The organism is Gordonia sp. SCSIO 19800, from assembly GCF_018132775.1.
Taxonomy (GTDB): Bacteria; Actinomycetota; Actinomycetes; order Mycobacteriales; family Mycobacteriaceae; genus Gordonia; species Gordonia hongkongensis.
In genome coordinates, this window is sequence record NZ_JAGRQM010000019.1 from 1 (window position 1) to 100815 (window position 100815).

At 68.5% G+C, this 100815-nt stretch carries 83 protein-coding genes, 1 tRNA gene and 2 pseudogenes; 46 read left to right on the forward strand and 40 right to left on the reverse strand.

Annotated features, from left to right (window positions below):
• Positions 1 to 331: 331 nt before the first annotated feature.
• The 5 genes from KB201_RS18755 to KB201_RS18775 are packed head-to-tail and all read right to left on the reverse strand — an operon-like array spanning position 332 to position 4601.
• Positions 332 to 1561, reverse strand: a complete 1230-nt coding sequence (locus tag KB201_RS18755) for an ABC transporter permease (RefSeq protein ID WP_211540088.1) — start codon at positions 1559 to 1561, stop codon at positions 332 to 334.
• Positions 1558 to 2454: an ABC transporter ATP-binding protein gene (locus KB201_RS18760; RefSeq protein ID WP_211540090.1), complete on the reverse strand. Its 897-nt coding sequence runs from the start codon at positions 2452 to 2454 to the stop codon at positions 1558 to 1560. Before KB201_RS18760 ends, KB201_RS18755 begins: the two co-directional genes overlap by 4 nt.
• Positions 2451 to 3065, reverse strand: a complete 615-nt coding sequence (locus KB201_RS18765) for a hypothetical protein (protein ID WP_058251584.1) — start codon at positions 3063 to 3065, stop codon at positions 2451 to 2453. Before KB201_RS18765 ends, KB201_RS18760 begins: the two co-directional genes overlap by 4 nt.
• A complete protein-coding gene (locus KB201_RS18770; RefSeq protein WP_058251583.1) occupies positions 3062 to 3385 on the reverse strand; it encodes a helix-turn-helix transcriptional regulator in 324 nt (107 codons plus the stop codon). Before KB201_RS18770 ends, KB201_RS18765 begins: the two co-directional genes overlap by 4 nt.
• A gap of 46 nt (positions 3386 to 3431) precedes the next feature.
• A complete protein-coding gene (locus KB201_RS18775) occupies positions 3432 to 4601 on the reverse strand; it encodes an NAD(P)-binding domain-containing protein (protein ID WP_078113440.1) in 1170 nt (389 codons plus the stop codon).
• Positions 4602 to 4654: 53 nt separating this feature from the next.
• Between KB201_RS18775 and KB201_RS18780 the strand changes: the two genes are divergently transcribed.
• Positions 4655 to 5386: an enoyl-CoA hydratase gene (locus KB201_RS18780; protein ID WP_058251581.1), complete on the forward strand. Its 732-nt coding sequence runs from the start codon at positions 4655 to 4657 to the stop codon at positions 5384 to 5386.
• A gap of 12 nt (positions 5387 to 5398) precedes the next feature.
• On the opposite strand, the gene KB201_RS18785 is transcribed toward KB201_RS18780, so the two are convergent.
• The 10 genes from KB201_RS18785 to KB201_RS18830 form a co-directional block, all read right to left on the reverse strand.
• Positions 5399 to 6493, reverse strand: a complete 1095-nt coding sequence (locus KB201_RS18785) for an XdhC family protein (protein WP_058251580.1) — start codon at positions 6491 to 6493, stop codon at positions 5399 to 5401.
• A 58-nt stretch (positions 6494 to 6551) separates the two neighbouring features.
• Positions 6552 to 7367 (reverse strand): IclR family transcriptional regulator, encoded by an 816-nt coding sequence (locus KB201_RS18790; protein WP_078113464.1) that lies wholly within the window; start codon positions 7365 to 7367, stop codon positions 6552 to 6554.
• A 107-nt stretch (positions 7368 to 7474) separates the two neighbouring features.
• Complete coding sequence (locus KB201_RS18795) at positions 7475 to 9931, reverse strand: FAD-dependent oxidoreductase (protein WP_078113439.1); 2457 nt, start codon at positions 9929 to 9931, stop codon at positions 7475 to 7477.
• 57 nt (positions 9932 to 9988) lie between these two features.
• Positions 9989 to 10837 carry a formyltetrahydrofolate deformylase gene (purU, locus tag KB201_RS18800; RefSeq protein WP_078113438.1) on the reverse strand — a complete coding sequence of 283 codons (849 nt, stop codon included), beginning with the start codon at positions 10835 to 10837 and terminating at the stop codon, positions 9989 to 9991.
• A gap of 9 nt (positions 10838 to 10846) precedes the next feature.
• Positions 10847 to 11446 (reverse strand): sarcosine oxidase subunit gamma, encoded by a 600-nt coding sequence (locus KB201_RS18805; protein ID WP_078113437.1) that lies wholly within the window; start codon positions 11444 to 11446, stop codon positions 10847 to 10849.
• Positions 11439 to 14276, reverse strand: coding sequence for a 2Fe-2S iron-sulfur cluster-binding protein (locus KB201_RS18810; protein ID WP_078113436.1), 2838 nt, complete (start codon positions 14274 to 14276; stop codon positions 11439 to 11441). The genes KB201_RS18805 and KB201_RS18810 overlap by 8 nt, the downstream gene beginning before the upstream one ends.
• Entirely contained in the window at positions 14273 to 14578 is a 306-nt protein-coding gene (locus KB201_RS18815; RefSeq protein WP_078113435.1) for a sarcosine oxidase subunit delta, read from the reverse strand. Before KB201_RS18815 ends, KB201_RS18810 begins: the two co-directional genes overlap by 4 nt.
• A 25-nt stretch (positions 14579 to 14603) precedes the next feature.
• Positions 14604 to 15863, reverse strand: coding sequence for a sarcosine oxidase subunit beta family protein (locus KB201_RS18820; RefSeq protein WP_078113434.1), 1260 nt, complete (start codon positions 15861 to 15863; stop codon positions 14604 to 14606).
• Positions 15864 to 15876: 13 nt separating this feature from the next.
• The gene (locus tag KB201_RS18825; protein ID WP_078113433.1) at positions 15877 to 16938 is read right to left on the reverse strand and encodes a hybrid-cluster NAD(P)-dependent oxidoreductase; all 1062 of its coding nucleotides are present in this window, start codon (positions 16936 to 16938) and stop codon (positions 15877 to 15879) included.
• A gap of 8 nt (positions 16939 to 16946) precedes the next feature.
• On the reverse strand, positions 16947 to 18263 hold the full coding sequence (locus tag KB201_RS18830) for an aromatic ring-hydroxylating dioxygenase subunit alpha (protein ID WP_078113432.1): 1317 nt from the start codon (positions 18261 to 18263) through the stop codon (positions 16947 to 16949).
• Between the two features lie 301 nt (positions 18264 to 18564).
• Between KB201_RS18830 and KB201_RS18835 the strand changes: the two are divergent.
• Positions 18565 to 19230, forward strand: a pseudogene (locus KB201_RS18835) (serine dehydratase beta chain); the annotation flags it as partial.
• Between the two features lie 32 nt (positions 19231 to 19262).
• Here the strand turns inward: KB201_RS18835 and KB201_RS18840 are convergent.
• From KB201_RS18840 to KB201_RS18850, 3 genes are read right to left on the reverse strand one after another with little or no spacing between them, the layout of a single operon-like run.
• Positions 19263 to 20594, reverse strand: coding sequence for a D-arabinono-1,4-lactone oxidase (locus KB201_RS18840; protein ID WP_211540092.1), 1332 nt, complete (start codon positions 20592 to 20594; stop codon positions 19263 to 19265).
• Positions 20582 to 21868 (reverse strand): alanine racemase, encoded by a 1287-nt coding sequence (locus KB201_RS18845; protein WP_083229462.1) that lies wholly within the window; start codon positions 21866 to 21868, stop codon positions 20582 to 20584. The genes KB201_RS18840 and KB201_RS18845 overlap by 13 nt, the downstream gene beginning before the upstream one ends.
• The gene (locus tag KB201_RS18850; protein ID WP_165630382.1) at positions 21852 to 22475 is read right to left on the reverse strand and encodes a TetR/AcrR family transcriptional regulator; all 624 of its coding nucleotides are present in this window, start codon (positions 22473 to 22475) and stop codon (positions 21852 to 21854) included. Before KB201_RS18850 ends, KB201_RS18845 begins: the two co-directional genes overlap by 17 nt.
• A 194-nt stretch (positions 22476 to 22669) precedes the next feature.
• On the opposite strand from KB201_RS18850, the gene KB201_RS18855 reads away from it, so the two are divergent.
• The 3 genes from KB201_RS18855 to KB201_RS18865 are packed head-to-tail and all read left to right on the forward strand — an operon-like array spanning position 22670 to position 26714.
• The gene (locus KB201_RS18855; RefSeq protein WP_165630381.1) at positions 22670 to 23854 is read left to right on the forward strand and encodes an MBL fold metallo-hydrolase; all 1185 of its coding nucleotides are present in this window, start codon (positions 22670 to 22672) and stop codon (positions 23852 to 23854) included.
• Positions 23851 to 26364 (forward strand): HAD-IC family P-type ATPase, encoded by a 2514-nt coding sequence (locus tag KB201_RS18860; protein ID WP_068972050.1) that lies wholly within the window; start codon positions 23851 to 23853, stop codon positions 26362 to 26364. Before KB201_RS18855 ends, KB201_RS18860 begins: the two co-directional genes overlap by 4 nt.
• Before the next feature lie 53 nt (positions 26365 to 26417).
• Positions 26418 to 26714 carry an antitoxin gene (locus KB201_RS18865; protein WP_068972033.1) on the forward strand — a complete coding sequence of 99 codons (297 nt, stop codon included), beginning with the start codon at positions 26418 to 26420 and terminating at the stop codon, positions 26712 to 26714.
• A 12-nt stretch (positions 26715 to 26726) separates the two neighbouring features.
• Here KB201_RS18865 and KB201_RS18870 read toward each other — a convergent pair whose 3' ends face one another.
• Positions 26727 to 27347, reverse strand: coding sequence for a DNA-3-methyladenine glycosylase (locus KB201_RS18870; protein ID WP_068972049.1), 621 nt, complete (start codon positions 27345 to 27347; stop codon positions 26727 to 26729).
• On the opposite strand from KB201_RS18870, the gene KB201_RS18875 reads away from it, so the two are divergent.
• The 6 genes from KB201_RS18875 to KB201_RS18900 all read left to right on the forward strand — a co-directional run bounded on the left by KB201_RS18875 (position 27325) and on the right by KB201_RS18900 (position 33272).
• Positions 27325 to 27762 (forward strand): SRPBCC family protein, encoded by a 438-nt coding sequence (locus KB201_RS18875; protein WP_058251681.1) that lies wholly within the window; start codon positions 27325 to 27327, stop codon positions 27760 to 27762. The two genes, KB201_RS18870 and KB201_RS18875, sit on opposite strands and share 23 nt — an antisense overlap.
• Before the next feature lie 113 nt (positions 27763 to 27875).
• Positions 27876 to 29627 (forward strand): substrate-binding domain-containing protein, encoded by a 1752-nt coding sequence (locus KB201_RS18880; RefSeq protein WP_058251573.1) that lies wholly within the window; start codon positions 27876 to 27878, stop codon positions 29625 to 29627.
• A 65-nt stretch (positions 29628 to 29692) separates the two neighbouring features.
• Positions 29693 to 30259: an FMN-binding protein gene (locus tag KB201_RS18885; protein WP_137810899.1), complete on the forward strand. Its 567-nt coding sequence runs from the start codon at positions 29693 to 29695 to the stop codon at positions 30257 to 30259.
• A gap of 38 nt (positions 30260 to 30297) precedes the next feature.
• On the forward strand, positions 30298 to 31143 hold the full coding sequence (locus KB201_RS18890) for an FAD:protein FMN transferase (protein ID WP_078113428.1): 846 nt from the start codon (positions 30298 to 30300) through the stop codon (positions 31141 to 31143).
• Entirely contained in the window at positions 31140 to 32714 is a 1575-nt protein-coding gene (locus KB201_RS18895) for an FAD-dependent oxidoreductase (RefSeq protein ID WP_165630379.1), read from the forward strand. Before KB201_RS18890 ends, KB201_RS18895 begins: the two co-directional genes overlap by 4 nt.
• Before the next feature lie 9 nt (positions 32715 to 32723).
• Positions 32724 to 33272 (forward strand): molybdenum cofactor biosysynthesis protein, encoded by a 549-nt coding sequence (locus KB201_RS18900; RefSeq protein ID WP_165630378.1) that lies wholly within the window; start codon positions 32724 to 32726, stop codon positions 33270 to 33272.
• 338 nt (positions 33273 to 33610) lie between these two features.
• On the opposite strand, the gene KB201_RS18905 is transcribed toward KB201_RS18900, so the two are convergent.
• The 3 genes from KB201_RS18905 to pruA form a co-directional block, all read right to left on the reverse strand.
• A complete protein-coding gene (locus KB201_RS18905) occupies positions 33611 to 34870 on the reverse strand; it encodes an HNH endonuclease signature motif containing protein (protein WP_211540094.1) in 1260 nt (419 codons plus the stop codon).
• 352 nt (positions 34871 to 35222) lie between these two features.
• Positions 35223 to 36173, reverse strand: coding sequence for a proline dehydrogenase family protein (locus tag KB201_RS18910; protein ID WP_165630376.1), 951 nt, complete (start codon positions 36171 to 36173; stop codon positions 35223 to 35225).
• The gene (pruA, locus tag KB201_RS18915; RefSeq protein WP_078113422.1) at positions 36173 to 37819 is read right to left on the reverse strand and encodes an L-glutamate gamma-semialdehyde dehydrogenase; all 1647 of its coding nucleotides are present in this window, start codon (positions 37817 to 37819) and stop codon (positions 36173 to 36175) included. The genes KB201_RS18910 and pruA overlap by 1 nt, the downstream gene beginning before the upstream one ends.
• Positions 37820 to 37893: 74 nt before the next feature.
• Between pruA and KB201_RS18920 the strand changes: the two genes are divergently transcribed.
• Both KB201_RS18920 and KB201_RS18925 read left to right on the forward strand, forming a co-directional pair.
• Positions 37894 to 39492 carry a CdaR family transcriptional regulator gene (locus KB201_RS18920; protein ID WP_078113421.1) on the forward strand — a complete coding sequence of 533 codons (1599 nt, stop codon included), beginning with the start codon at positions 37894 to 37896 and terminating at the stop codon, positions 39490 to 39492.
• A 75-nt stretch (positions 39493 to 39567) separates the two neighbouring features.
• Positions 39568 to 40452: an SDR family NAD(P)-dependent oxidoreductase gene (locus tag KB201_RS18925; protein ID WP_176455948.1), complete on the forward strand. Its 885-nt coding sequence runs from the start codon at positions 39568 to 39570 to the stop codon at positions 40450 to 40452.
• A gap of 20 nt (positions 40453 to 40472) precedes the next feature.
• Here KB201_RS18925 and KB201_RS18930 read toward each other — a convergent pair whose 3' ends face one another.
• The 4 genes from KB201_RS18930 to KB201_RS18945 form a co-directional block, all read right to left on the reverse strand.
• Positions 40473 to 40886 (reverse strand): MerR family transcriptional regulator, encoded by a 414-nt coding sequence (locus KB201_RS18930; RefSeq protein ID WP_058251565.1) that lies wholly within the window; start codon positions 40884 to 40886, stop codon positions 40473 to 40475.
• 20 nt (positions 40887 to 40906) lie between these two features.
• Positions 40907 to 42406, reverse strand: a complete 1500-nt coding sequence (locus tag KB201_RS18935; RefSeq protein WP_078113463.1) for a SulP family inorganic anion transporter — start codon at positions 42404 to 42406, stop codon at positions 40907 to 40909.
• 238 nt (positions 42407 to 42644) lie between these two features.
• Entirely contained in the window at positions 42645 to 44816 is a 2172-nt protein-coding gene (locus tag KB201_RS18940) for a glutamine synthetase III (RefSeq protein WP_078113418.1), read from the reverse strand.
• 201 nt (positions 44817 to 45017) lie between these two features.
• The gene (locus KB201_RS18945; RefSeq protein WP_139363041.1) at positions 45018 to 46979 is read right to left on the reverse strand and encodes a gamma-glutamyltransferase family protein; all 1962 of its coding nucleotides are present in this window, start codon (positions 46977 to 46979) and stop codon (positions 45018 to 45020) included.
• Positions 46980 to 47116: 137 nt separating this feature from the next.
• Here KB201_RS18945 and KB201_RS18950 point away from each other — a divergent pair, with 137 nt between their 5' ends.
• Positions 47117 to 47554 (forward strand): SRPBCC family protein, encoded by a 438-nt coding sequence (locus KB201_RS18950; RefSeq protein ID WP_078113415.1) that lies wholly within the window; start codon positions 47117 to 47119, stop codon positions 47552 to 47554.
• Here KB201_RS18950 and KB201_RS18955 read toward each other — a convergent pair.
• Both KB201_RS18955 and KB201_RS18960 read right to left on the reverse strand, forming a co-directional pair.
• Positions 47551 to 49197 carry an MFS transporter gene (locus KB201_RS18955; protein ID WP_078113414.1) on the reverse strand — a complete coding sequence of 549 codons (1647 nt, stop codon included), beginning with the start codon at positions 49195 to 49197 and terminating at the stop codon, positions 47551 to 47553. The two genes, KB201_RS18950 and KB201_RS18955, sit on opposite strands and share 4 nt — an antisense overlap.
• 52 nt (positions 49198 to 49249) lie before the next feature.
• Positions 49250 to 49915 (reverse strand): TetR/AcrR family transcriptional regulator, encoded by a 666-nt coding sequence (locus KB201_RS18960; protein ID WP_068972455.1) that lies wholly within the window; start codon positions 49913 to 49915, stop codon positions 49250 to 49252.
• 151 nt (positions 49916 to 50066) lie between these two features.
• Here KB201_RS18960 and KB201_RS18965 point away from each other — a divergent pair, with 151 nt between their 5' ends.
• Positions 50067 to 51290: an oxygenase MpaB family protein gene (locus KB201_RS18965; protein ID WP_058251559.1), complete on the forward strand. Its 1224-nt coding sequence runs from the start codon at positions 50067 to 50069 to the stop codon at positions 51288 to 51290.
• Between the two features lie 7 nt (positions 51291 to 51297).
• On the opposite strand, the gene KB201_RS18970 is transcribed toward KB201_RS18965, so the two are convergent.
• On the reverse strand, positions 51298 to 52623 hold the full coding sequence (locus tag KB201_RS18970) for an acyltransferase (protein WP_078113413.1): 1326 nt from the start codon (positions 52621 to 52623) through the stop codon (positions 51298 to 51300).
• 317 nt (positions 52624 to 52940) lie between these two features.
• On the opposite strand from KB201_RS18970, the gene KB201_RS18975 reads away from it, so the two are divergent.
• Positions 52941 to 53016 (forward strand) — tRNA-Arg (locus KB201_RS18975).
• A 45-nt stretch (positions 53017 to 53061) separates the two neighbouring features.
• On the opposite strand, the gene KB201_RS18980 is transcribed toward KB201_RS18975, so the two are convergent.
• Positions 53062 to 54024: a GlxA family transcriptional regulator gene (locus tag KB201_RS18980; protein WP_078113412.1), complete on the reverse strand. Its 963-nt coding sequence runs from the start codon at positions 54022 to 54024 to the stop codon at positions 53062 to 53064.
• Between the two features lie 82 nt (positions 54025 to 54106).
• Between KB201_RS18980 and KB201_RS18985 the strand changes: the two genes are divergently transcribed.
• The 3 genes from KB201_RS18985 to cobF are packed head-to-tail and all read left to right on the forward strand — an operon-like array spanning position 54107 to position 55935.
• Complete coding sequence (locus KB201_RS18985) at positions 54107 to 54331, forward strand: hypothetical protein (RefSeq protein WP_078113410.1); 225 nt, start codon at positions 54107 to 54109, stop codon at positions 54329 to 54331.
• Positions 54332 to 54361: 30 nt separating this feature from the next.
• Positions 54362 to 55171, forward strand: a complete 810-nt coding sequence (locus KB201_RS18990; protein ID WP_078113409.1) for an SDR family oxidoreductase — start codon at positions 54362 to 54364, stop codon at positions 55169 to 55171.
• 2 nt (positions 55172 to 55173) lie between these two features.
• The gene (cobF, locus tag KB201_RS18995) at positions 55174 to 55935 is read left to right on the forward strand and encodes a precorrin-6A synthase (deacetylating) (protein WP_078113408.1); all 762 of its coding nucleotides are present in this window, start codon (positions 55174 to 55176) and stop codon (positions 55933 to 55935) included.
• Between the two features lie 154 nt (positions 55936 to 56089).
• On the opposite strand, the gene KB201_RS19000 is transcribed toward cobF, so the two are convergent.
• Positions 56090 to 56839, reverse strand: a complete 750-nt coding sequence (locus tag KB201_RS19000) for an ABC transporter permease (protein WP_058251553.1) — start codon at positions 56837 to 56839, stop codon at positions 56090 to 56092.
• A 9-nt stretch (positions 56840 to 56848) separates the two neighbouring features.
• Positions 56849 to 57589: a 3'(2'),5'-bisphosphate nucleotidase CysQ gene (locus KB201_RS19005; RefSeq protein WP_078113407.1), complete on the reverse strand. Its 741-nt coding sequence runs from the start codon at positions 57587 to 57589 to the stop codon at positions 56849 to 56851.
• Positions 57590 to 57614: 25 nt separating this feature from the next.
• On the opposite strand from KB201_RS19005, the gene KB201_RS19010 reads away from it, so the two are divergent.
• From KB201_RS19010 to KB201_RS19025, 4 genes are all read left to right on the forward strand, one after another.
• Positions 57615 to 58505, forward strand: coding sequence for a DNA-formamidopyrimidine glycosylase family protein (locus tag KB201_RS19010; RefSeq protein WP_058251551.1), 891 nt, complete (start codon positions 57615 to 57617; stop codon positions 58503 to 58505).
• 53 nt (positions 58506 to 58558) lie between these two features.
• Positions 58559 to 59302 (forward strand): SDR family oxidoreductase, encoded by a 744-nt coding sequence (locus tag KB201_RS19015; protein ID WP_058251550.1) that lies wholly within the window; start codon positions 58559 to 58561, stop codon positions 59300 to 59302.
• A 66-nt stretch (positions 59303 to 59368) separates the two neighbouring features.
• On the forward strand, positions 59369 to 59905 hold the full coding sequence (locus KB201_RS19020; protein WP_078113406.1) for a hypothetical protein: 537 nt from the start codon (positions 59369 to 59371) through the stop codon (positions 59903 to 59905).
• Positions 59906 to 59924: 19 nt separating this feature from the next.
• A complete protein-coding gene (locus KB201_RS19025) occupies positions 59925 to 60458 on the forward strand; it encodes a hypothetical protein (protein WP_058251677.1) in 534 nt (177 codons plus the stop codon).
• Between the two features lie 47 nt (positions 60459 to 60505).
• Here KB201_RS19025 and pgi read toward each other — a convergent pair whose 3' ends face one another.
• Together pgi and KB201_RS19035 are read right to left on the reverse strand one after the other, a co-directional pair.
• Positions 60506 to 62203, reverse strand: a complete 1698-nt coding sequence (pgi, locus tag KB201_RS19030) for a glucose-6-phosphate isomerase (RefSeq protein WP_211540096.1) — start codon at positions 62201 to 62203, stop codon at positions 60506 to 60508.
• A 102-nt stretch (positions 62204 to 62305) separates the two neighbouring features.
• Positions 62306 to 62665, reverse strand: coding sequence for a chorismate mutase (locus KB201_RS19035; RefSeq protein ID WP_033203695.1), 360 nt, complete (start codon positions 62663 to 62665; stop codon positions 62306 to 62308).
• A 98-nt stretch (positions 62666 to 62763) separates the two neighbouring features.
• Here KB201_RS19035 and KB201_RS19040 point away from each other — a divergent pair, with 98 nt between their 5' ends.
• Entirely contained in the window at positions 62764 to 64605 is a 1842-nt protein-coding gene (locus KB201_RS19040) for a hypothetical protein (protein WP_211540098.1), read from the forward strand.
• A gap of 165 nt (positions 64606 to 64770) precedes the next feature.
• On the opposite strand, the gene KB201_RS19045 is transcribed toward KB201_RS19040, so the two are convergent.
• Positions 64771 to 66327 (reverse strand): hypothetical protein, encoded by a 1557-nt coding sequence (locus KB201_RS19045; RefSeq protein ID WP_065631784.1) that lies wholly within the window; start codon positions 66325 to 66327, stop codon positions 64771 to 64773.
• Between the two features lie 217 nt (positions 66328 to 66544).
• Here KB201_RS19045 and KB201_RS19050 point away from each other — a divergent pair, with 217 nt between their 5' ends.
• Positions 66545 to 69046 (forward strand): UvrD-helicase domain-containing protein, encoded by a 2502-nt coding sequence (locus KB201_RS19050; protein ID WP_058251545.1) that lies wholly within the window; start codon positions 66545 to 66547, stop codon positions 69044 to 69046.
• A gap of 333 nt (positions 69047 to 69379) precedes the next feature.
• Here KB201_RS19050 and KB201_RS19055 read toward each other — a convergent pair whose 3' ends face one another.
• Positions 69380 to 70549: a M23 family metallopeptidase gene (locus tag KB201_RS19055; protein WP_211540100.1), complete on the reverse strand. Its 1170-nt coding sequence runs from the start codon at positions 70547 to 70549 to the stop codon at positions 69380 to 69382.
• Positions 70550 to 70987: 438 nt separating this feature from the next.
• Between KB201_RS19055 and sucC the strand changes: the two genes are divergently transcribed.
• From sucC to KB201_RS19075, 4 genes are all read left to right on the forward strand, one after another.
• Complete coding sequence (gene sucC, locus KB201_RS19060) at positions 70988 to 72151, forward strand: ADP-forming succinate--CoA ligase subunit beta (RefSeq protein ID WP_211540101.1); 1164 nt, start codon at positions 70988 to 70990, stop codon at positions 72149 to 72151.
• 14 nt (positions 72152 to 72165) lie between these two features.
• Positions 72166 to 73068, forward strand: coding sequence for a succinate--CoA ligase subunit alpha (gene sucD / locus KB201_RS19065; RefSeq protein ID WP_058251543.1), 903 nt, complete (start codon positions 72166 to 72168; stop codon positions 73066 to 73068).
• Positions 73069 to 73161: 93 nt separating this feature from the next.
• A complete protein-coding gene (locus KB201_RS19070) occupies positions 73162 to 73872 on the forward strand; it encodes a hypothetical protein (RefSeq protein ID WP_223258814.1) in 711 nt (236 codons plus the stop codon).
• Positions 73869 to 74381, forward strand: coding sequence for an RDD family protein (locus tag KB201_RS19075; RefSeq protein WP_249146034.1), 513 nt, complete (start codon positions 73869 to 73871; stop codon positions 74379 to 74381). The genes KB201_RS19070 and KB201_RS19075 overlap by 4 nt, the downstream gene beginning before the upstream one ends.
• Here the strand turns inward: KB201_RS19075 and KB201_RS19080 are convergent.
• Positions 74365 to 74829, reverse strand: a complete 465-nt coding sequence (locus tag KB201_RS19080) for an SRPBCC family protein (RefSeq protein WP_211540102.1) — start codon at positions 74827 to 74829, stop codon at positions 74365 to 74367. The genes KB201_RS19075 and KB201_RS19080 overlap by 17 nt on opposite strands.
• A 158-nt stretch (positions 74830 to 74987) precedes the next feature.
• Between KB201_RS19080 and KB201_RS19085 the strand changes: the two genes are divergently transcribed.
• From KB201_RS19085 to KB201_RS19095, 3 genes are all read left to right on the forward strand, one after another.
• A complete protein-coding gene (locus KB201_RS19085) occupies positions 74988 to 76460 on the forward strand; it encodes a carboxyl transferase domain-containing protein (RefSeq protein WP_211540103.1) in 1473 nt (490 codons plus the stop codon).
• Entirely contained in the window at positions 76457 to 76867 is a 411-nt protein-coding gene (locus tag KB201_RS19090; RefSeq protein ID WP_211540104.1) for an NUDIX hydrolase, read from the forward strand. The genes KB201_RS19085 and KB201_RS19090 overlap by 4 nt, the downstream gene beginning before the upstream one ends.
• A 75-nt stretch (positions 76868 to 76942) precedes the next feature.
• Positions 76943 to 77563 (forward strand): nitroreductase family protein, encoded by a 621-nt coding sequence (locus tag KB201_RS19095; protein WP_068969949.1) that lies wholly within the window; start codon positions 76943 to 76945, stop codon positions 77561 to 77563.
• Positions 77564 to 77578: 15 nt separating this feature from the next.
• Here the strand turns inward: KB201_RS19095 and KB201_RS19100 are convergent, their stop codons facing one another.
• The gene (locus tag KB201_RS19100) at positions 77579 to 78232 is read right to left on the reverse strand and encodes a TetR/AcrR family transcriptional regulator (RefSeq protein ID WP_211540105.1); all 654 of its coding nucleotides are present in this window, start codon (positions 78230 to 78232) and stop codon (positions 77579 to 77581) included.
• 219 nt (positions 78233 to 78451) lie between these two features.
• Here KB201_RS19100 and KB201_RS19105 point away from each other — a divergent pair, with 219 nt between their 5' ends.
• Positions 78452 to 79120: a DUF5336 domain-containing protein gene (locus KB201_RS19105; protein WP_068969947.1), complete on the forward strand. Its 669-nt coding sequence runs from the start codon at positions 78452 to 78454 to the stop codon at positions 79118 to 79120.
• Positions 79098 to 79898, forward strand: a complete 801-nt coding sequence (locus tag KB201_RS19110) for an SAM-dependent methyltransferase (protein ID WP_211540107.1) — start codon at positions 79098 to 79100, stop codon at positions 79896 to 79898. The genes KB201_RS19105 and KB201_RS19110 overlap by 23 nt, the downstream gene beginning before the upstream one ends.
• Positions 79899 to 80206: 308 nt before the next feature.
• Here KB201_RS19110 and KB201_RS19115 read toward each other — a convergent pair whose 3' ends face one another.
• Positions 80207 to 83779: an indolepyruvate ferredoxin oxidoreductase family protein gene (locus tag KB201_RS19115; RefSeq protein WP_211540109.1), complete on the reverse strand. Its 3573-nt coding sequence runs from the start codon at positions 83777 to 83779 to the stop codon at positions 80207 to 80209.
• Positions 83780 to 84003: 224 nt separating this feature from the next.
• On the opposite strand from KB201_RS19115, the gene KB201_RS19120 reads away from it, so the two are divergent.
• The 12 genes from KB201_RS19120 to KB201_RS19175 all read left to right on the forward strand — a co-directional run bounded on the left by KB201_RS19120 (position 84004) and on the right by KB201_RS19175 (position 100304).
• Entirely contained in the window at positions 84004 to 85581 is a 1578-nt protein-coding gene (locus tag KB201_RS19120; protein WP_211540111.1) for a carboxyl transferase domain-containing protein, read from the forward strand.
• A 176-nt stretch (positions 85582 to 85757) separates the two neighbouring features.
• Positions 85758 to 87764, forward strand: coding sequence for a biotin carboxylase N-terminal domain-containing protein (locus KB201_RS19125; RefSeq protein ID WP_211540112.1), 2007 nt, complete (start codon positions 85758 to 85760; stop codon positions 87762 to 87764).
• 117 nt (positions 87765 to 87881) lie between these two features.
• Positions 87882 to 89027: an acyl-CoA dehydrogenase family protein gene (locus tag KB201_RS19130; protein WP_058251531.1), complete on the forward strand. Its 1146-nt coding sequence runs from the start codon at positions 87882 to 87884 to the stop codon at positions 89025 to 89027.
• Positions 89024 to 89518 (forward strand): MaoC family dehydratase, encoded by a 495-nt coding sequence (locus tag KB201_RS19135; RefSeq protein WP_065631769.1) that lies wholly within the window; start codon positions 89024 to 89026, stop codon positions 89516 to 89518. Before KB201_RS19130 ends, KB201_RS19135 begins: the two co-directional genes overlap by 4 nt.
• A 5-nt stretch (positions 89519 to 89523) precedes the next feature.
• On the forward strand, positions 89524 to 90438 hold the full coding sequence (locus tag KB201_RS19140; protein ID WP_058251675.1) for a CoA ester lyase: 915 nt from the start codon (positions 89524 to 89526) through the stop codon (positions 90436 to 90438).
• A gap of 55 nt (positions 90439 to 90493) precedes the next feature.
• Positions 90494 to 92137 (forward strand): AMP-binding protein, encoded by a 1644-nt coding sequence (locus KB201_RS19145; RefSeq protein ID WP_058251529.1) that lies wholly within the window; start codon positions 90494 to 90496, stop codon positions 92135 to 92137.
• Positions 92134 to 94113, forward strand: a complete 1980-nt coding sequence (locus KB201_RS19150) for an acetoacetate--CoA ligase (protein ID WP_165630356.1) — start codon at positions 92134 to 92136, stop codon at positions 94111 to 94113. Before KB201_RS19145 ends, KB201_RS19150 begins: the two co-directional genes overlap by 4 nt.
• A gap of 171 nt (positions 94114 to 94284) precedes the next feature.
• A complete protein-coding gene (locus KB201_RS19155) occupies positions 94285 to 95484 on the forward strand; it encodes a DUF5336 domain-containing protein (protein ID WP_211540116.1) in 1200 nt (399 codons plus the stop codon).
• A gap of 195 nt (positions 95485 to 95679) precedes the next feature.
• Entirely contained in the window at positions 95680 to 97302 is a 1623-nt protein-coding gene (locus KB201_RS19160) for a DUF6350 family protein (RefSeq protein ID WP_374193955.1), read from the forward strand.
• A gap of 77 nt (positions 97303 to 97379) precedes the next feature.
• Entirely contained in the window at positions 97380 to 98003 is a 624-nt protein-coding gene (purN, locus tag KB201_RS19165) for a phosphoribosylglycinamide formyltransferase (RefSeq protein ID WP_205333550.1), read from the forward strand.
• The gene (purH, locus tag KB201_RS19170) at positions 98000 to 99574 is read left to right on the forward strand and encodes a bifunctional phosphoribosylaminoimidazolecarboxamide formyltransferase/IMP cyclohydrolase (protein WP_211540114.1); all 1575 of its coding nucleotides are present in this window, start codon (positions 98000 to 98002) and stop codon (positions 99572 to 99574) included. Before purN ends, purH begins: the two co-directional genes overlap by 4 nt.
• Entirely contained in the window at positions 99561 to 100304 is a 744-nt protein-coding gene (locus KB201_RS19175) for a sulfite exporter TauE/SafE family protein (protein ID WP_211540117.1), read from the forward strand. Before purH ends, KB201_RS19175 begins: the two co-directional genes overlap by 14 nt.
• 298 nt (positions 100305 to 100602) lie before the next feature.
• Here KB201_RS19175 and KB201_RS19180 read toward each other — a convergent pair.
• A pseudogene (locus KB201_RS19180) lies at positions 100603 to 100815 on the reverse strand (IS1380 family transposase); the annotation flags it as partial.

Here is a 100815-nt window from a genome sequence, read left to right on the forward strand (position 1 = left end):
GACTCGCCTAGCGGCTCGTTGCCGGCTCAACCAGCGGGGGTGGGCGACTCGCCTAGCGGCTCGTTGCCGGCTCAACCAGCGGGGGGCGACTCGCCTAGCGGCTCGTTGCCGGCTCAACCAGCGCAGGGGGGGTATCGGCTCGACCAGCGGAGGGCGCGGCGAAGGGTCCTGTCACGCATCGCAACAGGACCCTTCGTGACGCTCGCAAGCTCGCTCCTCAGGGATCGGAGGGTGACGCTCGCAAGCTCGCTCCTCAGGGATCGGAGGGTGACGCTCGCAAGCTCGCTCCTCAGGGATCGGAGGGTGACGCTCGCAAGCTCGCTCCTCAGGCTCAGCGGGCGAGCTTGAGTACCTCGCCCCAGCCGATCCGCGAGCCGGTGCGCAGGATGGACCGCTGGTAGATCCGCGCGGCGATCCAGGTGGCGGCCGCGCACGCGGCGCCCATCAGGCCGAAGGTGACGATGATCTGGACGGCATCGGTGTCACCGGTCGCGATGCGCATCGGCATGAGTGCCGCGCTGAACGGCGGTATCCAGCTGAGCACCTCGATCAACGTCGAATCCATTGCCTGCACACCGAAGATGCCGGAGTACAGCACCGCGACCGCGAGGAATGTCAGCGGCGCGGACGACGAGTTCAGCTCCTCCTGCCGGGAGACGATGGCCCCGGTTGCCGCGTAGAGCGAGGAGAAGAACAGGAAGCCGAGGAGGAACCAGGCGATCACCGCCGCGAACATCCCGATGGCGGCGCCCGGAAGGGTGAGGATTCCGGTCGCGGTGCCCGCGATCAGCGCGGTGGCACCGAGCAGCACCACCTGCCCGAGGGCGACCACACCGATGCCGATGATCTTGCCCCACAGCAGATGCAGCGGCTTGATGGTCGCCAGGAGCAGTTCCACGACGCGCGACGTCTTCTCCTCGACGACGCCGACGGCGACCATCGTGCCGCCCATCATGATCGCGGTGACGAGCAGCACCACCCCGACCATCGCGATGAGCAGGCGCTGTCCCTCGTCGGGGTTGTCCGGTTCGGTCTGCGAGACCGAGATGTCCACGGTCGGCAGGGTGGCGGAATCGACACCGCGTTCGGCCAGTGCCGCAGAGAGATTCGCCTGCGACACCGCGGTGCGGATCGGGCCCTCCACAGCCGGTTCGAGGCTGTCCTTGGTGATGATCACATACGATCCCGGCGTCTCTCCGGGCACCAGCGCGGCCTTCACGTCGCCGCTGTTGACCCGATCGCGTGCCTGTTCGACGGTGTCGGCCGGCTCGGTGGCGATCGTCGTGCCGGAGGCCTCACCGATGGAGACGATGGATTCGGTGACGGCGGCCGGCTGACCCACGACGGCGACCTTCTCGACGTCGTCGCCGCCGGAGAACAGGTTGATGATGATGGACCCGGCGACGATCACGATCATCAGCAGCGCGGTACTGACGACGAAGGACTTGGTCTTGGCGCGCGTGGTGATCTCGCGGCCGGCGACGAGTCGGATCGCCTGTGCGGCAGATGCTCTCGGATCGGAACCGGTGGTTGCCACCGGGGTGTCGGGTAGCGTGGTCATGCGGAAACCACCTCTCGGAACAGGTCGGTCAGGGACGGGGTCGAGGTCGCGAACCGGTGCACCGGCCCGTTCCGGAGGGCGGTCGCCAGGATCAGCTGATCGTCGGCGATATCCGGGTCGATCAGCAGGCGGGTCGTCTCGCCGTAGTCGACGCCGCGGACACCGGGCAGGGAGTCGGCCCACGCGACATCGGCACGCGGCCCGGTGATCTCGAGGGTGATGCCCTCGCGTGCACGCAGGTCGTCGACCGTGCCGAGGGCGCGCATCTCACCGCGCGCGATGATGCCGACACGGTTGCAGAGCCGCTGGACGAGGTCGAGTTGGTGCGAGGAGAAGATCACCGGGATGCCCTCGGCTGCCTTCTCTTTGAGCACGTCGCTCATCACGTCGACCGCGACGGGGTCCAGGCCGGAGAAGGGCTCGTCGAGTACCAGGACGCTGGGATCGTGGACCAGGGCGGCGGCGAGCTGGACCCGCTGCTGGTTGCCGAGGCTCAGGTCGGCGACGTTGTCGTCGTGGCGGGCGCCCACGCCGAGGCGGTCGGTCCACCGCTTGACGGAGTCCTGCGCCTCGGCCGCCGACATCCCGTGCAGCCGTGCGAGAAAGGTCAGCTGTTCGCCGACTTTCATCTTGGGGTACAGGCCTCGCTCCTCGGGCATGTACCCGATTCGACGACGCAGATCGAGGTCGATCGGCTGGGTGCCGAGGCGAACCTCTCCGGCATCGGCGGCCAGCACGCCGAGGATTATGCGCATGGTGGTGGACTTGCCGGCGCCGTTGCTGCCGACGAACCCGAAGATCTCACCCGGGTCGACGGAAAAGGTCATGTCGCGCAGCGCGATGAGGTCTCCATACCGTTTGTGGAGCCCGTCGACGATCAGTGGTGCGGTCATTGCGCACTCTCCTCACTGGGAATGGTTGTCGTATCCGATGGCAGTGCTTCGAGATCCTCGGGGTCCGGATCCGCCATCCACCAGGCGGTGAGCATGGTCGGTACGCAGATCGCGGCCAGGACGAGCGTGATGAGCAGGATGGCCGATCCGTAGACCGCCTGGCCGGACACCTGGTCGTCGAAGCTGAGGACGACCAGCACCGCGTACGGGATGAACATCAGGCTGTACAGAACGGTGAAACCGATGGAACGCGCCGAATTGCGTTGCGCCACCTGGATCTCATCGAGAGCGGTGACCGGCGTGTCGGCGATCGACCCGGTGACGATCCGCGTCAGGTACAGGGTCGTGATGATGCCGGCGAGTCCGATCAGGAAGGGCACCAGAAAGATACCGGTGTCGAAGAACGCGAGAATCGAGCTGAGGATCAGCAGGATGGCGAAGAACGCCTGCACGAGCACGAGTCGTCGATAGGTTCGCCGGGTGCGCCACGAGGTGAGGCGGTGTGCGTTCTTGTCGTTGAACTCCTGGTGCCGGCGGCCCCGCCACTCCTCGTAGCGGCGCCAGAGGGCGGGTGTGGCCTCCTCGGGGATGGCCGAATTGGGGTCGTTCATCGTTCACCTCCGGACTCGTCGGTGTGGGTGGCTGGGTGCAGTTCTTGACGGGGCGACGATTGGCGCCGGTACAGCGCCGACGACATCGCCTCGAACTCGTGCCGGCTGAACACCGCCTCCACCGGTAAATCGAAGACGTCGCAGATGCGGAACGCCAGGTCGAGGCTGGGGTAGTTGTCGCCGCGCTCGAGTGCGCCCACCGATTGGACGTTGATGCCGACGACTGCGGCGAGTTCGGCCCGCGACATCCGACGCTCCGCCCGCAGCACGCCGATGCGGTTGTAGATGGGGAGCTTTTCCCCACGGCGTATTGGACTCACCTGACTCAGTGTTGTGAAAACACAACACCTTGTCAAGTGGTGACAACTACGCCGTGTTCCCAGAAGAGCGTAAGGGCACCCCGAGCAGCTCGGCCGCGACCCGTGCCGCCTCCCGCCCGGCGCGATTGGCCCCGATCGTCGAGGCCGACGGGCCGTAGCCGAGCAGTTGGATCCGGGGATCGGCGTCGACGACCGTCGCGAGGCGGCCGGCCATCGTGATGCCGCCACCCGGCGCGCGCAGGCGTAACGGGGCGAGATGGTCGATGGCGCTGCGAAAACCGGTGTTCCAGAAGATGACGTCGACATCCAGGTGCTCCGGGACGTCCGGGTGATCGGGGGAGTCGCCGGATGGTCCGTCGCAGTCCCAGCACACCCCGGTCTCGGTGATGCGTGTGAACATCGGGCGCCACGCGAGGATTCCGTCGCGCTGCGCGGCCGCGATCGCGGGGGTGAGTGCCAGCCCGGTGACCGACACCACCGAGGTGGGTGGGAGCCCGGCGCGCACCCGCCGTTCGACGCGGGCGACGGCCTCGCGCCCCTGCTCGGGGGTGAACGGTTCCGGGTTGAAGACGGGCTCGCGCCGGGAACACCAGAACGTCTCGCTGCCGGGCGCCTCCCGGGCGATCTCGATCAACAATTGGATGGCGGAGATGCCCGCGCCGACGACCAGGACCCGCTTGCCCTCGAACTCCGCGGGCGAGGTGTAGTCGTGCGTGTGCAGCTGCCGGCCGCGGAAATCGGCGGCCCCGGGGATATGTGGGATGAACGGACGGTCCCAGGTGCCGGTGGCGTTGACGATGAGTTTCGAGGTGACCGACCCGCCGTCGCCCAGCTCGGCGCGGAAGCCGTCGTCCTCGCGGCGCACGGCGCGCACGTGCACGGGTCTATGCACGGTCAGACCGAACTTCTCCTCGTACCGCCCGAAGTACTCGGGGACGGCGGTGGCCGCCGGGAGCTCATCACAGTCCAGGCCGAGAGCCTCGACGAGGCCCCACCCCGGCAGGTCGTGGACGCGGTTGGCGGTGGCGAGGGTGAGCGTCGGCCACCGGAACTGCCAGGCCCCGCCGGGCCCGGGGGCGTGGTCGAGCATCTGGTAGCGATCGCCGAGGCCGAACCGCTCGAGAAAATAGGCCGCCGACAGTGCGGCCTGTCCGCCGCCGATGATCAACACATCCGAGTGCGGTGCGGGCGCTGCGCCGGCCGGGGAGATCTGCACGTCCCCACCTTGTCACGACGTGTCGAATGGGTGCGGTGGGTAGGTTGGGGCCCATGATTCACTCCACCACCGACGGGGCGGTCGTCACGATCGAGCTGGACCGGGCCGACAAGCGCAACGCCCTGAACGACGAGATGCTCGCCGGCCTGTCCGATGCGTTCGACGCCGCCCTCGCGTCCGGCGCGCGCGCCATCGTGGTGACCGGGCGGGGGCCGGTGTTCAGTGCCGGCGCCGACCTGTCCGGTCCCGTGTACGAGAAGGGCTTTCTCGACACCCTCGTCGGGACCCTGAAGAAGATCGAGTCATCCCCGGTGCCCGTGCTGGCGGCGCTGAACGGCTCCGCGATCGGCGCAGGATTGCAGCTGGCGATGGCCGCCGACCTCCGGGTGATGGCGCCGGATGCGATTGCGGGCATACCGGCGGCGAAACTCGGAGTCGCCGTTGATGAATGGACCATCCGACGCCTGGTGTCGCTGGTGGGGGCGGGGCAGGCCCGGGGGATGCTGATCGGGTGCGATCCGCTGACCGCCGACCGTGCGCACGCACTCGGGTTCGCCAACCGCATCGGCGACCTCGCCGACGCGCAGCATTGGGCGGACACGATCGCCGGCCTCGCCCCGTTGACGCTGCAGCATTACAAGCTCGTGCTGAACGGCGACGGTGCGCGCGACGCCGCGCCCGAGGATCGGGCGGCGGCGATGATGCGCGCGTGGGAGAGCGACGACCTGCGGGAGGGCCGTGCGGCCCGGGCCGAGAAGCGTCCGCCGCGGTTCACCGGGTCCTGACCCGGAGGGACGCTACCGGCGGTGGATCGGTCCGTCGCCGGCGTGCAGCGGTGCGCCGGTGGCGCCGTGCCGCTCGGCGATGAGTTGCGCCGAGATGGCGACTGCGACCTCGCCCGGGGTGTGTCCGCCGAGATCGAGGCCCAGGGGTGAGCGCAGCCGGGCGAGTTGGATGTCGTCGACGCCCGCCTCGCGGAGGCGTTGGTCGCGATCGGCGACCGTCCGCCGCGACCCGAGTGCACCGACGAAGCCGAGTTGCCGGCAGCCGAGTGCCACCTGCAGGGTCGGGACGTCGAACTTCGGGTCGTGCGTCATCACGCAGACCGCCGTCGACGGACCCACCCGGCCGTCCCGGATCTGTTCCGCCAGATAGCGATCCGGCCAGGAGACGACGACCTCGTCGGCGTCGGGGAAGCGTTCGGGGGTGGCGAACACCGGTCGTGCGTCGACGACCGTCACCCGCATGCCGAGGCCGGCCCCGATAGAACTGAGTGCACGCACGAAGTCGTTGGCGCCGACCAGGATCAACCGGGCCGGCGGCCCGAAGGTCTGCACGAAGGTCCGGGGACGTTCGTCGGACGGGGCATCGCAGTCGTCGACGCCGATGAGGCCGGTCCGGCCGGTGGCAAGGAGGTCGGCGACGTCGCGGTCGAGGCGGCGCCACGGCTGCTGTGAGGCGGCGGTGGCGAAGTACCAGTCGGTCTCGTCGGTGAGGGTCGTGGCCCACGAGACGGGTTCGCCGGCGTCGATCGCCGCCGCGAGTCGGTCGAGCTGGCCGCGCCGACCGCTGCTCGGTGCGACACGTTCGACGAGAACTTCGATCTGCCCGCCGCAGGTCAGACCCGGCGCGGGACTGTCGGGATCGTCGACGCCGTACTGTTCGACGATCGCGACCCCGTCGGCGAGGACGTCGCGGGCGGTGTGCACGAGAGCTGATTCGACGCAGCCACCGGACACCGAACCGATCACGGTGTCGTCCTCGGTCACGATCATGGCCGCGCCGAGCTCGCGGGGTGCCGATCCCGACGCGCCGACAACCCGGCAGAGTGCCACCGGACGCGCGTCGTCGCCGTCGAGGAGTTCGGTCAGGGACCGCAGGACGTCGCGCATGTACTCCAGTGGACCAGATCTCCCCGACTGCGGCCACGTGGGCGGCGGCCGGCCGACGTCACGACTTCTCGATGATCCCGGGGGCGCTGGCCGAACCCGCCGCACGGTAGCCGAACATGCGGCTGAGATCGGCGGCCGCGGAGACGACGGTCGCGGTCAGCTCCTCCGTGTCGTCCGGGTCGAGCCGATAGCGCGGGCCGGAGACGCTCAGGGCCCACACGATGGTGCCCGTGTGATCGCGTACCGGTGCGGCAATCGCCACCAGCCCGACCTCGAGTTCCTCCACCGCCATCGCCCAACCCCGGCGCTCGACCTCGCGCAGGTCGGCGACGAGGTCGTCGATGTCGACGACCGTGTGGTCGGTGAACCTGGTCAACCCGCCCGCGAAGGTCTCGCGCGCCTCGTCTTCGGACAGACCTGTGAGCAGGACCTTCCCCGAGGACGTCGCGTGAGCGGGGGAGGCCTGGCCCACCCAGGTGCGGAGGGCGACCGCGGACGGTCCTTTGGCCTCGACGACGTTGATCGCCTGCGACTCGGCGAGGACGGCGAGATTGGTGGTCTCACCGGTCTGCGCGGCCAGCGCGTCACAGGTGTCCTGCCCACATCTGGTCATGTCGAGGGTTGCCATCGTCGACCCGGCGAGGCGGACCACCGTGAGGCCGATCCGGTACTTGCGACCGTCCGGTACCTGCTCGACGAAACCGCGTGCCTCGAGTGAGGAGACGATTCGGGAGACGGTGGATTTGTGGACGCCGAGCTCGTTGGCGAGTTCGGTGATGCCGGCCGACCCGGCGGACCCGATGAGCTCCAACACCTGCAGTGCCCGATCGACCGCGCCCCCCGGACGTTCGGTCTCCGCACTCTGCTCAGTCATCGCAGCGCCCAGGGTACCGGTCGGGGCGGGTGGGACCGGAACCGCGTCGCGAACCGCGGCAAGCCGTCCCGGGCGGGTCACGGGCGTCGGTGGGTACCCGGAACCGCTCATCTCCGGGTCCGGGTCATCTGAGGATCGACCACCGGGTCGGCGATGACGACGGCCGTGTGATGGGTGGTCTGGTAGGCGACGTCGACCGAGGTGTCGTCGGGGAGGTCGGCGGGCAACCAGGCGTAGGCCAGGCACGCGCCGACCGTCGCCGACCACCCGGCGCTGGTGACGTAGCCGACGACCCGGCCGCCCACCGATACCGGCTCCTTGCCCAGGACGACCGCCGCCGGATCGACGAAACGCAGGGTGCGCAGCGTGTTCGGCGCATCACGCTCGGCCAGGGCGGCGCGGCCGAGGAAGTCGTCCGCGGTCTTGCGGATGGCGAAACCGAGCCCGGCAGCAGCGGGCGTGTGCTCGGTGGTCATGTCGGAACCGGCCGCCCGATAACCCTTCTCGATCCGCAGGCTGTTGAAGGCGATCCGGCCGGCCGCGATGATGCCGTGGGGATCGCCCGCCGCTGCCACCGCGTCCCACAGCGCCGGTCCGTCGGCCGCGGAAGTGTAGATCTCCCAACCGAGTTCGCCCACGTACGAGACCCGCATCAATGTCACCGGGATTCCGGCCACGGTGGTGGTGAGCGCACGGAAGTAGCGGAGGCCGTCGTTGGTGAGGTCGGCCGGCGTGAGCGGTGCCAGCACGTCGCGCGCCAGCGGGCCCCAGAGACCGAGACAGCAGGTGGCCGTGGTGATGTCGCGCAGGACGACCGAGCCGTCCGCCGGGAGGTGCCGGTTGATCCAGTCGAAGTCCAGCGGACCGTTGGCGCCCACCTGGAACACGTCGGCGGCGAGCCGGGCGACGGTCAGATCCGAACGGATGCCGCCCTTCTCGTCGAGCATCAGCGTGTAGGTCACCGAGCCGACGGACTTGTCCATCTTGTTGGTGGTGAGGTGTTGGAGAAGGGCGAGCGCACCCGGACCCGACAGCTCGAACCGGGTCAGCGGGGTCATGTCGTACATCGCGACGTGGCTGCGGGTGTGCGCCGCCTCGGCGACGGAGACAGGCGACCAGTGCCGGGCCGACCAGCTGTCGCGCTCCGGTATGACGAGCCCGTCGGCGAGCTTCTGATCGAGCAGCGGACGGTTGGCCTCGTACCAGGCGGGTCGTTCCCAGAGCCCGCTCTCCCAGAACTCGGCGCCGAGTGCGGCCTCGCGGTCGTGGAACGGGCTGAGACGCACGTTGCGCGGGGCCTTGCGCTGATCGTGCGGGTGGATGATGTCGTAGACCTCCACGAAGGCCTGCGAACTCGTGGTGAGGATGAAGTCGTCGGTGAGTGCGTCGTCTTCGAAGCGGTACAGGTCGGTCTCGTGGACGTCTATACCGGGGGTGCCGTCGATCATCCACTCCGCCATCGTCTTCGCGACGCCCGCCGAGTGGGTCACCCACACGGCCTCGGCGACCCAGAAACCGGCCAGGTCGCGATGTTCGCCCATGACCGAATGGCCGTCGGGGGTGAACGAGAAGATCCCGTTGAAGCCCTCCTCGACCTTGCCGTTGCCGAGTTCGGGTAGCAGGGCCACCGAGTGCTGCCACGCGTCGTCGAAGTCCTCCGGGGTGAACATGAGCTTGGAGGGCATGTCCGCCAATGTGATCGCGGTGTCGTGGTCCAGATCGCCCACGTCCGAGGGCATCGGCCGGTGACCGTAATAGCCGATGCCGATCCGGTCGCCGTGTTCGCGGTAGTACAGGTCGCGGTCCTGGTGGCGCAGGATCGGCAACGTCGCCTCGGCCAAAGCGGAGTTGACGCCCCTGCGAGAGGCGACGGGGGTGGTGATCGCGTATTGATGGGCCATCGGTACCAACGGGATGGTCAGTCCCACCCGGCGGCCGAATTCGCGGCCCCAGAAACCGGTGCAGCACACCACGATGTCGGCGTCGACGACTCCGGTCGTGGTGCGCACCCCGCGCACCTCGCCGTTGGCCTCGACCACGTCGATGACCTCTTGTCCGCCACGGAACTCGGCGCCGCGCGCCATCGCGCGGCGGGCCTGGGCCTCGACCGCGCGCAGCGCTTTCGCGAGGCCGTCGTTCGGCGTGTGCAGCCCGCCGAGGACGGCGTCGCGTTCGAGGAGCGGATGCATCGCAGCGCATTCCGCGGGGTCGACGAGTCGGTGTTCGATGCCACGAGCGGCCGCCCACCCGGCCTTGCGATGCAGGTCCTCCCACCGTTCCAGGGTGGTGGCCAGTTCCAGTCCGCCCACCGGGTTGAAGCACCAACCGTCGGGATGAGCGAGCGCGGAGAACTTCTCGATCGTATAGGAGGCGAGCGCGGTCATCGTCTTGGACGGATTCGTCGCGAAGACGAGGCCCGGCGCGTGCGACGTCGACCCGCCGGTGGCGAAGAGCGGGCCGCGGTCGAGGACGGTGACGTCGGTCCAACCGCGCTGGGTGAGCTCGTCGGCGAGTGAGGTACCGACGATGCCGGCGCCGACGATCACGACTTTCGGTGCAGCCATGGGGAACAATCCTTTTCGGGCAGGTGTGGGGTCTGTAGGAGCCGGGTCCGGGGCCGGTCAGGTGAAGACGACGGTGCTGGTCCCGTTCATCAGCACCCGGTACTCGCTGTGCCACCGCACGGCGCGCGACAGGGCGAGTGCCTCGGCGTCGCTGCCGACGGTGGCAAGGCGCCGCGGATCATGCGTGTGGTCGATGCGGATGACCTCCTGCTCGATGATCGGGCCTTCGTCGAGATCGGGGGTCACGTAGTGCGCGGTGGCGCCGACGTACTTGACGCCGCGCTGGTGCGCCTGGTGATAGGGCTTGGCGCCCTTGAACCCCGGCAGGAACGAGTGATGGATGTTGATCGCCCGGCCACGCAAGGCCGAACAGGTCTCGTCGGAGATGATCTGCATGTACCGGGCGAGGACGACCAGATCGACGTCGTAGGACGACACCAGGTCGAGCATCGCGTTCTCGGCCGCCGGCTTGGTCTCCGGGGAGACCGGGAGGTGGTGGAACGGAAGGCCGGCCGATTCGGTCATCGGGGCCAGGTCGGTGTGGTTGGAGGCGACCGCGACGAGCTCGCCGCCGAGGGTGCCCGACCGCCAGCGGAAGATCAGGTCGTTGAGGCAGTGCCCGAGTCGAGAGACCATCACCAGGATCCGCCGCGGCGTCTGGTCGTTGATCGAGAACTCGGCGCCCAGGCCGCTGGCGAGATGATCGAAGGCTGCCGACAGCTGCTGCGAGCCGGACTCGTGGGCGGACGCGAATTCGGTTCGCACGAACAGGGTGTGGGTCATCGGGTCGTCGTACTGCTGATGGTCGAGCACCTCGCAACCGTGTCTGTAGAGGAACGAGCTGATCGCGTGCGTGACGCCGCTGCGCGACGGGCATCGCAGGGTGAGGGTGAATCGGTGAGACATGGGGTTCCTCTACGGCAGCGGGGAAGGAGCGGGCACGATGGCGTACTCGGTGGCGGCGTCGACGAGCCACGCGGCGAGGTAGTCGGCGTAGGAGTTGCGGACGAGGAGGGCGAATCCGTCGGGAACGCGATGCACGATCACCGCGGCCTGGGCCAGCAGTGTCTGGGCCACGTCGTCGGGCCCGAAGGTCCTCGGCGACAGATCGATCGCGCAACCGTGGGCGAGGATCGTCTCGGCGTGCGGGCCGCCGACGACGAGGCGGGTGCGCTGGCCGGAGGCATCGGCGACATACGCGCCGCCCTGCGCACGGTCGGCCATCGCCGCGGCGAACTCGTGCGGTGCGATGCCGGCCGCGTAGGCGAGATACTCGTCGGGACCCAGCCAGACGACCGTGGTGTCCCCGTCGCGCGTCATTCGGCAGGCGCCGGGCAGGTCGAGCTGCTCCGCCGCGACGGGTTCAGTCGGTCGGATCACCGTCTGCGCCACCGGGGTCGGGCGCAGCAGTACGGCCGGGGCCAGTTCGGCGAGTCGCGCCGACCAGTTCTGCAACGGTGGGACCGGTTCGAGCGCGCCGGTGTCCGGCAGAGAGTGCACGGTGGTGTCAGCCATCGCGTCGGGCTCCTTCCGCGTCGACGAAAACGGTTGTGGTGATCTCGACTTCGCACAGCGTGTCGCCGATGGGGACATCGAGCCGGCTGCCGATGAGGTCGCGACCGCCCTTCACCAGCGCAAGGGCGAACGGGCGGTCCAGCTCGGCGCTGCGATAGCTCGACGTCACGTGCCCCAGCATCGGCACCGGCGGCGGTGGCAGGGTGCGGTCGACGCGGTGGGAGATGATCTGCGAACCCTCGGGGAGCCGGGTGCTGCCGTCGACCGGCAGCAGTCCGACGAGGTGCTTGCGGTCGGGCGCCGTCGCGGATTCACGCGCGAATGATCGCTTGCCGATGAAGTCCGGCTTCTTCTTCGAGACCACCCAGCTCATCCCGAGGTCGTGGGGCGTGACGGTGCCGTCGGTGTCCTGGCCGATGATGGGATAGCCCTTCTCGGCGCGCAGGACGTGCATCGTCTCGGTCCCGTAGGGGGTGATGGCGTGCGGTTCACCGGCGTCGATGAGTGCCTGCCACACCGCTTGGGCATAACCGGCCCCGACGTTCACCTCGTAGGCGAGTTCCCCGGAGAAGCTGATCCGCCCGATCCGCACGGGCACGCCGCGAAAGGTGGTGTCCCGCCACGTCATGAACCCGAACGCATCGTTCGAGACGTCGAGATCGGGGAACACGGTGCCCACCACGTCGCGCGAGCGTGGGCCGACCACCGGGAACGTGGCCACCTGGTCGGTCAGCGAGGTCATCCACACCCGGAGGTCCGGCCATTCGGTCTGATGCCATTCCTCCATCCAGTCGAGGACGGCCGCGGCGTTGCCGGTCGTGGTGTACAGGGTGTAGCGGTCGTCGGCGATCCGCATCGCGGTGCCGTCGTCGAACACCATGCCGTCCGCGCCGCACATGACGCCGTAGCGGACCTTGCCGACTGCGAGGGTGCTCATCATGTTGGTGTAGAGCAGGTCGAGGAAGGCCGGGGCGTCGGGCCCGGCGACATCGATCACGCCGAGGGTGGAGCCGTCGAGGATTCCCACTCCCGTTCGTACGGAGGCGCATTCGCGGAGGGCCGCGTCGTGCATGTTCTCGCCGCCACGCGGGTAGTACCGCGGCCGTTTCCACTGGCCGACGTCCTCGAAGACGGCGCCGCGCTCGACGTGCCAGTCGTGGATCGGGGTCCGCCGCACCGGGTCGTACCGGTCGCCGCGATCACGTCCGGCGAGTGCGGCGAAGGTCACCGGGGTGTATGGAGGACGGAAGGTGGTGGTGCCGGCGTCGTTCACGGGGATGCCGAGCATCTCCGCGACGATGCCGGAGGTGACGATGCCCGAGGTCTTGCCCTGGTCGTGCCCGGTGCCGATGGTGGTGTAGCGCTTGACGTGTTCCACCGATCGCATCCCGGCACCCAGCGCCCGGGCGATGTCGGCGACGGTCGCGTCGCGCTGGAGGTCGACGAACGAGAGTGTGTCGTCGTCGGGACTGCCGGGCACGTACCAGCAGACGGCCGGCGCGGCCGGAATCCGCTCGGTGACGCGCGGGATGGCGCGCAACTCCGGTGGCGCCATACCGAGTCCGGCGAGGGTCGCCACCGCACCGCGTCGACCGTCGGCCAGGCAGTCGCCCAAGGTGGTCGAACCCGCTGCGGCACCGACGATCTCGGTCTTAGACACGGTTCCCGTGGGCAGGAAGGTCGCGGCTCGGTCGTCGAAGGCGATGGTTCCGCGCAGTTGACTCCAGAGGTGTACCGCCGGATTCCAACCGCCACTGACCAGGACGGTGTCGCAGACCAGGGACGAGCCGTCGCTGAGGTCGATCCCGGTGACCGCATCGGTGCCGTGGGCTCGGATCACGGTCGTACCCGCGAGGATCGGGATGCCGCGCAGGCGGGCCTTCTCGCCCAGGTCTGCGCTGACGGCCGGGCGGACGTCGACGACGGCGGGAACCGAGACCCCGGCGTCGACGAGCGTGAAGGCCGCGGTGTAGGCGGAATCGCATGCGGTGAAGACCACGGCCGTCCGGCCGACCCGGACGCCGTAGCGGCTGAGGTAGTCACCGCCGGCGCCGGCCAGCATGACCCCGGGCACGTCGTTGCCGGCGAAGACGATCGGTCGCTCGTGGGCGCCGGTGGCGAGAACGAGACGACGAGCCCGGATACGGTGCACCCGTTGCCGGGAGAGGTGTGCGGAGGCGTCGCTGCCGAGGTGGTCGGTGCGGTGTTGGACGGCCAGGACGAAACCGTCGTCGTAGGCACCGAACGCGGTCGTACGGGTCAGGCGCGTGACGTGCGGGTGCGAATCGAGTTCGGCGACGGCTTCGGCCACCCAGCCGACGCCGGGAGTACGGCCACCGGGTTCGCTGCGCTCGTCGACCAGGAGAACGTGGGCTCCGCCACGGGCGCAATTGAGGGCCGCCATCAGGCCCGCGGCGCCCGCACCGACGACGAGCACGTCCGGATGGTGGTGGAGCGAGTCGTATCGGGCGTCGTCGACGGTGCTGCTCAGCTTTCCCCAGCCCGGTACCCCGTGGGCGACGAGGCCGGGACACAGGGCGACGGTGGTGGCCGGCACCATCGGTTCCACGAACGGGGCGTCGATGCCGACCTGCGCGGTGGCGTCCTCGGCCCAGGCTCCGGTGACGCCGCGCGGGCGCCCGAGGTTGACGCTGGTGGTGACCACCCGCACCCCGTTGGCGAGCAGGGCCGACGCGAGGGTGTCGCCCGCGTAGCCGCGGTAGGTGACCCCGTCGAAGACGAAGTCGATCGGGGTGCTCCGGTCGATACGCCCGCCCGATCCGGTCCGGAAGGGCTGGGCGAGCGGCGTGTCGGGGGCGGAGGTGCTCATCGGGTTGCTCCGGGTTCGGGCGCGGACGGCGTGCCGGCGCGGGATCGCGAGGGCGCCGATTCGCCGGTGAAGGCGTAGGTGAGGGTGTCGCGCCCGACGGTGAACCACTGGCGGCACCCGGTGGTGTGGCACCACCGTTCGGTCATCGACCCCTTGGGATTGGGCCGGAAGAACAAGTAGTGTGCCCACGCGGTGTCGTCGAGGTCGGCGGGTCGCTCGGGATAGGCGACACCGGCCGCGGCACCGTAGTGGAACTCGGCTTCCTCGCGGGGCCCGCAGTGCGGGCAGCGGATCATCTGCATCGTGGTGTCCTCGGCGGTGGCGGGTTCAGTGGGCGACGGCGGCCGCGCCGTGCTCGTCGATGAGGCGGCCGGTGACGAACCGGTCGAGGGTGAACGGTGCGTTGACGGCGTGCGGGCTGCCGGTGGCGATCGTGTGCGCCAGCGCCCAACCGACGCCCGGGGTCGCCTTGAATCCGCCGGTGCCCCAACCACAGTTGAGGTAGAGGTTCTCGTACGGGGTGGCACCGACGACGGGCGAGGCGTCGGGGGTGACGTCGACGATCCCGCCCCATGTCCGCAGGAGGCGGGCCCGCCCGAACACCGGGAACAGCTCCACCGCGGCAGCCATCTGACGCTCGATGATGTGGAAGGCGCCGCGCTGCCCGTATCCGTTGTAGGAGTCGACCCCGGCGCCCATCACCAGCTCACCCTTGTGGGCCTGGGACACGTAGACGTGCACCGCGTTCGACATCACCACGGTCGGGTGGATGGGCTCGAGGAGTTCGGACACCAGGGCCTGCAGCGGGTGACTCTGGATCGGAACCCGGAAACCGAGCTGGTCGGTGAGCGTCGAGGTGTGTCCGGCGGCGCACAGCGCGACGGTGCCCGCAGCGATGCGGCCGCGGGTGGTCTCGACGCCGACCACCCGGTCGCCGTCGGTGACGAACCCGGTGACCTCGCAGTTCTGGATGATGTCGACCCCCGCATCGCTGGCGCTGCGGGCGAAACCCCAGGCGACGTAGTCGTGTTTGGCAATGCCGCCGCGGGGTTGAAAGGTCGCGCCCAGCACCGGATAACGGATGTCGGAGGATGTGTTGACGATCGGGCACACCTCCGCGACCTGCTTGGGATCCAGCCATTCGGCATCGATGCCGTTCAGTCGATTGGCCTCCACCCGCCGGATGCTGTCGCGCACATCCTGTTCGGTGTGGGCGAGGTTCAGCACGCCGCGCTGGCTGAAGAGGATGGGGTATCCGAGCTCGTCCTCGAGACCCTCCCACAGCTTCAGCGAGTGCTCGTAGATCCCGGCGCTCTCGTCCCAGAGATAGTTGGATCGGATCAGGGTGGTGTTGCGCGCCATGTTGCCGCCGGCCAGCCAACCCCGTTCCAGGACGGCGACATCGGTGATGCCGTGGACGCGGGCGAGGTAGTGGGCCGTGGCGAGACCGTGGCCGCCGCCTCCCACGATGACGACATCGTAGGAGGACTTGGGTTCGGGTGCGCGCCAGAGGAACTCGGGGTGGTGGGGGAGGTGGGCGCCCAGGGGCGCCGTGCCCGCGGGACGCGGTGTTTTCTGGCTTGTCATCGTCGGGTCTCCCTCAGAAATCGATCACGACCGGGGACAGGGGTTCGGCGCAGCAGAGCAGGATCTTGCCCTGCGCGATCTCTCGTGGGCGGATACCGCCCTGGTGGTTCATGACCACGTCGCCGGAGACCTTGCGGACCTTGCAGGAACCGCACAGGCCCACACCACACGTCGATGGCAGGGTGACGCCCGCTTTGGCGGCGGCGGCGAGGATCGTGGTGCCGGGACCCACGGTGACCCGCCGGGCGCGTCGGGAGAAAGCGACGACCACGCCGGTGTCGGACTCCGACTCGTCATCGGTGGGCAGGCTGAACCCGAAGCTCTCCTCGTGGATCCGAGCGAGAGCCGAGCCGGCCGACACCAGTGCGCCGCGCACGTCGCTGCGAAAACGCCCGGGGCCGCAGAGAAACACCTCGCGGTCACCGAGGTCGGGGCAGACCCGTTCGAGCATCGCGCGGTCGATGCGCCCGCGGTGTCCGGTCCAGTCGGGGAAGTCGCCGGCGCCCATGCGCGTCGCCGCGAACGCCAGTGTCACGTTCGGATGCCGACGGGCGAGTTCCTCGAGTTCGTCCCGGAATGGGATGTCGTCGACATTGCGCGCACTGTGCACGAAGGCGATGTCGAGCGGGGACTCGCTGTCGGTGACCGATCGGAGCATGGACATCACCGGCGTGATGCCACTCCCGGCCGAGACGAACAGGTACTTCTCGGCCGGACGAGCGGTGTAGGTGAATCGACCCAGCGGTCCGGAGGCGGTGATCATCATGCCTTCGACCATGTTGTCGTGCAACCAGTTCGAGACATGGCCCCCGGTCACGCGCTTCACCGAGATCGACAGGCCCCCCGGCCGGGTCGGGGGTGAGGAGATGCTGTAGCAGCGCTGGACGGGCCGGCCGTCGATCTCCACGGTCATCGCCAGGAACTGACCGGGGGCGAAGACGAAGGTCCGGTGGTCGTCCGGGCCCCCGGCAGCGGAGCGCGACGGCGACCCGCCCGCGACCCGGAAGGTGAACGTCGCCATGTCCCGGGTGGTGTCGGTGCGGGACACGCACTGCAGGAAGATGTTGTCGGCCATGGTCGCTCTCAGGCTCCCGCCGCGCCGGAAGAGCTGTCGGCGGCCGGAATGTCGAGCCGGTGGCGCAGCATCGTGACATACCAGTTGACGAAGGCCTCGACCTGGATCTCCGACGTACTGTAAGGGCCGGGAACGTAAGCGGGATCGCTGATCCCGCTGTGCGCGAGCGCAACGAGGTCGGCGTCCTGCTGATTCGTCGTCTCCCAGACCCCGGTGAGCTGGTCGAGGTCATAGTCGACGCCCTCCACGGCGTCACGATGGACGAGCCAGGTGGTGCGCACCAGGGTCTGATCGGCGGAGACCGGGATGACCGCGAAGAGCACGGCGTGGTCGCTCGTCACGTGCAGCCACATGTTGGGCTGCAGGTGCATCGACAGCCGGCCGAGTCGCGCGTCGGGGATGTCGGTGAGGAGGCGGCCGCAGGCCGCGGAGCCGTCGAGGGTGAACGACTCGCCGGCGAGGTCGAGTGCGTCGCGCTCGATGTGGAATCCGGTTGCGCGCGTGTCGAGTTGGACGACCCGGGTGTGGGGTAGGCCGTGGCGGTCCCAGATCTCGGTCTGTTCCGCGGTGGCGCGGTGGAACCGGTCGAACGCCGGCGCCAGCCGGCTGGGGATGGCGTCGGTGTCGCTGTATCCCCAGGTCGGGAAGAACACGTTGAGGAGTTCCGGATGGCCACCGCAGTGGTAGCACTCGCGGTTGTTCTCCATCGTCAGTTTCCAGTTGCCGTCTTCGACGATGTCGACCTGTTTGGCCACCTTGGCCTCGGCGAGACGGTGCGGCGTCAGATAGGGCTCGACGACGGCGGCGACCTCGTCGATGTCGGCCGGCGGGTCGTCGGCCAGGCAGATGAACACCAGGCCGCCGATCGTGCGGACATGTACCGAGCGCAGCGAGTAACAGGACTTGTCGAAGCCGGGCGCCTGGTCATCGGCGAACTCGAGGCGCCCGTCCATCCCGTAGGTCCACGAGTGGTAGGTGCACACCAGGGTCCCGGTCGATCCGCTGGGCTCGGTGAGCAGGCGGGCCCCTCGATGCCGACACACATTGTGGTGGGCCCGGACCCGGCCGTCGTCGTCTCGGACGACGATGACCGACCGGGTCGAGAAGGTGATGGTGACGTAGTCACCGGGATCGGTGATCTCGGCTTCGGTGGCCACGAAAATCCATGACTGAGAGAAGATCTCGTCGACATCGAGGTCGAAGAACTCCTGGCTCACATAGAACTCCGCCGGCAGGCTCTCGCCTGCGCGGCGGTCGGCGATCAGAGCGCGGGTGCCGGTTTCCGGTGCCCTGGTGGCGGCATGCGCGACGAATGGTGCAGTCATCAGCAGTGCGGGCCTCTCTGCACGGTCGGTGACGGATCTGTCGGGATGGCGGTTACATCGAGATCAACTGCATTGCAGTCGATCTCGAGACAGTCGGACGGCGCGTGGATTCGGCCGGGCCAAGCTGGGGGAGTGTTGATTTGTTGCGTCATACGCAACGACGCGCATGCTATGCAACAAGTGTGAGTCTCGGGTCTTGCGGTGTCAAGCGGGACGTGCGACCGTTTCTCCACGAGCCACACAGGCGTCGAGGGACCGTCGAGAGCCAGGCTCGGCCGCTCTACCCGACAGGGGTCGCATCATGACCGTCTGCGTCTTCGAACTGTTCTCCGTCGGCGTCGGACCGTCGAGTTCGCACACCGTCGGGCCGATGCGTGCCGCCCAGCGATTCGTGGCCGGCCTCGCGCGGACGGGAGACCTCCTCGAGGTGACGCGTCTCGAGGTCGACCTCTACGGATCACTGGCCGCCACCGGAGCGGGACACGGCACGCTGACCGCGGTGCTGCTGGGTCTGGAGGGCCACGAGCCCGAGAGCATCAGCTCCGAGACGAAGGCGGCGCGGATCGCCGACATGGAACGCACCGGGCGAATTCGACTCGGCGGGCTGGTCGAGTTGCCGTTCAGAGCGAACGACATCGGTTGCCATCCGCGGGTCATCCGTCCGCGGCACCCGAACGCGATGGAACTGCGGGCATCCACCCGGGGCGGTGCGCGACTGCCTGCTGAACGGTATTACTCGGTCGGCGGCGGTTTCGTCGTGACCGACGCGAGTCCGACAATCCGTCGGTTGGTACGGACGTACCATTCGGCAACGGCTCCCGACGACGTGACCGTCCGGTTCCTGTTGGCCGCGGGTGCGATCGGCGGGCTCATCAAATCGGGGGCGTCGATCTCGGGTGCCGACGTGGGTTGCCAGGGCGAGGTGGGTTCCGCGGCGGCGATGGCCGCCGGTGCACTGGCCGAGATCCGCTCAGCGTGGTGGAGTGCTGAAGCCGGACGCTAGTCGCCCAGCACCCGCCGCAGGTAGTCGTTGGCGAACACGCGGGACGGGTCGTATCGGTCCCGGACGGAACGGAATTCGTCGAACCGTGGATAGACGCCGCGTAGATACTCGGCGTCTCGGGCGTGCATCTTTCCCCAGTGGGGCCGGCCGCCGAGACCGGTGAGGATGGCTTCGACGTCGGCGAAGTAGGCATCGGAGTCGGCGGGATCGTCGCGGTGATAACGGTGTACGGCGATGTAACCGCTGGTGCGTCCGGAGGCGGTGGAAAGCATGAGGTCATCGGCCGCGGCGGCGCGGACCTCGATGGGGAAGCTGACGAGGTGGTCGCGCCGGTCGAGGAGGGCGCGGATCTCGCGCAGCGCCTCCGGCACGGCCTCGAGGTCGACGGCGTACTCCATCTCGCGGAACCGGACGTCGCGGTCGGAGACGAAGACCCCGGTGGAGGAGTCGGTGAACTCTCGTGCGGAGAGCGCGCGACCGGTGACCCCGTTGATCGTCGGCACCAATCGCGGCGCGCGCGCACCGATCTCGCACAGCAGACGAAGGGCCTTGTTGCTCAACAGTTCGTCGTCGATGTAGCGCTTGACGCGCGACGGCCCGGTGACCGGGGCGTCGGGACCGACCCGCGTGTTCGTCTTCACCAGAGCGCAATTGGTGTGCGGGAACAGGTAGAACTCGTGGTGGTCGGTGGTCGCGACGCGCTCGTGGAAGGCGGCGATCGCCGCATCGGCCGTCTCGGGACCCTCGACCGCGTGCAGCCGGAACTCGTCGACACAGTCGATGGTCAGTTCCACAACGACCCCGAGCGCGCCGAGGCCGAGTGCGACGGCCTGCATGTCGGCGTCGTCGGCGGTCACGGTGACGATCTCGCCGGAGCCGGTGACGATGGTCGCGCCGACGATCTGGGTGCTGATGCCGCCGAAGGCGAGCCCGGTGCCGTGGGTTCCGGTCGAGGTGGCGCCGGCGATCGTCTGACGATCGACGTCGCCGAGATTGGTCATCGCGAGTCCGAAAGGTGCCAGGATCCCCGGGATCTCGTGCAGGTGCGTGCCGGCGCGCACGGTCACTCGATGGCCGTCGACCGCGACCAGACCACGCAGGCGCGACAGGTCGAGTTGAACGTCGTCGGCCACGGCGATGGGGGAGAAGCTGTGTCCCGCGCCGACGGTCTTCACCGTGCCGCCGCGCGCGGCCGTCTCCCGGACGATGTCGGCGATCTCGGCGGCACTCGCCGGGTGCCGCACCCGGTTCGGCGTGCAGGCCGCGGTGCCGCCCCAGTTGCGCCAGCCGGGCGCCGAACGCTCAGCGGTCCTGCTCACAGGAAGCACCTGCCCTCTCCTCGGTAGGTCGGTACGACCTCATCGACCACCGCGTGCCCGGCGTCGTCGCGGCCGATGATCGCGACCTCGCGCGCTCGTTCGCACACCTCGCCGGACTTGGTGTGCCGGAACCACACCCGACTCCCGACGTCGATCTCGTCCGCGACCGCACCTCGCAGCGGGGTCTGCACCTCGCCGGCGGCCTCGGTACCGACGTAGGTGAGTCCGTGCGGCCACACGGGTGTGGGCAACCGGTCGGCAGCGGGCGGGCCGGACGCGATCCAACCGCCGCCCGCGCAGGTCACGACGCCGGGCGCCGGGCGGCGGACGACGTCGAGACCGAAGGACAGCGCGGGGGCGGGACGGAACCGCGCGTACCCGTCGAACAGGTGGCCGCCGAACAGGCCGCTGCCCGCGGCGATGTCGGTGACCGAGCGGTCGCGCGCGGTCTCCTCGAGGGAACCGGTGCCGCCTCCGTTGACGAACTCCAGGTCGGCGATCCGGCGCACGTCGTCGATCACCTTGCCGCGGCGACGGCGCAACTCGGCCATCGAACGTCGTTGCATCGCGCGAATCGCCCGGTTGGCCAACGCCTTACCGGGCGCCGCATCGGCCACCCCGGCCACCTGTGCCTCGTAGGACATGACCCCGACGAGATCGAAGCCGGCCCGTGCCACGATGATCCGTGCCAGCTCCAGTGCGTCACGACGGGAGTGCACCGGCGAGCGGCGAACCCCGATGTGCACCCGCCCGCCCAGTAGACGGTACGACGCGTCGAGGTCGATCGCGACGCGGATCGGCGGCCGGGCGGACGGAGGCACGACGGCGTCGATGAGGTCGAGTTGGTCGACGGAATCGACGAGCACGCTCACCCGACGGGTCGCGACCTCGTCGGCGGCCAAGGCCGCCAGTGCATCCCGCCGCACACTGGGGTATCCCATCAGCACGTCGTCGATCCCCGAGGTCGTGGCGAGCCAGTGTGCCTCGGCGACGTCGTAGGCGAGCACCCCCGCGAAACCGGCGCGCGCGGTGATGTCGTCGATGACCGAGCGGACACGGACGGATTTCGTGGCCAGGCGGATCGGGACACCCGCCGACCGACGCGTGAGATCGGCGACGTTGTGCTCCAGGGCGGCCCGGTCGAGTGCGAGGACCGGTGCGTCGAGTCCCGCGTCGGCGACCGCTTGATCAATTGCCGCCCAATAGGATTCGGGATCACTCAGCCACGGCGCGGGCGTCGGCGTCACCGGTGCCGCGTCGGGCGCCTCACCCGAAGCTGACATGGGTCATGAGCTGATCGGTGATCGAGCGGATGATCGCGTCGACGACCTTGTCGTCGGCGGTGCTGAGGTAGACGAGCGTGATCGAGTTCGTCGCCGCGATGATCAGCGGACCGAGGTCCTCGACCGGCGTCATCCATTCCATGGGCGTCAGGTCGGCCATCGACTGCAGTCCGGCCGAGGCCACCCGGTAGAGCTGCTCGTACATGTGTTTGCCGACCTGCTGCAGCTCCGGGTGATTGTGCGCGTAGATGCCGAGTGCGATGGTCGCCTGCATCCGGCCGGGATCGGCTTTGAGCAGGTCGTAGAACGCGTGGAACTGGCTCACCATGCTCGACCGCATCGTCTCCACGCCCGGCTCGGGTCCGTAGTCGGCGGCGGGCAGCACCGCGTGCAGCATGCGCTCGATGTCGGTGGGGACCGCCGTCTCCATGACCGCACACAACAGTGCGGTGCGACTCTCGAAGGCATAGTGGAAACTTGCGAGCGGCATGCCGGCGTGGGCGCAGATGCGACGCGTGGTCGCGCCCTCGACCCCATGGTCGGCGATCACACGGTACGCCGATTCGAGAAGCGCGCTTCGACGTTGGTCGACGGACATCCGTGCCACTGCGGTATCTTCCTGACCACATGCGCCGGCGCATGCTCGGGTGGACAATACGCCGCAGCCTATCAGTGCCGGTGAGGCGCATAATGCCGTTCACCCGGAAGAAATCGCAGATCACACCGGCGACGGTCGGGAGGCGTGCGCCGCACGGCGCGACCGCCGTCTGCCCGGGGTGACGCCACCGAACGCACTACTGTGTGAACGTGACCTCCACGACCGGTAGAAAAGGCACCAACGACCTGCGCCGCGACGTCCTCGCGCGTGCGGGTTCGGCGGGAGTGGCGGTGTCCGACGCCGTCGTGGCGCGGCTCGCCGCCGAGGGACTCGGTCCCGCCCGCGCGCTGGGCGCCTCCCGCGACCAGATAGCGCCGCACGTGCGGCGGAGCCCGCATCTGCGGAACGGCGCCTTCGTCAACCCGGAACCCCCGTCGATCGCCGATCCGAGCCTGCAGGTCCTCACCGACATGGCCCGGCGGCCCGGCCGGCCGCGCCGACCGGTCATGGTGACGGTCCCACGCTTCGAGGCCCCCGGCGACCTCGCCGTCACCTGGCTCGGCCACGCCACCGCCGTCGTCGACATCGACGGCGCGCGGGTCATCACCGATCCGGTCCTCAGCCGCCGCTGCTCGCCCAGCCAACTCGTCGGGCCCGGACGCATGCACTCCGCCCCACTGGCGCCGTCACAGTTGCCGCCACTCGACGTCGTCCTGATCAGTCACGACCACTACGACCATCTCGACATGGACACCGTCGTCACGATCGCCGACACCCAGCCCGACGCGGTGTTCGTCACGACGATCGGGGTCGGCGCGCACCTGGCCTCCTGGGGGATCGCGGAAGATCGCATCCGGCAGGCGGATTGGTGGGATGAGGTGGTGGTGCCGACCGGCGCGGGCGAGCTGCGGTTCACCTGCGGTCCGGCGCGACACTTCTCGGGGCGGTGGCTGGAGCGGAACCTCACCCAGTGGGGCAGCTGGGCGATCACCGGACGGGAGCACAAGGTCTTCTTCTCCGGGGACACCGGCCACAGCGAGCGCTTCGCCGATGTCGGCGACCGACTCGGCCCGTTCGACCTCACCCTCATCGCCGTCGGAGCCTACGACGTGATGTGGCCGGACATCCACGTGAACCCCGAGGAGGCCCTGTCGATCCACCGGATGGTCTCGCCCGGTACGGGATCCGACTCGGTCTTCATCCCGATCCACTGGGGCACGTTCAACCTCGCGCGCCATCCCTGGGGGGAGCCCATCGCGCGGTTGCAGGCGGACGCCGGGCCGGACAAGCCGACGATCCTGGTGCCGCAACCGGGCGGTTCGATCGACCTGACAACGCGGACCGGTAGCGGTGTGGCACAACCCAATTGGTGGGAGGCTTCGGCGTGAGCTCGCCGACGGAGATCGCGGACGCCGGCCTGACCGCGACCGAGGTGGCGCAGCGGGTCGCGGCCGGCCAGGTCAACGCGCTGCCCGACCGGTCCGGCCGCAGTGTGGCCGACATCGTCCGCGCGAATGTCTTCACCCGGATCAACGCGATTCTCGGGGTGCTGTTCGCGATCGTGGTGTTCACCGGATCGCTCATCAACGGCCTGTTCGGACTGCTGATCATCGCCAATTCCGGGATCGGCATCATCCAGGAGGTCCGGGCCAAGCGGACGCTCGACAAGCTCGCGATCGTCGGCCAGACCCGACCCCGGGTCCGGCGCGATGGCGAGGTCACCGAGGTACCGCCGGACGAGGTGGTGCTCGACGACATCATCGAGATCGGTGCCGGCGATCAGATCGTCGTCGACGGCGAGGTCGTCGAGGCCATCGCCCTCGACGTCGACGAGTCACTGCTCACCGGCGAGGCCGACCCGATCGACAAGGACCCGGGAGACGCGGTGCTGTCGGGCAGCTTCGTGGTCGCCGGCGGTGGCGCGTACCGCGCCACCAAGGTCGGCGCCGATGCCTACGCGGCCCAGCTCGCGGCCGAGGCGTCGAAGTTCACGCTGGTCTCCTCCGAGTTGCGCTCCGGCATCGACCAGATCCTGCGGGTGATCACCTGGTTGCTGATCCCCGCCGGCGTCCTGACCATCGTCAACCAACTCTTCGTCAGCGACAACGGGTTGCGGCGGTCCCTGCTCGGCATGGTCGCCGCGCTGGTGCCGATGGTGCCCGAGGGGCTCGTCCTGATGACCTCGATCGCCTTCGCGGTGGGTGTGGTGCGGCTGGGTCAGCGACAGTGTCTGGTGAACGAACTCCCGGCCATCGAAGGGCTCGCGCGCGTCAATGTGGTCTGTGCGGACAAGACCGGCACCCTGACCGAGAACGGGATGCGGCTGGCCGAGGTGCGTTCCCTCGGAACGGTGCCCGCCGAGACCGCGGGACAGGTGCTGGCCGCGCTCGCCGCACACGATCCGCGGCCCAACGCCAGCATGATCGCGGTCGCCGAGGCGCATCCGGTCGCGCCCGACTGGGCGGTGACGGCCATCAAACCGTTCACCTCGGCCACCAAGTGGAGCGGGATGTCGTTCCGCGGGAGCGGGGCCGGCCCGACCGCCGGGATCGACGACGGGCACTGGCTCATCGGTGCGCCCGACGTCCTGCTCGACCCGCAGGGCGAGACGGCCCGTCTCGCCTCCGACATCGGCGCCGCCGGACTCCGTGTCCTGCTGCTGGCGTGCACCGACGTCCCCGTCGACACCGAGCCCGCGCCGGGTCAGGTCGCACCGGGGACCGTCTTCCCGGTCGCACTCGTGGTGCTCGAACAACGGGTCCGGCCCGATGCGCGCGGCACGATCGAGTACTTCGACCAGCAGCATGTCGCGGTGAAGGTCATCTCCGGGGACAACGCCCGGTCGGTGGGGGCGGTCGCCGCGTCGCTGGGGCTCGGATCGGCCGAGTCCTCGGTCGACGCGCGCGAGTTGCCCTCGGAGACGGGCGAACTCGCCGACGTCGTCGAACGGGGCGTCACGTTCGGGCGGGTCCGGCCGGATCAGAAGCGGGCCATGGTGAAGGCGCTGCAATCGCGGGACAACACCGTCGCGATGACCGGCGACGGAGTCAACGACGTCCTCGCGCTCAAGGACGCCGACATCGGCGTGGCGATGGGCTCGGGCAGCTCCGCCGCCCGGTCGGTGGCCCAGATCGTGTTGCTGGACAACAAGTTCGCGACCCTGCCGTATGTGGTGGGCGAAGGTCGGCGTGTGATCGGCAACATCGAACGCGTCTCCAACCTGTTCCTGACCAAGACCGTGTATGCGGTGTTGCTCGCGCTGTTCGTCGGCGTCGGCGGACTCCTCGGCGCGCTGTTCGGGTCCGACCCGCTCAGCTATCCGTTCCAGCCGATCCACGTGACCATCTCGGCGTGGTTCACCATCGGCATCCCGGCGTTCGTGCTGTCGCTGGCCCCCAACAACGAGCGGGCCCGGCGTGGTTTCGTACGGCGGGTGCTGCTCAGCGCCGTGCCCAACGGCATCATCGTCGGCCTGTGCACCTTCGTGACCTACGTGATCGTCAACCCCGGCGGCGCCGGGGTCGAGGTCGGCGGGGATGCGGTCGACCTCTCGCCGGCGCAGACCCAGGCCGCCACCGCGGCGCTGATGACGCTGATCGCGGTCGCGGTCTACGTGCTCGCCGTGGTCGCCCGCCCGTACAACTGGTGGAAGGCGGTGCTCCTCGCGGTCTCCGCTGCCGCATACGTGCTGATCTTCGCGTGGCCGTTCACCCAGGACCTGTTCCGGCTCGACTCGTCGAACTGGGGGATGAACACGGTGGCCCTGCTCTCGGCGGCGGTCGGCATCGCGTGTGTCGAGGTCGTCTCGCGGGTGGCGCCCCGATGGGTCGCCACGCATGACAACGATCAGCACGGGGACGAAGCGCAGGTCAGCGGGGTGCTCACGTCCGACCGATAGAATCTGCGGCAAGTGGCCGGAAGGTGTCCGGCACGTCGATCAGAGGAGACGTCATGGATCTCAAGGGACTCGTCAACAAGGCCAGGGCCACGCTGCAGAAGAATCCGAGCCTGATCGAGAAAGGCGGCGACGCCATCGACAAGGTCACCAAGAACAAGTACTCGGGTCAGGTGGACAAGGCGCAGGATGCCGTGCGCAAGGCCGTCGGCGCGCCGGGACAGGGAAATCCGGGACAGACTCCGCCGACCAATCCCACCAACCCCGGGGAGCCGCTACCGGGTCAGCAGAGCCCGCAGCCCCAGAATCCCCGGCCGCAGGACCCCCAGCAGCCGCAGCACCCGCAGCGGTAGTCCGAGTAGTTCTCAGAGCTGCGCCCGCGGATGTCGGCGATACGCCGACACCGTGGGTTCGGCGTCGATCCAGAACCGCCACGCCAGGTCGGCAGCGCGGCGGACCCCGACCCGAGGCCCCGCGACGACGCGTTCCCCCGGAAGCGGTGCCCCGGGGTCGAGGGTGACCGGGGTCGACGGGTCGGCGAGATCGGTGTCGAGGTCGGCCATCGTGATCCCGAGGGCGCGGCACAGGTTGCCCGGCCCGCTGGCGAGCTTGGCGTCGGGGACCGGCCCCGAGCGCGTCGCACCGCGCCGGGCGCGTGCGAGGTCGACGCCGTCGACCACCGCGCCCGCGCGCAGCAACACCGCCGCAGCGGGTCCCGGCCCGGCGACGACGACGTTCGCGCAATGGTGGCCGTGGATGCGATAGACGTACAACCGTCCCGGGGGCCCGTACATGATCTCCGAGCGGGCGGTTCGGGTGTAGGCATGCGACGCCGGGTCGTCGGGACCGGCGTACGCCTCGACCTCGGTCAGCCGGATCGTCACCCCGTGCCCGGTCACCCGCGAGCCCAGCAGCGAACGTGCCTGTTCGGCGGCGGAGGCGGGGGCACTACTCTCTTGGGTCATGGCGAAGACGAGTGACTCCATCGGCGTTGATCTGTCACCGGAAGATACCTGGGCCGCGGCATCGGATCTCTCGCGGTACAGCGAATGGCTGGTGATCCACGAGACGTGGCGCAGCCCGATCCCGGCGTCCGCCGACCTTCGCAAGGGCACCGAGGTCTCCTCGATCGTGCGGGTCAAAGGCACCCGCGTCCGCTTCGACTGGGTGGTCGAGAAGTTCGAGCCGGTCTCGCACGTCCGCCTCAAGGGCAACGGCAAAGGCGGGGTCAAGGCGAAGCTGGATCTGGGCATCGCTCCCACTTCCAGCGGATCGGAAGTAACCTTCACTGTTGATCTGGGTGGGCTGCCGCTGATCGGGCCCGTGGGTAAGACCGCGGCCATGGCGGTGTCGGGGGATCTGCGTAAGTCGCTGCTGAAATTCCGCGAGGTGTTCGGCTGAGCCACGCGTGAACACGCGGGCCGCGACCGCCGATGCGTCGATGTGTCGTGCGGCGACCACGCGAGAGGCGGGTCTGCAGACCGCCGCCGTACGAGGGGAACGGGAAAAGAACAATGGGGCGTCACAGCTCCGGCGCCGATCGCGCCGGAAACGAGTGGAACGGGAACGACCGGTCGGGTGGGGCGGTTCCGCCACGCGCCCAGACTTCATCGGACAGAGGCAGGTCGAACGATGCCCGGTCGGGAAGCGATGACGACTTCGGCTTCGAGCACCGCAACACCGATGGGGGCCGCCGCGGGGGATGGCTGTGGGCGGGTGCGGTCCTGCTGGTCGTCGTAGCCCTGGTGACCGGCGTCATCATTTGGCAGACGGGTGCGGGTGGCTGCGGGGACCGGACTCGGGTCGCCGTCGCGTCGGACTCGGCGATGACCGGTCCGCTGCGCGAGGTGGCGCGGCAGGCGTCCGCGGACTCGTGTTTCGACTACGACGTGCAGACGGCCGCGGGTGCGGATGTGCCCGGCCTGCTCACCCAGGGTGCAGCGGCTCCGGACCTCTGGGTCGCGGACTCGCAGGTGCAGGCTCGCCGGGTGACGACCCAGGTGCGTCGTGACCTCGATATGGTGTCGCCGTCGATCGCGTCGACCCCGACCGTCGTCGCCGGCACCGACGTACCCGAGCTGGGCACCTGGGTCGAGGTCATGAAGTTGCCTGATCTGCGAACCGGCAGCCCGGTGGACACCAGCACCGGCGACGCCCCGATCATCGGTGCTCTCGCCGCGGTCGACTCCGGCGAGCTCGCCGACGAGGACTTCACCGAGGCGATGACCATCCTCGCCATCCAGCAGAACAATGCGCGCCTGGCCAACGACAACGAGGGCACGCGTCTGAACCTGGCCAACACCTCGGGCGTCCCGGTGGTCACCACCGAGCAACAGTTCGATCTGTTCATGCGCACGCACCAGGGTTCGCAGTTGACGTCGACGATCCCCGCGGCGGGCACGGTCATGCTCGACTATCCGCTGGTCAACACGGCTCCCGCGGCGCGCCAGCAGGCGGCCGCCGACGCCGGGGCGGCCCTCGTCACCGCGCTGAACACCGATGCCGGTCGCGCAGCGCTGGCCGACTCGGGATACCGCGACACCGACGGAAACGGTGTCGGTCAGCCGGTCAAGGAACTGGAGCTGCGCGACCCGTCGTCCGTCGACAAGGCATTGCGGCAGTGGCAGGTACTTGGTGTGCCGATCCGCTCGCTGGTCGTCCAGGACACCTCCGGCTCGATGGAGACACCGGCCGGCGGCACCACCCGGGCGGACCTGCTCATCGACGCCTCCCAGACCGGACTCAAGCTCTTCCCCAACAACACGATGATCGGCGGCTGGGCGTTCAGCGTGAACAAGGGCGGGCCCGGACAGGACTGGGAGGAGCTCGCCCCGATCCGCCGCCTCGATGCCCGCTCGGGAAGCGGTACGCATCGGGACGCGCTCGGCCGGGCCGTCGAAGAGGGGTTGTCGGACCTCGGGGGCGGGACGGGTCTCTACGACACGACCCTCGCGGCATTCAAGAAGGTGCAGGACACCTACGACCCGAACTACTCCAACAGCGTCATCATCATGACCGACGGTCAGAACGAGGACCCGGACAGCATCACGCTCGACAATCTGCTCGCCGAACTGAAGCGCCTGGAGGATCCGGCACGACCGGTGCTGGTGCTGACGATCGGTATCTCCGACGATGCCGACTCCGATGCGCTGAAGCAGATCGCCGAGGCCACGGGTGGCACCACCTACGTCGCGGAGAACGCGGCCGACATCCGCACCGTCTTCGTCGACGCCATCCAGGCGAGGGTCGCAGCCGCGGGACGCTGAGACCGTTCGGAACGCGCCGCGGCCGTCGCCGGGACCAATGGCCGCGCAATCGGCACAATTGGCGCATGACGCACACCCCAGAGCCAACCGAGACCCTCGACCCGAGCACGATCGCCGAACCGGGCCCCCGTTCTTCGCGCCCGTCCCGCAGCCCGCGGGGATCGTCCGTCCTCGCCCGCACCGGCGGGGTGGTCGCGGCGATGGCGGTGGTCGGACTCGTGGCGGGCGCATGCTCGTCCGAGGACTCCGGGTCGGACGACTCGGCCACCGGCACGACGACCGGCGCCGCGACGGGCAGCTCCGCTGCCACCGAGGCCGCCGACGCGGGCTCCGGCGAGTACGAGGACGGCGAGTACACGGCGCGCGGTGAGTACATCTCGCCGGGTGGTCCGCAGAGCGTCGGGGTCACCGTCACGTTGTCGAACTCGGTCATCACCGCCGTGTCGGTGGACACCAGCCAGACCAAGGGCCCGTCGCTCGAGTACCAGGGCAAGTTCGCCGGCGGCATCTCCGACGTCGTGGTGGGCAAGAACATCGACGAGATCGAGGTCGACAAGGTGTCCGGCTCGTCGCTCACCTCCGGCGGTTTCAACGAGGCGATCGAACAGATCAAACAGGAGGCGCAGGCCTGACCTCCGTCGGCACCGCGCACCACTGGGCGTTCGATGCGATCGGCACCCGGTGGACGATCAGCACCCCGGAAACACTTCCCGCCGATGTCGTCGACGCGGTGAACACCGAGATCGACCGGATCGACCGGGCCTGGTCACGGTTCCGGGACGATTCGACGGTCGCGCAGATGGCCAGAGAGGCGGGGCGATACCCGATCGCCGACTCCGACCAACCGCTGGTCGACTGGTACCGCCGTCTGTACGGCCTCACCGGCGGCGCGGTGTCGCCGTTGGTGGGGCGCACGCTCGCCGAGGCCGGTTACGACGCGGCGTACACGCTCCGCGCGTCGGCGCGGGTGCCGACGGCGCCGGCCTGGGAGGCGGTGATCGGTGAGCACGTCGGTGCGCTGGAGATTCGCGAACCGGCTCTGCTCGACGTGGGCGCAGCCGGAAAGGGATTCGCGGTCGACCGGGTGGCGGAGATCGTCGGCGGCCACGTCGACGACTTCGTGGTCGACGCAGGTGGGGACATGGTGATATCGCCGCGTTCCCGCGGACTGCGGGTGGCGCTGGAGCATCCGCTGGACACGACGAAGGCGATCGGCGTCGTGTCCGTTGCCGGCGGCGCGGTCTGCGCCTCGGCGAGCAATCGGCGGGTGTGGGCCGACTGGCACCACATCGTCGATCCGCGTACCGCCTCGCCCGCGCGGGAGGTGCTGGCGACCTGGGTGATCGCGCCGTCGGCGATGGAGGCCGACGGCCTGGCGACGGCGCTGTTCTTCACGCCTGCGGCGTTCCTGCGCGGCGATTTTGACCATCACCGTGAGGGATTTCATCACGTGACCATCCGACGCAACGGGAGCGTCGAACACACCGCCATCCCCGGATTGGAGTTGTTCCTGTGACAACGCTTCTGCCGCAGCTGCTCTCGCCGATCGACGCGGCCCGGCGGCACCTGACCCCGTATCGGGCGGTGCTCTGCGGGCTGGTGGTGCTGGCCGCAGTCGCTTTCGTCGTCTCGGCGACCGATGCCGACTTCGGTTACGGTCCGGACGAATTGGCGGTGTGGCTGGTCGTCGCGGTCGGGGTCAGCGGGGTCGTGAGCTACGTCTGCGCCGGCGTGCTGCGGGTGCCGCCGAACTCGGATTCGTGGCTGATCACGGGACTGATCCTGTTCTTCGTCCTGCCCGGCGGCTCGGAGGACACCGCCGTCGCCACCGTCGCGGTGGGCGCCGCCATCGCCGCGGCGTCGAAATATGTTCTCGCATGGCGTCGTCGGCTGATCGTCAATCCCGCGGTCACGGGTGCGGTCGGTTGTTACGCGCTGGCATACGCCGGTGTCGAGGGCATCAGCTTCCCGTTCTGGTGGGTGGCCGCCGATCCGCTGTTCGTCCCGATGGTCGTGATCGGTGCGGTGGTCGTGACGTTGATCCGCGAGTGGCGACTGGCCCTGGTGTTCATCGGCGCCTCCCTTGTCACGATCGGGGTCGTCGAACTGGTACGCGGCGGCCAGGATCTGTCCACATGGGTGGTGTCGAGTCCGATGCTGTTCGTGGCGGCGATCATGCTGCCCGAGCCGCTGACGTCGCCGGCCACCGAGCTGCACCGACTGTTGTACGCGGCGTTGGTCGGTGTGCTCATGCACTGCCAGTACACGATTGCGATCACCGACGCGTACACGTTGGCGTTCGTGCCCGAGGTGGCGTTGCTCGTCGGATGCCTGTACGCGTTCCTCGTCCGACTGGTATCGGGCACTGCGCGCCGGGTGCCGCTCGACGTCGTCACCGTCCCGGTTGCCGACCGAACCTACGCGGTGCGCGGTGAACCGGTCGGTGGCGCAGCGGTGTTCCAGGCGGGGCAGTGGTCGAGTGTCAGTGTGCCGCGGTGGTCGGCGCCGCTGTGGTCGGGTTCGCGGCGGGTCTTCTCGTTCGTGTCCGCGCCCCGGCAGCAACCGGTGGAGTTCGGCTTCACCGTCGCCGCGGCGCCGTCGACCTACAAGGCAGCACTGGTCGACGGAAACGTACGCCGGGTCTACGTCGACGAGATCGGAGGGGACTTCGTGCTGCCGCGGTCGTTTCCGGCGACCGGATCGGTGGTGTTGATCGCCTCCGGGATCGGGATCACTCCGTTCGTGTCGATGGTGCGGGAGCTGGTGCAGTCGGGCCACGATCTCTCCGGCCTGACCATCGCGCACGTGCTGCGAGATCAGGGGCGTGCCGTATACGCCGATGACCTGGAGAGCGCCCGGGCCGTGAATGCCCGCGTCGCGGCCGTCGAGGCGCCGGAACTCGCCGACGGGATCGATGATCCCACCCGGCTGGCCGAGCTTATCGGTTCCATCGCGGCCGGCGCACACTATTACGTGTCGGGTACGCCTGCGTTCGTCGAACGGACGTCGGCGGCGGTCCGCCGCCTCGACGGTACGACGCGGTCCCGGCCGTGGCGTGTCCACACCGACTCGTTCTCCGGATACTGAACGCGTCTGATGGAGTTCGAATACCACTGCGAGATAGTCACATTCGTCGTCTCGCCGAAGCACGCCTACTTCGGTAGGCCGAAGGACGGCCCGGCCGACGAGGTCGAGACCCGCACCCCAGCCTCGGTGGAGATCGTCGCCGACAAGGGGATTCGTGGTGATCGCTTCTACGGAATCCGAGCCCACACCGAGGCGGCCGTGACGTTTCTGGCGCTCGAAGCATGGATGGCGGCGGCGGCTGACGCCGATCCTGTTCTGGCCCGCCGCAACGTCGTCGTGCGTGGTGTCGAGCTCGATCCGTTGCGGGGACGCGAGTTCGAGCTGGACACCGGGTCGGGTCCGATCCGGTTCCGCGGCGGACGCCCTGCTCATCCGTGTTCGTGGATGGACACCGTTGCCGGGGACGGGGTGCGCAAAGCCCTGATCGGACGTGGTGGACTTCGGACGCAACCGCTGACGTCGGGGACGCTGAGCGTCGGTCCCGCGGTCTTGCGCACCGACGTCGAACTCGACGCCGCCCGCGCCGCCGACCAGGTGCGGCGGGCGCAGCCGACGTAACCGTTACCCCTTGACCCGGGGGGGGGCGAGGTGATGGGTGGCGAACTCCGAAGTGGCTCAGCAGTTTGTCTCCCCGTTCGCAAATGGCGGCCGCCTGACCCGGGACGGACCGTGAGCGGGCACACCGGCCCCCTGCTGTTGGCCGCTGTCTGGCGGACGGTGCCCTTGACAGTCGAGCCGGTAACGCAACGTGCTCGTGTTCAACAGTAGGTATCGCTGAGCGATACCTACTGATGAACACCAGCAATGTCACTGTGGAGTTGTCAAGGGACGGATGCGGTCCCGGGTGTGGCCCGGGTGCGGAAGGTGCTACGCGAAAGTGTGTGTCGGACGGCCGGTCAGGCGGCGTCGTCGAGTCGCATGGTGCGGCGGTTGTAGGCGGGTAGCGGTCGGCGGTGCGGGTCGATATTGGCGGGCGGGACGAGCCACGGGTGGCGGTCGAAACCCATCACGATGTCCCAGCCGTGGTGGTGGACTTGGGTGTGGCAGCGTTGGCAGAGCAGGCAGCCGTTGTCGAGGTCGGTGGGTCCGCCGTCGGCCCACGACTTGATGTGATGCACCTGCGTATGGGACGGCGGTGCACCACATTTGATGCAGCAGGCGTCGCGCACGATGATCGCTTTGCGTAGGTGTGCCGGGTACAACCGGCGGGTGTGACCCATCTGCAGCGGTACGCCTTCGCTGTCGAGGATGATCTCGGTCAGCGATCCGTCGCAGGAGACCTGTTTCGCGGTGGCATGGCTGACCGTCCCGGTCCACGGCAGCGTTGCGAGTTCTCCGGTCGCGGGGATGGTCAGCATCAGTTGCGTGCGTGGGCTTCCGACGGTGTCGATGGTCGCGCCGATCGCTGCTTGGTCGAGGATCAACTCGAAAGCGTCGGCACGGCGCTGCTCGGCGGTTCGTCGATCTTCGGTGCCGTCGGGTTCGGGCCTGGGGCACGAGCGCTCATCGATCATCGTCAGGAACTTCTCGCCCACGACCTGGGTGAGGTCGGCGCGGACTTCGACGCGGCCGTCGTCGGTGGTGTGTGCGTTCACCGAGTTCAAGCTTGCATCGTCCGACGCTCGGATTCCTGCGCCACAAGCATCGGCGAGAGCGTTGCCGATGACGTGAGCATGCTTGAGCACCTCAGTCGGTGTTGCACCGGATAGTGCTTGGGCGATGAGTTCGATCTCAAACCGCGAGCGCTCGTCGCCGGAAAGCGCCTCACCACAACGTCTATCGAGCTCGTTCATGCCGCGGACGATGGCGTCGACGACCTCGCTGGACAGTCTCCCATCGGCGGCATGACGCGCCAAAGCGGGCAGGTTGGGCAGGGCGTCGACACTCCGCATGGTGCGGAGGGCGGAGGCCGGCGCATGTCCAGACTCGATCAGCAGCTTCTTGGTGGTGCTACCGGTCTTCTGTGCGACTCCGAGGGCGTCGAGTTGCGCTGCGTGCGTGGCGATCTGGTGGTCTGCGAGGTTGCGGATCAGGCACCACATGTCGAGGGCGTCGAATGTTGCTCTGCCCGTGGGGTCGTCGGTGGGTGGGGTGGTTCCGATGAGTTGATCGAGGAGAGTGGCTAGCTCTGGCATGACTCCAAGGTACAGGAACATTCGTTCGATTTCGAGGGTTTTCCACAAGCCGAGAACCGCGAATTCGTCCGCTGTGCAGTGTTTTTGGTTGACAGTGCGTCGATTCGCGTTGACTGTCGGGACTATCTCGCGTATCTGCCCGAATTGTGACCGACAGACTTCAACTCGACTCCCAGACCTCGATCGAAGTCTGCCGGTCGAGTTGAAGTCTGGCGGTCGCCGGCCCACCGCCCTCTGGTAGTTGCTGTGCTCGACCCAGCGGGCGGCTTTCAGCGCTCCGGCAACCGCAGATCCAGCGTTTCGGATCCGGAAGCAGTGGCCCAGTGCCGCACAGTCAACGAAAACCGACGCACAGTCGACTGGTCGGGGGGCCTCATCCGGCCAGCGCGCGCAGAAAGAACCCCAGGTTCGCCGGACGTTCGGCCAGGCGTCGGACCAGGTACCCGTACCACTGCTCGCCGTAGGGGATGTAGACCCGGACGCATGCGCCGGCGGCTGCCAACCGGCGCTGCTCGTCGGCCCGTATTCCGTACAGCATCTGGTGTTCCCAGCTGTCCGGCGCGCGACCGAATTCGTCGGCGAGGATTCTCGCGGCGTCGATCATCCTGGGGTCGTGGCTGGCGACCATCGGATAACCGGAGCCCTTCATCAGTATCCGGAGGCACCGCTGATAGCTGTCGTCGACCTGGCGGCGGTCGGTGAACGCGACCGCGGGCGGTTCGGCATAAGCGCCTTTACACAACCGGATTCGGGCGCCCGACGCCGCGAATTCGGCGCAGTCGTCCTCGGTGCGGCGCAGGCAGGCCTGCAGCACGGTCCCGGTCTCCGGGAACTCGGAGCGCAACGACCGCACGATCGCCAGCCGCTGGTCGACGGTGGTGTGATCCTCGGCGTCCACGGTGACCACGACGTCCAGGCCATCGGCCGCCTCGACGATCGTGCGCGCGTTCTCCTCGGCGATCTTCGCGCCGTGCTCCGGCAGTGCGAGACCGAGCGCGGTCAGCTTCAGCGACACCTCCAACGACCCGGCAGGTGCCGGACGGCGTCCCGACAGAGACTTGAGCAGAGCCAGATACGCGGTCACCGTGGCGTCCGCCTGGGATTCGTCGAGGGTGTCCTCGCCCAGGAAGTCGACCGAGACGGAGAGTCCGTCGGCGAGTTCGGCCCCGACGGCGGCCATGGCGGCGTCGAGCGACTCGCCCGGCACGAATCGGCGGACCACTCGTCCGGTGACCGGCCACCGCTGGGACGCGTCCTTGATCCGCTCGCTGCGCGATGCCGCGACGATCGCGGGCCGCAGCACGGTGTCGAAGACGGACCCCATCACAGCGCCGTCCAGTCGGCGACCATGTGCGGGTACGACGAGGTGGTGGGAGGTGAGAAGGTCTCCTTGATCGTGCGGGTCGAGGTCCAGCGCATCAGGTTCTGCTTCGACCCGGCTTTGTCGTTGGTTCCCGACGCCCGGCCGCCGCCGAAGGGTTGCTGCCCGACCACCGCGCCGGTGGGCTTGTCATTGACGTAGAAGTTGCCCGCCGCGTTCCGCAGCCGGTCGGAGGCGAGCGCGACCGCGGCGACATCGGTCGCCATGACCGACCCCGTGAGTGCGTACTGCGCCGTCGAATCGACCAGGCCGAGAATGTTCTCGTAGTCGGCGTCGTCGTAGACGTGAACCGCGAGGATCGGACCGAAGTACTCTATGGCGAACGCCTCGTCGGTCGGGTCGTCGGACACCAAGACCGTGGGTCGGACGAAGTACCCCTCGGTGTCATCGCAGACGCCGCCGACCGCGACGGTCAGCGACGCCGACGACTTGGCCCGGTCGATGGCCGCGACCTGCTTGTCGAACGCGCGCCGATCGATCACCGCACCACCGAAGTTCGTCAGATCTCGGACGTCGCCATAGGCGAGTTCGTCGGCCTCGCCGAGGAACTCGTCACCCATCCGCTCCCACACCGACCTGGCGACATACGCGCGCGACGCCGCCGAACACTTCTGTCCCTGGTACTCGAAAGCGCCGCGCGTCAACGCCGTTCGCAACGCATGAGGTTCGGCCGAGGCGTGCGCGACGATGAAGTCCTTGCCACCGGTCTCGCCGACGAGGCGCGGGTAGTTCCGGTAGTGCTCGATGTTGGCACCGACCTCACGCCACAGATGACGGAACGTCCTCGTCGACCCGGTGAAATGGATCCCGGCCAGATCCTCGTCGGCGAGAACGACGTCCGAGACCGCGGCACCGTCGCCGTGGACGAGGTTGATCACCCCGGGCGGTAATCCGGCGGCCTCGAGCAGCGCCATGGTCAGCTGCGCGGAGTACGCCTGGGTGGGGGAGGGCTTCCAGACGACGGTGTTGCCCATCAACACGGGGGCGGTGGGCAGATTGGCGGCGATGGCGGTGAAGTTGAACGGGGTCACGGCGTAGACGAACCCGTCCAGTGGACGGTGGTCAAGCCGGTTCCACACCCCGGGCGACGACTCCGGTTGCTCGGCGAGGATCTCACGCGCGAAGGCGACGTTGAACCGCCAGAAGTCGACGAGCTCGCAAGGGGCGTCGATCTCGGCCTGCTGCACCGACTTCGACTGACCGAGCATCGTCGCCGCCGCGATCCGCTCGCGCCACGGCCCGGCCAGCAGCTCGGCGGCGCGCAGGATCACGGCCGCGCGGTCGTCGAAGCTCGTGTGAGCCCAGTCGGGGGCGGCGGCGCGAGCGGCGTCCACCGCGGCGCGGGCGTCGTCGTGGGTGGCGTTGGTGATGAAGCCGAGTACCTCGCGGTGTGCGTGGGGCTGGACGACGTCGATCTCCTCACCCGCCCCGAGGCTCAGGTGGCCGCCGATGATGTGCGGGAACTCGCGGCGGCCGGCATGCGACTGTAGCGCCAGCTCGTCGACGATGCGCGCACGCTCGGGCGAACCGGGGGCATAGCTGTGGACGGGTTCGTTCGACGGTCGAGGGGGAGTGGTGATGGCATCCATGACCTCAGTCCACCGTCCCTTTCGACGTCGCGATATGGCCGATCAGCCGAGGTGGGTCTCTTAGTCTTGTCCGTATGGACAAGACTGCCGGTATCGCGCTCGGGCGGTTGGTCCTCGCCCTTGACCAGACCGTCGCGACCCTGGTCTCGTCGCCCCGCGGTCTCGACGCGCCGGTGTCGACGATGGCGATGGTCGACGCCGACGACGTGCACTACGGGCTCGGGCACGCCGCCCGATCCGCCGACCTGTTCCTCCTGGTCGGACTCGCCGACGACGTCGTCGTGGAGTGGCTCGGCGGCCTCGGGGCGCACCGCCCGGTCGCCGTACTGGCCAAGAACCCCGCACAGACCCTGGTCGGCCTCGCCGATCGACTGGGCATCGCGGTCATCGCCATCGATCCGCACGCCCGCTGGGAACGCATCTACAACCTCGTCACCCGGGTGCTCGACGCCGCACGCGGCGCGGTCGGGAGCGGCGAGTCCATGGAGTCGGGAAGCACCGGCGACCTGTTCGAGCTCGCCGCGGAGGTCGCCCGCCGGACCGGTGGTCTGGTGAGCATCGAGGACGAGCACGCGCACGTCCTCGCCTACAGCTCGGCTGGCGAGGAGGCCGACGAGTTGCGCAGACTGTCGATCCTGGGCCGCGAGGGGCCGCCGGAGATGCTGGCCTGGTTGCGGGAGTGGGGCGTGATGGACGCGGTCCGGAAGTCGTCCGGAGTCGTGATGGTCGACGCACGCACCGATCTCGGACTTCGGCCGCGTCGCGCGGTCGCCATCCGTCCGGCGTCGGGCCCACACAGCGATCGCTCCGACGTCCTGATGGGGGTCGTCTGGCTGCAGGAGGGGTCGCGCCCGCCGGCCCGCGACACCGACGAGGTACTCGTCGGCGCCGCAGCTGTGGCGGCCCGGGTGATCTCGCGACGGCGTTCGGCAGGCTCCGACCACGATCAGCGGGTCCGGCGACTCCTCGGTGTCGGCGGAGTCCCGGTCGACACAGACCACCTCGCCGCCCAGCTCGGCATCGCGCCGACCGCCACGGTGACGGTCGTGGGGTTCACGGCCCCCGACGGCATCCGCGCCGGGCAGGTCTCGGCACTCATGCTGCACGCCAGCGCTTTCAGTCCGCTGTCGGTCACGGTCACGATCGGTGACCGCGCGTACGTCGTGCTCCCAGGCGTCCCGCTCGACGACGCCGTCACGTGGGCGCGGATCTCCGTCGACGCCGCCGACCGCCAATTCGGCGTGCCGGCACGCGCGGTCGTCGCCGGCCCCGACACCATCGCCGCCGCAACCGATCTGCGCTCTGCGATCGATCGTGTCCTGGACGCCGCCGGTCGCGACGCCGACCTGATCGACGACGTCACCACCGTCGAGCGATCCCGCACCGGGGTGCTGCTCGCCGAGATCATCGGATTGCTCTCGGAGAACCCCGATCTCGTCGACAGCCGGGTCGCCGGGCTCGCGGATCTCGATACTCGCAGCGGCAGCGAGTTCACCGCGTCGTTGCGCGCCTACCTCGACCATTTCGGTGACGTCCGCGCGGCAGCGGCGGCGCTGCACGTCCATCCGAACACCTTGCGCTACCGCATCCGTCGAGTGCAGACCCTGACCGGGATGGATCTCGACGACCCGGCGACGCGTCTCGTCGTGGCGCTGTCCCTGCGCGTTCGGTGAGAGTCGCTGCGCCCCCGAGTCCCACCCCGACCGAGTGCCACCCCGCCCGGCCGGCCGGTGGGTACCGTGGCGCCCATGCCCTCATCGTCGAAGTCCCTGTCCGACCTGACCGGCTCGCGGGTCGTCGTCACCGGTGCGACGAACGGTATCGGGATGGCCACCGCCCGCGCGCTCGCCCGGGCCGGTGTGCAGGTGGTCCTGGCCGTCCGCGACACCGATCTCGGCGCCCGGCGCGCACGGGAATTCGGCGGTGACTGCGAGGTGATCCGGCTCGATCTCGCCGACCTCGCCTCGGTGCGGACCTTCGTCGAGGAACTCGACGGCCCGATCGATGTGCTGGTCAACAACGCCGGCATGTTCCCGCATCAGCATCGGACGACGCGGGACGGATTCGAACTCGGGATGGGCACCAATTTCCTCGGGCCGTTCGCCCTGACCAACCTGCTCCTGCCACGCATCAGGCGGCAGATCGTGTCCGTGGGTTCGGAGGGGCATCGCCGCGCCCGCATCGACCCCGCCGACCTGGACCTCCGACGCACCCGGTGGTCGTCGCCGCGGGCCTACACCGGGTCGAAACTCGCGGTGATGCTGTGGGGTCTCGAACTCGACCGACGGTTGCGCGACGTCGGGTCGCCGGTGACCTCGATGCTCACCGATCCCGGCTGGGCCGCGTCGAACATCTCGAACAAGCCGGGCCTGGGCGTTCTGCACCGCGCGGCGCAGGGCCTGGCGGGTGTCGTCGGCAACGATCTCGACGCCGGCGCGGCACCCACCCTGCATTGCCTGACCGAGCCGATCCCGCCGGGCAGCTACGTGGGGGTCGACGGACCGTGGGGACTGCGCGGCCGACCGGTGCTGTCGGGCCGATCGCTCGCGGCGTGCGACTACGAGCTGGCCGGTCGACTCTGGACCGAGGCCGAGGCCGAGGCCCGCACCGGCACCCGGTGGCCGCTGGGGTAGGGCCCACGTGCCCGGCCGGATCACGCCGGATCGGTCAGTCGATCCGACAGCTGAGCGGTGAGTTCGTGCGCATATTCCAGTTGCCGCTCGAGCTTCTCGCACGCCAGTCGTGCGCGCTGCCGGAACTCCGCGACCGCCTCGAGCGCCGCCCGCCGGTCCGCCGGCGCCGCGTCGGAGTCGTCGAGGACGCTCTCGGCATGCAGGAGTGCGCGCATGTCGTCGAGGGTGAAACCGAGTGGCTTCATCCGCCGGATCACGAACAGCCGATCGATGTCGGCCCGGGTGTACAGCCGGAAGCGCCCGGCCGAGCGGGCGGACGGGACGACCAGACCGACCTCGTCGTAGTGGCGGATCGTCTTGATGGACAACCCGGTTTCCGTTGCCACCGTGCCGATCTGCAGGTGCTCGGCGGTGTCGGTCCCGTCGTCGGTCACGACCTGTCCTCTCTACCCGGTCAGCCCTCGCCGCCGAGCTGTCCGCTGAGGCGTCGATGACGCTCGGCGCTGTGGTCGTCGAGGCCGACGATGGTGGCGGTCTTGCCCTTGGCTGCGTACTTGGTGGTGACGGCATCGAGCGTAGCGACCGTCGACGCGTCCCAGATGTGTGCGCCGCTCATGTCGATGACGACGTCGTCCGGGTCGCCGACATAGTCGAACTGGTACACGAGGTCGTTGCTGGACGCGAAGAACAACTCGCCCCGCACCGCGTAGACGCGGGTTCCGGGTTCGGGATCGGCGACATCGACCACCTCCGTGAAGTGGGCGACCCGGCGCGCGAACAGGACCATCGCCGTCAGGACGCCCACGATCACCCCGTACGCGAGATTGTGGGTGGTCACGGTGACGACGACGGTCGCGAGCATCACGGCCGTCTCGCTCTTCGGCATGCGCCGCAGGGTCTTCGGGTTGACGCTGTGCCAATCCAGGGTGCCGACCGACACCATGATCATGACGGCGACGAGCGCGGCCATCGGGATCAGCGCGACGATGTCACCCAGCCCGACGACCAGGATGAGCAGGAAGAGTCCGGCCAGAAACGTCGAGATGCGGGTGCGGGCCCGGGACTCCTTGACGTTGATCATGGTCTGGCCGATCATCGCGCACCCGCCCATGCCGCCGAAGAGACCGGTCACGATGTTGGCGATGCCCTGACCGGTGGCTTCACGCGTCTTGTCGGAGTGGGTGTCCGTGAGGTCGTCGACGAGCTTGGCGGTCATCAGCGATTCGAGGAGGCCGACGAGTGCCATGGTGAAGGCGTAGGGCGCGATGACCGACAGCGTCTCCCAGTTCAGCGGGACGTCGGGAAAGAACAACGTGGGCAGACTGTCCGGCAGGTCGCCCTCGTCGCCGACGTCGGGGACGGAGAACCCGACCGCGAGCGTGACCGCAGTGAGCAGCACGATCGCGACGAGTGGTGATGGGATCGCCGTGGTGAGCCGCGGCAGACCGACGATGATCGCAAGCCCCGCCGCGACGAGGGGATAGACCAGCCACGGCACCCCCAGCAGGTGGGGGAGTTGAGCCGTGAAGATGAGGATGGCCAGTGCGTTGACGAATCCGACCATCACGCTGCGCGGGATGAACCGCATCAGACGGGCGACACCCACTGCGCCGAGGACGATCTGGATGACCCCGGCGAGGAGCACCGCGGCGATCAGGTGATCCAGGCCGTGACTGGCGACCAGGGGGGCCACCACCAGCGCCACCGCCCCGGTGGCGGCGGAGATCATCGCCGGACGGCCGCCGACGATGGCGATCGTCACCGCCATCGTGAACGAGGCGAACAGGCCCACCCGCGGGTCGACCCCGGCGATGATCGAGAACGAGATGGCCTCGGGGATGAGCGCGAGCGCCACCACGAGACCGGCGAGGACCTCGGTACGCAGGCGCCGCGGGGAGCGCAGGGTCGCCAGCACCGACTGTTGTCGGGCAGGAGTCAGCACCTCGGCCGTCATCGGCGTCTCGACTTTCGTGAGGTAACGGAAACGTCTGTCGCGGAAGGGGTCACCCACCCTCGCGGGCGTCGGGCGATTCCGACGGCCGACGCCGCCCCGCAGGACGGACCAACTCTACCCTCACGGGAGGGTAGAGATACAAATGCGGGTGTGCGGCTGGGCGTCACGCCACACAACTCCAGGCGCGCAACAACACGCCCCCTGCGCGATGCGCAAGGGGCGTGTCGACGATGCGGGATCAGAGAATCGTGAGCATCTCGTTGTAGGTCGGCAGCGGCCACAGATCGTCGGCGACGATGGACTCGAGGGTGTCGGCGACCTCGCGGACCGCGGCCATGGCCGGGACCAGTTTCTCCAGCGCGTACTTCGACTCCTCGAAGGTGGACTCGCCGTGCATGCCGGCGATACCGGCATCGAGGGCCGTCAACCCGTCGTGCAACGTGCTGATCAGTCCGGTCAGTTCCTCGAGCAACGGTGTGGGAGCCTCGATTCCGGCCATCTTGAGCGACGCCGCCGTCCCGGCGAGCTCACCCTGGTACCGGATCGCGGCCGGCATGATCATCGTCTTGGCGATCTCCGCGGTCTCCTTGGCCTCGACGAGGAGGGTGAGCGCGTAGTACTCGAAGATGACGTCCTCGCGGGCCTCGAGTTCGCGGGCCGACAGCACGCCGTACTTCTCGAAGATCTCGACGACGTCCGGCGAGGTGTACTCCGTCACCGCGTCGACCGTCGTCCGTAGGTTCTTCAGTCCGCGGGCGGCGGCCTCTTCCTGCCATTCGTCGGAGTAGCCGTTGCCGTTGAAGATGACCGAGCCGTGGGCATTGGCGATCTCCTGCAACACCTTCTGGACGGCGTCCGCGAGTTCGAGACCGTCGGCGAGGAGCTTCTCGAGGTCCGAGGCGATGAAGTCGATGGAGTCGGCGAGGATCGTGTTGATGGCGACCATGGGATCGGAGATCGACTGATTGGAACCCGGTGCGCGGTACTCGAATCGGTTGCCGGTGAACGCGAAGGGGCTGGTGCGGTTGCGATCCCCCGGATCGGCTTTGAGGGGCGGCAGGGTGTCGACCCCGAGTTCGATGACCCCCGCGGCCTTGGAACCGGTGGCGCCGCCCTTGGCGATCTGCTCGAAGACGTCCATCAGCTGGTCGCCGAGGAAGATCGAGATGATCGCCGGCGGAGCCTCATTGGCGCCGAGACGATGATCGTTCGACGCCGACGCGACCGCCGCGCGGAGGAGCCCGCCGTAGAGGTGCACCGAGCGGATGATCGCGCCGCAAAAGGTCAGGAACTGCATGTTCTCGTGCGGGGTGTCGCCGGGATTGAGCAGGTTGCCCTGATTGGCGTTGCCGAGCGAGAAGTTGACGTGCTTGCCCGAACCGTTGACGCCGGAGAACGGCTTCTCGTGCAGCAGGCATTTCATACCGTACTTCTCGGCGACGGCCTTCATCGTGGTCATCATCAGCTGCTGATGGTCGTGGGCGAGGACCGACCGCTCGAAGACCGGTGCGAGCTCGAACTGGCCGGGCGCGACCTCGTTGTGCCGGGTCTTCGCCGGGATCCCCTGCTTGAACAGCTCGCGGTCGAGTTCGATCATGAACGACAGCACGCGTTCCGGGATGGCACCGAAGTAGTGGTCGTCGAACTCCTGGCCCTTCGACGGCGGTGCGCCGAACAGGGTTCGGTTGCAGGTCATGAGATCTGGTCGCGCATAGAAGAAGTGCTCGTCGATCAGGAAGTACTCCTGCTCGGCGCCGGCGTAGGAGACGACGGTGTCGACGTCGTCGTGGCCGAAGAGGCGGAGCAACCGCATGGCCTGCTTGCTCATGGCCTGTTGGCTGCGCAGGAGCGGGGTCTTCTTGTCGAGGGCCTCGCCGGTCCACGAGATGAAGATCGTCGGGATGCAGAGGGTGTTGCCGTTCGGGTTCTCCAGGATGTACGCGGGACTGGTGACGTCCCAGCCCGTGTAGCCGCGGGCTTCGAAGGTGCCGCGCAGACCGCCGTTGGGGAAGCTCGACGCGTCGGGCTCGCCCTGCAGCAGCGTCTTGCCCGCGAACTCGGCGAGCGATGCGCCGGTGGAATCGGGTTCGAGGAACGAGTCGTGTTTCTCGGCCGTGAAACCGGTGAGCGGGTAGAAGACGTGGGCGTAGTGGGTGGCGCCCTTCTCGATGGCCCAGTCCTTCATGGCCACCGCGACGTAGTCGGCGAGGGTGGGGTCGAGCGCGCAGCCGGTGTCGACGGTCGCGGCGACCGCTTTGAAAACGTGCTTGGGCAGCCGCTTCTTCATGACCGACAGGCTGAACACATTGCGCCCGAACGTGTCTGCGAGGGGTTCGGTGAACCCCGGCGCCGACACGTCGTAGGTCGTCACGGCCTCGATCGCCTGTCGGCGGGACATGCTGCCACTCATGGACACTCCTGGATGATCTGGGCCCCCTGTGCGCGGGGGCGCACGACGACGTCGGTACGCCGTTTGTCGCAATTGCGAGCGCTTCGACGCTATGAGCTGGGTGTATGCGCCCGATTGCCCCCATGTGACGCCGAGGAAAACTAGTGCCCCTCGGAACCGGTCGAGGCAACGCCGTTTCCCGAAAACCCGTGGCGCGATGGTCTACCGCAGCGTCGCGTTGTCGCCCATCACCGCGCCCTCGCGGCGCGGATCGGCGCCGCCGATCCAGCCGCCGCCGTGTCGCAGCAGGGCGCTGAGCCCGCTCGACTGTTCCTCGACCGACACCTCGGCTCCGCGTTCCCGGAGGCCGCGGACCAACGGATCGTGTGCGCCGTCGTCCGTGGTGTCGACGAGCGGGTGTTCGCCGCCGACGTTGGAGGTCGGGGTGTTGGCCGAGCCGAAGTCGATCATCGACACGGCCTGCTGGGGATCGAGGCCCCAGTCCAGCATCCCGACGATCGTCTTGATGACGAACTGGATGATCACCGACCCGCCGGGGGAACCCAGGGCCGCGACCACCTCGGCCGGCGCTCCGTCGGCGCCGGGCTGCAGAACGAGTGTGGGCGCCATCGACGAGCGCGGCCGCTTGCCCGGCGAGACCCGGTTGGCGAGCAGCGTCCCGTCGTCGTCGCGGGGTTCGGCAGAGAAGTCGGTCAACTCGTTGTTGAGTAGGAACCCGTCGACCATGTGGTAACTGCCGAAGGCGGATTCGATGGTCGTCGTCATCGTGGCGACGTTGCCGTACCGGTCGGCGACGGTGATGTGACTGGTTCCGTGTTCGGTGCCCGGGTGCGACCCCAGGGGCACCGGTCCGAGGTCACCCGCCGGCGCCTCGCCGAGCGAGGAGTCGGGTGAGATGAGCGCTGCCCGAGACCGCAGATAGGCCGGATCGAGGATGGTCGCGACCCCGCGCCCGGGCAGCGGGACGAAGTCCGGGTCGGCCACATACTTGTCGCGATCGGCGTAGGCGAGGCGTTCGGCCTCGGTGACGAGGTGCACGGCGGCTGGGTCGGGACGCCCGCCGTCGGCGTCGAGATCGGACGGCGGCATCGACGGCAGATCGAAGTTCGCCAGGATGCCCAGCGCCGACGCGACGGCGATCCCGCCGGACGACGGTCCGGGCATGGCCACGATCTGTCGCCCCCGATAGGTGGTGACCACCGGCTCCCGGGCGATGGCACGGTAGTCGCGTAGATCCTGCTCGGTCATCAGGCTCGGTGTCATGCCGCCCGCGGTGCTGCCGGCCTCGGCGACGATGGCTCGGGCGAGCGGCCCGTCGTACATCGCGCCCGCGCCGTCGGCGGCGAGGGCGCCGAGCGTCTTGGCGTACGCGGGGTTGACGAGCCGCGTGCCCGCCGGCTTCGCGGCGCCGTCACTCGCGAGGAAGTAGGAGCGGGCCTCGTCGTCGGCACCGAGTTCGGCCGCCGACGCGGCGATCGCGGTCGCCAGCCGCGGGCTGATGTCGAACCCGTTGTCGGCCAATTCGATCGCCGGATCGAACAGATCTCGCCATGGTTGTCCGCCGAAGTCGGCATGGACCATCTCGAGCATGCGCAGCACGCCCGGCACGCCGATGGACCGTCCCGAGGCGCTGGCACTCGGCGCGGGTGGGGTGGGATCGTTGGGGGCGATCCGGGTCAGGTAGGTCTCGGTGGCCGCCGCCGGCGCCGTCTCGCGACCGTCGAAGGCCCGCACGCTCTTCGACCCCGCGTCGTAGTAGAGCGCGAAGGCGCCTCCGCCGATCCCGGAGGATTGCGGCTCGACGAGTCCCAGCACCATCTGCGCGGTGACCAGGGCGTCGGCGGCCGTCCCGCCGTCGCGCAGCACCTCGCAGGCCGCGCGGGTCGCGAGCGGATTGGCGGTTGCCGCTGCGTAGGTGTCGGTGACGACCGGTCTCATCCCTGTTCGGAAGCCGGACGCGACTTCCGGTCTGGTGGCGATGTCGGTGGGTGCGGCCGTCATCGTCTGGGCGTCGATCATCTCGCCGTTGGGGATCTCGGCGCAGGTGACCGGACTCGCTTCCGGCTCGGCTGGATCCGAGCCGCAGGCAGTCGCGAGGAAGGTGGTGGCCGTCGCGACGACGAGGACACGTACCACTCGAGAGACTCCGGACCCGGCCGTCATCGGCCAAGCGTACTGACCGAGTGGCCGTTCGCGACGCGAACTGGGTCGAATGTTCAGGACAGCGGCCGTGACCGCATAGGGTCGAGGCGGAGGGCCGCACCGGCATGGTCGGCCGGACGAGACGAACGGGGAGAATCGTGGGAGTGGTACGGCATCAGGCGAAGATCGACAGGCCGCGCGAGCGGGTCTTCGACTACATCGACGGTTACCAGAACGTCCCGGAGTACCTGCTCGGAGTCACCCGGTTCGAGCCGACGACGGAGAAGACCAGCGGACTCGGAGCGAAGTTCGCGGTCTCGATGGACGTCGGGCCGAAGACACTGAAGTCGGTGGTCGAGTGCACCGACTACGTCGAGAACGAGCTCATCGAGTTGAAGGCCGTCGAGGGTTTCGACGCGAACACGACGTGGCGTTTCGCCGACGCGGACGGTGGATCGGGCACCGAACTCGACGTCGAGATCAACTACAACCTCCCCGGCGGTATGGCGGGCAAACTCCTCGGCAAGGTCGTGGGACCGTTCGCCGCTCAGGCGGTGCGGCACACGGAAGCGACGATCAGGAAGAAGATCGACTAGGAGCCGGATTCCGGCTCGGGCTCGGCCGACTGCCGTTCGAGCGCCGGGCCGGGTTCCGGTATCCGGTTGGGCAGGTGCCGCGAGAACAGCAACGCCAGCACGAGCAGGCCGAAGACGACGAACAGCGACTGCTGCAGGGCCGCGATCTGCGAATCCGAATAGGCCTGTGACACCGCCTGTGCGGACTCCTCCGAGCCGCCCGCGTCGAGGACGAGGGTGCGCGCCTCGTCGGCGGAGATGATCGGCACTCCCTGCTCGTCGACGGCGGCGATGATGCGTTGTTGGTCGGTGGGGGAGAGGTTCTCGGCGTCGTCGACCGCCGACACGAAGCCCGACGACAGCATGAGCAGGAAGACCGATCCCGCGACCGCGGTGCCGAACGACGACCCCAGGTTCTGGAAGGTGCCCTGCAGGCCGCCGACCTCCGAGGTGTCCTTCTCCTCGACAGCGGACATGTTGACGTTGCCGAGTTGTGAAGCGAGCAGACCGAAGCCGGCGCCGACCACGAACATGCCCGCGGCGAAGGCGGCGTTGCGCAGATCGATTCCCACCGAGGCGATGACGAGGAGTGTCCCCAGCGCCATCGTGATCTGTCCGCCGCGCGCGATGAACCGTGCGGAACGCCGTGCGGTGAGCCAGGATCCAAGGATCGAGAACAGGACGAGCCCGACCGAGAGCGGCAGGATCTTCACCCCGGTCTGCAGTGCGTCGCGTCCGAGCATCGTCTGCAGGTAGACGGGGACCACGAAGAACAGGGCGGCGATCGCGAAGTACTGGGCGAGGAAACCGCCGAGTCCGCTTCGGAGAGCAGCGATGCGGAAGAGTTCGACACGCAGCAGCGGTTGGCGGCCGGACGTCGCCAGGGTGCGCTGCCGCAGGACGAACAACCAGAGCACGACGACCCCGGCGAGCAACAGGTATGCCACGGGGGAGACGCCCAGCGGGGCGATCTCGTCCCCGCCGATCTCCGGTGGATGCTGCGGCTTCAGCCATCCCCACGTCTTCGATTGCAGTACGCCGTAGACGATCAGCGACAGGCCGCCGGCGGATGCCACGACGCTGAGGGGGTCGATGCGTACCTCCGGGTCGCGGGGTACGTCACGAATCAGCTTGGCCGCGAACAGGACCGCCACCATGACGACGGTCTCGGCGACGAACACGTAGCGCCACGACAGGTATGTGGTCATCACGCCACCGAGCAGCGGGCCGACGGCGGCGGCCAGCCCGGTGACCGCGCCCAGGATCGAGAATGCGGTGACCCGGGCCTTGCCCGTGTAGTTGATGGCGGCCAGCGATGCGATCGCGGGGATGACGAGCACCGCGCCCAGCCCCTCGACGAGTGACCAGCCGATGAGCAGGACGGTCAGGTTGGGACTCAGCGCTGTGGTCAGCGAGCCGATGCCGTAGATGACCGCACCGATCTTGAATGCTCTTGCGCGCCCCATCAAGTCGCCGAGCTTGCCTCCGGTCAGCATGAAGGCGGCCATCGTCAGCGCGTAGAAGGTGATCGCGGCCTGCATGCCGGTGATCGAGGTCCCGAGGTCGTCGGCCACGACCGAGATGGACACGTTCATCACGGTGCTGTCGAGCACCATCACGAACTGTGAGACGGCCAGGATGATGATCACAGACCAAGAGCGCATCGTCAGTCTCCTCAGATGTGGTGAGCGCTCTGATCTTTACAGGTTCGGCGGTTTACTGCGCGGGATTGAGCATCGGTACGAGGAACTGGCGCGCCACCGTGGCGAGCTGCGCGTCGTCGGTGATGTCGACGACGCGGCTGGGCACGGTGAGGAACGACGCGGAGATGCGGACCATCATCTCGGCCACGAGATCGACGTCGAGTTCGTCGGAGATGTTGCCCGCCAGCTGTTCCCGGCGCAGCTGGGCGGCGACGAAGTGCTGGACCGTCGCGAGCAGCATGCCGTCGCCGCCGATCATCGATTCGATCAGCATGCTGGGCTCGGCGTCGCTGATCTCACCGATCAGCGGGTTGCCGGAGATCGCCCGCAGCGAACCGACGAACCCGACCACGACGCGGTCGGCCACGGTGTCGGCGCGGGGGATCTCCGCGCGGAACCGGTCGAAGTACCGACGGAACTCGCGGAGCACCACCTGGTCGACCAGGGCGTCCTTGGTGGCGAACTTGCGATACAGGGTGACTCTCGTGACGCCGGCGCTCTTCGCCACCTTCTCCATCGGCGTCCGTTGCACGCCCAGCCGGCAGAAGAGTTCGAAGGCCGCGTCGAGCAGACGTTCGGCGGTGGGATCGGCGGCCTCGTCGGATTGAGCCGCGGATTCGAGAAACGCCCGCTGGAGAAGCGAGCTGGACAGCGAAGCGCCGGACGGCTGCGTGGTCACTCGCCTCACCCCCTTCCTCACATCATGACCGCATGAGCTTCCATGATCGCAAAATTCGCGAAAGAGGTGTGTTCTGGACCACGCGGTGGTAACAATGATACAAGGATACGTTGTTTGTCACATTGATACATGGAAGTGATGGGACGGGGTCATGGAAGATCTGAACAGGCGGAACCTGATACGCGCGGGCGGTGTCGTCGGCGCAGCCGGTGCGGTCGCGGCGCTCTCGCAGACGACGCCGTGGACGTGGTCGCCGGCGAACTCGGTGCCCGGCCGCGGTCGCGGCGCGGACCCGCGGCAGCTGTGGGACGACGAGGCCGACCCGGTGATCGCCAAGGTCATCGACAGCGGGCAGGTGCGCAACGTCAATCGCCTGCTGCGCACGTGGCATCGCAACTCGCAGCCGCTGCCCGCCGGGCTGCCCTCGGAACTGCGCGACTTCATGGAGCACGCTCGTCAGCTGCCCGCGTGGGCCGACCAGGCCAAGCTGGCCGACGCGGTCCGATTCAACCAGAAGCGCGGAACCTACCTCGGCGTCCTGTACGGCTTCGCCAGCGGCATGATGAGCACCGTCATCCCGCGCGAGGCCCGGTCGGTCTACTACTCCAAGGGCGGATGGGACCTCAAGGACCGCATCACCAAGACCGCGAAGCTCGGATACGACATCGGATCGCTCAACGCCTATCAGCCCGGCGGCGAGATGATCGTGACCTGCGTGAAGACCCGTATGGCGCACGCCGGCGTGCGACACCTCCTGCCGCAGTCGCCGCACTGGGTGCACGGCGCGACGGAGAAGAAGCCGATCAGTCAGGCCGACATCATGGTCACCTGGCACAGCCTGCCGACGACCGTCATGCGCAACTTCGACAAGTGGAACGTCCCGATCGCGGCCGACGAATCCGCCGGATTCCTGCATTCGTGGCAGATCACCGCTCGCCTGCTGGGCGTCCAGGACGAGTACATCCCCGCCTCCTGGGCCGCCGCCGACTCGCAGGCGCAGCAGGTCCTCGACCCGATCCTGGCGCCGACCCCCGAGGGTCGCAAGCTCGCCGACATGCTGCTCGACCTCGGCATGAACCTCGACCTCTCGCTGATCTCGCGCGGCGTCCTGGGGGCGCTCACGCGATTCGTGCTCGGTGACAAGGTCGCCAACTGGTATCAGATCCCGCGGGAGCCCGTGTGGAGCCCGCTGCTCGAGACGGCGTGGGGTCCGTACGTACAGATCCGCGAGGGCCTGCTCAACGTCGGCATGCCGCGTGAGGCGTACTGGCTGTTCGACGAGTTCCTCCGCCAGTTCGTGCTCTTCTACATGTCCGAACTGCGGATGCCGATCAACATCGAGATCCCGGTGATCAACAACCCGAAGTACAACTAGCCAGAAACTAACCGGCGGACTTCTTCTCAGCCCCCGCCGACTCACCGACTTCCACCGCCCGGTCCTGCTTCTTCTTGTTCCGCTTCGGCAACAGGGGGATGCGGGGCCGGGCGGTGAGCCATTTGCTGAACGGTAGGCGTAGGAGCAGGTCGACGAGCGCCAGCGAGACCGCCAGAACCAAGGCGATCAAGATGATCGAGCGCAGGACCGCCGAGTGCGGGAACCAGTCGAAGAGTCCGCTGAGGAATCCCACCCGGCCCAGGATGTCGAGGACCAGCGGGTGGACTGCGAAGACGCCGAACGCGCGCAAGGTGGCCTGCGACACCAGCTTCCCGCCCGCCGGACGGCCGGCGGCGCGTCGGTCATCCCAGACCAGACCGATGAGCCACAACAGGACGAAGCCGCCGACGAACCAGGGCAGGGACACCGGGTTCCAGGCCGTGTTGGCCTTCCACGGCACATTCCCCGGCGATGTCGCCAGCAGGTATCCGGCAACGGTGAAGGCCGCGCAGCCCGCCGCGACCAGGACGACCGTCGCCATGTGGTCGCGGAGCCAACGGTCCACCGCCTCGCGATGCTGCGCGGCCAGCACGCCCATGGTGATGAAGAGCGCGTACATCGGCAGCGTCTTCCACAGGTGCTGGTAGGCGACGTCCCAGACGTGACCGGAGGGTCGGGGGAGGTACTGGTAGACGACGAACACCAGGAGTTGGATCGCGGTCCCGCCGGCCAGCAACAGCCATGGGTGATTGCGGCCGCGTTCGAAGACCCACGCGATCAGTGGGAAGAACAGGTAGATCTGCATCGAGATCAGCAGGAAGTACAACTGGTACTTGCCCTCGCCCACGAGCAGGTCGTGCCCGAGCCGGGGCAGCATCTCACTGATCGGCGGGAACGGATTGTCGGCGATGATGATGTGGTCGGTGATCGTGTAGATCAGCGTCCATGCCAGGTAGGGCCCGACGACGAGCCCGAAACGACGCCGCCAGAACTGCCACGGCGACATCTCCCGACCCTGCATGCTCAGCACGAGGACGTAGAGGGTCACCGCCACGAAGCCGTATCGCGTCAGGTGGCACAGGGTGCCGACGAGATTCGCGCCCCTGATCTCGTCGGCACCGCCGTTGATGGCGTTGATGCTGTGCGCGACGACCACGAAGGTGAACAGGACGACCCGGACGAAGTCGGCGGTGTGCGCGCGACCGCGGGGCTTGGTCGTGGGCGAGGGAGGGGCCGACTCGGCGGGACGGGGTGCCACGGAGTCCGCAGACCCTTTCGCGCTGGTCGTGGTCTCGTCGTCGGCGGTGGGTGCCGACCCTGATGCCGCGTGCACCAACGAAAAGACCTCCCCGGGTGAAACGGTAGAACGTATGCGGTAGGCAGTGTACGGACACAGGCTGGCAGGAACCTCAACGCCGGGGTGTCCTCAGTGGTGACGATCACAGCCGGAAATGTCCGGTTCGCGTCGGGGTCGATCGTACCGGTCCTCGCATTCCGACGCCGGGCGTCACACATCGTCGTGGGTGTTCCCGGCGACGGGGGCGAACTACACGATCTTCACCATCTGAGGTGTGTGGTGTGGCCGGGTGAGGTCGCTCGCGTAGACTCCCGCTGTCGGGGAGCCGCGCCACCGTGGGCTCTTCGCGGTCCGCCTTCGTAGCTCAGGGGATAGAGCAACCCTCTCCTAAAGGGTAGGTCGTAGGTTCGAATCCTACCGAGGGCACCAGTCTGGCCGTTCCACTGCGCGAGTGCCGTCTCGCGGGGTTTCGGCCTACGAACTCACGCCGGATTTCGCGAACCGCCGACGGTAGACGAGTGGCGAGACGCCGACACTCGCGGCGAAATGGTGTCGCAGCAGCGTCGCCGACGTGAAGCCGACCTGGCGTGCCACCTCGTCGACGCTGGCGGTGGTCGTCTCGAGCAGGTTCTTCGCCGACAGCACTCGCTGTTCGGTCAGCCAGCGGCGAGGCGAGATGCCGACCTCGTCGACGAAGCGACGCGCAAAGGTACGTCCGGACATGTGCATCCGGGACGCCATGTCGTCGATGCTGATGTCGCGGTCGAGGTTGGCCGTCATCCAGGCCAGAAGCGATCCGAAGCCCTCGTCGGTGCACGCCGGCATCGGGGCCTCGACGAACTGGCGTTGTCCGCCGTCGCGGTGCGGTGGCACGACCATGCGCCGCGCGATGCGGTTGGCGACGGCCGGTCCCCAGGATTCGCGGACCAGGTGCAGCGAGGCGTCGATCCCGGCGGCTGTGCCGGCGCTCGTGGTCACGGGTCCGTCGTCGACGAAGAGGACGTCGGTGTCGACCTGCGCCTGGGGGAACATGCGCGCGAGATGGTCGCCGTAGCGCCAGTGGGTGGTGCACCGACGGCCGTCGAGGAGTCCGGCCGCGCCGGCGACGAACGCGCCCGAGCAGACGGTGAGGACACGTCCGCCGTTGTCGACGACCGCACGGATGGTGTCCAGGATCTCGACGGGGTAGTCACCGCTGATGCTTCCGCCGGGGATGACGACGAGATCGACGTCGCGGCACTCGTCCAGGGTGTGCGACACCTGGATCGACACCCCGTTGCCGACGGCCAGCGCGGTTTCGGGATCCGGCGTGGCGACCCGGAAGTCGAAGGCGGGGACGTCGTCGTCGGTGCGGTCGAGGCCGAACACCTCGTGCACGACGCCGAACTCGAAGAGCGCGACGTGTCCGTACAGGAGGACACCAACCGAATGCAGCACCTGACCAGTATGGCAGATAATTTGCGAACATTGACTGAACTGCCACTGGTGGCCGAAATGATGTGGGCGGAGGATTACTGCCATGACACTCCTCTTCGTTCTCGCCCTTGTCGTGGTCGCCTCGGTCGCCGGTGCAGCCGGCCTACTGAGTCTCACCGCGCGACGTACCCCCGTCGGCCAGCGGACGCCGGGCCAGCGGATTGCCGACTGGTTCACCCGGAATCCGCGGCGCCCCTACGGTCCCGACACTGAGCGAGTGGCAGCAGAACTGAGCATCCTCACCCGCCGGTACGACAAGCTCATCTGACCCGTCGGCCGCTGCGCTACCGTTGCGGTCGTGAGTTCACAGACAGTCCTCGTGACCGGCGCGACCAGTGGCATCGGGGCCGAGGTCGCCCGCCAGTTCGTCGCGAGGGGACACCGGGTCTACGGCACCACCCGCAATCCGGATTCCGTACGCAACCCGATCCAGGGCGTCACCTACGTCCGGCTCGACAACGCCGACTACGAATCCGCCGAGTCCTGCGCGGCCCTCGTCGGCGACGTGGACATCCTGATCAACAACGCCGGCGAGTCCCAGGCCGGTGCGCTCGAGGACACCTCGATGGCGGCCGTCGAGGATCTGTTCCGGGTCAACGTCTTCGGGCCGATCGCGCTGACCAAAGCGGTGTTGCCCGGCATGCGTCTCCGGCGCCGGGGCACGGTCGTGATGGTCGGGTCGATGTTGTCCAGCTTCCCGGTCGCCTTCCGGTCCAATTACGCCGCGACCAAGTCGGCGTTGAAGGCTTTCGCGCTCGCGTCGCGACGCGAGTTGGCGCCGTACGGGATACGGATGATCAGTGTCGAACCCGGCACGATCGCCACCGGCATCGGTGATCGCCGCAGCATTCACATCGGCGACGACTCGCCCTATCGCGCCGAGTACGAGACGCTCGCCGCCGCCACCCGGCGCAACGAGGACGCGGGCATCAGTGCGGCGAGCATGGCCACCCAGATCGTCGGCGCCGCCCTGTCCGAGCATCCGAAGCCGTTCTACGCCAAGGGTAATCAGGCGGGGGTGGTCTTCCTGCTCCGGCGGCTCGCGCCGCGACAGCTGATCCTGGACATGACCGCGCGCAAGCACGGACTCCCGAAGGTGAAGATCTGACCGTGCGACTCACGTTGCGAGTCATCGGGATCGGACCCGGCGGACCGCGTCAGATCACGCTGCAGGCGATCGACGCGATGGCCGACGTCGATGCCTTCCTCGCGTTGGAGAAGGGCCCGGCGAAGAGCGGCCTGCTCGACGCACGCCGCGCCATCCTCGACGAGCATGCGCGACAGGGGCATTCGCTGGTGGAGATCCCCGATCCGCCACGCGACCGGGAACCGGACGACTACGACGCCGAGGTCCGGCGCTGGCACGCCGCGCGCGCCGAGCTGATCGCCGGCGCCCTGCGCGACGAGGTCGGCGACGGGGGAGTGGCCGCCTTCCTCGTCTGGGGCGACCCGGCCCTCTACGACAGCACGCTGCGGATCGTCGACGATCTCGCCGCCCGCGACGACCTCGAACTCGAGGTCGAGGTCATCCCCGGCGTGACCAGCGCGAGCGCGCTCACGGCGGCCCACGGCATCGTCGCCAATCGCGTCGGCGAACCGATCCACACGACCACGGGCCGACGCCTCGCGGAGACGCCCGCGGGCGCCGACGCGAATCAGATCGTGATGCTCGACGCCGACCTCACCTTCCGGCACACCGCCGACCCGGAGGATCACATCTGGTGGGGCGCCTACGTCGGCACCGAGGACGAGATCCTGATCAGCGGCAAGGTCGGTGAGGTGACGGACCGGATCGTCGAAGCTCGCGCCGAGGCCCGGGACCGGATCGGCTGGATCATGGACATCTATCTGCTGCGGAAGAGTCGCCAGTAGCCGGACCCTTCGTGACGCGCCCTCCGCAAGCTCCGGGCGCTCCTCAGGGAACGGAGGGGCTGCGCTCGCTTCCTCGCACCTCGGGGCCCACCCCGCTCCCTGAGGAGCGAGCTTGCGAGCGTCACGAAGGGTCCTGGTGAGATGCGTCGCCAGATCACAGGTGTTCTCGCGCCACCAGTTCCACCGTCACGAGCATCGCGATGGAACTCACCGCGAGCAAGGCGATCAGCACGAACATCTGCATCGCCGCGGCCGCCCACACCGACGCCCCGCCGAGGACCATGCCGACGAACGCGCCGGGGATCGTGACGAGTCCCACCGACTTCGTCTGATCGAGGCCGGGGACGAGCGCGGTCGCCGAGGGCGGGCCGGCGATCTCCATCCGAGCGTCCCGCGGGTCGAAGCCGAGCGACAGCGCGGCTTCCACCTCGCCGCGACGGACCGACAGCTCGTCATGCGCCCGGCGTCCGGCGAGCGAGGCGGTGACCATCGCGCCGCCGAGCATGATGCCGGCGGTGGGGATCACGGCGATGCCGCGAGCGGGAAGCACACCGACTGCCACCAGAGCGGTCACGATCGCGATCGTCGGCGCCGCCACCGGCCCGGCACACCACGCGGTTCCCGCCAGGCGGGGACCCCCCGGTCGCACGCGTCGGGCCGAGGTCCAGGACGCGGCGGTCGCCATCACCGCGACGAACAGCGCCGAGGCCCACAGGTGGGGGATGACGGCGGCGAGCACGGCAGCCAGCGCCGCGAGTTGCGCGCCGGCTCGGAGCGTGGCGACGACGGTCTCCCGGGCCAATCCGCTCCGACGGTTCACCAGCACGGCGACCACGGCCAGCAGTACGACGGCCACCACCAGTGCGGGCCCGATGCGCACCACCGCGTCGCCGATGCCGTTCACCGGTTCAGTTCACCAGATCTGACGCAGCGCGCCGAGCATCTCCTCGCGGATCTCGCTGCGGCAGATGACGAAGTCCGGCATGTACGGATGCCGGTTGTTGTACACGATCTCCGACCCGTCGAGGCGACTGCAGTGCAGTCCGGCCGCCAGCGCGACCCCCACCGGCGCCGCGTTGTCCCACTCGTACTGACCGCCGGCGTGGACATAGGCATCGGCATCGCCGCGGACGACGGCCATCGCCTTCGCGCCGGCCGAACCGACCGGCACCATCTGCAGACCCAGTCGGTTCGCCACGTAACTGGTCTCATACGAGCCGCCCCACCGGGAGGTGACGAGACGCCGGGTCAGTTCGCCGGTGGTCTCCGCGACGGTGTCGGAACGGAACAGTTCACCCGTCGCGGGCAGCGACACCGACGCCTCGGTGACGATCCCGCTCTCGGTCAGCGCGACGTGTACGGCCCAGTCCGGCGAGCCGCCGGCGAATTCCCTTGTGCCGTCCAGGGGGTCGATGATCCACACGCGCGACGCGGTGGCCCGGTCGCCGACGTCGGCGGCTTCCTCGGACAACACCGCATCGCGTGGCCGGTGTTTGCGGAGCACCGTCGAGATCCAAGCCTGCGCAAGCGCATCGCCCACATCGCCGAGCATCGCGCCGCCGAGCAGGTCGCCCGAACGGATTCCGAGGAGTACTTCGCCGGCTCCCTGCGCGATCCGGGCGGCCAGCTCGGCGTCGGAAAGTCGGGAGTTCATCCCACAACTAGAGCACACTGGTGGCATGCCTGAGCTCCCAGAGGTGGCCGCCATCGCCGACTACGTCGACGGCCGTGCGGCCGGACTCCCGATCCGCCGGGTCGACGTCGCGTCGTTGTCGGTGCTGAAGACCGCGGACCCGCCCTACACGGCGCTGATGGACCGGATCGTCGAATCCGTCGGCCGGGTGGGGAAGTACCTGGTCATCCGTACCATTCCCGGTTCGGCGGCCACTGCGTCAGAGCCGTTGCTGCAGCTGGTCATCCATCTGTCGCGGGCGGGCTGGGTGCGGTGGAGCGAGGACTTGTCGCCCAAACCCCTGCGGCCGGGCGGGAAGAGCCCGATCGCCCTGCGGGTGCACTGCGGCCTACCCGGCGAGGGGTTCGACGTCACCGAGGCCGGGACGCAGAAGCGACTCGCGGTGTGGCTGGTCCGCGACCTCGCCGACGTCGAACGGATCGCCGGTCTGGGACCCGACGCGCTCGAGCTGACGTCCGAACAGTTCGCCGAGATCCTCGCCGGCACCACCGGCCGGATCAAGAACGTGCTCACCGACCAGCACACCATCGCCGGGATCGGCAACGCCTACTCCGACGAGATCCTGCACACGGCACGCCTGTCGCCGTTCGCGTCGTCGAAAACACTGAAGGCCGACCAGGTCGCGACACTCTACGATGCCATGCGCGGCGTGCTCACCGACGCGACCGGGCGTCTGGAGGGGCAGGCCGTCGCGCGGCTGAAGTCCGAGAAGCGCACTGGTTTGCGCGTGCACGCCCGCACCGGCCTGCCGTGTCCGGTGTGCGGCGACATCGTCCGCGAGGTGTCGTTCGCGGACCGGTCCTTCCAGTACTGCGCCACGTGCCAGACGGGCGGGAAGGTGCTGGCGGACCGTCGGATGTCGCGGTTGCTGAAGTAGGTCGCGCCGGGCGACCGGGAAGGCAGAACTTACCGGCCGGTAGCCTGGTCCTCGTGACGACACGGCAGAGGATTCTCATCACGGGTGCGAGTTCGGGGCTCGGGGAAGGCATGGCCCGACGCTTCGCCGCCCAGGGACGTTCGCTCGCCCTCGCGGCGCGCCGCCGCGAGAAGCTGGATGCGCTGGCCGGCGAACTGCGGCCCACCGCCGCACAGGTCGAGGTCGCGACGCTCGACGTCACCGACGTGGACGCCGTCCCCGAGGTCTTCGGGAGGCTGGCCGACGGTCTGGGCGGTCTCGACCGGGTCATCGTCAACGCCGGACTCGGCAAGGGCGCACCCCTCGGCACCGGCAAGGCCGCCGCGAACATCGAGACCGTGCAGACCAATCTCGTCGGCGCGCTGGCTCAGGCCGAGGCGGCGCTGGAGATCTTCCGTGCGCAGAACGCCGGGCACCTCGTGCTGATCAGCTCCATCTCGGGTGTTCGCGGCATGCCCAAGGCGCAGGCCGCCTATTCGGCGTCGAAAGCCGGGCTGACGGCGCTGGGGCAGGGACTCCAGGCCGAGTTCGCGTCGTCGCCGATCACGGTGTCGGTGGTCGCGCCGGGCTACATCGAGACCGATATCAACCGGGGCGTGAAGACGTCCCTGATGGTCGAGACCGACAAGGGCGTCGACGCGCTGGTCAAGGCGATCGAGGCGGAGAAGGACTGGGCCCCGGTGCCCGCGTGGCCCTGGACACCCATCGCGGCCGCGCTGAAGTTCCTGCCGGCGTCGGTCAGCCGCCGACTGGTCTGACTTGTGTAGTTCGTTCAGACAGTGGATGTTTCGCGTTCGACCCCGGCGACGGGCTACCGTCACGGGATGGGTGTTCATCGGTTCGAGCGGCTGACGGCCGTCCTCGCCGCGTGCGCCGCGGGGTCTGGCGTTCTCGCGGGTTGTGCGCCTGCGGCACCGCACGATCGCGATCCGATGCCCTCGCCTCCGGCGTCGACGTCAGCGCCGCCGCCCTCCACCAAGATCGTGACCGCCGGACCACAGCGCGACGAGGGGCCGGTGATCAGACGGTTTCCGCTCCTGCAGGGCTCGGTGATCGAGGGCTGGACGGCCGGCACCCTCGGTGGCAACTCGTCAGACAGGGTCCCCGGACCATCCACCTACTGGTTCGACGCGGTCGTGCACGTCGGTACCGACCGCGCGGCAGCGTGGGCGGGGCAGTACGACGCCGACCCGGTGGCCCCGCCTGACTCGGTGGCGGGCGCGTTGCGCGACCTGGTGCCGCCCGGCGGCTTTGTCGGCGGGCCCGCCCTCGACCGTGCGTTTTCGTCACCGGAGTGGCGCGCGACGGTGTACCTGTCGCTGACGACGGGTCGCGTGGTCGTCCTGGGTATCGACGACTGACCTGCGTAAGGTGGCCGTCGTGGCGAACAAGCAGGGACAAGTGGTGGCCTCGGGCGCGTTTCAGGTGTTCGGCGCTCGACAGCGGGATCAGGTCGGCGAACTGCTCGGCGAGATCTTCGACCGCACGGACATCGCGGCCTTGGGCTCCGACTGGCGGGGCATCGTCTACTTCACCCTCTCCGACGACGAGACCACCGCCGCCGACACGGTTCTCGGCTTCGACCCGTCGAGCGGGACCTCGGGTGAGCTGGCCACCGTCGACGAGGTGTCCGAGGCCGTCCGGACCGGTGACGTCGCCGAGGCCGTCGACGTGGCGAGCTTCGATGCGTGGCGGGAGGCGACCGGTACCCGCGCCCTGGACATGGGTGCCTGCGTGCCACCCGCCCTGTATGAATTCCTCGGCGGTGATCCCGCCGAACGAGACGTCGAGCCAACCGATCTCGTCACCTACGTGGCGACCGCGGCCGCGATCATGGGCCGCATCCAGTCGCTCGGCGTCGAACCCGGGGACGAGATCCCCGATGCGGTCTTCGACGAGGAGTATTGGACCTAACCGCCGGTTGAGCCGCCCTTGTGCCGGTTGAGCTTGTCGAAACCCCCTCAGACCGCGCGGCCTCGTCGTTCCCGATACCACGCGACGAGGGCGTCGGTCGACGAATCGTCGTGCGTGTCAGGCGCTTCCGACTGGATGATGGTGCCGAGCAGTTCCTTGGCCTGGGTCTTGCCGAGTTCGACACCCCACTGGTCGAACGGGTTGATGCCCCAGATGGCGCCTTCGACGAAGACCTGGTGCTCGTAGAGCGCCACGAGCTGGCCGATCACCGACGGGGTGAGCTGGGGGGCGAGGATCGAGGTGGTGGGGCGGTTGCCCGGCATCACCTTGTGGGCCACGACATGTGCGGGCACGCCCTCGGCGGCGATCTCGTCGGCGGTCTTGCCGAAGGCGAGCACCTTGGTCTGGGCGAAGAAGTTGCTCATCAACAGGTCGTGCATGGAGCCCGAGCCGTCGGGAGCGGTCGGCAGGTCGTCGGTGGGTTCGGCGAAACCGATGAAGTCCGCGGGCACCATCCGCGTGCCCTGGTGCAGCAGTTGGTAGAAGGCGTGCTGGCCGTTGGTTCCCGGTTCGCCCCAGAAGATCTCGCCGGTGTCGGTGGTGACGTGGTGGCCGCCGGCGGTGACCGACTTGCCGTTGGACTCCATCGTCAGCTGCTGCAGGTAGGCGGCGAAGCGGGCCATGTCGTTGCTGTACGGGAGCACCGCGCGGACACCGACATCCCAGAAGTTGTTGTACCAGAGGCCGATCAGGCCGAGAACGACCGGCGCGTTGCGTTCGAGGGGCTGGGTGCGGAAGTGCTCGTCGACCATGTGGAAGCCGTCGAGGAACTCGGCGAAGCGTTCCTTGCCGATCGCGGCCATCACCGACAGTCCGATCGCGGAGTCCACCGAGTACCGGCCGCCGACCCAGTCCCAGAAGCCGAACATGTTGTCGGTGTCGATGCCGAACTCCGCCACTTCGGCGGCGTTGGTGCTGACGGCGACGAAATGCTTTGCCACGGCGTCGGAGTCGGCGTCGAGCGCCTGCAGGAGCCAGGTGCGTGCGGCGGCGGCGTTGGTGAGTGTCTCGAGAGTGGTGAAGGTCTTCGAGGCGATGATGAACAGTGTCGTCTCGGCGTCGAGGTCGGCGAGGGTGCCGACCAGGTCCGCGGGGTCGACGTTGGAGACGAAGTGGCAGCGGATCCCGGCGTCGACGTAGTGGCGTAGTGCCTGATAGACCATCACCGGACCGAGGTCGGAGCCGCCGATGCCGATATTGACGACGTCAGTGATGGGTTGTCCGGTGTGTCCCTTCCACTCTCCGCTGCGGAGGCGGTCGGTGAACTCGCCCATCCGGGTGAGGACCTCGTGCACGTCGGCGACGACGTCCTGGCCGTCGACGGTCAGTGTCGCATCGGCCGGCAGGCGCAGCGCGGTGTGCAGGACGGCGCGGTCCTCGGAGGTGTTGATGTGGGCGCCGGCGAACATGTCGTCGCGGATCTCCTCGAGACCGACCTCGCGGGCCAGGCTCATCAGGAGTTCGAGCGTCTCGCGCAGCACCCGGTGCTTCGAGTAGTCGATGTGCAGATCGCCGACGTCGACGGTGAGTTCGCGCCCGCGTGCGGGATCGATCGCGAACACCTCACGCAGGTGCATGGCGTACACATGCGGCTGATGAGCCGCGAGCGCCTGCCAGGACTGCGTCGCGGTGATGTCGCCGTGGTCGGTGCCGGTGAAGTCGCTGCCAGGTGCCTGGGTGCTCATGACCACCAACCTTATGTGCTCGGCGTCGTGGCCGCGACGGTCGTCACACGTGGCGCGCAGGCGTCACCGGATCACCGCGTCGGTGTGCGAGGGGCCGGCGGGTCAGCGGCCCAGTGGCCCTCGCCCCAGACGCAGCAGCAGCATCGCGAGGGTGTGCCCCTCCTGGCCGAGATCCTGGAAGCGCTCGAGCACCTTCACCTCGCGGCTGTGGACCAGGCGGGGGCCGCCGGAGGCCATGCGTGCGGCACCGATCTTCTTCGACACCGCCGACCTGCGCTTGATCGCGGCGAGGATCACGGCGTCGAGCCGGTCGATCTCGAGCCGCAGCTGGTCGATGTCGTCGGGCAGGTCGCCGACCTCGGACGAGAGCTCGTACTTGTCGAGGTCGATCGAGTGCTCGAACGACGTGCCGCCGGAAGGGCGGGGGTCCTGAGCGCCGGGGCTGGGGCTGCGGTCGGTCACGCGCCCGATTTTGCCACGACGCCCCGCGACGACCCGCATGCGGCCAAGTCGCCCGACCCGACCACGACGCCGCTCGCGGCACATGGAAACTGGAGCGCATGCCCAACGCGCGGATGGTGTCCCTCGTCGCCCTGTCCCTGATCGTGGGTCAGCTGATCATCCGCGGCTGGCTCGTCGCGACGGGCAACTTCTACTGGGACGATCTGGTCCTCGTGGCACGCGCGTCGTCGAACCCGATCCTGTCCTGGGAGTACCTGGGCCACAGTCACGACGGGCACTTCATGCCGGCGGCGTTCCTGCTCGCCGGGGTGGCCACGTGGCTGGCACCGCTGAACTGGGCGCTGCCGGCGCTGATGCTCGTGGCGATGCAGGCGATCGCGTCGGTGGCGGTGTGGCGGATGGTGCGGGTCATCGCGCCGCGCGCCCGCATCGGTGCACTCGTCGCGCTCGCGTTCTATCTGTTCAGTCCGATGACGGTGCCCGCCTTCGCCTGGTGGGCGGCCGGCCTCAACACCCTGCCCCTGCAGGCGGCGATGGCGTGGATCGTCGCCGACGCGGTCCGCCTCGCGCGCGGTGACGTCGACGACGCGCGACGCCGGCTGGTGTGGACCCGCTCGACGATCGTCTTCCTGAGCGCGCTGGCGTTCTTCGAGAAGTCGTTGTTCATCCTCCCGGTGGCGCTGGTGGCCGCGGTCCTCGCGAACGGCGGTCCCCGCGCGACCACGGTGACGCTGCGGGCCGCCCAGGAGCTGTGGCTGGCGCTGACCGTCGTCGCCGCGTCGTGGGTGGCGGTGTACTTCATCACCACCGACCCGACGTCGGGTGAGCATTCGGTGGCGCAGACCGCGCGCCTGGTCTGGCGGTCGGTGACCGATGCGATCGTGCCGTCGCTCGTCGGCGGGCCGTGGGAATGGGAGCGGTGGACGCCGAGTCCGCCGACGGGTTTCCCGCAGATGTGGATGATCGTCGGCGGCTGGCTGGTCTTGGCCGCGGTGACCTGGTGGGCGGTGGCCCGCCGCCGCGGTGGCGCGGTGATCGTCGCGTGCGCGGCCCTCTACGCGGTCGCGGCGCAGATCCCGGTGATGTGGAATCGGTCGAGTCCGCAGACGGCGATCGAACTCGCCCAGCACATGCGCTATCTCCCGGACACGGCGCTGGTGTTCACCATCGCTCTGGCCCTGCTGTGCGCGGCGCCGGCCCGGACCACCGATGTGGGCGGACGGCATGCGCGCACGTCCGACGCCGAGGCCGGGCGCGATGAGGAGCGGTCGGCCGCGCTGCCCGCGTTCGCGTCCGTCGTCGGTGCGCTCGTCGTGGTGTCCGCGCTGGTGTCGCTGGTCTCGTTCTCGTCGTCGTGGCGGGACAACCCGACCGGCGACTACCTCGAGACCGCGACCGCATCGCTGCACGACGCCGCGACGCAGGGGCCGGGCGGCGTGACCATGCTCGACCAGTCCGTGCCCCTGGAGATCCTGCAACCCTTCGTCTACCCCGACAACCAGGTCAGCCGCATCTTCGGCCGCGTGGAGCCCCGGCCCGACTTCGGGGTGGCCACCGACCGGTTGTTCGTGCTCGACACCGCGGGAAATCTCGTGCCCGGCGGCGTGACGCAGCGTCGCACCATCTACGCGGGGGCGGGGACCTGCCGGACCCCGGAGGTCGACGGACCCACCCGACTGCGACTCGACGGTCCGCTCTTCTCCTGGCCCTGGACGATCGCGCTCAGCTACTGCGCGACCCGGGACGGCGAGATCGAGATCGCGCTCGCGGACGGGGAAGCGGTCCGGGCACCGGTCCGCGCGGGACTGGGGTCGGTGTATGTCCGGATCAACGGTGGCGGCGACCACGTCGATCTGCGGCCCCTGACGCCGGGGCTGCGGCTGCACACCGGCGCCGGCCGGGTGGGCGAGGCCGCCGAGGCGCGCTTCGCGGGCGGCTGAGTTCTAGTGGTGTGTCTCGGAAATAAGCGACTGGTCTCCGGCGCTCGATCGGCGCCTGGCTGCGTTGTCGTCGGTCGAGATAGCTCCGCTATCCCTCCCTCCTCCGCCTTGCCAGACCACCGATCGCTCCACCGGATACCGGCCACCTATTTCCGAGACACACCACTAGTCGTAGTAGAACGCGGAGATGTTGTCGCTCTGGTTCTCCGCGGCGATGAGGGCCCGCAGCGCCGACGCGGTCTCCTCCTCGGCGACGAAGTAGACGACCTGCGCGTCGCCCGCCGCGGCGACCTGCTGCTCCATCTGCTTGCGGAGCACCTCGGTGCCTTCCCAGGACGGATCGAAGGTGCCGCCGACGATGTGGTCCTGATATCCCTCACCGAAGGTGATGTGCATGTTGCCGTCGGTGCCGATGCCGTCGAAGACGTAGTCGCCGCGCTTGATCGCGTAGTAGCTCGGCAGGCCGGTCACACCGGAGCCGAACCGGGCCTGTGCCGGTTCCTTGTTTCCGGTGCGGACGTAGACGATCTCGGTGTTGGTCTGCTTCTCGTTGTTGTCGATGAGATCGTTCAGTTCGTCTGTGGTCGCGTCGATGAAGGCGAGATAGGTGAAGGTGTACCGCGACGCGATGTTGGTGTCCGGCGGGAGGTTGGTCGCCGCGCAGCGGGTGGTTCCGTTGCGTCCGAAGTCGACCCGCAGGACCACCTTGCACTCACCGCCGACGGCGCCGGGCGGGCGGTTGCCGACCGCGAAGTTCAGCGTCAGGCCGTAGTTGAAGTGGCCGCGGACGTCGTCGGCGTACGGGCTGCCCTGCACGGTGTAGTCGAAGGCGCAGGACGAGGTGGTGCATGCACCCGTCTGGCGCGAGGACACCACCGGCTGCTCCATCCAGAGGCCGGGGGCGGGCACCGACAGCAGGTCCGAGACGAGTGCACGCTGGTTCGCGAACACCTTCTGGGCCTGGTCGGCCGGCTGCAAGCTGACCGCGGCGTCGATGTCGTAGGTGACCGGGCCCTGCACGCTCTGACCCTTGACGTTCGTGACGTTCTTCGTCTCCGGGTCGAAGGTGACCTCCCACGCTCCGATCTTCACCTTGTCGTCGCCGACGAACTCGATCGGCGGGTCGGTGGTGGGCCAGCGTCGGGCGTCGGGGGTGCCCTTGTTGGGCGCCGGGAGCTCGGCCCCGAGCTGCGGCGCGTCGCCGTTCTCGATGTTGCCGATGTCGCCGGCGAGGTTGTCCGGGCCGAGGATCGTGCCCAGGCGCGGCAGGCTGGTGAAGCGGGTGGAGGCCCACTTGTTGTCGAGCGGGGCGGCGTCGAGATTCGTCTTCTCGGCGTCGACGAGGAGTTCGTTCCACAGAGCGCCGGGGGCGCTGAGGAACGGGCTGTTGCCGATCTGCCGGTACTCGCCCTGCTGTGAGCCCAGGGTGATCGTGCCCTCGGCGGTGTTCGACGTGGTGACGATCAGGTCGTCGAACTCGACCGTCCCCTCGCCGCGCTCGTCGTCGTACTTGTAGGTGACCTTGCCGGTGAACTTCGCCGCCGGGCTCGTCGCCATCTTGAACAGCACCTCGTCGAGGCTCTTCTGCGCACGGAAGGCGGGGGTGGGCTCCACGGTGCCGGCGCTGCTGAACGGGACGAACGACAGGACGAGCGCGATGACGAGGGCCAGTGCTCCGACACCGAGGGCGATGGCGGCGGGGACGATGGACGGTCTCTTCATGGCGCCTCTTCCTGCTCGCCGGGGCGTCGTCGCCGCGTGCGAGTTGTTCGCAGACAGGGCACCCCGAGCCGGTGATACCGCGTCATATTAGCCGCGGGACACGGCGATCGGGGCCTCAACCCACGGGGCCGGTCGGCTGTTCGGTCGACCACGTGCCGGGGTCGACCGAACCGGCCGACGGGGGTCTGTCGGCGGTGGCGGGTAACCTGGACAACCGATGAACAGCTCTTCTTCTGCCCCTCTTCTCGCCGGTCGCGCGGGCGCCGCTCCCTCGGGTGCGGCCGCCGACGACCGGGTCGCGCGCCTGCTCGACGGTCTCAACCCGCAACAGCGCGCCGCGGTGCTCCACGCCGGCGCGCCGTTGCTGATCGTGGCGGGCGCGGGCTCGGGCAAGACGGCGGTGCTGACCCGCCGGATCGCCTACCTGCTCGCCGCGCGGGACGTCACGCCCGGGCAGATCCTGGCCATCACCTTCACCAACAAGGCCGCCGCGGAGATGCGCGAGCGGGTCATCGACCTCGTCGGCCCCCGCGCCGCCTACATGTGGGTCTCGACCTTCCACTCCACATGCGTGCGCATCCTCCGGGCGCAGTCGGGGTTGCTGGAGAAGATGAACTCCAACTTCTCCATCTACGACGCCGACGACTCGAAGCGGTTGTTCGGCATGGTCATCCGTGACCTCGACCTCGACCCCAAGAAGTTCAGCCCGCGCGGCGTTTCGGTGGCCGTGTCGAACTTCAAGAACGAACTCATCTCGCCCGACGAGGCGCTGGCCGCGGCGCCCGAGGACGACCCGACGTCGACGACGATCGCGCAGATCTACGCCGAGTACCAGCGCCGTCTGCGCGCCGCAAACGCCTTCGACTTCGACGATCTGATCGGGGAGACCGTCGCGCTGCTGCATCGGCATCCGCAGGTCGCGGAGTATTACCGGCGCCGATTCCGTCACGTTCTCGTCGACGAGTACCAGGACACCAACCACGCGCAGTACGTGCTCATCCGCGAACTGGTGGGGGAGCAGACCACCGCGAGTGGTCTGGAGCCCTCGGAGCTGTGCGTCGTCGGCGACGCCGACCAGTCCATCTACGCCTTCCGCGGTGCCACCATCCGCAACATCGAGGAGTTCGAACGCGACTTCCCGTCCGCCGAAACCGTTCTGCTCGAACAGAACTACCGGTCGACGCAAACGATCCTGTCGGCGGCCAACGCCGTCATCGCGCGCAACTCCAACCGGCGCGAGAAGAAGTTGTGGACCGACTCCGGTGACGGCGAACTCATCGTCGGCTACGTCGCCGACTCCGACCGCGACGAGTCGACGTTCATCGCCAAGGAGATCGAGGAACTCACCGACTACTCGATCGGCGGGTCGTCGAGTCACAAATACTCCGACATCGCGGTGTTCTACCGCACCAACACCGGTTCGCGTGCGATCGAGGAGGTGTTCGTCCGGCACGGGATTCCGTACAAGGTCGTCGGCGGCACCAAGTTCTACGAGCGCAAAGAAGTGCGGGATGTGGTGGCCTACCTGCGGGTGGTCGCCAACCCCGACGACTCGGTCAGCCTGCGCCGGATTCTCAACACGCCTCGGCGCGGTATCGGCGATCGCGCGGAAGCCTGCGTCGCCGTGCATTCGGAGAACACCGGACGGAGCTTCTACGAGTCGCTGATGGACGCTGCCGAGGGCAAGGTCGCATTGCTCAACACGCGGGCGGTCAAGCAGATCGGCGGGTTCGTCGAACTCATCGAAGGGCTCCGGTCGGACTTCCTGACCCACTTCGGCGAGGCCGGCTCGGAGGACGCGGATGTGGCCTTCCTCGACGCCACAGAGGAGTCGGCCGACATCGGCGAACTCGTCGACGCGATCGTCGAGCGCACCGGCTACCGCGCCGAACTCGAGGCGTCCAACGATCCACAGGACGGCGCACGCCTCGACAACATCAACGAACTCGTCGCCGTGGCACGGGAATTCAGTGCCGACGCCGCGCAGGTCGACGCCGATGCCGACGACCCCGAGGTCGAGGTGGACCGCGAGGGCGAGCCCGAACCCGGTTCGCTCGCAGCGTTTCTCGAGCGGGTCTCACTCGTCGCAGACGCCGACCAGGTGCCGGATGAGGGCGAGGGCGTGGTCACGATGATGACCCTGCACACCGCCAAGGGCCTCGAGTTCCCGGTCGTCTTCGTCACCGGTTGGGAGGACGGTCATTTCCCGCACATGCGCGCGCTCGGCGACCCGGCCGAGCTGAGCGAGGAGCGGCGCCTGGCCTACGTCGGGATCACCCGCGCCAAGCAGCGTCTGTACCTCACCCGGTCGGTCACCCGCGCCTCCTGGGGGCAACCGGTGTCGAACCCGGAATCCCGTTTCCTGCAAGAGATCCCGCAACACCTCGTCGACTGGCGCCGAACCGAACCCAAGCGCTCCATGCGCGGCTTCGGCGGATCGTCGGGCGGCGTGTTCGGCCGCGACGGGGCATTCTCCGGTTCGGGTGGTTCGTCGATGGGCCGTGGCCGCTCGTCGTACTCGTCGGATCCGGCCCGCGGACGCAACAAGCAGGTTCAGCTCGACATCGGCGACCGACACAACCATCCGAAGTACGGCATGGGCAAGGTCGTGGCCAAGGAGGGCAGCGGCGCCACCGAACGCGTCACCATCGACTACGGCGGCAGCGCGGGACGTGTCACGCTTCTCACCGCGGGCGGGATTCCCGGCGACAAGCTCTAGGGCTGGGTTCGCAAGGAGCGCACGCCCCCGCTCCCTGATCCGGAAGAAGTGACCCCCACTGCTCCCTGAGGAGCGCCCGGAGCTTGCGGAGGGCGCGTCACGAAGGGTCCTGGCAACCGAGACTGCGAATACCCTTCGTGACGCGCGCGAGCTCGCCCCTCAGCAACCGCGCCTGACGGCCATCGTGGACTACGAAAGAACTCGTTGTGCTCGGAGCGGGCCCAACCACTGCTCCCTGAGGAGGCCGGAGCTTGCGGAGGCCGTCACGAAGGGTCCTGGTGAGACCGCGTCGCCAACCCCTCGTGGCTCGCCGCGACCTGTGGGGCCCTTCTGCTAGCCGGTGTAGCCGGAGAGCTTCACGCCCTTGGCGGCGAGCCAGGGCACGGGGTCGATCTTGGTGTTGCCGTTCTTCCACACCTCGAAGTGCAGGTGCGGGCCGAACGAAAAGCCCTCGTTGCCCACCAGGGCGATGACGTCGCCGGCGGTGACGCGCTGGCCTTCGGTGACCAGGACGCCCGAGGAGGCCATGTGGCCGTACATGGTGACCGTGCCGTCGGCGGCCTGGATCTGAACCCAGTGGCCGTATCCCGACGCGGGCTCGGCCTTGATCACGACACCGTCGGTGGCGGCGTGGATCGGGGTGCCGAGGGGAGCGGCCATGTCGATGCCGCCGTGCATGGTGCCCCAGCGCATCGCGAAGGCGGAGGTGAAGTCGTAGCTGCCGAGCGGGATCGGCGAGGTGAAGAGCGGGCGCCGGGCCAGGGCCTCGCGACGATCCTGGTCCGCCGCCATTTTGGCGCCCACACCCAGCTGATTGGTGAAGACGTTCATCTGGTCGGTCTGTGCGGTCGCAGCAGCGACGCCGGGGCCCAGCTCCGCGGGTGCGGCGCCCGGGGCGGTGGCGTCGTTGACGGCCGCGGCGTTCACGGGTGCAGGCGCCTCGTCGCTCGTGCCGACCTGAGCGACCGCGGCGACGGCCGCGCCGGCGGCCATGGCGATGAGAGCTGCGCGTCCGCCCTTGAGGGCGTTCGGCGGCGCCGCGATGCGGTGCTTGCCGCCACGCCGGACCCGTTGTCCGGCCGGATTCGTCCGGAAGGGGCGATGCTCGGTGTCGTCGTCGAGATCGTCGTCGTCGAGCGAACGGAGTTCGCCTCCGTCGAAGATGTCAAGCTCGGCGCCCTCGACGTCGAACGGCTCGTCGTGCTCGTACTGATCGAACTCGTGCTCGGGGATCAGGATGTCCTGAGTGATCTCCGAACGGGTGGGACGGTAGTAGCCCTGCCACGACGACGGCGTCCAGCCGGCGTCGGAGTGCTCGCGAGTGGAGGTGTCGGAGTCTGCGAAGTCGAACTCGTAGTCGGTGAGGTCGTACCCGGCCGCATCGTCGGTGTCGACAATGGGGATGATCGTGGTCATCTCTTCCGCTGTGACGTCATCGATCAACCCGCCCGATCGGACGCGGCCCGATCCGCGTGAGACACCGAGTCCCGCCAAATCGTCCACCTCATCTCTTCGCTACCGCATCTCGTCGCCGGCGGATCGAAGTCACCGTCCGTAATCCTTCTGTGACCACCGCTGAGAGCCGACGGTAACGAAATGATTGCGGCAAGTCCAACCGTAGAAAGCGACAAACCGGCATATTGTGAGCTGAGTCACATGGCTGGTCGCCAAGTATGGAAATTGCCGGATTTTCTGTTCACTACAGCAAATTCAACCTGTGAAGACCGCGCGCCGATGGATTCTGCGGTCGTCGCAGTTCATGGGGTCGGACCGACGCTGCGGACCTCACGTCACGACGTCAATACTGTGAGAACCGACCGAGCGAGTGATCTGTCGCACAAGCGCAGGGTGCGCGCGGGGTGGCGATTCCCGACAGGTTTAAAGTCCGATATGGCCCGCATTACACCCTTGCGCGGGCAAATCTACGAGATGGTGAGCTGAATGGATCTCTTCGAATACCAGGCGAAGGAACTGTTCGCCAAGCACGGGGTTCCCACCACACCCGGTCGGGTGACCGATGATGCCGCCGATGCGCGGGCGATCGCCGAGGAAATCGGCAAGCCCGTGATGATCAAGGCGCAGGTCAAGACCGGCGGGCGTGGCAAGGCAGGCGGCGTCAAGTACGCCGCGACCCCGGACGACGCGCAGTCCCACGCTTCCAACATCCTTGGCCTCGACATCAAGGGCCACGTCGTCAAGAAGCTGCTGGTCGCCGAGGCCAGCGACATCGCGGAGGAGTACTACATCTCCTTCCTGCTCGATCGCACCAACCGCTCCTACCTGGCCATGTGCTCGGTCGAGGGTGGCATGGAGATCGAAGAGGTCGCGGCGACCAAGCCCGAGCGCCTCGCGCGGGTCGCCGTCGACGCCGTGAAGGGTGTCGATCTGGAAACCGCGCGCTCGATCGCCGAGCAGGGCCATCTGCCTGCCGAGGTGCTCGACGCCGCAGCGGTCACCATCGCGAAGCTCTGGGAGGTCTTCGTCAAGGAAGATGCCACCCTGGTCGAGGTCAACCCGCTCGTCCGCACCCCGGACGATCGGATCCTCGCCCTCGACGGCAAGGTCACCCTCGATGCCAACGCCGACTTCCGTCAGCCCGGCCACGAGGAGTTCGAGGATCGCGACGCCACCGATCCCCTGGAGCTCAAGGCCAAGGAGAACGACCTCAACTACGTCAAGCTCGACGGCGAGGTGGGCATCATCGGCAACGGCGCGGGACTGGTCATGTCGACCCTCGACGTGGTCGCCTACGCCGGTGAGAAGCACAACAACGTGAAGCCCGCGAACTTCCTCGACATCGGCGGCGGCGCCTCGGCCGAGGTCATGGCTGCCGGCCTCGACGTCATCCTCGGCGACGAGCAGGTCAAGAGCGTCTTCGTCAACGTCTTCGGTGGCATCACCGCATGTGACGCCGTCGCCAACGGCATCGTCGGTGCTCTCGAGAAGCTGGGGTCCGACGCCAACAAGCCGCTGGTCGTCCGCCTCGACGGCAACAAGGTCGACGAAGGCCGCAAGATCCTGGCCGATGCGAACCACCCGTTGGTCACGCTCGCCGAAACCATGGACTCGGGCGCCGACAAGGCCGCCGAGCTGGCGAGCAAGTAAGGGAGCCACGGAATATGTCGATCTTTCTGAACAAAGACAACAAGGTCATCGTCCAGGGCATCACCGGCGGTGAGGGCACCAAGCACACCGCTCTGATGCTCAAGGCCGGCACCAACATCGTCGGCGGTGTCAACGCGCGCAAGGCCGGCACCACCGTGTCGCACGTCGACGCCGACGGCAACAACGTCGAGCTGCCGGTGTTCGCATCGGTCGCCGAGGCCATGAAGGAGACCGGGGCCGACACCTCGATCGCCTTCGTGCCGCCGAAGTTCTCCAAGGACGCCATCATCGAGGCCATCGACGCGGAGATCCCGCTGCTCGTGGTCATCACCGAGGGCATCCCGGTGCAGGACTCCGCCTACGCGTGGGCCTACAACGTGGAGAAGGGCGAGAAGACCCGCATCATCGGCCCCAACTGCCCCGGCATCATCACCCCGGGTGAGGCGCTGGTGGGCATCACGCCGAACAACATCACCGGCAAGGGGCCGATCGGTCTGGTCTCCAAGTCGGGCACCCTGACCTACCAGATGATGTACGAGCTGCGCGATCTCGGCTTCTCGACCGCCATCGGCATCGGCGGCGACCCGGTCATCGGCACCACCCACATCGACGCCATCGAGGCGTTCGAGAAGGATCCCGAGACCAAGCTGATCGTGATGATCGGTGAGATCGGCGGCGACGCCGAGGAGAAGGCCGGCGAGTACATCAAGGCCAACGTGACCAAGCCCGTCGTCGGCTACGTCGCGGGCTTCACCGCCCCCGAGGGCAAGACCATGGGCCATGCCGGCGCCATCGTCTCCGGCGGTGCGGGCACCGCGCAGGGCAAGAAGGAAGCCCTCGAGGCTGCGGGCGTCAAGGTCGGCAAGACGCCGTCCGAGACCGCCGCGCTGGCGCGGGAGCTCTACGAGGCACTGTAAGAAGTCACGAGAACCGAAGAACCCGAGCGGGTCTGCCCGCTCGGGTTTTTTCGTGGGCCGACCGACCGGATCGGCGCGTGCGATAATTCGTCGGTGAACTCCCCGGCGCGACGCGGCGCGATCTCCCAGCTGGCAGGGGAGTCGATGCGGTTCGCCGGGGTGGTGGCCGACGTCGCGGAACGTCTACCCCTCGCGGGCGGGGTCGTCGGGTCCGTCCGTGCGCGGCTGGCCGAGGCCGCCGACACCGCTGTCACCGTGGTGGTCTCGACGACGCGAGCCGTTCTGGGAGTCGTCATCCGGGAGGTCGTCGACGCATTGGTCGAGGAGGTCGACCTCACCGACCTCGTCCTCACCCACGTCGACCTGAAACGACTCATCAGCGAGGTCCTCGCACTCATCGACATCGACGAGGTGATCACCACGGTCGATCTCGATCGGGCTGTCGCACAGGTGGATCTGATGGCGGCGATCGATCTGGTGGACCTCGACAGGGTGATCGGCAAGGTCGATCTCGACTCCGTCGCCACCCGGATCGACATCGACGCGATCGCGGCCCGGATCGACATCGACGCCATTCTCGGGCGCGTCGACCTGATCGGACTCGCCGAGGAGATCATCGACGGTGTCGACCTCCCCGACATCATCCGGGAGGCGAGCACCTCGGTGACCGCCGATGTGATGACCGACGTGCGCAGCACCAGCGAACGTGCCGACGACGCGGTGGCCAACGCGGTCAACCGATTCTTGCGTCGCCGCGGTGCCGCGGCCATCGAGGCAGCTCCCGATGAGGAGGGGCCACGATGACCGCGGAACCGAAACCGACAGAGCTGCTGCAGAACTCGTCCCCGACGACGCCCGGTCTGCCGCCCGTGCACAAGGCCCATGCGGTGCAGGACCGGGACAAGAACGCGGGCATCGTGAGCCGGGGTGTCGCCTCGTTCCTCGACCTCCTCGTCGTGTGGACGATCCTCGGTGCCGCCTATGCGGGCCTGTCCCTGATGAAGTTCGTGCTCTCGGTCAGCGAATTCTCGTTGCCGGAGGTCGATCTGGTCTTCACCACGACCGGCTTCGTGCTGGTGGCGGTGCTCTACCTCGCGACGTGCTGGGAGGTCTCCGGACGCACACTCGGGTCGGTCGTGATGGGCCTGCGGGTGGTCAATTCAGAGGGTGCCCGGATTCGGCCGACCATCGCAGTGCTGCGCGCCCTGCTCTGTACGTTCTTCGCGATCGGTCTGGTGTGGGTGGTCGTCGACCGGCGTCGGCGGTCGGTGGCCGACGTCCTCCTGCGCACCCGGGTCATCTACTCTCGCTGACCGCCTTGAGCTGAGCCAGTCCCTTCTCGAAGTCCTTGCCCAGCATCTTGTCGAAGATGCCGAAGAACCCTGCCACGCGGCTGAACAACGTCTGTGCGCCGACCATCGTCCAGGACACCCGCGTCGCCTGTCCCTCCGGCGCGAGTTCGAAGGTGACGGTGTTGGTGGCCTTCATCGGCTTCTCGAAGGCAAGGTGCACCTCGACCTCGCGCGGCTCGTCGACGCGCGTGATCTCCATGGCGCCGCGTCCGGCCTTCTTGTTGCCCGACCACGCGTACTTCGCGCCGACACCGGATTCCGCACCGGAGTAGTCGCGCGTCATGTCGGGGTCGACGCCCTCCCACGGCGACCAGTGCACCCACTGGTGGAAGTCGACCAGGTACGGCAGCACCGCAGTGGGCGGTGCGTCGACGATGGTGGATCGGGTGATGCGGAAGGTGTCGGACATGCGGGCCCCCGGAAGAGATCGGTCGGTGGTACGGAACGGGTGTCGGGCTGACGAGAGTATGACACCGGGCGCCGACGGATATCATCCCGTCGGGGCGTCGCGGAGGGTGTCGACGTCAGGCCGGAGCCGCCCGGCCGCGGCGGGATACGGTGTGAGGCATGGGTGAGCGGGCACGGCTGACGGCGACAGACCTGCGCGTGATGATCGTCGACGACGATATGTGGGAATCGTGGGATGCGCCGGTCGGTGAGCCGGCCACGACGTCCGATGGTGCGGACGACACCTATGCCATCGAGCTCGACCGGGCACGCCGAAAGAGCGGTTCGGACGAATCGGTCACCACCGGCGCCGGCGCGATCGGCGGCCGGCGAGTGGCGATCGTGCTGGGGGAGTTCGAGTTTCTCGGCGGGTCGATCGGGCGCGATGCGGGGGCCCGGATCGTCGCAGCGGTCCGACGCGCGACACGCGAACGACTTCCGCTGCTGGCGTTTCCCGCCTCCGGAGGCACCCGGATGCAGGAGGGAACCGCGGCGTTCCTGCAGATGGTCGCCATCACGGGTGCCGTGACCGACCACAAGGCCGCCGGCCTGCCCTACCTGGTGTACCTGCGTCATCCGACCACGGGTGGCGTGTTCGCGTCGTGGGGTTCGCTCGGCCACATCACCTGGGCGGAACCCGGAGCGCTCATCGGTTTTCTCGGGCCGCGCGTCTACGAAGGCCTGTACGGGGAGCCCTTTCCGGCCGATGTCCAGACCGCGGAGAATCTGGTCCGCACAACGGTTGTCGACGACGTGGTCGATCCCGTCGATCTGCCGGCCCGCCTCGCCGCGGTGCTGCGACTGCTCGACGCGCGTGACCGGCCGTCGTCGGACGACTCGGTGACGGTACGTCCGCAGCGCACGCAGTCGGGGGAGCCGGAGGACACCTGGGCCTGTGTGCTCGCCACCCGCGAGGCCGGACGCGCGGGCCTGGTCGAGTTCCTGGCCGGCGGGGATTCGGCGCCACTGTCGGATGCCGGGCCACTGCGCTTCTCGCTCAGCGACTTCGACGGTCGGGTCGCGTTGGTCGTCGGCTACGACCGGACGTCACAGGCGGCGGGGGACCTCCCGGGGCCGCGACATCTGCGCGAGGCGCGGCGGGCGATCATGGCGGCCGGCGACCTCGGACTCCCGGTGGTCACCGTGATCGACACCCCGGGCGCGGAACTGTCGGTCGTCGCCGAGGAGGGTGGCCTCGCGGCGCAGATAGCGCGCTGCACAGTCGAATTGCTCAGTGTGCGCGTGCCGACCGTCTCGGTCCTCCTCGGGCAGGGTGCGGGCGGCGCCGCGCTCGCGCTGTTCCCCGCCGACGTCCGGGTCGCGCGCGCCGACGCCTGGCTCTCGCCGTTGCCGCCCGAGGGAGCGAGTCTCATCGTGCACCGTGATCTCGACCATGCCGGTGAGATGGCCTCGCGGCAGGGCATTCTCGCCGGGCGCATGGCCGCGCAGGGCATGATCGACCACGTCGTCGACGCCGGATCGGACGACGAAGCGCTGTCGGCGATCCGCGACTGGATCGGCCGGTATCTCGCGGGATCGCCGGTTCCGGACGACGAGGCACGAACACGCGTGCCGTCGAAAGACGCGCGATGAGCGCGCGCACCGTCGCCGTCGGGGCGCTCATCACCGACGAGTCAGGACGGATCCTGTTGATCCTGAGGCGGAACGAGCCGTCGGCCGGGCACTGGAGCCTCCCCGGCGGCCGGGTGGAGCCCGGGGAGTCGCTGGAGCAGGCGGTGGTCCGCGAGGTCGAAGAGGAAACCGGCTTGCGGGTGACGGTCGGCGAATTGGCCATCCAACTCGAGATCCCGGTCGGCGACGGACGGGTGTACGAGGTCCACGACTTCCGTGCCGAGATCCGTTCCGGGGAACTACGTCCAGGTGACGACGCCGCGGACGCGGCGTACTTCACACCGGCCGAGGTCCGTCGGGCGAAGGTCACGAACAGGTTGGTGGAGTACCTGGAGCAGGCCGGTGTGATGCCGCCGGAGTCGCCCTGACGGCGCACCCGCCGACGGTCCCGGCGCAGCGGGGCCGACGTGGTGCACGGACATGGTTTTGTGCAGGATGGAGGGATGACCGATCTACTGCCCCTGGACCCTGACCAACTCCTCACCACCACCCGCTCGGTGCGCAAGCGTCTCGACTTCGAGCGTCCCGTGCCGCTCGACGTGGTCAAGGAGGCGCTCGAGGTCGCGTTGCAGGCACCGACCGGCAGCAACAGCCAGACCTGGCACTGGATCGTGCTCACCGATCCCGAGCTGAAGCAGAAGGTCGCGGACTATTACGCGCAGTCGTTCGCCAAGTACTACTCGGGCCAGGCCCCGCGGGATGAGACCGGCAAGCGCGTCGCCTCCAGTGCCCAGTACCTCGCCGACACGATGGGTCAGGTCCCGGTGCTTGTCATCGGCGCCATCTACACCGGTGGCGACCTGCCGGCGGGTAACCAGGCCGGTGTCTGGGGTTCGCTGCTGCCGGGTGCCTGGAGCCTGCAGTTGGCGTTGCGTGCTCGCGGCCTCGGATCGGCGTGGACGACCCTCCACCTGAACTACGAGAAAGAGGTGGCCGAGCTCCTCGGCATCCCGGCCAACATCCATCAGGGCGTGTTGCTGCCGGTGGCCTACAGCAAGGGCACCGATTTCAAGCCCGCGCCGCGCAAACCTCTCGACTCGGTCCTCCACATCGACGGCTGGTGAGGGCGGGGTGCCGGGTCACGACTGATCCGGCACCTCACACCGGAGTGCCGCCAGCGCCATCGCGGTGAGGAGGCGGCGCAGTCCGTGCTGGTCGAACGCGGGCAGGCGAGGCGACGAGTTGAGCAACCCGAACATCGCGTGAACGCGCACGCGGGCTTCCTCGCGGTCGAGTGTGCCCCCGTTCTCGTCGACCACCGCGAGGAGCACGTCCACCCACCGTTCCACATAGCGGCGCTGCAGCAGCCGGACCCGGTGATTGGCGTCCGGGGTCATCGACGGCAGGTCCCGATCCTGCACCGTGATGAGGTCGGGACGGGTGACGAGGACGTCGATGTGAAAGCCGATGAGCGCCACCAGGGTTTCCGACGGTGAGCCGCCGCGGTCGGCGACCTCGCTGCCGCCGTCGTGCAGTCGCTGACTGATGTCGATGAGCATCTCGTCGAGAAGCTCGGTCTTGGAGGAGAAGTGGCGGTACATGGCCGGGCCGCTCACCCCGACGGCTCGGCCGATGTCCTCCAGTCGCACGCCGGCGAATCCGCGTTCGGCCATCTGGTGGGCGGCGGCGGACAGCAATTCGGCACGACGGGCCGCCTTGGCCTGGGTTCGGCGCGTCGGCGGACGATTCGTGATCTCCGATTCGTCCTCGCGCGGTTCATGCGTCGCGGACATCGATCCCGAACTCTACGCGTTCGCGCGTGCGGACGAGATGCAGCGTGTCCGACGTCGGCGCGCGGGGTGGGTGACCCGGTCGAATGAAAACTGCGCCGGCCGGTGCTCACGAGGCCGGGAAGGGCTTAGTCTTGCGCATGATCGCGCGCCGGACGGCGGGCGCAGAACAGTCCGAAAGGGCGGCGGGCCGAGTCCCGCAGCAGCGAGGAGGAGCGGATCGTGAATCCAGGCGAACCCCAGCACCCCGGCGGTCAGTGGTCAGGCGTTCCGCAGGGCCCACCGCAGACCGGGGGCTTCGCCGACAACCAGGATCAGACGGCCCACGTCCAGCACCCGGGCACCGGGAGTCTTCCTCCTCAGCAGTGGAACCCCGGCGCGCAGTACCCGCCTCCCGGTCCCGGCTGGGGACAGCCGGCACGCGGACCACGTGCGGACCTGTCGGTGATCTTCGCGCTGGCCTCCGCGGTCGCGGGGGTGGTCACGTACTTCATGGGCTTCCTCGGGTGGATCTCGGTCGGGGTCGGTGCCGAGGAGGAACTCAACCGTTGGGGAACGGATTTCGAGGAAGGGCAGGGCGGCATACCCGCGTACTTCTCCTACGAGATCGTCCTGAACCCCGGCAAGTTCTTCATCCTGCTCGGGGTCGTCGGCATCGCGGCGACGTTCGTGCTGGTTCCGAGCTATCGCAAGGCGCTGCCGTTCCTCGCGGTCGTCGGAGTCGCCGCGTGGCTGGCCCTGTTCGCCGCGGCACTGATCACGCCGCCGTTCCTCGACCTCGGCGCCGGTGCGATCGTCGGACTGATCCTGGGATTCCTGCAGGTGACGCTGCTCATCGCGGCGGCCTTCTTGTACGGTCTGAAGAAGGATGACGCGCCCAACCGGGGATGACGGCCCCGACGATCCGATCGTCGGCCTCCTACGTCGTGCGGGATGTGTCTTCGCCGACGAAGAAGCCGCGGTGCTTCGCGAACACACCACCAACGCAACCGAACTCGACGCGCTCTGTGCCCGACGCGTGGCCGGCGTGCCGATTGAGCATCTGGTGGGCTGGGTGCAGTTCGGCGAGTTGCGGTTGTCCGTGGGCACGGGCGTCTTCGTGCCGCGGCAGCGTTCCCTGTTGTTGGCGCGCACCGCGATCGCCGCAGCAGATGCGTGCCGGTCGCCGACCGTACTCGAGGCGTTCTGCGGCGTCGCACCCATCGCCGCGAGTGTTGCGGCCGCGGTGCCCGGCGTCGAACTGCATGTCGTCGATGCTGACGACACCGCCCTCGGCTTCGCGCGCCGAAACCTGCCGGGCGGGACCGGGATTCACCTCGGTGCCGGGCTCGTCCCGCTACCGGCAGCACTACGCGGCCGTCTGGACGTGATCGCCGCAGTACCTCCCTACGTGCCCGAGTCTGCGCTCGGACTGCTGGCGCCGGAGGCGCGGGATCACGAACCGCGCGGCGCGCTGCTCGGCGGCCGGGACGGCCTCGACCACATCACGGCCTTGATCGCCGACGCCCGGAGATGGCTCGCCGTCGGTGGCGAGTTGCTGATCGAGATGAACACCGCCCAGTACGACCTGGTCGGGGTCGCCCCGCCGACCAGAGCGCACTACGAGTGCGAGGTCGTCGCGGGCGACGATGGCCAGACCGCTGTGGCGCGTCTTCGGCGGGCACGCTGAGGCCGGCCGGTGTGAGCGAAGCGCTCCTATCTGCCTAGAGGTGTGAGCGAAGCGCTCCTATCTGCCTAGAGGTGTGAGCGAAGCGCTTCTAACTGCTCCCTGAGGTGTGAGCGAAGCGCTTCTAACCGCTCCCTGAGGAGCGAGCTTGCGAGCGTCACGAAGGGTCATGGTGAGCCGGGTTGTGAAGACCCTTCGTGACGCGCCCTCCGCAAGCTCCGGGCGCTCCTCAGGGAGCAGGGGCAGGTCGTTCTTTCGGATTGGGGAGCAGTTGTAACCAGGTGTTTCGAATCACGGACCGGTGCTCAGCCCTAGATCCCCAGCACCTCCCGCTGCCGTGCGACTGCTTCCCGGTAGCGCGCGACGTTGGCCATCTTGATCCCCTCGTAACCCCGGACCATGTCCGGTAGTTCCGCGAGGTCGACGACCGCGGGTACCTGGTCCGCGCCGATGCGCCCACTCGCGAGCGCATCGAGCGCGGCGTCGACGAGCTCCCGGTACTCGACGATCAACGCACGTTCGGTGCGACGGATCTCGCTGCGGCCGAACGGGTCCAGGCGGGTCCCCCGGAGGCGCTTCATCTTCGCGAGCGCGCTCAGCGGGGTGTCGGCCCACGATCCCAGCGCCAGCTTCTCGCGCATCCCCATACTCCGTAGGGTCGGTGGGTGGAGGCGTACCGCGACCTCGGCGTCGGCGCCGAATTCGTCGGCGATGCGCGCGGCGAACGCCGGGTCCTGCGTGAGCCGGGCGACCTCGTACTCGTCCTTGTAGGCCATCAGCTTGAACAGGTTCCGGGCGACGGCGGCGGTGAGCGAGGCGTCCGATGCGACGCGTCGTACGCGGTCGACCGTGTCGAGGTAGGTTCGCGCGTATCTCTCGTCGGAGTGGGCGGTCAGCTCGTCGTACCGGATCGCGATGGTGCGCCGGAGGTCGGCGTCGATATCCCCGAGCGCGCTGACCACCGCGAGGGCGTGGCGGCTCGGTTCGATCTCGGCGACCCCGCGACCGTGCAGTCCGTCGATGGTGCGAGACACGGAGTCGGGATCGGACACGACCTGCCGGCCGCGCCGGAACGCCTGGACGTTCGCGTCCACGGCCACGCCGTTGAGCTCGATCGCCCGCTCGATGGATTCCGCCGAGATGGCCAGCGCCCCGGCTTGATACGCAGCACCGACCATCAACATGTTGGCGTACTGCTCGTCGCCGAACAAGGCTGTCGACACCGCTCCCGAATCGAGGTACACGGTCCGCGCGACCCGGGAGTCGACCGCGGAGTGGACGGCGGAGTCCGCCGGGAACCCGACCGAGGTGTCGATGACCATCAACCCGGTCGGCACCTGGGTGGTCGAGACGATCGCGACCGTCTTCTCGGGAGCGGTGACCTTGAGGTTGACCGGGTCGGTGCCGACCAGCGGATCGCACACGAGGTACAGGTCGCAGTCCTCGGACGCCACCTTCGCCGCCTGCTCCAGCGGATACGGGGCCACCTTGATGTCGCTGACCACGGCGCCGCCCTTCTGCGCGAGCCCGGTCATGTCGACGGTCCGGGCCGAGTGGCCGTCGAGGACGGCAGCGGTGGCCAGGACCTGGGACACGGTCACCACGCCGGTACCGCCGATACCCGTGATGCGCAGGGAGAAGGTGTCGCGGATGGCGGGGACCGCGGGCATCGGCAACACGGTGTCCGCCAGATCGGCTGCGCGCGTGCGGATGCGGTCGGTGCCCGGGGTGACCGTGACGAACGACGGGCAGTCGCCCTTGAGACAGGAGAGGTCGAGGTTGCACGAACTCTGGTCGATGCGCGTCTTGCGTCCGAACTCGGTCTGGACCGGGTGCACCGAGAGGCAGTTCGACTTCTCGCCGCAGTCGCCGCACCCCTCGCAGATGCGTTCGTTGATCACGACGCGACGAGTGGGGGTGGGCATGGCGCCGCGCTTGCGCTTGCGGCGCTTCTCGGCGGCGCAATGCTGATCGTGCACGAGCACCGTGACGCCCGCGACGCCCGCGAGTTCGGTCTGTACCTCGAGCAGGTCATCGCGGTGGCGGACCTCGACGGTGTCGGGGAGTCCCAGCGTACGAACATGTTTCGGGTCGTCGGAGGTGACCACGACCCGGCTGACACCTTCGTCGAGCAGCAGTGACGTCAACCGCGGCAGGGTCATCCCGCCCACCGGGTCCTGTCCGCCGGTCATCGCGACGGTGCCGTTGTAGAGCAGCTTGTAGGTGATGTTCGCGCCCGACGCCACGGCCGCCCGCAACGCCAGCGACCCCGAGTGCGAGAAGGTTCCGTCGCCGATGTTCTGCACGAAGTGGTCCGCGGACACAAACGGGGCCATGCCCATCCATTGCGCGCCCTCGCCGCCCATCTGGGTGACCCCGGCGATGTCGCCGACCTGCCGGGGATCCATCAGCAACACCATCGCGTGACAACCGATGCCGGCGCCGACCAGGGTGTTCTCGGCGACCTTCGTCGAACTGTTGTGGGGGCAGCCGGAGCAGAAGTACGGGGTGCGCACCGCCAACGGGAGTTCGATGCGGGTGCGGCGAGCGGCTTTGCGGTCGAGCCAGATCCGCGCGGCGTCGACCCCGTGGCGGGCGAGACGGTCGGCGAGTCCTCGGGTCACCGCGTCGACGTCGAGTTCGCCGAAGCGGGAGAACAAGGTCGATCCGTCTTCGTGCACCTTCCCCACGATGCGCGGGGCCCGCGGGTGGCGGAACAGGATGTCGCGCATCATCGTCTCGATGAAGTCGCGCTTCTCCTCGACCACGATGACCTCGTCGAGATCACCGGTGGCGGTGTCGAACATGAAGCGATTCAGGATCTCTCGCTCGATCGGGTAGACCATGCCGAGCTTGAGGATGCGGATTCCGAGCCGGCGCAGATCCTCGTCGTCGATCCGCATCAGACGCAGTGCTTCCCGGAGATCGAGGTAGGTCTTTCCCGCGGCGACGATGCCGATGCGGTCGTCGGGACTCGAGACCACGATCCGGTTGAGGCCGTTGAGCCGTGCGTACTCCTGCGCACGCGGGAGCCGGGTGGTCAGCTGATTCTGTTCGAGTTCCATGAGGTGGGCGCCGAGTAGGCGCCCGCTGGGCACGTGGGGGCTCGTCCCGAGGTCGCCGTAGACGGGCACTATGCGGTCCGGGTCGACGCGTGCGGTCGACGCGCCGTCCGCGACGTGCGCGGAGATCTTGAGCGAGGTCCAGACCCCGCTGGTGCGGCTCATGAGCGCCGCATGGACACCGAGATCCAAGATGTCTTGGGAATCGGCCGGATAGAGGATCGGGATGTAGAGGTCGGCCAGCGCCATCTCCGATGCGCACGGGACCGTCGAGGATTTCGCGCCCGGGTCGTCACCGACCAGCGCGACCGCGCCACCGGTGGAATGGGTTCCGATCAGATTCGCGTGCCGCAGGGCGTCCGTCGCGCGATCGAGACCGGGCGCCTTGCCGTACCAGTATCCGACGACGCCGTCGCGGGGGAGCCCGTCCGCGGACGGCGTCAATTCGGCACCGCCGATGACCTGTGCGGCGAGCTGCGAACCCATCACCGAGGTCGCGGCGAGCTCTTCGTTGAGACCGGGCCGGTGGATGACGTCGTACGGGGCGAGATGCTCGTGCCGTCGGGCGAGTTCGAGATCGTAACCGGCGAGGGGAGAGCCCTCGTAGCCGGAGATGAACGAGGCCGTCCGGAGGCCGGAACGGCGGTCGACGCGAGCGCGGTCGCGGACCATGCGTACCAGGGCCTGGATGCCGGTGAGGTAGATGTCGCCGGACTCGCGGGTGTAGCGGTCGTCGAGCGAGAACCCGGTGGCTGCCGTCTCGGGCGGCGTGCCGGGGGTCGGGACGTGCTCGGAGCGAGCGCGGTCGTCTGCGAGGGTCATGGGGTCACCTGGCCTTCTATGTGCGGTGGCCGGTCCGGGGTTCCGGGGTGTCGGCGCATCGGTTGTGTCGGCCCGGGGGTGGTGGGCCTGCCACAACAGTACGAGAAGACGTGATGCGCGTCACGTAGGTCATGTCGACGCGGTGGATGAACCGGGGCGTGACATGGGCCACTTCATCGCGTACGATCACTTTCAGTTAATAGCCACTAACTGAAGGGTCGACGGTGACCAGCACGATCGACGGCTTCCGGGCCGCACACCAGCGCAATCTCGACCTGCTCGACGAACGCCTGCGAGAGGTGTCCGCCGGCGGCGGCGCGAAGGCTCGTGATCGCCACGTCGCTCGCGGAAAGTTGCTTCCGCGGGACCGGGTCGACGGGCTGCTCGACGTCGGGTCGCCGTTCATCGAGGTGGCCCCGCTCGCGGCCTTCGGGATGTACGGCGGCAAGGTGCCCGCCGCCGGGGTCATCGCCGGCGTGGGGCGCGTCGCGGGTCGAGAGTGCATGATCGTCGCCAACGACGCCACGGTCTCCGGCGGCACGTACTACCCGGTCACGGTCAAGAAGCATCTGCGTGCGCAGGAGATCGCGGCGGCCAACCGGCTCCCGTGCATCTACCTCGTCGACTCGGGCGGCGCGATGCTGCTCCAGCAGGACGAGGTGTTCCCCGACCGGGATCACTTCGGACGGATCTTCTTCAATCAGGCGACCATGAGCGCCGCCGGCATCCCGCAGATCGCCGCGGTGCTCGGGTCGTCGACCGCCGGCGGGGCCTACGTCCCGGCGATGAGCGACGAGACGGTGATCGTGCGCAATCAGGGCACCATCTTCCTCGCGGGCCCGCCACTGGTGAAGGCGGCGACCGGAGAAGATGTCTCCGCCGAGGACCTGGGCGGTGGTGCGATGCACTCATCGGTCTCCGGTGTCACAGATCACCTCGTCGACAACGACCAGCAGGCGCTCGCCAAGGTCCGCGAGATCGTCGCGACCCTCGGGCCCCGCGAGGCGCCACAGTGGGAGACGATCCCGGTCCGCGAGCCGGTGCGGCCGCAGACCGACATCTACGACGTGGTGCCCACCGACCCGCGAACTCCGTACGACGTCCGATCGGTCATCGAAATCCTGTGCGACGGAGGAGAATACAACGAGTTCAAGGCGAACTACGGCACCAGTCTGGTGACGGCGTTCGCGCACCTGCACGGTCACCCGGTGGGGATCGTCGCCAACAACGGTGTCCTGTTCAGCGAATCCGCGCTGAAGGGAGCTCATTTCATCGAACTGTGCGACCAGCGCCGCATCCCGTTGCTGTTCCTGCAGAACATCACCGGCTTCATGGTCGGCAAGGCCTACGAGCAGGGCGGCATCGCCAAGAACGGGGCCAAGATGGTCAACGCCGTGGCGTGCGCACGCGTGCCCAAGTTCACCGTCATGGTCGGCGGCTCCTTCGGAGCGGGCAACTACTCGATGTGCGGACGCGCCTACTCGCCCAGATTCCTCTGGATGTGGCCCAACGCCCGCATCTCGGTCATGGGCGGACCGCAGGCCGCCGACACCCTCGGAACGGTGCGACGCAACCAGATCGAGCGATCCGGCGCGGAATGGTCCACCGAGGACGAGGAAGCGTTCAAGGCCCCGATCCGCGAACAGTTCGAACAACAGTCGGACGCCTACTACTCGACGGCGCGGCTGTGGGACGACGGCATCGTCGACCCGGCACAGACCCGGACACTGCTCGGCCTGGCCCTCGAGACCGCCCGCTACGCACCGCTCGCCGATCCGCGCTACGGCGTCTTCCGGATGTGACCGCCGATGCCGACGTCGCCGAGTCCGAACCCGATGTCCACCGCCCCGTCCCGCCGACCCCGAGGACCACGACCGTGAGTACCAGACCCAATCGGCCCGCTCGCTCCGCTCCCGGCGCCGGACCCATTCGGCCCGCTTGCTGCGCTCCCGGCGCCAGACCCATCCGCAGTGTCCTGGTGGCCAACCGTGGTGAGATCGCCTGCCGGGTGATCGACACCCTGCGCCACATGGGAATCCGCAGTATCGCAGTCTATTCTGACGCCGACGCGCAGGCGCGCCACGTCCGGGAGGCCGACGTCGCCGTGCACATCGGCCCGGCCGCCGCCGCCCAGAGCTACCTCGACATCGCAAAAGTGGTCGACGCGGCACGCAAGACCGGTGCCGACGCCGTCCACCCGGGCTACGGATTCCTCTCGGAGAACCAGAAGTTCGCGGCCGCTCTGGCGGAGGCGGGCATCGTCTTCATCGGGCCGCCCGCGGAGGCGATCGCGACGATGGGAGACAAGATCACGGCCCGGGCCGCCGTCACCGCTCGCGACGTGCCGGTGGTGCCGGGTCTGTCGCGCCCCGGCCTGACCGACGACGACCTCATCGCCGCGGCACCCGACATCGGGTTCCCGGTTCTCATCAAGCCCAGTGCGGGTGGCGGTGGCAAGGGGATGCATCGCGTGGCCGAGGCGTCGGAGCTGCCGGCCGCGCTGGAGCGGGCCCGCCGCGAGGCCGCCGCCGCGTTCGGCGACGACGCGCTGTTCCTCGAGCATTTCGTCGACACCCCGCGCCACATCGAGGTGCAGGTCCTCGCGGATCAGCACGGGAACGTCATCCACCTCGGCGAGCGCGAGTGCTCATTGCAGCGGCGGCACCAGAAGGTGATCGAGGAGGCACCGTCGGCGCTGCTCGACGCCGAGACCCGTGCTCGCATCGGTGAGGCCGCGTGCGATGCCGCGCGCAGTGTCGGCTACACCGGGGCGGGCACGGTCGAGTTCATCGTGTCGGCGCACCGGCCCGACGAGTTCTTCTTCATGGAGATGAACACCCGCCTGCAGGTCGAGCACCCGGTGACCGAGCTCGTCACCGGAGTCGACCTCGTGGAACAACAGATCCGCGTCGCCCGCGGAGAAGTCCTGGGTCTGACGCAGGACACGATCACCCTCAGCGGCCACGCGATCGAGGCACGCGTGTACGCCGAGGACCCGGCCCGCGGTTTCCTGCCGACCGGCGGGACGATCGAGCATCTCGTCCATCCCGACACCTCGGCCGGTGGCGGCATCCGCGTCGACTCGGCCATGCTCGACGGATTGCGCGTCGGCAGTGACTACGACCCGATGCTCGCGAAGATCATCGCCTACGGTGCCGACCGGGAGGAGGCGCTCGAACGTCTCGACCAGGCATTGGCCCACACGCGCGTGCTGGGCGTGGTCACCAACATCGACTTCTGCCGCTTCGTCCTGCGTCAGCAGGCGGTCGTGGACGCCGACCTCGACACCGAACTGTTGGACCGCCTCGTCACCGATTACGCTGCGCCGGAGCCCATTCCCGAGGCACAGGTGCTCGTGGGTCTGGCGCGGATCGGCGCTCGCGATGCCGACGACATCTGGTCCTCGGCGGTCGGATGGCGGGTCGGTCGATCCGCTCCGGTCCGCACCCGCCTCGTCGCCGGCGGACGACATTCGACGGTGGCCATCCAGGTCGATGCCGCCGACGAATGGTCCGTCTCGGGAACCGCCACCGTCACCTTCGACGACGACGCCGAGGCGTCGTGGACCGGGCACGTGGTCTACCAGCCGGCGCAACCCGGTGACGGGCGCGGTTCGGACCGCCTGGTCGTCGACGGGGTGACGCAGTCGTGGTCGAGTGTTCGCGTCGGAGAGAGCTGGTGGGTGGGAGGGCCGTCGGGCACCTGGGTCCTCGAACTCGCGAAGCCCCTGCTCGACGAGGCCGCCGACGAGCACGCCGGCGAGATCACCAGCCCGATGCCGGGCACCGTGGTCGCCGTCGCCGCCGAGATCGGGGCCGACGTCTCCGCCGGCCAGTCGGTCGTCGTCGTCGAGGCGATGAAGATGGAACATGCACTCACCGCGCCGGTGGACGGCACCGTCGACATCTCCGTGAAGGTGGGGGACAAGGTCGACGCGGGACAGATCCTCGCCGTCGTCACCGCCGGCGATCCCCTTGATCCCTGAGGTGCGAGGAGCGAAAGCGACGAGCCTTTACTGATCCCTGAGGTGCGAGGAGCGAAAGCGACGAGCCACGAAGGGCCCTGAACCACCCGTCGACAACCTTCCCAGGAGAACACTCACATGGAACTCACCCAGGAGTACACCGACCTCATCGCGACGGTCCGCGACTTCGCGCAGACCGTGGTGGCGCCGGTGGCCGCGAAACACGATGCCGAGCACAGCTTTCCGTACGACGTCGTCGCCCAGATGGGCAAGATGGGACTGTTCGGGCTTCCCTTCGACGAGAAGTACGGCGGCATGGGCGGCGACTACTTCGCCCTGTCGCTCGCGCTGGAGGAACTCGGCAAGGTCGACCAGTCCGTCGCCATCACCCTCGAAGCCGGGGTGAGTCTGGGCGCCATGCCGATCTACCGATTCGGCAGCGAGGAGCAGAAAGAGCAGTACCTCCCCGAACTCACGGCGGGCACGGCGCTCGCCGGCTTCGGGCTGACCGAACCCGGGGCGGGATCGGATGCCGGGGCCACCGCGACCACGGCCCGCGACGACGGTGACTCGTGGATCATCAACGGCGGCAAGCAATTCATCACCAACTCGGGGACCGACATCACCTCACTGGTGACGGTGACCGCGGTGACCGGGGTGAAGGAGAACGGCAAGAAGGAGATCTCCACCATCATCGTGCCGTCCGGCACGCCGGGTTTCACCGCCGAGCCGGCGTACAACAAGGTCGGGTGGAATGCCTCGGATACCCATCCGCTGACCTTCACCGACGTACGCGTTCCCAAGGAGAACCTGCTCGGTGTCCGCGGCCGCGGATACGCCAACTTCCTGTCCATCCTCGACGAGGGGCGGATCGCCATCGCAGCCCTCGCCACCGGCGTCGCCCAGGGGTGCGTCGACGAGAGCGTGAAGTACGCCAAGGAGCGACAATCCTTCGGCAAGGCGATCGGTGAGTACCAGTCGGTGTCCTTCGCGATCGCCCGGATGGAGGCGCGCGCCCACGTCGCACGGACCGCCTACTACGACGCGGCGGCGAAGATGTTGGCGGGCAAGCCCTTCAAGAAGGAGGCGTCGATCGCCAAGATGATCGCCAGTGAGGCGGCGATGGACAACGCCCGGATGGCCACGCAGATCCACGGCGGGTACGGCTTCATGAACGAATATCCCGTCGCCCGGCACTACCGCGATTCGAAGATCCTCGAGATCGGTGAGGGCACGACCGAGGTGCAGCTCATGCTGATCGCGCGCGAGCTGGGGTTCGCATGAGCGACACCACCGGCGGGCGTCGAATCGTACAGCGCGGGTTGTGGTTCGAGGAGTTCGAGGAGGGCACCATCTACGAACATCGGCCCGGACGCACTGTCACCGAGGCCGACAACGTGCTGTTCACGACGCTGACCATGAACACGCAGGCGCTCCACCTCGACGCCGCCTGGTCGGCCGAGCAGCCGGGTTTCGGCGGGCAACGCCTGATCAACTCCATGTTCACCCTGTCGACGATCGTGGGATTGTCGGTCTCCCAACTCACCCAGGGCACCCTGGTGGCGAACCTGGGCTTCAGCGAGGTCGCCTTCCCGGCGCCGTTGTTCGCCGGCGACACCCTGTACGCGGAGACCGAGTGCACCGGTAAACGCGAATCGCGGTCGCGTCCGGGTGAGGGCGTGGTGAACTTGACCCACATCGGACGCAACCAGCACGGCGAGGTCGTCGCCCGCGCCGCACGAGCAACGCTGGTGCGCAGGCAACGGACGGAGTGACGACGATGTTCTTCGAGGACCCACCCGGCGGCCCGGTCGCGGGTTCCGGACTGTCGGGGCAGCTCACCAACGCGTGGCTGCCGCCCGGGCCGGCGATGTTGTTCTGCCCGGCGGACCGTCCCGAGCGATACCAGAAGGCCCTCGACCGGGCCGACGTCGTCATCCTCGACCTCGAGGACGCGGTGTCGCCGACGAACCGCGCCGCAGCCCGGGAGGCTCTCGTCGCCAATCCGGTCGATCCGGACCGCACCATCGTGCGGATCAACCCGGCCGGTACCGGCGACTACCGGCGCGATCTCGCCGCCGTCTCGGAGACGAACTACCGGGTGGTGATGCAGGCCAAGGCCGAGGACGTGTCCTCGATCCTGGACACCGCGTTCCAGACGATCGCACTGATCGAGACGCCGCTCGGCGCGACCCGCGCCCGCGACATCGCCGCCACCTCCAACTGCATCGGACTGATGTGGGGGGCAGAGGATCTCGTCGCGGGCCTCGGCGGCACGTCGAGCCGGTTCGGTCCGGGTGAAGCCCGGCCGGGTGAGTACCGGGACGTCGCGAGTTGGGTCCGGTCGATGGTCCGCATCGCGGCCGCCGCGTACGGGAAGTTCGCCGTCGACTCGGTGCACCTCGACATCTCCGACGTCGACGGACTCGTCGCCGAGGTCCGCGACGCGGTGGCCCTGGGTTACACCGCGACCGCGTGCATCCATCCGTCCCAGGTCGATCACATCCGGAACGGTTACCGCCCGTCGGACGAGGCGGTCGAGTGGGCGCGCAAGGTCCTCGACGGTGCGGCCGAACACGCGGGCGGGGTATTCAGCCTCGACGGTCAGATGATCGACGGGCCGGTCCTGCGCCAGGCGGAGGTCGTCCTGTCCCGTGTGAGCGGTACGCGTACCGATCCCGCCCCCGAGAACTGACGAAGCCCCCGACCATCCGGGCATCCACCCCCCGAGAACAGACCGGAGCGAGAACATGAGCACCGAGGCGCACCCGAAGCCTGCACACACGCGCGGTGAGGAGACACCGGCACTGCTCACCGAGACCATCGGAGCCACCCTGGCCCGAACCGTCGCGGACCACGGCGAGCGAACCGCGTTGATCGACGCCGCCGCACGGCGGGAATGGCGATACACCGAGTTCCACCGTGACGTACGCGCGCTCGCGGCCGGACTGCTACGACTCGGCGTGTCGGTCGGCGACCGTGTCGGGCTGTGGTCGCCGAACCGGTTCGAATGGGTGTTGACCCAGTACGCCGCGGCCGAGATCGGCGCCGTGCTGGTCAATCTCAATCCCGCGTACCGGCAGAACGAGATCGAGTACGCGCTGCAGCAGTCCGGGACGAGCGTCGTCCTGGCCGCCGAGAGTTTCAAGGACTCGGCCTATTCGACGATGCTCGACCAGGCCCGGCCACAGTGCCCGGAGCTGCGCGAAGTGGTCCTGTTCGAATCCCCCGGCTGGGATGCGCTGTGTGTCGAGCCGAGCGCCGACGAGCTCACACGCGTCGACGAGATCGCTGCGTCGCTCTCACCCGACGACCCGATCAACATCCAGTACACCTCGGGTACAACGGGTTTCCCGAAGGGTGCGACGCTGTCGCACCGGAACATCGGGAACAACGGGTATCTCGTCGGCGAACTGCTGAACTACACCGCCGACGACCGGATCTGTCTCCCCGTGCCCTTCTACCACTGCTTCGGCATGGTGATGGGTAACCTTGCGGCGACGAGTCACGGTGCGGCGATGGTGATTCCGGCGCCGGCCTTCGACCCGCGGGCCACCCTCGAGGCGGTCGCGGAGTACCGCTGCACCAGCCTCTACGGCGTGCCCACCATGTTCATCGCCGAACTCGGCCTGCTCGACGACGGGCTCGACATCGACCTGTCGAGCCTGCGCACCGGCATCATGGCGGGGTCGCCGTGCCCCGAGTACGTCATGCGGCAGGTCGTCGACCGCATGCACATGCGTGAGGTGTCGATCTGTTACGGCATGACCGAGACGTCGCCGGTGTCGACGCAGACGCGGGTCGACGATCCCCTCGAGTTGCGTGTGACCACCGTCGGGCGGGTCGGCCCGCACCTGGAGATCAAGGTCGTCGATCCCGGAACCGGGGAGACCTCGGCGCGCGGCGAGACGGGCGAGTTGTGTACGCGCGGTTACTCGGTGATGACCGGATACTGGAACGACCCGGAGAAGACGGCCGAGGCCATCGACGCCGACGGCTGGATGCACACCGGCGACCTCGCCGACATGGACGAGAACGGTTATGTCCGGATCACCGGGCGCATCAAGGACATGGTGATCCGCGGCGGGGAGAACATCTACCCGCGCGAGATCGAGGAGTTCCTCTACACCCATCCCGACATTCTCGACGCCCAGGTGATCGGGGTGCCCGACGTGAAATACGGCGAGGAGCTGATGGCCTGGGTCCGGTTGCGCGACACCGCAACCGAATTTACCGCCGACGACCTGCGCGAGTTCGCGACCGGCAAGATCGCGCGACACAAGATCCCGCGGTACGTCCATGTGGTCGAGGAGTTCCCGATGACCGTCACCGGCAAGGTCCGCAAGGTGGCGATGCGCGACGAGGCGGTCTCGATCCTCGAGCAGTTGCGATGAGCACGTCGAGGACTGCGGAGCGGGTCACGAGCACCCAGATGGACCGGTTCGGTCGCTTAGTCGCCGAGCGATTCGGGTCCGGCACAGGCGATTACGACGACCTGTGGTCGTGGTCGGTGGAACATCCGGCCCGGTTCTGGCGTGCCGTCTGGGAATTCTTCGACCTCGACGCCCTCGCCGCGGAGCCGCTCGGGCCCGGGGACGAGGCGGTGCTCGCCGACGACCGGATGCCCGGTGCGGTCTGGTTCCCCGGGATGCGGTTGAACTACGTCGATCAGATCCTCCGGCACGCCGCCCTGCCCGGTGCCGCGATCGTGGGCATCGACGAGGCCGGTGACCGTTCCGAGATCGCGTGGGCGGAACTGCCGGCGCAGGTCGCGGGCCTGGCCGCGGCCCTGCGTGCGCGCGGAGTGGGGTCGGGGGACGTGGTGGCCGCTTACCTCCCCGACATCCCGGAGGCCGTCATCGCCTTCCTGGCCACCGCATCCCTGGGCGCGATCTGGTCCGGATGTGGACAAGACTATGCCCCGCAGGGGGCAGCCGGTCGACTAGGCCAACTCGCACCCAAGGTCCTGTTCACCGCCGCCGGATATCGCTACAACGGCAAGGTCGTCGACAAGCGCGCCGACAGCGCCGAGCTCGCCGGGCTACTGCCGGACCTGGTCGCGCACATCACGATCGGCGCGACCGAGGAGTCTTCGTCGGCCCTCGACTATGCCGACGCCGTCACCAGCGACCCCGGCGACTTCCACCCCGTCAAGGTGCCCTTCGATCATCCGCTCTGGGTGCTGTTCAGTTCCGGCACCACCGGACGCCCCAAAGGCATCGTGCACGGACACGGGGGAGTCCTGCTGGAGCACCTGAAAGCCGGTGCCCTGCACGGCGATCTGTCCGCAGACGACGTGTTCTTCTGGCAGACCGCGCTCAGCTGGATGATGTGGAACTATCAGGTCGCCGGACTTCTCTGCGGTTCGCGGATCGTCTGTTACAGCGGTTCGCCCCTGTACCCCGACGCCGACCGCCTGTGGCAGGTCGTCGACGACGAGCACGTCACCTACTTCGGCACGAGTCCCGGTCAGCTGCAGGCCTCGCGGAAGGCGGGTCTGGAACCGGGCCGCCGGCACGACCTCGGTCGGTTGCGCACTCTCGGGAGTACCGGATCATCGCTCGCCGCAGATCTTTTCACCTGGGTCGACGACCACGTCGGGGCCGGACTGCCCATCTCGTCGATCAGCGGCGGCACCGACATCGTGTCCGCGTTCGCCGGCGGCTCCACCGGTGTACCGGTCGTCCCGGGGGAGCTGTCGGTGCGCTACCTCGGTGTGGCACTGGAGAGTTGGTCGCCCGACGCCCGCCCGCTGGTGGGGGAGGTGGGTGAACTCGTCGTCACCGCGCCGATGCCGTCGATGCCCGTGAGCTTCTGGGACGATCCCGACGGTGCGCGCTACCGCGCGGCTTATTTCGCCCACGAATGGGAGGGCGGTGCGTCGAATCCGGAGAAACCGGTCTGGCGGCACGGCGACTGGGTGACGGTGACCGAACGTGGGTCGCTCGTGATCCACGGCCGCAGCGACGCGACGTTGAACCGCCACGGGATCCGGATGGGATCGGCCGACATCTACGAGGTCGTCGAAGCGCTCGACGAGATCGCCGAGGCCTTCGTGCTCGGTGTCGACGGACCGGACGGCGCCTACTGGATGCCGCTGTTCGTCACCCTGGTCCCCGGCGCGACGCTCGACGACGCGCTGATCGGCCGGATCGCGGGCGCGGTCCGCGACCGCCTCTCCAAACGCCATGTGCCCGAAGAGGTCATCGAGGCCCCCGGGATTCCGCACACCCGGACCGGAAAGAAGCTCGAGGTTCCGGTCACCGCGATTCTGGCGGGCCGTTCCGAGGTCAACATCGACCCCAAGGCGGTCGACGACTACGCGCTGATCAACTGGTACGCCGAGCAAGGGCGCGCGCATCGCTGGTGAGCGGGATTCGTGGCCCGGCGGGGCGACCCCGATGTGCAAGGGTCATGGGACCCGGCTGGTATGTGTACTAGCGTGGTCGATAGTTCTGCGCTCGTGGGGGGCGACGGCCGGACGCCGTCACCTCGACGCGACCCGCTGATCCTGACCGACCGACCCGACCAGGAGATCGTCATGACCTACCCACCCGGCGGCTACGGGCAGCAGCAGCCCGAGTCCGGCCAGTCCTACGGCCAGTACGGCAATCAATCCGGATATCCCCAGTCCGGCGCGCACAACACGGGTCCGCAGGCGAGCCCCGCGCCCGGTTCCGATCAGTACGGTCAGGCCCAGCAGTACGGGGGTCAGCAGTACGGGGGCCAGCAGTACGGTCAGAGCGGACAGTCCTACGGCCAGGGGCAGCCGGGTTACGGCCAGAGCCCCGCGCCGGGATATGGCCAGCAGGGATACGGCCAGCAGGGGTACGGCCAACCCGGATACGGCCAGGACCAGCAGGGCCAGCAGGGCTACGGCCAGTACGGATACTCCCCGCAGCCGACCAAGACGCCGAGTCAGGGACTGCCGGCCATCACCCCGGTTCTCCTCGCCGCCGCGATCGGCGCCTTCGGCCTCATCGTCCTCTTCAGCGGGTTCCTGTCCGCCGCCGAGACCTATGACTTCGCGCTCAAGCTGTTCCAGACCCAGTACAACGCGCCGTACACGCTGATCAGCGTTGCCGGAATCCTGGCGCTCATCTCGCTGATCCCGGGCATCAAGGTGCCTGCGGCGCCGATCGTGGCGTCGCTGGCGATCACCTCGTTCCTGATCACGCTGTTCCAGTTCCTCAACATCGACGACAACGGTGCCGGGGCGATCGTGCTGCTGATCTTCACCCTCCTGTCCGCGGTCCTCGCGGTCGTGTGGTTGCTCGTCGACGCCGGCGTCATCAAGGTGGCGCCCGCGGTGGGCTCGGCGACCGCCGCGGTAGCCCCCGGCTCGTCGGCCGCGCAGTCCGACACCGGCGCTCACCAGCAGACCGGTGGCTACGGTGAGGCGCAGACCACCGCCTACGGCACCGGCAGCGCGCAGGCTCAGTACGGCCAGCAGTCGTCGGCGAACTACGACCCGTCGGCCTACTCGCAGTCGTCGGGCGCGTCGACCGCCGGTCAGAGCGGTTACTCCGGCGGTGCGAGCGAATCGTCGGCATCGGCCTCCGGTCACGGCGAGTCGGGCTACGGGGACTACCGTCCCGGCCAGTACGCGGCCGGCGCCTCGGGCGCATCCCCGGCCGCGCCCGGTGGATCCGCTGGCCCCTCGGGCACCGACACCCCGGCCGGAGACCACTCGACCACGGTCTTCCAGAAGCCGGAACCGCCCACCGGCAGCGGCAACTGACAGAACCCCCACAGTGCCCCGTCGACCATCGGTCGACGGGGCTCTGTGTATCGCCGCCGGTCGAGCCGGCCCCCGCTGGTTGAGCCGGTGAGGAGCGCAGCGACGAGCCGAGTCGAAGCCACACGGTGAGCTGACTCCCTTTCGCAGCCCGCTCGGCGCGTCTACGACGGCCTCGGCCGGGACCGTGTCAGGCTCATGACGATGCCCTCCCTCAAGTCGGACCCGACCACGGACAATCTGGCGTCGCAGCTGCGTAACCTGCGGCGATCACGTCGTGCGCAGCGCACGGCGGCCGAGGGCTCGGCCCGGCAGCTCGCGGTTGTCGCGTTCACCGTTCCCGCGATAGCGCTGGTGACGCTGATCGTCGTGATGCTCTCGGTGCTGCTGCTGGCCGGCAGCGGCCTGACCGGACTGCCGAGTGCGATCGCCTCGGGCTGGCTGGCCGTCCACCAGGTGCCGGTCACGATCAGCGGGGTCACCGTAGGTGTGCTGCCGCTGTTGCCGACGCTGGCGGTCGCCGCCGGCACTGCCTGGCTGACGGCCCGGGCCGTCGCCGGTGGCACGAACTCGAACGAACGCGATCGGCACGACCTGTTCGACCTCGGCGCCGTCGTGTTCTCGGCGGTGATCGGTCCCGTTCTCATCACCGCGATGTCCCTGGCGGTCGTCATGGACGGCGGGTCGGTCCTGCCGGTGCAGACGCCCAACGCGCTGCTTGCGTTCCTCTACACCCTCGGCGTACACGGCGGTGCGGCGGTCGCCGGTGTCGTGTGGAGCCGACGACGCGACTTCGCCGTCCGCGGGGGTGTGACCCACGCCGATCGTCGCGGTTTCCGGTACGGGCTGGTGGCGGCCATGCTGCTACTGGTGGCCGGAGCCGTGCTGGTGTGTCTGCGCATGTTGATGAGGCACGGGCAGATCGGTGAACTGATCGAGACCGGTTACGACTTCGATGGGTTCCTGGGACTCACCCTGCTGTCGATGCTCTACCTCCCGAACGTGATGGTCGCCGCGATGGCGGTGCTCGTGGGTTCCGACGTCCAGATCGGTGCGACGACGGTCGACCTGTTCACGGTCCGCGGTGACGCCGTCCCGCCCGTCCCGGTTCTCGCGGTCCTTCCCGACGGGCCGGGTGCCGGGGCATGGGGATTCGTCGGACTGCTCGTGCCGGCCGGTGTCGCCGCGTTCGTCGGCTGGCGATGCCGCGACCTCGATCCCATGGCCCACGTGCGTTCGGTGGGTGTCGCCGCGGCGGTCGCGGCTTCGGTGGTCGCCGTTCTCACCGTCTCGGCGGGTGGAACGCTGGGGGAGTTCGGCGAGGTCGTCGTGACGGTGTCGGCGGCCGGGGTCTTCACACTGGGTTGGATCGCGGTCGTCGGCCTGCTCATCGTGCTCGTCTACGCCTTCCTGCCGTCGACCCGAGCGGCACGTCTCGCTGTCGGCGATGAGTACTTCGACGATCCCCTCGACCTCGGTTACGAAGACGAATACGTCATCGTCACCGATCTGGACGAGGACGACGAGTACGCCGAGTACTCGGAAGTCGAGGACGGTGAATTCGAGGACGGCGAGTACGAGGACTCGGACTACGACGACGGTGAGTTCGACGACGGTGAATTCGGGGACGCTGACCTCGCGGACGACGACGCGGAGTACGTCGCCGGGTCGGACCCGGACGACTCTGATCTCGACACCGCATCCGGGCGCGCGCCGGCGAAGAACCGCGTGTACGACGACGATCTCGACGTGGCGGATCTCGCCGTCGACGTGGATCACGACCTCCATCCCGGTTCGCACGGGGCCTCACGGCAACGCTGACAGCGCGCTTCCCGGGCGTGCCCCGGCGGCGCCACCCGGCGCGGGCGGCCCAACGTGCGGCGATTAGTCTCGACGACGTGACATCCCCGACGGCACCTGGTCGCACCCCGCTGGTGGTGATGGCGTCGGGCACCGGTTCGCTGCTGGAATCGCTGATCGCGCGCGCCGGTGACGAGGATGCCCCGTTCCGTGTCGCGGCGATCGTGGTCGACCGCTCGTGCCGGGCGCAAGAGGTCGCGCAGCGCCACGACATCCCGCTCATCACCTGCCGTGTCGCCGACCACGCCGACCGTGCGACGTGGGATCGTGCGCTGACCGACGAGGTCGCCGCGATCGAGCCGGAGTGGGTGGTGACCGCCGGTTTCATGAAGATCCTCGGCCCGGCTTTTCTCGGCCGGTTCGGCGGTCGCGTCGTCAACAGTCATCCAGCGCTGCTACCAGCGTTTCCGGGCGCCCACGGGGTCGCCGAGGCGCTCGACTACGGCGTCAAGGTCACCGGCGCGACGGTCCATCTTGTCGACGAGGGCGTGGACACCGGCCCGATTCTGGCGCAACAGGTGGTCAGCGTCGTCGACGACGACACCGCCGACAGCCTGCACGAGCGAATCAAGACGGTCGAGCGCGTGTTGCTCGCCGACGTGGTGACCGCACTGGTCACCAGAGGAGTAGTCATCGATGGACGAAAGGCCCGCATCCCGTGAACGCACCCAGCTCTGACAGCTCTCGTCGACCGATTCGGCGCGCGCTGGTGAGTGTCTACGACAAGAGCGGTCTCGCCGACCTCGCGACGGCACTACACGCGGCCGGAGTGGAGATCGTGTCCACCGGGTCCACCGCAAAGACCATCGCCGGCGCGGGCGTGCCGGTCGTGGAGGTGTCCACGCTGACGGGCTTCCCCGAGTGCCTCGACGGCCGCGTCAAGACCCTGCACCCCAAGGTGCACGCGGGCATCCTCGCCGACACCCGCAAGTCCGATCATGTGGCTCAGCTCGACGAACTGGGCGTCGCCGCATTCGATCTCGTCGTCGTCAATCTCTATCCGTTCACCGAGACGGTGGCGTCCGGTGCGACTCCGGACGAGTGCATCGAGCAAATCGACATCGGCGGCCCGTCGATGGTGCGTGGGGCCGCGAAGAACCACCCGTCGGTCGCCGTCGTGGTCGATCCCGATGACTACTCGCTGGTGACCGAGGCCCTCGCGGCCGACGGGTTCTCGCTCGTCGACCGGAAGAAGCTCGCGGCCAAGGCTTTCCGGCACACCGCGGACTATGACGTCGCGGTCGCGTCGTGGATGTCGAGTGTGGTTGCGCCCGAGGACGAGTCGCAGTTCCCGGCGTGGGCCGGTGCGACCTGGACCCGCTCCGCGGTGCTGCGTTACGGCGAGAACCCCCACCAGCCGGCCGCACTGTACGTCGGTAACGCCGGGGCCGGCGGGGTTGCGACCGCCGAGCAACTCCACGGCAAGGAGATGAGCTACAACAACTACACCGACGCCGACGCCGCGTGGCGCGCCGCCTACGACTTCGATGCCCCGGCGGTCGCGATCATCAAGCACGCCAACCCGTGTGGCATCGCCATCGGCGCCGACATCGCGGAGGCGCATCGCAAGGCGCACGCGTGCGATCCGGTCAGCGCCTACGGCGGCGTGATCGCGGCGAATCGTGAGATCACCGTGGCGATGGCCGAGCAGGTCGCCGAGATCTTCACCGAGGTGATCGTCGCGCCCGGCTTCGCCGACGGTGCGCTCTCGGTGCTGACCCGTAAGAAGAACATCCGCGTCCTGGTGGCCACCCCGCCGGCGGCGACGGGGATCGAGACGAACCCGGTGTCGGGCGGACTGCTGATGCAGCAGCGCGACGTCCTCGACGCCGACGGCGACAATCCGGCCAACTGGAACCTCGTGGCGGGTCCGCCGGCCGACAACCAGACCCTTGCCGACCTCGAGTTCGCCTGGCGTGCGTGCCGTTCGGTCAAGTCCAACGCCATCCTGCTGGCGTCCGACGGTGCGTCGGTCGGCGTCGGCATGGGCCAGGTCAATCGCGTCGACTCCGCGCACCTGGCCGTGCAACGCGCCGGCGACCGGGCAGCGGGGAGTGTCGGGGCGTCGGACGCGTTCTTCCCCTTCCCGGACGGACTGCAGGTGCTGCTGTCGGCCGGGGTGAAAGCCGTTGCGCAGCCGGGCGGTTCGATTCGAGACAACGAGGTGATCGAGGCGGCCGACGAGGCGGGCGTGACGCTCTACCTCACCGGGGCGCGTCATTTCGCTCACTGATCTCGCTCTACTGGTCGTCGCCGGTTTCGGCGCCGGCCTGATCGGCTACATCACCGGGCTGGCGTCGATCGTCAGCTATCCCGCACTGCTCGCGGTCGGACTCAGTCCGATCGCGGCCAATGTCACGAACACGGTCGCGCTGGTCGCCGTCGGGGTGGGCAGTACCGCACAGTCGGGACGCTCCCTCCTCGACGGTGACCGCAGGCGGCTGATCATCGGCGCGATCGCCTCGCTCATCGGCGGCACGGTCGGGGCGGTGCTGTTGCTGTCGACGCCGGCCGAGGCGTTCGAAGCCGTTGTGCCGTTCCTGGTGGCGATCGCCGCGATCGCCCTGTTGGCGCAACCGGTTCTGCGACGGTGGGCCACCTCGCACGTCGAGCGTCCCTGGGTGTTCATCCTGGGCCTGACGCTGATCTCGGTGTACGGCGGGTACTTCGGGGCGGGCGCCGGCATCATGATCCTCGCGCTGATGCTCGTGGTGACCAGCGAACCATTGTGGCGCGCAGCGTTGTCCAAGTCGTTGTTCCTCGGCATCGCCAACACGATCGCTGCCATCGGTTTCATGATCTGGGGTCCCGTCGACTGGTGGGCGGCGCTCGCCATGGCCGTCGGCTGTCTTGCCGGCGGGTGGTGCGGCCCGCCTGTCGTGAAACGGCTGCCGCCCGGGCCGCTCCGGATCGTGGTCGGGGTGTGCGGGCTCGGACTCGCGGCGTGGCTCGCGGTCAGCTGACGTCGGCGTGATGAGCAGGCGGTTGTCGTCGGTGTGCCCGCGGCAGCCCCTGCTCCCTGAGGAGCGTCCGGAGCTTGCGGAGGGCGCGGCAGCCCCTGCTCCCTGAGGAGCGTCCGGAGCTTGCGGAGGGCGCGTCAGCCCCTGCTCCCTGAGCCTGAATCCGTGGAAGGAGTTTCAGGTGGGGTGGGTTGGGGCGCGTGATCGTCTGATTGTGGTGTGGGCGTGTGGTATTCGCTGACTTGTGTCAGCTTTTTCACTGGGGTTCCTTGGTGGTGGGTGGGCGGGTGTGGTTGGTAGGTCAGGGAGTGTGCACTGCGGTCCATAGGGTGGTGAAGGCGTGTTGGGTTGGCCAGTGTCGGGGTAGGTGCAGGACCGGTGTTCGTGCTGGTCGCGCTAGTCGGGCGGGTATCGCGATGAGTGTGCGGCGCAGCGTTGCGCCCCGCGCGGCCCGCAGTTTGGGGGTGTTGGTGAGTGCGGCGAGGGTGCGCATCAGGTTGTGGCTGATCGCGGT

Excerpts from the sequence above, each read along its gene's own strand:
- KB201_RS18905 (WP_211540094.1), bottom strand. The coding sequence starts at position 34,870 with ATGTTCCTGTACCTTGGAGTCATGCCAGAGCTAGCCACTCTCCTCGAT.
- KB201_RS18875 (WP_058251681.1), top strand. The coding sequence starts at position 27,325 with ATGGCGAAGACGAGTGACTCCATCGGCGTTGATCTGTCACCGGAAGAT.
- KB201_RS19150 (WP_165630356.1), top strand. The coding sequence starts at position 92,134 with ATGAGCACGTCGAGGACTGCGGAGCGGGTCACGAGCACCCAGATGGAC.
- KB201_RS18790 (WP_078113464.1), bottom strand. The coding sequence starts at position 7,367 with ATGACTGAGCAGAGTGCGGAGACCGAACGTCCGGGGGGCGCGGTCGAT.
- KB201_RS18865 (WP_068972033.1), top strand. The coding sequence starts at position 26,418 with ATGGATCTCAAGGGACTCGTCAACAAGGCCAGGGCCACGCTGCAGAAG.
- KB201_RS19020 (WP_078113406.1), top strand. The coding sequence starts at position 59,369 with ATGGGTGTTCATCGGTTCGAGCGGCTGACGGCCGTCCTCGCCGCGTGC.
- KB201_RS19080 (WP_211540102.1), bottom strand. The coding sequence starts at position 74,829 with ATGTCCGACACCTTCCGCATCACCCGATCCACCATCGTCGACGCACCG.
- KB201_RS19095 (WP_068969949.1), top strand. The coding sequence starts at position 76,943 with ATGACCGATCTACTGCCCCTGGACCCTGACCAACTCCTCACCACCACC.
- KB201_RS19075 (WP_249146034.1), top strand. The coding sequence starts at position 73,869 with ATGACCGCGGAACCGAAACCGACAGAGCTGCTGCAGAACTCGTCCCCG.
- KB201_RS18830 (WP_078113432.1), bottom strand. The coding sequence starts at position 18,263 with ATGACTGCACCATTCGTCGCGCATGCCGCCACCAGGGCACCGGAAACC.
- pgi (WP_211540096.1), bottom strand. The coding sequence starts at position 62,203 with ATGAGCACCCAGGCACCTGGCAGCGACTTCACCGGCACCGACCACGGC.
- KB201_RS18920 (WP_078113421.1), top strand. The coding sequence starts at position 37,894 with ATGGACAAGACTGCCGGTATCGCGCTCGGGCGGTTGGTCCTCGCCCTT.
- KB201_RS18815 (WP_078113435.1), bottom strand. The coding sequence starts at position 14,578 with ATGCAGATGATCCGCTGCCCGCACTGCGGGCCCCGCGAGGAAGCCGAG.
- KB201_RS18885 (WP_137810899.1), top strand. The coding sequence starts at position 29,693 with ATGACGCACACCCCAGAGCCAACCGAGACCCTCGACCCGAGCACGATC.
- KB201_RS18965 (WP_058251559.1), top strand. The coding sequence starts at position 50,067 with ATGGAAGATCTGAACAGGCGGAACCTGATACGCGCGGGCGGTGTCGTC.
- KB201_RS18820 (WP_078113434.1), bottom strand. The coding sequence starts at position 15,863 with ATGACAAGCCAGAAAACACCGCGTCCCGCGGGCACGGCGCCCCTGGGC.
- KB201_RS19155 (WP_211540116.1), top strand. The coding sequence starts at position 94,285 with ATGACCTACCCACCCGGCGGCTACGGGCAGCAGCAGCCCGAGTCCGGC.
- KB201_RS18900 (WP_165630378.1), top strand. The coding sequence starts at position 32,724 with ATGGAGTTCGAATACCACTGCGAGATAGTCACATTCGTCGTCTCGCCG.
- KB201_RS18760 (WP_211540090.1), bottom strand. The coding sequence starts at position 2,454 with ATGACCGCACCACTGATCGTCGACGGGCTCCACAAACGGTATGGAGAC.
- KB201_RS18925 (WP_176455948.1), top strand. The coding sequence starts at position 39,568 with ATGCCCTCATCGTCGAAGTCCCTGTCCGACCTGACCGGCTCGCGGGTC.
- KB201_RS19140 (WP_058251675.1), top strand. The coding sequence starts at position 89,524 with ATGTTCTTCGAGGACCCACCCGGCGGCCCGGTCGCGGGTTCCGGACTG.
- purU (WP_078113438.1), bottom strand. The coding sequence starts at position 10,837 with ATGTCTCACCGATTCACCCTCACCCTGCGATGCCCGTCGCGCAGCGGC.
- KB201_RS19135 (WP_065631769.1), top strand. The coding sequence starts at position 89,024 with ATGAGCGACACCACCGGCGGGCGTCGAATCGTACAGCGCGGGTTGTGG.
- KB201_RS18765 (WP_058251584.1), bottom strand. The coding sequence starts at position 3,065 with ATGAACGACCCCAATTCGGCCATCCCCGAGGAGGCCACACCCGCCCTC.
- pruA (WP_078113422.1), bottom strand. The coding sequence starts at position 37,819 with ATGGATGCCATCACCACTCCCCCTCGACCGTCGAACGAACCCGTCCAC.
- KB201_RS18805 (WP_078113437.1), bottom strand. The coding sequence starts at position 11,446 with ATGGCTGACACCACCGTGCACTCTCTGCCGGACACCGGCGCGCTCGAA.
- KB201_RS18955 (WP_078113414.1), bottom strand. The coding sequence starts at position 49,197 with ATGCGCTCTTGGTCTGTGATCATCATCCTGGCCGTCTCACAGTTCGTG.
- KB201_RS18845 (WP_083229462.1), bottom strand. The coding sequence starts at position 21,868 with ATGTCAGCTTCGGGTGAGGCGCCCGACGCGGCACCGGTGACGCCGACG.
- KB201_RS19100 (WP_211540105.1), bottom strand. The coding sequence starts at position 78,232 with ATGTCCGCGACGCATGAACCGCGCGAGGACGAATCGGAGATCACGAAT.
- KB201_RS19010 (WP_058251551.1), top strand. The coding sequence starts at position 57,615 with ATGCCTGAGCTCCCAGAGGTGGCCGCCATCGCCGACTACGTCGACGGC.
- sucD (WP_058251543.1), top strand. The coding sequence starts at position 72,166 with ATGTCGATCTTTCTGAACAAAGACAACAAGGTCATCGTCCAGGGCATC.
- KB201_RS19110 (WP_211540107.1), top strand. The coding sequence starts at position 79,098 with ATGACGCGCCCAACCGGGGATGACGGCCCCGACGATCCGATCGTCGGC.
- KB201_RS18810 (WP_078113436.1), bottom strand. The coding sequence starts at position 14,276 with ATGAGCACCTCCGCCCCCGACACGCCGCTCGCCCAGCCCTTCCGGACC.
- KB201_RS19085 (WP_211540103.1), top strand. The coding sequence starts at position 74,988 with ATGGGTGAGCGGGCACGGCTGACGGCGACAGACCTGCGCGTGATGATC.
- KB201_RS18880 (WP_058251573.1), top strand. The coding sequence starts at position 27,876 with ATGGGGCGTCACAGCTCCGGCGCCGATCGCGCCGGAAACGAGTGGAAC.
- KB201_RS19050 (WP_058251545.1), top strand. The coding sequence starts at position 66,545 with ATGAACAGCTCTTCTTCTGCCCCTCTTCTCGCCGGTCGCGCGGGCGCC.
- KB201_RS18785 (WP_058251580.1), bottom strand. The coding sequence starts at position 6,493 with ATGCGCGACGTCCTGCGGTCCCTGACCGAACTCCTCGACGGCGACGAC.
- KB201_RS18870 (WP_068972049.1), bottom strand. The coding sequence starts at position 27,347 with ATGGAGTCACTCGTCTTCGCCATGACCCAAGAGAGTAGTGCCCCCGCC.
- KB201_RS19045 (WP_065631784.1), bottom strand. The coding sequence starts at position 66,327 with ATGAAGAGACCGTCCATCGTCCCCGCCGCCATCGCCCTCGGTGTCGGA.
- KB201_RS18910 (WP_165630376.1), bottom strand. The coding sequence starts at position 36,173 with ATGGGGTCCGTCTTCGACACCGTGCTGCGGCCCGCGATCGTCGCGGCA.
- KB201_RS18945 (WP_139363041.1), bottom strand. The coding sequence starts at position 46,979 with ATGACGGCCGGGTCCGGAGTCTCTCGAGTGGTACGTGTCCTCGTCGTC.
- KB201_RS18780 (WP_058251581.1), top strand. The coding sequence starts at position 4,655 with ATGATTCACTCCACCACCGACGGGGCGGTCGTCACGATCGAGCTGGAC.
- KB201_RS18795 (WP_078113439.1), bottom strand. The coding sequence starts at position 9,931 with ATGGCTGCACCGAAAGTCGTGATCGTCGGCGCCGGCATCGTCGGTACC.
- sucC (WP_211540101.1), top strand. The coding sequence starts at position 70,988 with ATGGATCTCTTCGAATACCAGGCGAAGGAACTGTTCGCCAAGCACGGG.
- KB201_RS18755 (WP_211540088.1), bottom strand. The coding sequence starts at position 1,561 with ATGACCACGCTACCCGACACCCCGGTGGCAACCACCGGTTCCGATCCG.
- KB201_RS18985 (WP_078113410.1), top strand. The coding sequence starts at position 54,107 with ATGACACTCCTCTTCGTTCTCGCCCTTGTCGTGGTCGCCTCGGTCGCC.
- KB201_RS19090 (WP_211540104.1), top strand. The coding sequence starts at position 76,457 with ATGAGCGCGCGCACCGTCGCCGTCGGGGCGCTCATCACCGACGAGTCA.
- KB201_RS19160 (WP_374193955.1), top strand. The coding sequence starts at position 95,680 with ATGACGATGCCCTCCCTCAAGTCGGACCCGACCACGGACAATCTGGCG.
- KB201_RS19115 (WP_211540109.1), bottom strand. The coding sequence starts at position 83,779 with ATGACCCTCGCAGACGACCGCGCTCGCTCCGAGCACGTCCCGACCCCC.
- KB201_RS19145 (WP_058251529.1), top strand. The coding sequence starts at position 90,494 with ATGAGCACCGAGGCGCACCCGAAGCCTGCACACACGCGCGGTGAGGAG.
- KB201_RS19040 (WP_211540098.1), top strand. The coding sequence starts at position 62,764 with ATGCCCAACGCGCGGATGGTGTCCCTCGTCGCCCTGTCCCTGATCGTG.
- KB201_RS18935 (WP_078113463.1), bottom strand. The coding sequence starts at position 42,406 with ATGACGGCCGAGGTGCTGACTCCTGCCCGACAACAGTCGGTGCTGGCG.
- KB201_RS19130 (WP_058251531.1), top strand. The coding sequence starts at position 87,882 with ATGGAACTCACCCAGGAGTACACCGACCTCATCGCGACGGTCCGCGAC.
- KB201_RS19005 (WP_078113407.1), bottom strand. The coding sequence starts at position 57,589 with ATGAACTCCCGACTTTCCGACGCCGAGCTGGCCGCCCGGATCGCGCAG.
- KB201_RS18825 (WP_078113433.1), bottom strand. The coding sequence starts at position 16,938 with ATGGCCGACAACATCTTCCTGCAGTGCGTGTCCCGCACCGACACCACC.
- KB201_RS18940 (WP_078113418.1), bottom strand. The coding sequence starts at position 44,816 with ATGAGTGGCAGCATGTCCCGCCGACAGGCGATCGAGGCCGTGACGACC.